This is a genomic window from Helicobacter burdigaliensis (assembly GCF_003670295.1).
GTDB classification, from domain to species: Bacteria; Campylobacterota; Campylobacteria; order Campylobacterales; family Helicobacteraceae; genus Helicobacter_D; species Helicobacter_D burdigaliensis.
This window is the reverse complement of record NZ_QXJG01000001.1, coordinates 1-115,343: the sequence shown is the minus strand read 5'-3', so window position 1 is coordinate 115,343 and position 115,343 is coordinate 1. Positions and strand designations below refer to the sequence as shown.

The 115,343-nt window shown below is 32.2% G+C and carries 114 protein-coding genes, 1 tRNA gene and 1 other RNA gene (1 of these 116 running past the window's edge); 67 read left to right on the top strand and 49 right to left on the bottom strand.

Annotated features, from left to right (window positions below; genetic code table 11):
- The 3 genes from EBF09_RS00570 to EBF09_RS00560 all read left to right on the top strand — a co-directional run.
- Window positions 1-120, top strand: the 3' portion of a protein-coding gene (locus EBF09_RS00570) for an amino acid ABC transporter permease (protein ID WP_121763203.1). It extends 531 nt beyond the left edge of the window; 120 of the gene's 651 nt are visible here — the last part of the coding sequence; its start codon lies beyond the left edge, outside the window; it ends in the stop codon at window positions 118-120.
- Between the two features lie 12 nt (window positions 121-132).
- Window positions 133-888, top strand: coding sequence for an amino acid ABC transporter ATP-binding protein (locus EBF09_RS00565; protein ID WP_121763202.1), 756 nt, complete (start codon window positions 133-135; stop codon window positions 886-888).
- Between the two features lie 65 nt (window positions 889-953).
- Window positions 954-1,778, top strand: coding sequence for a cysteine ABC transporter substrate-binding protein (locus EBF09_RS00560; protein ID WP_121763201.1), 825 nt, complete (start codon window positions 954-956; stop codon window positions 1,776-1,778).
- Window positions 1,779-1,822: 44 nt separating this feature from the next.
- Here the strand turns inward: EBF09_RS00560 and EBF09_RS00555 are convergent, their stop codons facing one another.
- The 6 genes from EBF09_RS00555 to lolA all read right to left on the bottom strand — a co-directional run bounded on the left by EBF09_RS00555 (window position 1,823) and on the right by lolA (window position 8,590).
- Window positions 1,823-2,887 (bottom strand): tyrosine-type recombinase/integrase, encoded by a 1,065-nt coding sequence (locus EBF09_RS00555; RefSeq protein WP_121763200.1) that lies wholly within the window; start codon window positions 2,885-2,887, stop codon window positions 1,823-1,825.
- A gap of 163 nt (window positions 2,888-3,050) precedes the next feature.
- Window positions 3,051-4,343, bottom strand: coding sequence for a sensor histidine kinase (locus EBF09_RS00550; protein ID WP_232817595.1), 1,293 nt, complete (start codon window positions 4,341-4,343; stop codon window positions 3,051-3,053).
- On the bottom strand, window positions 4,322-4,993 hold the full coding sequence (hsrA, locus tag EBF09_RS00545) for a homeostatic response regulator transcription factor HsrA (protein ID WP_111228874.1): 672 nt from the start codon (window positions 4,991-4,993) through the stop codon (window positions 4,322-4,324). The genes EBF09_RS00550 and hsrA overlap by 22 nt, the downstream gene beginning before the upstream one ends.
- Before the next feature lie 154 nt (window positions 4,994-5,147).
- Window positions 5,148-6,506: a class II 3-deoxy-7-phosphoheptulonate synthase gene (locus EBF09_RS00540; protein WP_121763199.1), complete on the bottom strand. Its 1,359-nt coding sequence runs from the start codon at window positions 6,504-6,506 to the stop codon at window positions 5,148-5,150.
- A 94-nt stretch (window positions 6,507-6,600) separates the two neighbouring features.
- Window positions 6,601-7,884 carry a citrate synthase gene (locus tag EBF09_RS00535; protein WP_121763198.1) on the bottom strand — a complete coding sequence of 428 codons (1,284 nt, stop codon included), beginning with the start codon at window positions 7,882-7,884 and terminating at the stop codon, window positions 6,601-6,603.
- Window positions 7,885-8,047: 163 nt separating this feature from the next.
- Window positions 8,048-8,590: a LolA-like outer membrane lipoprotein chaperone gene (gene lolA / locus EBF09_RS00530; RefSeq protein WP_157978151.1), complete on the bottom strand. Its 543-nt coding sequence runs from the start codon at window positions 8,588-8,590 to the stop codon at window positions 8,048-8,050.
- Window positions 8,591-8,694: 104 nt separating this feature from the next.
- Between lolA and secA the strand changes: the two genes are divergently transcribed.
- From secA to EBF09_RS00515, 3 genes are read left to right on the top strand one after another with little or no spacing between them, the layout of a single operon-like run.
- Entirely contained in the window at window positions 8,695-11,238 is a 2,544-nt protein-coding gene (gene secA, locus EBF09_RS00525) for a preprotein translocase subunit SecA (RefSeq protein WP_198672505.1), read from the top strand.
- A gap of 14 nt (window positions 11,239-11,252) precedes the next feature.
- Window positions 11,253-12,461 (top strand): ABC transporter permease, encoded by a 1,209-nt coding sequence (locus tag EBF09_RS00520; protein WP_232817594.1) that lies wholly within the window; start codon window positions 11,253-11,255, stop codon window positions 12,459-12,461.
- Window positions 12,462-13,313: a radical SAM/SPASM domain-containing protein gene (locus EBF09_RS00515; RefSeq protein WP_121763196.1), complete on the top strand. Its 852-nt coding sequence runs from the start codon at window positions 12,462-12,464 to the stop codon at window positions 13,311-13,313. It begins immediately after the preceding gene.
- A gap of 19 nt (window positions 13,314-13,332) precedes the next feature.
- Here EBF09_RS00515 and EBF09_RS00510 read toward each other — a convergent pair whose 3' ends face one another.
- A complete protein-coding gene (locus tag EBF09_RS00510) occupies window positions 13,333-13,539 on the bottom strand; it encodes a hypothetical protein (protein ID WP_121763195.1) in 207 nt (68 codons plus the stop codon).
- A gap of 140 nt (window positions 13,540-13,679) precedes the next feature.
- Between EBF09_RS00510 and EBF09_RS00505 the strand changes: the two genes are divergently transcribed.
- The 3 genes from EBF09_RS00505 to ybeY are packed head-to-tail and all read left to right on the top strand — an operon-like array spanning window position 13,680 to window position 17,426.
- Window positions 13,680-16,211: an AsmA-like C-terminal region-containing protein gene (locus EBF09_RS00505; RefSeq protein ID WP_121763194.1), complete on the top strand. Its 2,532-nt coding sequence runs from the start codon at window positions 13,680-13,682 to the stop codon at window positions 16,209-16,211.
- Between the two features lie 14 nt (window positions 16,212-16,225).
- Entirely contained in the window at window positions 16,226-16,984 is a 759-nt protein-coding gene (locus tag EBF09_RS00500) for an exodeoxyribonuclease III (RefSeq protein ID WP_121763193.1), read from the top strand.
- On the top strand, window positions 16,974-17,426 hold the full coding sequence (ybeY, locus tag EBF09_RS00495; protein WP_121763192.1) for an rRNA maturation RNase YbeY: 453 nt from the start codon (window positions 16,974-16,976) through the stop codon (window positions 17,424-17,426). The genes EBF09_RS00500 and ybeY overlap by 11 nt, the downstream gene beginning before the upstream one ends.
- Here ybeY and EBF09_RS00490 read toward each other — a convergent pair.
- The 7 genes from EBF09_RS00490 to EBF09_RS00460 all read right to left on the bottom strand — a co-directional run bounded on the left by EBF09_RS00490 (window position 17,406) and on the right by EBF09_RS00460 (window position 27,224).
- Entirely contained in the window at window positions 17,406-18,479 is a 1,074-nt protein-coding gene (locus EBF09_RS00490; RefSeq protein WP_121763191.1) for a UDP-N-acetylglucosamine--N-acetylmuramyl-(pentapeptide) pyrophosphoryl-undecaprenol N-acetylglucosamine transferase, read from the bottom strand. The two genes, ybeY and EBF09_RS00490, sit on opposite strands and share 21 nt — an antisense overlap.
- Window positions 18,480-19,541: 1,062 nt before the next feature.
- Window positions 19,542-21,383 (bottom strand): RNA polymerase sigma factor RpoD, encoded by a 1,842-nt coding sequence (gene rpoD, locus EBF09_RS00485; RefSeq protein ID WP_121763190.1) that lies wholly within the window; start codon window positions 21,381-21,383, stop codon window positions 19,542-19,544.
- Window positions 21,384-21,475: 92 nt separating this feature from the next.
- Window positions 21,476-22,252, bottom strand: a complete 777-nt coding sequence (locus EBF09_RS00480; RefSeq protein ID WP_121763189.1) for a carbon-nitrogen hydrolase family protein — start codon at window positions 22,250-22,252, stop codon at window positions 21,476-21,478.
- Entirely contained in the window at window positions 22,253-22,462 is a 210-nt protein-coding gene (locus tag EBF09_RS00475) for an exodeoxyribonuclease VII small subunit (protein ID WP_121763188.1), read from the bottom strand. It lies immediately after the preceding gene.
- A gap of 11 nt (window positions 22,463-22,473) precedes the next feature.
- The gene (locus EBF09_RS00470) at window positions 22,474-24,825 is read right to left on the bottom strand and encodes a tetratricopeptide repeat protein (RefSeq protein ID WP_232817593.1); all 2,352 of its coding nucleotides are present in this window, start codon (window positions 24,823-24,825) and stop codon (window positions 22,474-22,476) included.
- A 63-nt stretch (window positions 24,826-24,888) separates the two neighbouring features.
- Window positions 24,889-26,016 (bottom strand): metallophosphoesterase, encoded by a 1,128-nt coding sequence (locus EBF09_RS00465; RefSeq protein WP_121763187.1) that lies wholly within the window; start codon window positions 26,014-26,016, stop codon window positions 24,889-24,891.
- The gene (locus EBF09_RS00460; protein WP_121763186.1) at window positions 26,013-27,224 is read right to left on the bottom strand and encodes a glycosyltransferase; all 1,212 of its coding nucleotides are present in this window, start codon (window positions 27,222-27,224) and stop codon (window positions 26,013-26,015) included. Before EBF09_RS00460 ends, EBF09_RS00465 begins: the two co-directional genes overlap by 4 nt.
- A 95-nt stretch (window positions 27,225-27,319) precedes the next feature.
- Here EBF09_RS00460 and EBF09_RS00455 point away from each other — a divergent pair, with 95 nt between their 5' ends.
- From EBF09_RS00455 to EBF09_RS00435, 5 genes are all read left to right on the top strand, one after another.
- Window positions 27,320-28,003, top strand: a complete 684-nt coding sequence (locus EBF09_RS00455; protein WP_121763185.1) for an AzlC family ABC transporter permease — start codon at window positions 27,320-27,322, stop codon at window positions 28,001-28,003.
- On the top strand, window positions 27,996-28,319 hold the full coding sequence (locus tag EBF09_RS00450; RefSeq protein ID WP_121763184.1) for a branched-chain amino acid transporter permease: 324 nt from the start codon (window positions 27,996-27,998) through the stop codon (window positions 28,317-28,319). Before EBF09_RS00455 ends, EBF09_RS00450 begins: the two co-directional genes overlap by 8 nt.
- Window positions 28,320-28,328: 9 nt before the next feature.
- Window positions 28,329-28,670, top strand: a complete 342-nt coding sequence (locus EBF09_RS00445) for an arsenate reductase family protein (RefSeq protein ID WP_121763183.1) — start codon at window positions 28,329-28,331, stop codon at window positions 28,668-28,670.
- Complete coding sequence (locus tag EBF09_RS00440) at window positions 28,667-30,031, top strand: SH3 domain-containing C40 family peptidase (RefSeq protein ID WP_121763182.1); 1,365 nt, start codon at window positions 28,667-28,669, stop codon at window positions 30,029-30,031. The genes EBF09_RS00445 and EBF09_RS00440 overlap by 4 nt, the downstream gene beginning before the upstream one ends.
- 176 nt (window positions 30,032-30,207) lie before the next feature.
- Window positions 30,208-31,560, top strand: a complete 1,353-nt coding sequence (locus EBF09_RS00435; RefSeq protein ID WP_121763181.1) for an FAD-dependent oxidoreductase — start codon at window positions 30,208-30,210, stop codon at window positions 31,558-31,560.
- 17 nt (window positions 31,561-31,577) lie between these two features.
- On the opposite strand, the gene moaC is transcribed toward EBF09_RS00435, so the two are convergent.
- Together moaC and EBF09_RS00425 are read right to left on the bottom strand one after the other, a co-directional pair.
- Entirely contained in the window at window positions 31,578-32,051 is a 474-nt protein-coding gene (gene moaC, locus EBF09_RS00430; RefSeq protein WP_121763180.1) for a cyclic pyranopterin monophosphate synthase MoaC, read from the bottom strand.
- Window positions 32,052-32,059: 8 nt separating this feature from the next.
- Window positions 32,060-34,081 (bottom strand): STT3 domain-containing protein, encoded by a 2,022-nt coding sequence (locus tag EBF09_RS00425; RefSeq protein WP_121763179.1) that lies wholly within the window; start codon window positions 34,079-34,081, stop codon window positions 32,060-32,062.
- A gap of 76 nt (window positions 34,082-34,157) precedes the next feature.
- On the opposite strand from EBF09_RS00425, the gene hypD reads away from it, so the two are divergent.
- Genes hypD through EBF09_RS00375 form a run of 11 tightly spaced genes read left to right on the top strand, consistent with a single transcriptional unit; the run spans window position 34,158 to window position 42,278 of the window.
- Window positions 34,158-35,270: a hydrogenase formation protein HypD gene (hypD, locus tag EBF09_RS00420; protein WP_121763178.1), complete on the top strand. Its 1,113-nt coding sequence runs from the start codon at window positions 34,158-34,160 to the stop codon at window positions 35,268-35,270.
- A gap of 55 nt (window positions 35,271-35,325) precedes the next feature.
- Window positions 35,326-35,694 carry an aspartate 1-decarboxylase gene (gene panD, locus EBF09_RS00415; protein ID WP_121763177.1) on the top strand — a complete coding sequence of 123 codons (369 nt, stop codon included), beginning with the start codon at window positions 35,326-35,328 and terminating at the stop codon, window positions 35,692-35,694.
- Window positions 35,687-35,998, top strand: coding sequence for a YbaB/EbfC family nucleoid-associated protein (locus EBF09_RS00410; protein ID WP_121763176.1), 312 nt, complete (start codon window positions 35,687-35,689; stop codon window positions 35,996-35,998). The genes panD and EBF09_RS00410 overlap by 8 nt, the downstream gene beginning before the upstream one ends.
- Window positions 35,999-37,057, top strand: coding sequence for a DUF7488 domain-containing protein (locus EBF09_RS00405; RefSeq protein ID WP_121763175.1), 1,059 nt, complete (start codon window positions 35,999-36,001; stop codon window positions 37,055-37,057). It begins immediately after the preceding gene.
- A complete protein-coding gene (locus tag EBF09_RS00400) occupies window positions 37,057-37,914 on the top strand; it encodes a polyprenyl synthetase family protein (protein ID WP_121763174.1) in 858 nt (285 codons plus the stop codon). Before EBF09_RS00405 ends, EBF09_RS00400 begins: the two co-directional genes overlap by 1 nt.
- Before the next feature lie 12 nt (window positions 37,915-37,926).
- Window positions 37,927-38,709: a 5'/3'-nucleotidase SurE gene (gene surE / locus EBF09_RS00395; protein WP_121763173.1), complete on the top strand. Its 783-nt coding sequence runs from the start codon at window positions 37,927-37,929 to the stop codon at window positions 38,707-38,709.
- Window positions 38,706-39,383 carry a tRNA threonylcarbamoyladenosine dehydratase gene (locus EBF09_RS00390; RefSeq protein ID WP_121763172.1) on the top strand — a complete coding sequence of 226 codons (678 nt, stop codon included), beginning with the start codon at window positions 38,706-38,708 and terminating at the stop codon, window positions 39,381-39,383. Before surE ends, EBF09_RS00390 begins: the two co-directional genes overlap by 4 nt.
- Window positions 39,380-39,538: a hypothetical protein gene (locus tag EBF09_RS09145; protein ID WP_198672504.1), complete on the top strand. Its 159-nt coding sequence runs from the start codon at window positions 39,380-39,382 to the stop codon at window positions 39,536-39,538. The genes EBF09_RS00390 and EBF09_RS09145 overlap by 4 nt, the downstream gene beginning before the upstream one ends.
- A 2-nt stretch (window positions 39,539-39,540) precedes the next feature.
- Entirely contained in the window at window positions 39,541-40,410 is an 870-nt protein-coding gene (locus EBF09_RS00385) for a carbon-nitrogen hydrolase (RefSeq protein ID WP_198672510.1), read from the top strand.
- Window positions 40,403-40,948, top strand: a complete 546-nt coding sequence (locus EBF09_RS00380; protein WP_121763170.1) for a class I SAM-dependent methyltransferase — start codon at window positions 40,403-40,405, stop codon at window positions 40,946-40,948. The genes EBF09_RS00385 and EBF09_RS00380 overlap by 8 nt, the downstream gene beginning before the upstream one ends.
- Window position 40,949: 1 nt before the next feature.
- Entirely contained in the window at window positions 40,950-42,278 is a 1,329-nt protein-coding gene (locus tag EBF09_RS00375) for an MATE family efflux transporter (protein ID WP_121763169.1), read from the top strand.
- Here the strand turns inward: EBF09_RS00375 and EBF09_RS00370 are convergent.
- Both EBF09_RS00370 and EBF09_RS00365 read right to left on the bottom strand, forming a co-directional pair.
- Window positions 42,275-42,490 (bottom strand): hypothetical protein, encoded by a 216-nt coding sequence (locus tag EBF09_RS00370; protein ID WP_121763168.1) that lies wholly within the window; start codon window positions 42,488-42,490, stop codon window positions 42,275-42,277. The genes EBF09_RS00375 and EBF09_RS00370 overlap by 4 nt on opposite strands.
- A gap of 119 nt (window positions 42,491-42,609) precedes the next feature.
- Window positions 42,610-45,063, bottom strand: a complete 2,454-nt coding sequence (locus EBF09_RS00365; protein WP_121763167.1) for a hypothetical protein — start codon at window positions 45,061-45,063, stop codon at window positions 42,610-42,612.
- A gap of 105 nt (window positions 45,064-45,168) precedes the next feature.
- Between EBF09_RS00365 and rnpB the strand changes: the two genes are divergently transcribed.
- The 5 genes from rnpB (at window position 45,169) to EBF09_RS00340 (ending at window position 48,056) form a co-directional block, all read left to right on the top strand.
- Window positions 45,169-45,483: RNase P RNA component class A (rnpB, locus tag EBF09_RS00360), an RNA gene on the top strand.
- Window positions 45,484-45,501: 18 nt separating this feature from the next.
- Window positions 45,502-46,515: a hydrogenase expression/formation protein HypE gene (gene hypE, locus EBF09_RS00355; RefSeq protein WP_121763166.1), complete on the top strand. Its 1,014-nt coding sequence runs from the start codon at window positions 45,502-45,504 to the stop codon at window positions 46,513-46,515.
- Between the two features lie 207 nt (window positions 46,516-46,722).
- Complete coding sequence (locus tag EBF09_RS00350) at window positions 46,723-47,211, top strand: acyl-CoA thioesterase (RefSeq protein ID WP_121763165.1); 489 nt, start codon at window positions 46,723-46,725, stop codon at window positions 47,209-47,211.
- Between the two features lie 31 nt (window positions 47,212-47,242).
- Entirely contained in the window at window positions 47,243-47,509 is a 267-nt protein-coding gene (locus EBF09_RS00345) for a hypothetical protein (protein ID WP_121763164.1), read from the top strand.
- A gap of 73 nt (window positions 47,510-47,582) precedes the next feature.
- Window positions 47,583-48,056 carry a tRNA (cytidine(34)-2'-O)-methyltransferase gene (locus EBF09_RS00340; protein ID WP_121763163.1) on the top strand — a complete coding sequence of 158 codons (474 nt, stop codon included), beginning with the start codon at window positions 47,583-47,585 and terminating at the stop codon, window positions 48,054-48,056.
- On the opposite strand, the gene hypA is transcribed toward EBF09_RS00340, so the two are convergent.
- Window positions 48,034-48,378, bottom strand: a complete 345-nt coding sequence (hypA, locus tag EBF09_RS00335; protein WP_121763162.1) for a hydrogenase maturation nickel metallochaperone HypA — start codon at window positions 48,376-48,378, stop codon at window positions 48,034-48,036. The genes EBF09_RS00340 and hypA overlap by 23 nt on opposite strands.
- 107 nt (window positions 48,379-48,485) lie before the next feature.
- Here hypA and argF point away from each other — a divergent pair, with 107 nt between their 5' ends.
- From argF to lepA, 7 genes are all read left to right on the top strand, one after another.
- Window positions 48,486-49,406: an ornithine carbamoyltransferase gene (argF, locus tag EBF09_RS00330; protein WP_121763161.1), complete on the top strand. Its 921-nt coding sequence runs from the start codon at window positions 48,486-48,488 to the stop codon at window positions 49,404-49,406.
- A complete protein-coding gene (locus EBF09_RS00325) occupies window positions 49,385-49,819 on the top strand; it encodes a DUF2603 domain-containing protein (RefSeq protein ID WP_121763160.1) in 435 nt (144 codons plus the stop codon). The genes argF and EBF09_RS00325 overlap by 22 nt, the downstream gene beginning before the upstream one ends.
- Before the next feature lie 9 nt (window positions 49,820-49,828).
- Complete coding sequence (hemN, locus tag EBF09_RS00320; RefSeq protein WP_121763159.1) at window positions 49,829-51,199, top strand: oxygen-independent coproporphyrinogen III oxidase; 1,371 nt, start codon at window positions 49,829-49,831, stop codon at window positions 51,197-51,199.
- An 8-nt stretch (window positions 51,200-51,207) separates the two neighbouring features.
- A complete protein-coding gene (locus EBF09_RS00315; protein WP_121763158.1) occupies window positions 51,208-52,491 on the top strand; it encodes a (Fe-S)-binding protein in 1,284 nt (427 codons plus the stop codon).
- Between the two features lie 128 nt (window positions 52,492-52,619).
- Window positions 52,620-54,404, top strand: coding sequence for a sodium-extruding oxaloacetate decarboxylase subunit alpha (oadA, locus tag EBF09_RS00310; protein WP_121763157.1), 1,785 nt, complete (start codon window positions 52,620-52,622; stop codon window positions 54,402-54,404).
- Window position 54,405: 1 nt separating this feature from the next.
- The gene (gene xseA, locus EBF09_RS00305; RefSeq protein WP_121763156.1) at window positions 54,406-55,650 is read left to right on the top strand and encodes an exodeoxyribonuclease VII large subunit; all 1,245 of its coding nucleotides are present in this window, start codon (window positions 54,406-54,408) and stop codon (window positions 55,648-55,650) included.
- Between the two features lie 173 nt (window positions 55,651-55,823).
- Complete coding sequence (gene lepA / locus EBF09_RS00300; protein ID WP_121763155.1) at window positions 55,824-57,626, top strand: translation elongation factor 4; 1,803 nt, start codon at window positions 55,824-55,826, stop codon at window positions 57,624-57,626.
- Between the two features lies 1 nt (window position 57,627).
- Here lepA and EBF09_RS00295 read toward each other — a convergent pair whose 3' ends face one another.
- From EBF09_RS00295 to EBF09_RS00270, 6 genes are read right to left on the bottom strand one after another with little or no spacing between them, the layout of a single operon-like run.
- A complete protein-coding gene (locus EBF09_RS00295) occupies window positions 57,628-59,352 on the bottom strand; it encodes an AAA family ATPase (protein WP_121763154.1) in 1,725 nt (574 codons plus the stop codon).
- Window positions 59,352-60,215, bottom strand: a complete 864-nt coding sequence (locus tag EBF09_RS00290; protein WP_121763153.1) for a cation diffusion facilitator family transporter — start codon at window positions 60,213-60,215, stop codon at window positions 59,352-59,354. The genes EBF09_RS00295 and EBF09_RS00290 overlap by 1 nt, the downstream gene beginning before the upstream one ends.
- Window position 60,216: 1 nt before the next feature.
- Window positions 60,217-60,699, bottom strand: a complete 483-nt coding sequence (locus EBF09_RS00285) for a hypothetical protein (protein WP_232817592.1) — start codon at window positions 60,697-60,699, stop codon at window positions 60,217-60,219.
- Window positions 60,677-61,573 carry a UDP-3-O-acyl-N-acetylglucosamine deacetylase gene (lpxC, locus tag EBF09_RS00280; RefSeq protein ID WP_121763152.1) on the bottom strand — a complete coding sequence of 299 codons (897 nt, stop codon included), beginning with the start codon at window positions 61,571-61,573 and terminating at the stop codon, window positions 60,677-60,679. Before lpxC ends, EBF09_RS00285 begins: the two co-directional genes overlap by 23 nt.
- Window positions 61,573-62,172 carry a septum site-determining protein MinC gene (locus EBF09_RS00275; RefSeq protein ID WP_121763151.1) on the bottom strand — a complete coding sequence of 200 codons (600 nt, stop codon included), beginning with the start codon at window positions 62,170-62,172 and terminating at the stop codon, window positions 61,573-61,575. Before EBF09_RS00275 ends, lpxC begins: the two co-directional genes overlap by 1 nt.
- A gap of 9 nt (window positions 62,173-62,181) precedes the next feature.
- Complete coding sequence (locus EBF09_RS00270; protein ID WP_121763150.1) at window positions 62,182-63,588, bottom strand: M23 family metallopeptidase; 1,407 nt, start codon at window positions 63,586-63,588, stop codon at window positions 62,182-62,184.
- Between the two features lie 140 nt (window positions 63,589-63,728).
- Between EBF09_RS00270 and EBF09_RS00265 the strand changes: the two genes are divergently transcribed.
- Entirely contained in the window at window positions 63,729-64,562 is an 834-nt protein-coding gene (locus EBF09_RS00265) for a ferritin-like domain-containing protein (RefSeq protein ID WP_121763149.1), read from the top strand.
- Between the two features lie 444 nt (window positions 64,563-65,006).
- Here the strand turns inward: EBF09_RS00265 and EBF09_RS00260 are convergent.
- The 7 genes from EBF09_RS00260 to folD form a co-directional block, all read right to left on the bottom strand.
- Window positions 65,007-65,083: transfer RNA gene (locus EBF09_RS00260), tRNA-Arg, on the bottom strand.
- A gap of 40 nt (window positions 65,084-65,123) precedes the next feature.
- Window positions 65,124-65,672, bottom strand: coding sequence for an adenine phosphoribosyltransferase (locus EBF09_RS00255; protein WP_121763148.1), 549 nt, complete (start codon window positions 65,670-65,672; stop codon window positions 65,124-65,126).
- A gap of 15 nt (window positions 65,673-65,687) precedes the next feature.
- Entirely contained in the window at window positions 65,688-66,026 is a 339-nt protein-coding gene (locus EBF09_RS00250) for a hypothetical protein (RefSeq protein WP_121763147.1), read from the bottom strand.
- A 12-nt stretch (window positions 66,027-66,038) separates the two neighbouring features.
- Window positions 66,039-66,464 (bottom strand): ribose 5-phosphate isomerase B, encoded by a 426-nt coding sequence (gene rpiB, locus EBF09_RS00245; RefSeq protein WP_121763146.1) that lies wholly within the window; start codon window positions 66,462-66,464, stop codon window positions 66,039-66,041.
- Window positions 66,461-67,147 carry a site-2 protease family protein gene (locus EBF09_RS00240; protein ID WP_332870709.1) on the bottom strand — a complete coding sequence of 229 codons (687 nt, stop codon included), beginning with the start codon at window positions 67,145-67,147 and terminating at the stop codon, window positions 66,461-66,463. The genes rpiB and EBF09_RS00240 overlap by 4 nt, the downstream gene beginning before the upstream one ends.
- Window positions 67,140-67,970 carry a signal peptidase I gene (lepB, locus tag EBF09_RS00235; protein WP_121763145.1) on the bottom strand — a complete coding sequence of 277 codons (831 nt, stop codon included), beginning with the start codon at window positions 67,968-67,970 and terminating at the stop codon, window positions 67,140-67,142. Before lepB ends, EBF09_RS00240 begins: the two co-directional genes overlap by 8 nt.
- 9 nt (window positions 67,971-67,979) lie before the next feature.
- Window positions 67,980-68,831, bottom strand: coding sequence for a bifunctional methylenetetrahydrofolate dehydrogenase/methenyltetrahydrofolate cyclohydrolase FolD (folD, locus tag EBF09_RS00230; protein WP_121763144.1), 852 nt, complete (start codon window positions 68,829-68,831; stop codon window positions 67,980-67,982).
- A 72-nt stretch (window positions 68,832-68,903) separates the two neighbouring features.
- Between folD and EBF09_RS00225 the strand changes: the two genes are divergently transcribed.
- The 4 genes from EBF09_RS00225 (at window position 68,904) to EBF09_RS00210 (ending at window position 72,066) form a co-directional block, all read left to right on the top strand.
- Window positions 68,904-69,239: a c-type cytochrome gene (locus EBF09_RS00225; protein ID WP_232817591.1), complete on the top strand. Its 336-nt coding sequence runs from the start codon at window positions 68,904-68,906 to the stop codon at window positions 69,237-69,239.
- Window positions 69,236-69,868, top strand: a complete 633-nt coding sequence (locus EBF09_RS00220; RefSeq protein WP_121763143.1) for an LOG family protein — start codon at window positions 69,236-69,238, stop codon at window positions 69,866-69,868. The genes EBF09_RS00225 and EBF09_RS00220 overlap by 4 nt, the downstream gene beginning before the upstream one ends.
- A gap of 110 nt (window positions 69,869-69,978) precedes the next feature.
- Window positions 69,979-71,148 carry a replication-associated recombination protein A gene (locus EBF09_RS00215; RefSeq protein ID WP_121763142.1) on the top strand — a complete coding sequence of 390 codons (1,170 nt, stop codon included), beginning with the start codon at window positions 69,979-69,981 and terminating at the stop codon, window positions 71,146-71,148.
- Entirely contained in the window at window positions 71,149-72,066 is a 918-nt protein-coding gene (locus EBF09_RS00210; protein WP_121763141.1) for a radical SAM protein, read from the top strand. It begins immediately after the preceding gene.
- Here EBF09_RS00210 and EBF09_RS00205 read toward each other — a convergent pair.
- Window positions 72,050-72,946, bottom strand: coding sequence for a DMT family transporter (locus EBF09_RS00205; protein WP_121763140.1), 897 nt, complete (start codon window positions 72,944-72,946; stop codon window positions 72,050-72,052). The two genes, EBF09_RS00210 and EBF09_RS00205, sit on opposite strands and share 17 nt — an antisense overlap.
- Window positions 72,947-73,048: 102 nt before the next feature.
- On the opposite strand from EBF09_RS00205, the gene EBF09_RS00200 reads away from it, so the two are divergent.
- The 3 genes from EBF09_RS00200 to dxr are packed head-to-tail and all read left to right on the top strand — an operon-like array spanning window position 73,049 to window position 75,504.
- A complete protein-coding gene (locus EBF09_RS00200; protein WP_121763139.1) occupies window positions 73,049-73,555 on the top strand; it encodes a metal-dependent hydrolase in 507 nt (168 codons plus the stop codon).
- A 45-nt stretch (window positions 73,556-73,600) separates the two neighbouring features.
- Window positions 73,601-74,392: a phosphatidate cytidylyltransferase gene (locus tag EBF09_RS00195; protein WP_121763138.1), complete on the top strand. Its 792-nt coding sequence runs from the start codon at window positions 73,601-73,603 to the stop codon at window positions 74,390-74,392.
- On the top strand, window positions 74,392-75,504 hold the full coding sequence (dxr, locus tag EBF09_RS00190) for a 1-deoxy-D-xylulose-5-phosphate reductoisomerase (RefSeq protein ID WP_121763137.1): 1,113 nt from the start codon (window positions 74,392-74,394) through the stop codon (window positions 75,502-75,504). Before EBF09_RS00195 ends, dxr begins: the two co-directional genes overlap by 1 nt.
- A 2-nt stretch (window positions 75,505-75,506) precedes the next feature.
- Here the strand turns inward: dxr and EBF09_RS00185 are convergent, their stop codons facing one another.
- A complete protein-coding gene (locus tag EBF09_RS00185; RefSeq protein ID WP_121763136.1) occupies window positions 75,507-76,286 on the bottom strand; it encodes an undecaprenyl-diphosphate phosphatase in 780 nt (259 codons plus the stop codon).
- Window positions 76,287-76,431: 145 nt separating this feature from the next.
- On the opposite strand from EBF09_RS00185, the gene EBF09_RS00180 reads away from it, so the two are divergent.
- The 7 genes from EBF09_RS00180 (at window position 76,432) to mnmE (ending at window position 82,523) form a co-directional block, all read left to right on the top strand.
- On the top strand, window positions 76,432-77,856 hold the full coding sequence (locus EBF09_RS00180; RefSeq protein ID WP_121763135.1) for an acetyl-CoA carboxylase subunit A: 1,425 nt from the start codon (window positions 76,432-76,434) through the stop codon (window positions 77,854-77,856).
- 70 nt (window positions 77,857-77,926) lie between these two features.
- Window positions 77,927-78,061: a 50S ribosomal protein L34 gene (gene rpmH, locus EBF09_RS00175; protein ID WP_111228777.1), complete on the top strand. Its 135-nt coding sequence runs from the start codon at window positions 77,927-77,929 to the stop codon at window positions 78,059-78,061.
- Between the two features lie 8 nt (window positions 78,062-78,069).
- Window positions 78,070-78,399 carry a ribonuclease P protein component gene (gene rnpA / locus EBF09_RS00170; RefSeq protein ID WP_121763134.1) on the top strand — a complete coding sequence of 110 codons (330 nt, stop codon included), beginning with the start codon at window positions 78,070-78,072 and terminating at the stop codon, window positions 78,397-78,399.
- Window positions 78,392-78,772 (top strand): membrane protein insertion efficiency factor YidD, encoded by a 381-nt coding sequence (yidD, locus tag EBF09_RS00165; RefSeq protein ID WP_121763133.1) that lies wholly within the window; start codon window positions 78,392-78,394, stop codon window positions 78,770-78,772. The genes rnpA and yidD overlap by 8 nt, the downstream gene beginning before the upstream one ends.
- Before the next feature lie 13 nt (window positions 78,773-78,785).
- On the top strand, window positions 78,786-80,393 hold the full coding sequence (yidC, locus tag EBF09_RS00160; protein ID WP_121763132.1) for a membrane protein insertase YidC: 1,608 nt from the start codon (window positions 78,786-78,788) through the stop codon (window positions 80,391-80,393).
- A 1-nt stretch (window position 80,394) separates the two neighbouring features.
- A complete protein-coding gene (locus EBF09_RS00155) occupies window positions 80,395-81,153 on the top strand; it encodes a Jag N-terminal domain-containing protein (RefSeq protein ID WP_121763131.1) in 759 nt (252 codons plus the stop codon).
- On the top strand, window positions 81,150-82,523 hold the full coding sequence (gene mnmE, locus EBF09_RS00150) for a tRNA uridine-5-carboxymethylaminomethyl(34) synthesis GTPase MnmE (RefSeq protein WP_121763130.1): 1,374 nt from the start codon (window positions 81,150-81,152) through the stop codon (window positions 82,521-82,523). Before EBF09_RS00155 ends, mnmE begins: the two co-directional genes overlap by 4 nt.
- 314 nt (window positions 82,524-82,837) lie before the next feature.
- Here mnmE and pseI read toward each other — a convergent pair whose 3' ends face one another.
- Window positions 82,838-83,854 carry a pseudaminic acid synthase gene (gene pseI / locus EBF09_RS00145; protein WP_232817590.1) on the bottom strand — a complete coding sequence of 339 codons (1,017 nt, stop codon included), beginning with the start codon at window positions 83,852-83,854 and terminating at the stop codon, window positions 82,838-82,840.
- Window positions 83,855-83,921: 67 nt separating this feature from the next.
- Here pseI and EBF09_RS00140 point away from each other — a divergent pair, with 67 nt between their 5' ends.
- Window positions 83,922-84,215: a hypothetical protein gene (locus tag EBF09_RS00140; protein WP_121763129.1), complete on the top strand. Its 294-nt coding sequence runs from the start codon at window positions 83,922-83,924 to the stop codon at window positions 84,213-84,215.
- A 78-nt stretch (window positions 84,216-84,293) separates the two neighbouring features.
- Here EBF09_RS00140 and EBF09_RS00135 read toward each other — a convergent pair whose 3' ends face one another.
- The gene (locus tag EBF09_RS00135; protein ID WP_232817589.1) at window positions 84,294-85,613 is read right to left on the bottom strand and encodes a coproporphyrinogen III oxidase family protein; all 1,320 of its coding nucleotides are present in this window, start codon (window positions 85,611-85,613) and stop codon (window positions 84,294-84,296) included.
- A gap of 163 nt (window positions 85,614-85,776) precedes the next feature.
- Between EBF09_RS00135 and EBF09_RS00130 the strand changes: the two genes are divergently transcribed.
- Window positions 85,777-87,324, top strand: coding sequence for a multicopper oxidase family protein (locus EBF09_RS00130; RefSeq protein WP_121763128.1), 1,548 nt, complete (start codon window positions 85,777-85,779; stop codon window positions 87,322-87,324).
- A gap of 131 nt (window positions 87,325-87,455) precedes the next feature.
- On the opposite strand, the gene EBF09_RS00125 is transcribed toward EBF09_RS00130, so the two are convergent.
- The gene (locus tag EBF09_RS00125; protein ID WP_121763127.1) at window positions 87,456-88,445 is read right to left on the bottom strand and encodes a c-type cytochrome; all 990 of its coding nucleotides are present in this window, start codon (window positions 88,443-88,445) and stop codon (window positions 87,456-87,458) included.
- A 265-nt stretch (window positions 88,446-88,710) separates the two neighbouring features.
- On the opposite strand from EBF09_RS00125, the gene EBF09_RS00120 reads away from it, so the two are divergent.
- The 7 genes from EBF09_RS00120 to EBF09_RS00090 all read left to right on the top strand — a co-directional run bounded on the left by EBF09_RS00120 (window position 88,711) and on the right by EBF09_RS00090 (window position 95,432).
- Entirely contained in the window at window positions 88,711-89,802 is a 1,092-nt protein-coding gene (locus EBF09_RS00120) for an NAD(P)-dependent alcohol dehydrogenase (RefSeq protein WP_121763126.1), read from the top strand.
- 204 nt (window positions 89,803-90,006) lie between these two features.
- On the top strand, window positions 90,007-90,258 hold the full coding sequence (locus tag EBF09_RS00115) for a YfhL family 4Fe-4S dicluster ferredoxin (protein WP_121763125.1): 252 nt from the start codon (window positions 90,007-90,009) through the stop codon (window positions 90,256-90,258).
- A gap of 8 nt (window positions 90,259-90,266) precedes the next feature.
- Window positions 90,267-91,715, top strand: a complete 1,449-nt coding sequence (locus EBF09_RS00110) for a Ppx/GppA phosphatase family protein (protein ID WP_121763124.1) — start codon at window positions 90,267-90,269, stop codon at window positions 91,713-91,715.
- A complete protein-coding gene (gene waaC / locus EBF09_RS00105; protein ID WP_121763123.1) occupies window positions 91,709-92,707 on the top strand; it encodes a lipopolysaccharide heptosyltransferase I in 999 nt (332 codons plus the stop codon). The genes EBF09_RS00110 and waaC overlap by 7 nt, the downstream gene beginning before the upstream one ends.
- Complete coding sequence (locus EBF09_RS00100; protein WP_198672503.1) at window positions 92,694-93,614, top strand: lipid A biosynthesis lauroyl acyltransferase; 921 nt, start codon at window positions 92,694-92,696, stop codon at window positions 93,612-93,614. Before waaC ends, EBF09_RS00100 begins: the two co-directional genes overlap by 14 nt.
- Window positions 93,607-94,368 (top strand): glycosyltransferase family 2 protein, encoded by a 762-nt coding sequence (locus tag EBF09_RS00095; RefSeq protein WP_121763122.1) that lies wholly within the window; start codon window positions 93,607-93,609, stop codon window positions 94,366-94,368. Before EBF09_RS00100 ends, EBF09_RS00095 begins: the two co-directional genes overlap by 8 nt.
- Window positions 94,365-95,432, top strand: coding sequence for a glycosyltransferase family 9 protein (locus EBF09_RS00090; RefSeq protein ID WP_121763121.1), 1,068 nt, complete (start codon window positions 94,365-94,367; stop codon window positions 95,430-95,432). The genes EBF09_RS00095 and EBF09_RS00090 overlap by 4 nt, the downstream gene beginning before the upstream one ends.
- A gap of 12 nt (window positions 95,433-95,444) precedes the next feature.
- Here the strand turns inward: EBF09_RS00090 and EBF09_RS00085 are convergent, their stop codons facing one another.
- From EBF09_RS00085 to EBF09_RS00065, 5 genes are all read right to left on the bottom strand, one after another.
- Window positions 95,445-96,071 (bottom strand): superoxide dismutase, encoded by a 627-nt coding sequence (locus tag EBF09_RS00085; protein WP_121763120.1) that lies wholly within the window; start codon window positions 96,069-96,071, stop codon window positions 95,445-95,447.
- A gap of 95 nt (window positions 96,072-96,166) precedes the next feature.
- Window positions 96,167-97,291, bottom strand: a complete 1,125-nt coding sequence (locus EBF09_RS00080; protein WP_121763119.1) for a hypothetical protein — start codon at window positions 97,289-97,291, stop codon at window positions 96,167-96,169.
- A gap of 82 nt (window positions 97,292-97,373) precedes the next feature.
- Entirely contained in the window at window positions 97,374-97,958 is a 585-nt protein-coding gene (locus tag EBF09_RS00075) for an NAD(P)H-dependent oxidoreductase (RefSeq protein WP_121763118.1), read from the bottom strand.
- A 2-nt stretch (window positions 97,959-97,960) separates the two neighbouring features.
- Complete coding sequence (locus EBF09_RS00070) at window positions 97,961-98,590, bottom strand: CatA-like O-acetyltransferase (protein ID WP_121763117.1); 630 nt, start codon at window positions 98,588-98,590, stop codon at window positions 97,961-97,963.
- 1 nt (window position 98,591) lies between these two features.
- On the bottom strand, window positions 98,592-99,434 hold the full coding sequence (locus tag EBF09_RS00065; RefSeq protein ID WP_121763116.1) for an aldo/keto reductase: 843 nt from the start codon (window positions 99,432-99,434) through the stop codon (window positions 98,592-98,594).
- A 126-nt stretch (window positions 99,435-99,560) separates the two neighbouring features.
- On the opposite strand from EBF09_RS00065, the gene rrpA reads away from it, so the two are divergent.
- A complete protein-coding gene (gene rrpA, locus EBF09_RS00060; RefSeq protein ID WP_121763115.1) occupies window positions 99,561-99,899 on the top strand; it encodes a MarR family transcription factor RrpA in 339 nt (112 codons plus the stop codon).
- On the opposite strand, the gene EBF09_RS00055 is transcribed toward rrpA, so the two are convergent.
- Together EBF09_RS00055 and EBF09_RS00050 are read right to left on the bottom strand one after the other, a co-directional pair.
- Window positions 99,889-100,650, bottom strand: a complete 762-nt coding sequence (locus EBF09_RS00055; protein ID WP_121763114.1) for a methyltransferase domain-containing protein — start codon at window positions 100,648-100,650, stop codon at window positions 99,889-99,891. The genes rrpA and EBF09_RS00055 overlap by 11 nt on opposite strands.
- Before the next feature lie 6 nt (window positions 100,651-100,656).
- Complete coding sequence (locus tag EBF09_RS00050) at window positions 100,657-101,061, bottom strand: MerR family transcriptional regulator (RefSeq protein ID WP_121763113.1); 405 nt, start codon at window positions 101,059-101,061, stop codon at window positions 100,657-100,659.
- Between the two features lie 68 nt (window positions 101,062-101,129).
- On the opposite strand from EBF09_RS00050, the gene EBF09_RS09265 reads away from it, so the two are divergent.
- Window positions 101,130-101,291 (top strand): hypothetical protein, encoded by a 162-nt coding sequence (locus EBF09_RS09265; RefSeq protein WP_232817588.1) that lies wholly within the window; start codon window positions 101,130-101,132, stop codon window positions 101,289-101,291.
- A gap of 5 nt (window positions 101,292-101,296) precedes the next feature.
- Window positions 101,297-102,031 (top strand): aminoglycoside 6-adenylyltransferase, encoded by a 735-nt coding sequence (locus tag EBF09_RS00045; protein ID WP_232817587.1) that lies wholly within the window; start codon window positions 101,297-101,299, stop codon window positions 102,029-102,031.
- Window positions 102,032-102,082: 51 nt separating this feature from the next.
- On the opposite strand, the gene EBF09_RS00040 is transcribed toward EBF09_RS00045, so the two are convergent.
- The 3 genes from EBF09_RS00040 to EBF09_RS00030 are packed head-to-tail and all read right to left on the bottom strand — an operon-like array spanning window position 102,083 to window position 107,692.
- Window positions 102,083-104,383, bottom strand: a complete 2,301-nt coding sequence (locus EBF09_RS00040; protein WP_121763112.1) for a flagellar hook-basal body complex protein — start codon at window positions 104,381-104,383, stop codon at window positions 102,083-102,085.
- Window positions 104,383-105,672, bottom strand: coding sequence for a flagellar hook assembly protein FlgD (gene flgD / locus EBF09_RS00035; RefSeq protein WP_121763111.1), 1,290 nt, complete (start codon window positions 105,670-105,672; stop codon window positions 104,383-104,385). Before flgD ends, EBF09_RS00040 begins: the two co-directional genes overlap by 1 nt.
- A gap of 10 nt (window positions 105,673-105,682) precedes the next feature.
- Complete coding sequence (locus tag EBF09_RS00030) at window positions 105,683-107,692, bottom strand: flagellar hook-length control protein FliK (RefSeq protein WP_121763110.1); 2,010 nt, start codon at window positions 107,690-107,692, stop codon at window positions 105,683-105,685.
- A gap of 148 nt (window positions 107,693-107,840) precedes the next feature.
- Between EBF09_RS00030 and typA the strand changes: the two genes are divergently transcribed.
- From typA to EBF09_RS00015, 3 genes are read left to right on the top strand one after another with little or no spacing between them, the layout of a single operon-like run.
- Complete coding sequence (gene typA, locus EBF09_RS00025) at window positions 107,841-109,640, top strand: translational GTPase TypA (protein ID WP_121763109.1); 1,800 nt, start codon at window positions 107,841-107,843, stop codon at window positions 109,638-109,640.
- A 10-nt stretch (window positions 109,641-109,650) separates the two neighbouring features.
- Window positions 109,651-112,014, top strand: coding sequence for a ribonucleoside-diphosphate reductase subunit alpha (locus EBF09_RS00020; protein WP_121763330.1), 2,364 nt, complete (start codon window positions 109,651-109,653; stop codon window positions 112,012-112,014).
- The gene (locus EBF09_RS00015) at window positions 112,014-113,405 is read left to right on the top strand and encodes a PhoH family protein (RefSeq protein WP_198672502.1); all 1,392 of its coding nucleotides are present in this window, start codon (window positions 112,014-112,016) and stop codon (window positions 113,403-113,405) included. Before EBF09_RS00020 ends, EBF09_RS00015 begins: the two co-directional genes overlap by 1 nt.
- A 393-nt stretch (window positions 113,406-113,798) precedes the next feature.
- On the opposite strand, the gene EBF09_RS00010 is transcribed toward EBF09_RS00015, so the two are convergent.
- Together EBF09_RS00010 and EBF09_RS00005 are read right to left on the bottom strand one after the other, a co-directional pair.
- The gene (locus tag EBF09_RS00010) at window positions 113,799-114,068 is read right to left on the bottom strand and encodes a hypothetical protein (protein ID WP_121763108.1); all 270 of its coding nucleotides are present in this window, start codon (window positions 114,066-114,068) and stop codon (window positions 113,799-113,801) included.
- A gap of 77 nt (window positions 114,069-114,145) precedes the next feature.
- Entirely contained in the window at window positions 114,146-115,189 is a 1,044-nt protein-coding gene (locus EBF09_RS00005; protein ID WP_121763107.1) for a type I restriction endonuclease, read from the bottom strand.
- Window positions 115,190-115,343 lie beyond the last annotated feature (154 nt).

Genomic DNA, 115,343 nt, shown 5'->3' with positions numbered 1-115,343 from the left:
AATAATATTTTAGAAGAACCTCTTGCTAGCTTTTGGGTTTATGGAGGAGTATTTTTAGCATATTTTTTCTTATGCTATCCTCTTTCGTTGTTGTCTAGCAAATTAGAAAAAAGATTATAGCAAGGAGTTAATTTGTCGCATCATATTGAAAATGAAGTCTTATTAGAAGTTAAACATTTAAAAAAGAACTTTGGAGAGCATAAAATTTTAAAAGATATATCACTTAAAGTCAAAAAAGGAGAAGTATGTGCGATTTTAGGCCCTAGCGGTTGTGGTAAAAGCACATTTTTGCGTTGTATTAATGGATTGGAAGAAATTAGTGGGGGAGAGATTTATTTCAAAAGGGAACTAATTTGTGGCGACATAAAAACTAATTGGAGTAAATTAAGGCAAAAAATTGGTATGGTTTTTCAAAACTATGAATTATTTCCGCATTTAAATGTGATAGATAATATTTCTCTAGCTCCCATAAAAGTGCAAAAACGCTCAAAAGAAGAAGTGCATAAACAAGCACTAGAACTTTTAAAAAGGGTAGGGCTAGAAGATAAAAAAGATTTTTATCCTAGAAATTTAAGCGGGGGACAAAAGCAAAGAGTGGCTATTATAAGGGCTTTATGTATGAATCCTGAAATGATTTTATTTGATGAAGTTACCGCTTCTTTAGATCCAGAAATGGTAAAAGAGGTTTTAGAGGTAATTAGAGAATTAGCAAGTCAGGGTTTAACAATGATACTTGTTACGCATGAGATGAAATTTGCACAAAATGTAGCAGATACCATTGTGTTTTTTGATAAAGGAGAAATAGCGGAAATATCGGAGCCAGAGGAGTTTTTTTCCCACCCAAAAAGCAAAAGGGCTCAAAAATTTTTAAGTGTTTTTGACTTCTAAAACCTAAAAATAAAAGTTTTTCTTGATAAAATAGGCGAGTAAAATTTTTATTTAAGGTTGTTTTAATGAGAAAGTTGATTTTAGGTTTTATTTTAGCGTTAGCAGGAATTGTTTTTGTAAGTTGTGCTAGCAACAATCAAGAGAACAAAAATACGCTAGAAAAAATTAAGCAAAAAGGCATTGTAACTATTGGTGTTTTTAGCGATAAACCTCCTTTTGGCTTTGTAAATAAAGAAGGTAAAAATGATGGCTTTGATGTATATATTGCCAAAAGAATTGCTAAAGATTTACTAGGCGATGAAAATAAAGTTAAATTTGAATTAGTAGAAGCTGCAAGTAGGGTAGAGTTCCTAAAAAGCTCTAAAGTAGATATTATTATGGCAAACTTTACAAAAACTAAAGAAAGAGAAGAAGTAGTGGATTTTGCTACCCCTTATATGAAAGTAGCTTTAGGAGTAGTTTCTAAGAATGGAAATATTAAAGATTTAAAAGATTTAGCAGGTAAAAAGTTAATTGTCAATAAAGGAACAACAGCAGATTTTTATTTTAGTAAAAATCATCCAGAAATTGAACTTGTAAAATACGATCAAAATACAGAGGCATTTTTAGCCCTTAAAGATGGTAGAGGTGAGGCTTTAGCACATGATAACCTTTTAGTCTATGCTTGGGCAAAAGAAAATGAAGGTTATAGCGTTGGAATCTCTAAGCTAGGAGAAGAGGATGTGATTGCTCCTGCTGTCAAAAAGGGTGATAAAGAATTGCTAGAATGGCTCAATAAAGAAATTAAAACTCTTAATGAAAATGGCTTTATGCAAGAAGCCTATCAACAAACTTTAGCCCCTATTTATGGAGAAGATAAAGCAAGCTCTGTTTTATTTGTAAAGCCTTAAGTTTTAAGTAGCAATAATTATTTATTGCTACTTTAATACATTGTTTAAGGCATAATTTCTGTCGTAGCTTTTAATCTTTTTTTATCAAAATGTGTATAAATTCTTGAAGTATCTAAGCTAGCGTGCCCCAATGCTTCTTGCACTAAAACTAAATCTTGACTTTTTTGATAGAGTAGGGTAGCAAAGGTATGTCTTAGCATATGTGCTCCATTTTTTTCTTTTCTGATGCCATTTGTAAGCAAAACTTGCTCTACAACGCGACTTACATAAGCTTGTGTAAGCTTCCCTCCTTTATGGTTACAAAAAAGAAAATCATTATCCTTTGTATCCATTCTTCCATTTAAATATCCACTTAAATCTGTTTGAATATTTTTGGCCTTTATCATTACGACACGGGGCTTATTACCCTTTCCACGCACTTGAAGCACATAAAATTCCTTATCTAGCATTAAATCTTTTATTTTTAGATTCAACGCTTCACTTACACGAATACCTGTATAGATGATTGTCTTTAATAAAAGGCGATTGCGATAGGCTAAATCCTGTCCTTTAAAAGGAAAACTATCAATACCTGCTAAAAACTTACTTACTTCTTCTTCATTCATATAAGCAGGAAGTTTTTGTCCGCTTTTACCGCGCAATCCACCCCAATTTTTAAGTTCAATTCTAAAAATATGTGAAGTTCCATCTTCTTCTTCATTTTGTTTGTCTATAAAGCCAAAAAAATTAATCACCGCAATGCGATAGTTCTTTTTACTAGCGTCTGTTAGGGAGCTTGTATGGATTGTCAAAAATTCTCTTAGCATCTCTTCATCCACTTCTTTTAAAGAAGCTAAACCTAGATATGTAAGATAATCATAAAGTTTCAAAAGAGGATTAATATAGGTATTAATTCCTATTAGACCCGCATTTCTGCATTGTTTGCATACTTCTTGCAGATGCTGAATATCTTGTGTGCCTTTACGCAAAGCTTCTAAGCTTTTAATAATTTCTTTTTTGTCATCAACTTGATGATTGGATAGACTATTTAGCTTGTGATAAATAAAGCGTTCTAGCCAAAAAAGTAAATTTTTAGAGAATTCATCTTTAAAATCTATGGGATAACGCATTTTAAAACCTTTAATATATTTAAACTTAATTAAGATTAAGAATAAAGCATAAATATTAATATTAGCGTATTATATCTAAAAAATCTTAATTTAGTATTGAAAACTATAATTTTCAAACTATTAAGGATTTTTCAAAATAACTCCCCTTGCATATATAAGTGTCTTATTTTAACACCCTAAGTGTGAAAGTGGCAATGGTACCTTGTTTGTCTTTGCGATTTTGTAAAGTAATATTTCCCCCTAATGCATTTGCTGCACTTTTAGCTAAAAACAATCCAAGCCCTGCCCCACTTTTATCCCCAGATCGCCTAAAAGGTGCATAAATATTATCTAACTCACAATCAAGCCCACATCCTTCATCTAAAACAATAATTTGTAAAAATCCTTCTGCATTAAGCTTACTTTTAAATTCAATTTGCTTATTTCGTGGAGTGAATTTAAAAGCATTTTGTAAGAAATTTTGCACAATTTGTGTAAGTAATGTGGGTTTAATATTTACAAATAATTCTTTAGGTTCTAGCTCAAAATGAAAATTTTTATGTTCCTTTTGTGCTAAGATTTTGAAATTTTCAGCAATTTCATTTAAGATTTTCATAATATCCACATCGCTAGTTTTTTCAAATTGTGCACTTTCTTGCCTGCCTAATTCCAAAATTGTCTTAATAATCGCATTCATTTCATCAATGCTTTTAATATTAGTTTTTAAAGATTCGATATATTTTTCTTTATCCCTTTCTTTTAGGAGAGTAACTTCTGATTTTGTCTTCATAACTGCAAGTGGGGTTTTAAGCTCATGTGCTATGCCAATAAATAGCTGTTTTTGATAGCTTAGATGGTTTTTAACTTTAAATAAAAGCTCGTTAATAGAAGCAATGAGGGGTTGAAATTCAAAGGGTAGATTATCCTCTTTGATATTTTCTAAATTGCTTTCTTTTAGAGTGGATAGAGATTGAGAAAGCTTTGAAATAGGCTTATAGAGGATATTTGAAAACGCTAGAGCAAAAAGCTTAATTAAAATTAAACTAAAAAAACCAACAATCACAATGCTAAGCAAAATTTTATCCAAAAAATCATGCATTTGCGTGATGTTTTGAGTGATTTTTAAAGCCTTATTGCTTTTATAAGGAAAAATTATTTCATAAAAAGTATTAAGATTTTTTTTATAAGTAGTTTCTTTGTGAAGCTTGTTTGTTTCTTGAATGCCTAAAATCTCTACTCTTAGTTTTTCATCTTTTAGTATATTTGGTTTTTGGATATAAAAAACCTGCCCTACTTTATAAGAAATACTGCTTTTTAAAATTATATCTATATTTTTATAAATATCGTTTCTGACATCTGCATAAAGGGAGTTTCTCATATAAGCATAAAGAGAGAAAGAAAAAAGTAAGATGAGTAAGCTAAAGGAGACGACAATCTGTCGTATATAATCCCCTCTTATGCTCCTTTTGGATAACAAAATCTATATCCTCTACGGCGAACAGTTTCTATGGTAGCGATACTTAGAGGCTTATCCATTTTTTGGCGAATCTGATTGATTGCTACTTCAATCACATTAGGAGTTACTAGCTCTGGCTCCTCCCAAATAGCATCTAAAAGTTGCTCTTTAGAAACAATTTGATCTCTATGTCTTGCAAGATGTGTTAAAACTTCAAAAGGCTTACCTTTTAGCTCAATTTCTTGTCCTTTGTAGGTAATCTTTTCTTCATCAGGATTGATAATCAAATCTTCAATCTCAATTAGATTTGTTCCTCCAAAGCGAAGTCTTGCTTCAATTCTTGCTAAAAGCACATTAAAATCAAATGGCTTAGCCATAAAGTCATCTGCTCCACCTTTTAGCGCAGCCACTTCACTTTCCACATCATCTCTAGCAGAAATCACAATAACAGCGGTTCTTGGAGATTTATTTTTAATTTGCGTAATAATCTCTAAACCATTTCCATCTGGCAACATCCAATCTACAAGCACTAAATCATAATTTCTAATACTAATATAGTATTCCCCATCTTTAAGATTTTCAGCAATATCGGTTTGATAATTAAATTCATTCAAACCTTCTGTGATAGTTTTATTTAAACTAATTTCATCTTCTATTATCAAAATTCTCATTGAAAATTCCTCTTACAGCAAAAATTTATGAAATTGTAACATAATTTTTAGGAAAATTTAAACAAATTTTTATGAAATTTTAAAATTTTAATAAAATAAAGCATAATTAAGCAATAAATTAGTCAGATTTGTGGTAAATTACCACAAATCTACCTTAAATTTTTCTATGTTTTAAAATATCAGCGATTAAAAAGGAAAGTTCTATTGCTTGATTTGCATTTAATCTAGGATCACATTGTGTATTATAGTTACAACCTAAATTTTCTTCTGTAATGGCTTGCATACCTCCTATGCACTCTGTTACATTTTCTCCCGTCATTTCAAGATGCACTCCACCTGCATAAGTTCCCTCACCTCTATGAATTTCAAAAAAACTTTTTACCTCACTTAAAATATCATCAAATGCCCTTGTTTTATAGCCACTACTTGCTTTGGTTGTATTTCCATGCATAGGATCGATACTCCAAACAATCTCCCTGCCCTCTCCTTTAATACTTTGTAAAAGTTTGGGAAGTTTTTCTAAAATTGTATTAGCCCCCATTCTAATGATGAAATTCAAACGCCCTGCTTCATTATTAGGATTTAAAATATCACAAATACTTAAAATATCTTCTTTTGTAGCATTTGGACCAATTTTTACTCCAAGAGGATTCCCAACGCCTTTTAAAAACTCTAAATGTGCTCCTTCAAGATTTCTTGTCCGCTCTCCAATCCATAACATATGTGCAGAACAATCATACCATTGCCCTGTTAGGTGATCTTGTCTTGTAAGTGCCTCTTCATAATTTAACAACAATGCCTCATGAGAAGTATAAAATTCTGTTTCTCTTAAAATCGGTGTATTTTCAGAGCTTATACCACAAGCTTTCATAAATTCTAATGCTTCATTAATTTTTTGTGCCATTTCTTGATAGCGCATACTAGAACTTCCACTCGCAAAATTAAGATTCCATCTTTGCACTTGATTTAAATCAGCAAGTCCTCCTTGTGCAAAAGCACGAATAAGATTGAGTGTGGCAGCGGATTGATGATAAGCTTCTAAAATTCTTTGAGGGTTAGCTCTTCTTGCATCTTCATTAAATTCAATAGAATTAATAATATCTCCCCGATAACTTGGCAAACTCACCCCATTAATGCTTTCATAGTCGCTAGAGCGTGGTTTTGCAAATTGTCCTGCAAGTCGCCCTACTTTTACAATAGGGCAAGCTCCAGCATAAGTTAAAACCACAGCCATTTGCAAAATCACTTTAAAAAGATCCCTGATTTTAATTGCATTAAAATCACTAAAGCTCTCCGCACAATCTCCCCCTTGAAGCAAAAATGCCTCTCCTTTAACAACTTTTGCTAAATGAGCTTTGAGTGATCTTGCCTCCCCTGCAAATACCAAAGGAGGAAGTTTGCTTAATTTTTCTTCTACTTGTTTTAATTCTTGTAGGTTTGTGTAAGTAGGCTGTTGGAGTGCTACTTTTTCCCTCCAACTTTTTAGATTCCAAACATTAGAAGCGGTTTGCATAGAATAATCCCTTATATTTTTAGTTTAAGGCCTTATTCTAGCTTAGAATAGATAAAAGGATACTTACCTATTTCTTATTTTTTACTTATTTTTTTTATTTTCCTAAATAAACTTGACGCGGACGCGTAATTCTAGCATGAGGATTTTTGATATGCTCCATCACTTGCGCACACCATCCTGGCATTCTTCCAATCACAAACATAGGAGTGAAAAGAGGCACAGGAATCTTTAATGCTGTTAAAATAATTCCACTATAAAAATCCACATTAGGATAAAGATTTCTTTCTTTGAAATAATCATCACTCAATGCAACTTCTTCTAATTTCTCTGCGATTTCACTTAATCTCGCATTCATTTTAATGCCTTTTGCATTAAGTTCATCTTTTAAGGCTTTAATGGCTTTAGCTCTTGGATCATAGCTTTTGTATACACGATGTCCAAATCCCATTAATCTAAAAGGATCATTTTTATCTTTAGCTTTTGCTACGAATTTATCCACATTTTTAACATCACCAATTTCATTAAGCTGCACTAAAACTTTTTCATTAGCTCCACCATGTGCTGGTCCCCAAAGAGCGTTGATTCCAGCTGAAATTGCAGCATAAGGATGCACACCGGTTGAGGCTACATTTCTCACTGTGGTTGTAGAGGCATTTTGCCCATGGTCTGCATGAAGAATAAAGATTTTATCGAGTGCTTCTACTTCTAAAGGAGTAATTTCTTCTTCACCACTTAGAGTATGCTTTAGCTTTCCACCAGGATAGGCTCTAAGCATATAAAGAAAGTTTTCAACATAAGAGCGACTAATATCTGGATAAATAAAAGGTGCTCCAATAGAATTACGATAAGAAAAAGCTACTAAAGTCGTAATTTTAGCAATGATTCTTCTTGCCATCGTTTGATAATCATCTTCATCATCCATTTCTTTATGATCAAAATGAAAAGTAGAAAGTGCAGCTACTGCTGAGCTTAAGTTTGCCATAGGATGTGCACCATCTGGAAAAGCACTAAAGATATTAATAAGCCCCTCATGTAAAAACGAGCGATGTCTAAGCTCTAAATCAAATTCATCAGATTCTTGCTTATTTTTAGGTGCTTCACCTGTAATTAGCAGTTTTGCTACATCGCTAAATTTATATTTATTCACAATCTCTTCAATGGGTTGCCCTTTATAGAGCAATTTTCCATTTTTACCATCTACATAGCTAATAGTAGATTCACAACCTGCAGTAGAGCCATATCCAGGATCATAAGAAAAAATATTTGTGCGTTCAAATAATTTGCTAAAATCTACTGCTTTTGGACCTCTTGTGCAATCAATCAAATCAAAATCAAATTTTTCACCTGTTTCATTATTAATAAGCGTAATAGTTCCCATTGCTTAACTCCTTAAAATATTAAAGATGTATGCTTCTATTTTAGCCTAGTATTTTAAAATAAGTCAAAAAAAATTTAATTTTTTAAGTAAAATTCATAATATTTTGTGGGTTTTTTACTCATTTTAATGTTTTTAAAATACGCTTTATTTTTTATCTACATTTTCATTGATAAATTACATCTATATTACTAGGAGGAGTAAAATCAAAGATATTTTCATTTTTAAGTTCATTGATTTTTGTATCTTTTAGCTGTATTTCTACCTTATTATTTAATTCATCTGTATAACGAATAATGGAGGGTAAATCATTTTTTAATTCTATAAAATAAACTTGATTAGACAAAGTTGCTTCATAATGGTTTGTATCTATTTTTTTTGCTTCTTTAAGGAGTGTTAATAAATTAAGTTCCTTTTTTAATGTGCTAAAGGTGGCTTGTTCTAATTTTGGTTCATAGATGATTAAAGTATTTCCTTCAATATAAACTTCTTTAACAATAGGTGAAGTGTATTGCCACAACGCACTTTTAGGACTTTTTAAAAATATTTTTCCCTCATAAGAGATTTTATGATTATCCTCCAAAGTAAGAGTTTGAATAAAATTTGCCTCCAAGCTTTGTATTTTATTAGGTTCTAAGGCATATAAAAAAGTTGCAAAAAAGCAAAAAAAGCAAAAAAATTTCCCTACTAATCTTTTATTTTTCAACACAATTTCTCCTTACTTTTAGATAAATTAGTAAAACTTCTTATTATTTTACCTAAAAATTATGCTAAAATGGCTAGTTAAAATTTAAATTTTAAGGTTACAATTCAATGATAGCTTCACTTGCAAAGAAAATTTTTAGTAACAAAAATGATCGCCTTGTTGCCCATTATAAAAAAGAAATTAAAAAAATTAATGCTCTAGAAGACACTTACAAGAAATTAAGTGATGATGAATTAAAAGAGGCTTTTTTACAACTTAAAACTCAAGTGGCAAATGCTAAAAATGTTAGCGAAGAACTAAGTAAAGTCCTTTTTTCTTCTTTTGCCATTACTAGAGAAGCTAGTAGGCGTGTTTTAAATATGCGACATTTTGATGTGCAATTAATCGGTGGTATGGTTTTACATGAAGGCAAAATTGCCGAAATGAAAACAGGTGAAGGGAAAACGCTTGTAGCTACGCTTCCAGTGTGCTTAAATGCCATGAGCAAAAAAAGCGTGCATATTGTAACAGTAAATGATTATCTAGCTAGACGCGATGCGGAAGCTATGCGTCCTTTATATGAATTTTTGGGCTATTCTGTGGGAATTATCACGGGGGATAATTATGATGATGAAGACAGAATAGAACAATACTCTAAAGATATTGTCTATGGAACCAATAATGAATTTGGCTTTGATTATTTACGCGATAATATGAAATATGATTTAAGCCAAAAAGTGCAAAAACACCATTATTTTGCTATTGTAGATGAAGTGGATTCTATTTTAATTGATGAGGCTAGAACTCCACTAATTATTTCAGGCCCTGCAAATAAAACGCTAGATAATTATAAAATTGCCAATGAAGTAGCACTAAAACTTAAAAAAGAAGAGCATTTTAGCATTGATGAAAAAAATCGCAATATCTTAATTAATGAAGCAGGAATTGCTAAAGCTGAAGAGCTTTTTAAAATTGACAATCTTTATAGTGTGGAAAATGCTGTTTTAGCACACCATTTAGACCAAGCACTTAAAGCAAACTATCTTTTCTTTATTGATAAAGATTATGTTCTAAGAGATGGTGAAGTGGTAATTGTTGATGAATTTACAGGAAGATTAAGTGAGGGGCGACGCTTTAGCGAGGGCTTACACCAAGCACTAGAAGCAAAAGAGGGAGTAAAAATCAAAGAAGAATCCCAAACTTTAGCCGATATAACTTATCAAAATTATTTCCGCCTTTATGAAAAATTAGCAGGGATGACAGGAACAGCACAAACAGAAGCAAGTGAGTTTTTGCAAATTTATAACCTAGAAGTTGTATCTATCCCTACAAATCTTCCTATTGCAAGAAAAGATTTAAATGATTTAATATACAAAACTGAAAAAGAAAAATTTAAAGCCTTAGTGGATAAGATTAACGAGCTTTACAAAAAGGGACAACCCGTTTTAGTAGGAACTGCCTCTATTGAAAAGAGTGAAAAGATTCATGAGCTTTTAAAAAGCTTTAGGATTCCCCATTCTGTGCTAAATGCAAAGCAACATGCACAAGAAGCTGAAATTATTAAAGATGCAGGTAAAAAGGGCGCTGTAACCATCGCTACAAATATGGCAGGGCGTGGGGTAGATATCAAAATCAATGATGAAATTAGAGAGCTTGGCGGACTTTACATTATAGGGACAGAACGCCACGAATCAAGAAGAATTGACAATCAATTAAGAGGTAGAAGTGGAAGACAAGGAGATCCGGGGGTTAGTCAATTTTATCTAAGCTTAGAAGATCCACTTTTAAGAATTTTTGGAAGCGATAAGATTAAAAATATTATGGATAAACTTGGGCTTGATGAGGGTGAACATATAGAATCAAAACTTGTTACAAGATCGGTAGAAAATGCCCAAAAAAAAGTAGAAAGTATGCATTTTGAAGCAAGAAAGCATTTGCTAGAATATGATGATGTGGCAAATGAGCAAAGAAAAGCAATTTATCGCTTAAGAGATGAACTGCTAGATAGCAATACAGATCTTAGCCATAGAATCAATGAAAATAGACAAGAATGTATCACAATGCTTTTGCAAAAAAGCAATGTATTCTCTCCAGAAGATGATTTAAATTCTTTATGTGCCTTTGCTAAAGAGGATTTTAATGTAGAGCTTTTAACACAAGAGCTAAAAAAATCCTATGAAGAAAATGGAAATTTTGAGGGCTTTTTAGAAGAAGAATTTAAAAAGGCTTACGAGCTTAAAATGTCTAAAATTGATTCAAAAATGAAAAGTGAAATTGAACGCCTTGTATATTTGCAAACTTTAGATAATTTATGGAGAGAGCATTTATATGTGATGGATAATCTAAAAACAGGTATAGGACTTAGGGGCTATAACCAAAAAGATCCCTTAGTAGAATACAAAAAAGAAAGTTATAATTTGTTTTTAGAATTAGCAAGTCAAATCAAATACACCGCTATTAAAATGCTTTATAAATTACAATTAAGAGAAAATGAAGCAGAACTTGAAGAAGAAACTAGAAACACTAGAGAAAAGCTAGAACAAAGCAATAGCAGTAATTCTCTCATATCTAAAAAACCCGCAAGAAATGCACCTTGCCCTTGTGGAAGCGGTAAAAAATACAAAGATTGCTGTGGAAAAAGCGGCCCTAAAAAAGGTATTCTTGCAAAATGACAAGGTAAGACAAAATGAAAGGCAAAATAATACCCTTTTTAATGAAACGCTATTTACGTTTTAATAAATCTCAGCCCTTTATTTCTATCACTGCTATTTTGGCATTTTTAGGAGTTTGCATAGGAGTTATGGTTTTAATTGTAGCTATGGCTATTATGAATGGGTTTGATAAGGAGTTTGAGCGAAAATTATCCGCTATGAATTATCCTATTACACTTGTTCCACGCATTTATGGAGGAGTTAATCAAAGCACATTGCAAGCCTTAGAAAATAAATTTCCAAATTTTTCTTATAGCCCTTTTATACAAACCCAAGCCATTTCAAAAAGCGGAAGAGCATTAGAAGGTGCTTTAGTTTTTGGAGTGGATTTTGATAGGGAAGCTAAAGTGAATCCTATTTTTAAAGAAGCTATGGAGAGTGCAACTTTAAGCGATACACATTTTAAAGTGATTGTGGGAAAGGGCTTACAAGAATCTTATTTTTTAGATTATAACTCACCTTTAATGCTTATTTTTACAGAACTTTCTCCTAATGCTCTTGGAGTATCCCCTATTCTTAAAAGATTTAAAGTAGAAGGATTTTTTAATTCAGGGCTTATTAACTATGATAAAGGATATATTTATACCACTCTTGAAGCTTTAAGTGCGATTAAAAACCTGCCTAGTGGCATGTATGATGGCATACACATCCATACGCCAAATCCCCAAAAAGATATTCTTTCTTTAAAAGAGCATTTTGAGGAAACTTATAGAATCATAGGTTGGTGGGAACAAAATGGCAACTTCTTTTCTGCACTTGCTTTAGAAAAAAGGGCTTTATTTATTGTTCTTATGCTTATTATTTTAGTAGCTTCTTTAAATATTATCAGCTCACTTTTAATGAGTGTTATGAATAGACGCAAAGAAATTGCCTTGCTTTTAACCATGGGTGCAAGCACAAAAGAGATTCAAAAGACTTTTCTTTATTTAGGGAATTTTATAGGTATTAGTGGGATTGTTTGTGGCAGTATTTTAGCAGCGATTATTTTAGCACTTTTGGCTAACTTTCCTATTATTTCACTTCCTGCTGATGTATATGGAAGCGATAAATTGCCTTTAGAGCTTTCTTTAATTGATTTGTTGTCAATTTTGCTAGGTTCTTTTTTAATCGTTTTTGCTTCTTCTTATTATCCAGCATATAAGGCTACTAAAATCAATCCTTTAGAAGTTTTGCGTAATGAATAAATGAGATTTAAAAAAGTTTTTATTGAAATTACAAATTTTTGTGGGCTAGATTGCACATTTTGCACCCCTTTGAAATCCACCCACACAATGCCCCTCCCCTTATTTTCTAAAATCACAAAAGAAGTTAAGGGGTTTGCAAATTTAATAGCATTGCATATTTTAGGCGATCCTTTAAGTGTTGAAAATTTAAAAGATTATTTAGATATTGCAAAGGACAATCATTTAAAAGTAGATATTACCACAAGTGGTTATTTTTTGCATTTGCATAAAGATTTACTTTTAAATCATTCTAGTATTCATCAAATTAATTTTTCACTTATGAGTATGCTTTATCAAAAAATACCTATGGATTTAGAATCTTACTTTGATAATCTTTTTATATTTTTAAAACTTCACAAAGATTTTAAAAAAGAATTTTTTATCAATCTTAGACTTTGGAATCTTAACGCTTCTATGCACCCTCCACAAAAAAATGAAATTATCTATTCTAAACTTAAAGAATTTTTTAAAATAGATGTTATAAATGCTGACAATACAAGACTAGATTACAAGCTTCATCTTATCCAAAAGCCATTTTTTACTTGGAGTCCTAGCCAAACTAAACTTAATGAAGGGTTTTGCTATGGAGGATTAAAACAGCTAGGTATTTTAAGCGATGGGAGAGTTGTGCCTTGCTGTTTTGATACACAAGGAAACATTACACTAGGAGATTTAAAACATCAAAATTTAAAAGAAATTTTACAAACACAAAGATTTTTAAAACTTATAGAAGGCTTTAGGCAAGAAAAACGCATTGAAGATTATTGCAAAGCTTGTGCTTATCCAAACTATTTAAAGCAATTTGATTCATAGCTAAAGGCCATAAAAGCCTTTAAGCCATTATATCTAGCCTTCCATTGCTAGGTGCTGGAACACTAGGAGCGCTAGAAGCTTGCTGTGGGCTTTGTAGATTACTACTTGCACCTTGCATGTTGGAGATTAAAGAACTCATAAGCTGCTCATTAGTATCCATAGCTTTCTTTAAAACACTTAAGTTTCCACTTAACGCTACACTTGAGGTATCGATTCCTGAAACCATAACAGACTCCTTTCTGTTTTTGTGAGCAAAAGCTCTATCATTCCTAAAATTTTTTAGAAATGATTATAATATTACCTAAAAACAAATTTGTTTTTTATAAAGCGTATTGTAAAATGAAGAAAATTAAAAGGAGTAGGAGAATGAAAAAGCTTTTAAAGATTTTACTCATCTTTGTTGTTAGTCTTATAATCATTGTTGGTTTGATTTTAGCTTGGCTTTTTTCAAATAGCGGAAATGAGTTTTTAAAAAACAAAATCACGCAAATTGCTAATGAAAAAGCTCCCATTGGCTTAGAATTTACACATTTTAAATTAAAATTTAGCACTTATGAATTTGCAATTACAGATAAACAAAAATCACAAATTGCTTTACAAGGTAAATATTCTCTTTTTACGCTAAATACAGATGCTACACTCAATGCTTTTATTAAAAATCTTGCTCCTTATGAACCACTTTTGGGCATCAAGCTTAATGGCTCTTTAGCGCTAAATGGAGATATAAGCAAAAAAGGTAATATTATAGATACAAAACTGGATATTAAGGCATTTGATAGTGAGATTAATGCAAATATTAGCTTAGAAGATTATGCGCCTAAACGCTTATTTATCAACACAAAAGAGGATATTCAAATTGCCTCTTTATTAAAATTTTTAAGCCAACCTCTCTATGCAAATGGAAAATTAAAAGTAGCTGCAAATATGGATATAACAGATATTGCTAAGCCCAAAGGAAAGTTTCAAATTGCCTCAGTTGCTATTTCCCCTAATCTTGCTTTATTAAAAAAAGATTTTAATTTAATATTGCCAAAAGATTCTATTGCATTCTCTTTAAATGGAGAAGCCAAAGAAGGTAAAATCATAAGCACTATTTTGGCGCATTCAAGCTATCTTGATATTAATTCTAAAGACTTATCCTTTTTATTAGAAGACTTTAGTTCTAATGGTAAAGTCTTTGCAACTCTTCAAAAATTTAATATAAATAATTTTGCTCCAAAAACTCCTATTAATCTAGCGCTTAGCCTAAAATCAAGCTCTCTAAAAGACCAAAAGATAGCCTTAAAGCTTAATGCAATCACACAACCTATTGGTGCTTTAATAGAAGCTCCTAGCTATACTCCAAAATCACTCATTTTAGAAGCAAAACAGCTAAATTTAAAAGAGATTTTAGAATTTTTAGCACTGGGCTATGAAGCACAAGGAGAAATCAATCTCAATGCTAAAGTAGAAGATATTAATCTTCAAGATTTAAGCTATAAAGTGAATGGAAATTTAAATAGCAAAATTCAAACTTTAGCATTTAATGGAATGAATTTAGCACAAAACAATAGCTTAAATGCAAGCTTTAGTGGAGATTCTAAGAAAATCAATATAAAAGCAAATAGCGATCTTTTTGATTCACAAATTAATGCAAACACAGCTTTATATGATTATGCTCCAAAAAATATTGCAATAGATATTAAAAAGCTAAATTTGCAAAAATTAGCCGGACTTTTTGGCTTTAGCGCAAATGGAGAACTAGAAGCAGAGGCAAATCTAAAAGACTTTGATAAAGGAATAAGTGGAGAATTTAAAATTAATTCACCTAGCATTTTACTTAGCAAAGCCACTTTAAATGAGCTTAGCGGAATGAATTTTAAACAAGATTTGCAAACAGCCCTAGAAGGCAATGGTTCATTCAAAAAAGGTTTAGGTGAAGCAAAAATTACATTAAATAGTAAAGATTTTAAAATAAATCTACCCAATATTAATTTAGATTTATCTAAGCAAAATTATAGCAGTGATTTTGCGATTAATATTTTTGAAGTTGCCTCTATCAACCCTACTTCTATGAATCTAAAAGGTGCTTTAAGTCTTGATGGTTCTTTTGCACTAAATTCTGGTATCCCTTCTTTTAAAATCCAAAATAAAGATTTTGGAGATAATTTAGAAGCAGAATTAAAAAATGAACATTTTAACTTAGAAGCCAAAAATATCAGTATGCAAAAGATTGCTAAGTTTAGCGGTATGGAAAAGCTTATAAAAAATGGACTTATCAATGCAAATGCTTCTTTAGATATTAAAGGCAAAGACACACAAACCATACTTAGTAATCTCACAGGTAATGCAAGACTTAGTGGAAGCAATTTTGAAATTTATAGCATTGATATTGATGGACTTGTAAGCAACTATGAAAACACAAATCAAGTAAATCTTTTAGATATAGGTGCGTTTGTTTTAGCAGGTCCTTTTGGTATTGCAGCCACTAAAGGAAGTGATGTGGGTATGCTAGGATTTAATGCTGTTGTAAGCTCAAAAAGCCTTATTAAGCAAATTGAAGCAAATTTTGATATAAATAATGGCGTGGCAAATGCTAAAGATGTAGCTTTTGCTACTAATAAAACAAGAATTGCGGCAAAAGGTGCTATCCATTTAAAAAATGAAACTTTTGATAATTTTATAATTGCTATTTTAGATGATAAAAATTGTGCTAAAATCTCACAAAAAATCAAAGGAACTCTAAGCAATCCTAAAATAGAGTTTTCTAAAGCGACAGTTCAAACAGCGATCAATCTTGCCACTTCTTTGTTTGGTAAGATTAAAAAAGGAACGCAAAAGGTTACAGATCCGATTTTAGGCACACAAAATGCTAAATGTGAGCCTTTTTATAATGGCGTTGTTAAACAACCAAGATAATTTAAGGAGTAAATTTGAAATTAATCTCATGGAATGTAAATGGTCTTAGAGCTTGTATGAATAAGGGCTTTATGGACTTTTTTAAAAAAATAGATGCGGATATTTTTTGTATCCAAGAATCCAAAATGCAAAAAGATCAAGCCGATTTTTGCTTTGAGGGTTATTATGAATTTTGGAATTCTGCAGAAAAAAAGGGTTATTCAGGGGTAGTGATTTTTAGCAAAACAAACCCTTTAAGCATAACCTATGATATGGGAATAGAGCACCACGACAAAGAAGGCAGAATCATTTGTGCTGAATTTAATGAATTTTATTTAGTAAATGTCTATACCCCAAACTCTAAAAGAGAGCTAGAAAGACTAGAATATAGAATGGAATGGGAAGATGATTTTAAAAATTATCTAAAAAATTTAGAAAAAACAAAACCCGTGATTGTGTGTGGAGATCTAAATGTAGCACATAAAGAAATTGATTTAAAAAATCCAAAAACAAATAGACGCAATGCAGGATTCACAGATGAAGAACGCGAAAAAATGAGTATTTTGCTTGAAAGTGGATTTGTAGATACTTTTAGATACTTTTATCCTACGCTTGAAGGAGCTTATAGCTGGTGGAGCTATATGGGAAAAGCTAGAGCAAATAACACTGGGTGGCGGATTGATTATTTTTTATGCTCTGAAATTTTAAGCAAAAAGCTAATAGATGCCAAAATTTATCCTGAAATTTTAGGAAGCGATCATTGCCCTGTGGGATTAGAAATCAATGCCAAATAACATTTTATTTGAAAATCAAAGCGATTATGAATTTTCTTTAGAGTTTAAAGAGAATCTAGAAAATTTTTTACAAAAAATGACAAAGAATTTAAATATTTCTCTAAAACAATGCGAGCTAATTATCCTAAATAATGAAGCAATGCAAGAGATTAATAAAACTTATCGCAATATTGATAAACCAACAGATGTGCTTTCTTTTCCACTAGATTCTGAATTTTGTATGCTTTATGGGAGTATTTTAATTAGCATAGATTTTGCCAAAGAAGTTTCTAATAGCCTTAATCATAGCATAGAAGAAGAAATTTATTTGCTTTTTATTCATGGTTTTTTACATCTTGTAGGTTATGATCATGAAAAAGATTGTGGTGAACAAAGAAAAAAAGAGGAGGAGTTTATCACTCTTTTTGCTTTGCCAAAAAGTTTAATTACTCGTAATTCTTAAAATTGCATCCACCATCTTTGCACTAGCATTTTTATCACTCTGCTTCATTAATGAAGTGCTAATATTTTCTAACTTTTCACTATCTAAAAGCTCTAAAATATCCCATAAAACATCACAAAACAAATCTTTTTCTTCACATAAAAATCCAAGCTCTTTATCCTGGATAAATTTTGCATTAAAGTATTGATGATTTTGTGCCGCATAAGGATAGGGAACAAATAAAGCAGGAAGTCCATTAGCACACAGCTCCCAAAGCGAACTTGCCCCTGCTCTTGAGATAGCAAAATCACAGGTTTGCATAATTTTTGGCATAAAAAAACAAAAATCAAACAACAAAATTTCAAAATCCTCTTGCAAATCTTGCTCTTTTTTTAAAATTTTTATTTTTAAATTAAGTTTTTTGTATTCTTCTAATATGTTTTCAAATTCTCTTTTTCCGCATTGATGAAAGATTTTAATCCCTTTTTTATTAATATCTTCTGCCATACTTAGTGCAAATTGATTAATAGCCCTAGCTCCTTGCGATCCGCCCATAAAAAGAATATTTTTAATCTCTTTACGCACTCTTTGTGTGGTAAAAAAATCTTCTTGTGTGGGATAAGCCCAAAAAGGCTCTAAATAAGAAGAAAAAAACAAAGTAGCCTTTCTTTTTAAAATTCCATTTAAACGCCCTATTCTTGCATTTTGCTCATGGATAAAAAGAGGAATTTTTAACAAAACAGAAGCAAAAGAAGCAGGAGCTGCTGAATACCCTCCAACAGAAATCACACACCCTATATTTTCTTTTTTTAAAATCCTAATTGCTTCTTTTAAAGCTAAAGCTTGATAAAAAAGAGATTTTACCTTCCCTAAACCTTTTTTATTGACTACCCCGCTTGTTTGTAAAAAGAATTTTTTAGAAAATCTTATTTCATTTTCAAAATAAGTTAAATCTTGACCGCCACTAGAACCTATGAAAATACATTCAATTTCTCTTTTTTGCAACTCTTCCAAAAAAGCTTTCGCAACGCTTAAATGCCCTCCTGTCCCCCCTCCTGTGATAACAACTTTCATTTACTTCCTTGTAATAATCTAGTAGAATTTTATCATAAAAGTTTAAAAGTATAGGGTTTTTACAAGATTTATTCTTTTTTTTTGGCAACTTTATATCTTACAAATAATGTTATATTTTTATTATGCATTATGTGAATTTTTTTATTAATAATATATAAGTCTTACGTTCTAAAAGATACTATGCCCATAAAAGATTTAATTATATTTTCTTTAATTTTATTTTAAATGCTTTATGGCTCCATTCTCTATAATAATCGTTAATATAAATTCTTAAATATACATCGCTTATTACAGCTTTATAACAATCTATAAATACTTCAAGGTTGCTTTTTAAATCACTTTATCATTGTTTCTACTCCTCGCAGTAATAAGCCAAAAATTATAAGCATAAAGTATGATAATTTATGAAAACCCTTCAAGACAACCCCTTAGACTGCCACGCAAATACTTCACATTTACTCGCAGTAACACTTTAGGTTACCTTGTGTTTTAACAAGGTTTCTCCTTTGAGTCATTACAATCCCTCCCCCTCTGTCATTGCGAGGAGCGAAGCGACGAAGCATACAAGCAAAGCGTTATCCACGAGCGTAGCGAAGTGCAAATCCGTAAAAGAAACTGCCACGAGGTTTGACAGCAATCTCGTAGCAACAAATAGCTATCCCACAAAGCAAATCTTTAAACTGCCTTAACTTATAAAAAGATTCTATAATGATTTTATGTTTTGTTTGTGGATAATGCTATGTAACTATAAGAATTTAGTGAATTATTTAAAGGCTTTATCATTTTAAAGCCTCTTACTTCCATATTCCCTCTTCAACCTACGCACTTCTTTTAAGAAGCGGATAAAGGAAAGTATTTTTGCTCCCCCCCCCCGCTCATTATTTGCTTTTATGAGTGCTTCTCCTAGTTTGTAGGTTAAGTCATTTTATATCTTTATATCTCCTTTATAATCTTCGTATTTTTCTAACTATTTAAATCTATGCACAGAAATACCCAATCTAGTATCTGCAAAAGAACAAAGATAAACTTTCTGCTTTACATCTTTAAAATTTTCTTGCATTCCTAATCCTCAATATAATTCTTAAGCTTTCTGCCTACTTTTGGGTGTTTTAGTTTCTTTATGGCACTTGATTCTATCTGTCTTACACGCTCTCTTGTTACATTAAGTTCTTTGCCGATTTCTTCTAGTGTTCTATCTGATTCATCCTCTAAAAGTCCAAAACGCATTCTAATAACTGCCTTTTCCCTTTCATTTAGCTGATCTAGCACATCATCAATCTGGCTTTTTAAATCTTCTTTTAAGATATGCTCCATAGGACCCACAGAAGCTTTATCTTCTACAAAATCCCCAAATTTCCCATCTTCACCACTTCCAATAGGTGCTTCAAGACTAATAGGTTCTTTTGTAATCTTAATCACATTTTTTACCTTATCCACAGGTAATCCCACTTCCTCGGCAATTTTTTCAATATCAGGTTCTTTGCCCTCTTCTTGTAAAAATTTACGCATAATTTTATTAATGCGATTAATCGTTTCAATCATATGAATAGGGATTCTAATCGTCCTTGCTTGATCAGCAATCGCTCTTGAAATAGCTTGTCTAATCCACCAAGTAGCATAGGTTGAAAATTTATAACCCTTTTTATATTCAAACTTATCCACAGCTTTCATAAGTCCGATATTTCCCTCTTGAATCAAATCTAAAAATGGCAATCCACGATTTGTATAACGCTTAGCAATGCTTACTACAAGCCTTAAATTTGATTTTGCCATTTTTGTTTTTGCTTTGTCTGCTATATCTTTACCACGCTTTATTTGTTCTAAAATCTGCTTTAGTTTTTCTGGTTCTAAATCAAAACTCTCTTCACTCGCTATTTTTGTTTGAAAGAGCTTTTTAATCTCCATATAAGTGGAAACCATAGTCGCTTCAGGCACAGCTGCTGTGATGTCTGCTTTACTCATCTCTGTGATATTTTCTAAAATCTTTTTGTGATTTTCTAGCAAAATATCATTAAATAAAGGCAAGCGATATTCTAAGCGTTTAAGCTCTTTATCAAACCCTTCATCGCTTTTAATAGTGTTTTCCATGGCTTTTACAAGCTCGTTAATGAGCTTACTTGTAGGACCTAAATCTAAAAGCTTTTCTTTTAAAAACTGCTTTTTATGCGCTAAAGTTAGAAGATAAAGCATATCTTCGCTTTCTTCGCCTTTTTCTTGTTCCCAAGTTTTTAGCCAATCTTTTTTAGCTTTTTCTAAGGCCTTAAAGCTTACTAGAACCTTATCTACACGCTTTTGATCTTTTTTACTAATTGTTTTTTTACCCTCTTCATCCCCCTCTTCATCTTCTAGCTCTTCTTCGCTCTCCTCTTCTCCCTCTTCTTCATCATCAAAACTCTTAAAAAGCTCTTTTACACGCCTCTCACGATTAATTAATGCTTCCTTATAATCCAAAATAAAATCAATCAAATAAGGCACAGAACAAATTGCATCTAAAATGATGTTTTCCCCAAGTTCAATATTTTTGCTAAGCTCCACTTCATCTTCGCGTGTTAAAAGCGGAATCTGCCCCATCTCACGCAAATACATTCTTACAGGACTATCACTTCTGCTCCACTCTAGCAATTCACGCTCTTTCATAAAGTCAAATTCATCTTCTAGCTCTTCATCTAAAAGACGCTTTTTTTCTTCCTTGATTTTTTTGGCATCTGCTTGATTTAAGAGTTTTGCTACTTGAGAAGCTGACATTAATTGTTTGTTGTATTTTTTAGCAAGCTCACTTACTTTTTTGGCTTGTGCTGCTGTGGGGAGTTTTACTAAGATTTGTGCAATCTTCTCATAAGAAACATAGCTTTGGGATTCTAAAAACAATTCTTCAAGTTGTTGATTTATATTTTTTGCAGACATTAAATAACTCCAAGAGGTTTTTTGCGGTTTTAATAAAATTCAATAAAACCGCTAATTATACTCAAAATAGATTAATTTAAACTAAATAAATTTTATCTAAATTGCCAACATTCCTTAAACAAATCAAGTTGTTTTTTATCAAGCTCTACTATTAGCAATTCTTCTCTATCACCCAAGCAATCTATAACTTCTCCCACAGGATTCACAAACAAAGAATCCCCATAGAAATTCCAAGTTGTTTTATTTTCTTTATCTTCATATTGTCCTATGCGATTAGCCCTTAGGATATAACAACTATTTAAAAATGCCCTCATTTTAATAATGCTTCTCCAACGCAAAGAAGAATCAAAAGTAGAAGCACTAGGTAGCAACACACAATCCACTTGATTTTGCTTAAATTTCAACCAAAATTCATCAAAATGCAATTCATACCCAAAAAGAACGCTAAATTTAAAACTACCTATCTTAAAAACAGGAGGCATTTTAATCGTTTTTGAAAGTGTGTTGTTAAAGAAATTTGCTTCATTCCAATGCTCATAGGGCATTAAGCGTTGTGAGCGGTAAAATAGAGTTTTGCCTTTATTAATAATTGCTATACTTTTATAAAATTTAGTCCCTACAACTTCTATAACAGGAGCTACAAGCATAATAGAAAACTTACAAGAAAGCTCTAAAAGCATAGAATATTGTGTTTTTGCTTCTTCTAAAAAAATCTTTTTATTTTTGCTTTCAATTTTTTTAAAAAAATCCCCCAAAAGATATTCTCCTAGCACAACAACCTTTGCTTTTTGCTCACTTGCTGTTTTTAAATAAGCAGCAAGCTCACTTTGAGTCTTATTTTCTCCTAATTGTAAGGCTCCTATTTTCATTTATTCCTCCTCTAATTGTTTTTTAATCTCTATGCATTCTAATTTTGCATTTTCAAGCATCATTTGATTTTCTTTTAGAAGCATTTTACTCTTTTTATAGATTTCTAAGCTTTTCTCCAAGGTAATATTTTCATCCTCTAAACTCTCCAAAAAACCCTTTAGTTTTTCTATATTTCCTTCAAAATTTTTAATATCTACTTTATTTTCCAAAATTTTTCCTTTTATTCTTGATTTTCCATAAGATTTAAGGCATCTGTGCATAGATTTTTCCAAGGAGTTTGTGCTTGTATTTTAGCACATTCTTGATAAGATTTTAAAGCATTTTCTCTTTCTCCAATTTTATGAGATAAATACCCTTTTAAATATAAAACTTGCGCCATTTCCCCTTGGCTATTTGTATGTTTTTGTGCTTCATTTGCCACTTGCAAGGCTTCTTTAAATTTAGTTTCTTTAATATAGCTTTCAATCAAACTAAATTCAGCCCAAGGGGAATATTCATATCTTTGATGTTGTGCTTGAGCTTTAAGTAGTTTATTAGCATAAATTTGAATAGCAATATCATCTTTTTTCTTATTCATTATTTCTAGCACCCTAGAATATACTTCTATAATTTCCTTGCGATTCCCTAAATCCTTTTCCAAACGCTCTAAAAGCTCCATTGCCTCTTCTGTTCTATTAAGATGCGATAAAGAATTAAAAAGTATAAAAGCCGCTAAAGGATCTGCATCGCTAAAAGCAAGAGCATCACGCGAAGCAAATGCAGCCTTTTGATAATCTTGCAATGCATACTCAGCACTGCCTAGCCTATAAAGCCATTTTGCTTTTAATTTAGGATCTTTATTTTTAGATTCCAAAAGTGCTAATTTTTGTGCATTTTTGTATTGTGAAACTTCCATAAGACAATCAAAAAATTCCAAATTTTCCTCTGGAGTTAGAGGAGAGTTTTTATAGATTGTTTCTCCAAAATATGCTACTTTTTTGCATTCTTTATTTCTAAGTGCTTCTTTAATTAGCATAGCACTTGAGTTAATAAGTGCTACATTATCATTAGGTAATTCCCCTCTTAAATCAAAAACTTTTTCATACTCTTTAAGCTCATATAAAGTTTGTGCTTTTTTCTCTAAAGCCATTTTTGCTTCTTCTTGATTTTTATATTGCTCTATTACATAATCATAATGCTCTAATTTTTTAGTAGCATTTCCCTCATCATAAGCTAAAAGCAACTTATCATCTAAAGTTTTAATTTCTTTTGCTTCCTCTTCTTTGCCAAATTCCTCTAAAAATCGCGCATAATATTCATGTGCTTTTTTTAAATTTCCCGCTTTGTCATACCATAATCCTACATCTTTTAAAAGATTCTTATAAAAGGGTGCTTGATCACTTGAATTTAACAAGGCCAATTCTGCGACTTTTGCAGGCACTGCATAAATACCACTTTCCTCCCATTGCTTTAGCAAATTGTAAGTTTTTTGTATATCGCGTAAGAAAAATGTAGGATTTGCCTCTAAGATAGTATTAAGGTTACTTTGTGCTTCTTTAGCGTTTTTTTCTTTTCTGTAAAATTCAGCCAACAACAATGCAGCCTTACTTGCAACATCTAAATCATTAGTTTTATTTAAAACTTCATTATAAAGTGTAGGGACGCTATTTCGCTCACCTCTTTTATAGAGATTTTCCGCATAATCTAGCTTTGCCAAAAGTGAAAATTTATCATCTTTATATTCTTCAAATAAACGACTATAATAGTATTTTGCTTCTTCAAAAAAATTCATCTTTGCATAGGTTTTTGCCATAATTTGCAAAATCTCTGAAGCATGAATATCCGTAGGATATGCAGCAAGCCAAGCTTTAGCAAGCTCAATAATATCTTCATAATCCTCTTCATTTTCTCTTCCATCTAAACTATGAATCTTATAATAAAGCACATCGCGTTTAAAAATTGTTTCAGGATAAAGCTCTAGCATTTCATCAATGCTTAAAAGCGCCTCATCATAAGCACCCCTTTGGACAAAAGACTGAATGCGTAAAAAATAATCTTTATCTAGCCCCACATCATTATTCATAGGACGCAAACGATAATCCAAAATACCAATACTAGGCTTTGAAGTAACTCTAAAATTAAGCGGAAAATTAATCCCCTCTTGTAATTTATTCTCATTTATAAAAGGCAAAGTATCCCCATAGCCTAAAATTTGCCATTTTCTTGACATTTTATTACGCTCTTTGGGTATGAAACCATCTTTTGCTAAATCAAATTCTTGATTAAATAATTTAATCTTTTTTTTAGGTTTAATAAGGAGATTGAGTTTTTTATCTATAATTTGTGGCTTAATCGTAAAAAAAAGAGTTTCACTCTCTTCAAAGCGTGAAAGCAAACCTGCATCAAACTCACAAATAACTTCCTCTACCTCACTATAACGATTATAAATTTCTTTGCATAAAAAAGGTTTTTCATCTTTTATGTTTAAAACTGCAAAATTATTGCCCTCTTCTCTACCGCTATTAATATAAAATTCTAAAGCATTTACAAGGCTTGTCATTCCAAGAGCAAGGAGTAATATCTTCTTTTTCATTCCCATCCATATAATAAATTTATTGATAATTATACTTAGTTTGTTTTAAAAATTTTATCAATTTTAAAAATCCTTAGGTAAAAATTCAAAATGTGTAATTTCAGCTCTTGCTAAGATTCTCATCGGAGGCCCCCAATAACCCGTTCCACGATTTACATAAATTTGTGTAGTTTGTGAATGTTGGTATAAACCTTGCAAATAAGGCTGATCTAAAGTTACTAAGAATCTAAAAGGAAAAATTTGCCCACCATGCGTATGCCCACAAAGCATCATATCAATTTTATCTTCTTCTGTGATTTCTTTAATAAATTTTGGTTGATGCGCTAAAAGTAAAGTAGGCAATTTCTCATTTCTTAAAGTCAAAGCTTCTTTTAAATGGGGCTCTAATGCTCCAATTCTTCTACCAAAAAGATCATAAACGCCTATGAGATTAAAAAGTTCTTCCCCATTTTTACTAATAATAATATTTTCATTTTCCAAAACTCTTATACCTAAGCTTTTTAAAGCTTCTAATAACTCCCCTATTCCATGAAAATACTCATGGTTTCCTACGATATAATACACACCAAGAGGAGCTTTTAACTTTGCAAGCTCTTTTAGGGCTTCACTAACATTAGAAATCTTTATATCAATAATATCTCCTGTTAAAAAAATAATATCTGCTCCTAAGGCATTGCTTTGCTCTACAATCCCCCTTACTACACTTTGCTCTATCAAGCCTCCAATATGCAAATCACTAATTTGCACTGCACTAAAAGGCATTTTTAGATTCTTAATTTTAGGAGTTACTCTTGTAATTTCTGGTTTTAATTTTCCTTCAATAATCCCCCAACCTAAATATCCACTCGCAAAAATACCGCTAAAAATATTAATCACTTGCTTAAAAAAATGTCTTCTTTTATGGCTAAAAATCAATGCTAGATTTAAAATCTGATAAACAATACTTACCACAAAAAGCACAAAAGCTACACCTATGGATAAGGATACAAAAAAGTATAAAACAGGTGGCATACTAAGATAATAGCGTCCTAAAAAATATCCTAAAATTCCAAAATAATTGATGATTAAAAAATACTTTAAGATTCTTAAAGGAATTTTTGGTTTCACCATTTTTTTAAAAAACAAAAAATAAATCCAAAAATGCACTACTAAGAATATAGATACTGCTATAAAGGGAAATAAATTATTCATTTTCTTTCCTTATTTTCATATTTTACTTTTAACTCTCTTGCTTCTTTAAAGAATTTAAACAATCCTCCCATATGCCATTGCTTACAACCACTAATAAGGCTTGCTCCTAATTTATAAGGCACACTTTGTTGCTCTTTTAATGCAAATTTATAATCCTCATAAGTTTCAAGTGGAGGAAGCTTTAAATGTGGATTTGTTTGGATAATTTTATGATAATTTTCAATTTCTCTTTTGTGTCTTATTGTGGCTTTAACCAACAAAAAAGGTATTTTAATTCTTCCAGCTAGGCTTGTATAGTTTTTAAAAATAATATAGCCTAATTTATAGCTCAAATGGTATCTAAAACGCTCGTACCCATAACTTGTTTTTGCAACAAAGCCCTTATTATAAGGAGTTCCATTTGCTTGTATCCACTGCAAATAATATTCTTTCCACATAGGCCAAAGCCTAAAAACAAGCTCATTGTTCCAAAAACGATTATTAGGGCCAAATGCATGGATAATATGTGGATTCTTATTTGCCCTATAATGCACACTTCCTGTATAACCAAAATCTAAATTCTTTACCTTTAAATGATTTTTAAAAATCAAATAACTTAAACCCGCTTGATCATTGCAATTTAAAAGATTAGATGCAAACCATATATAAAGTTCTTCATAGAGTTTTAAAGGCTCTTTTATCCCATCATTAAAAAGCACGATTCCAGAGCGATAAACGCATAAATTATGGTATTCTACTTGATACCCTGTTGTTTGTTGCATAGTCGTGCGTCCTCTATGTGCTGCTAAAACATAGCCTTTTTTCTTAAACTTTTTAAAATGCTCCAAACTTCTTAAAAGCAAAATATCAAAATCTAAATAAATAATATTTTCACATTCTTTTAAATATTTTAATCCCTCAAAAAGTGCAAATGCCATAAAAGTCCAACGCTTTAGAAAACGATTTAACCTTTGAAAATAAAGGGGATTTTTAGCTGCATTTTTAATCTTATTTTCAAAATCATCTTTTGTAAATACAATAAACTCTACTTTACTTTCTTTTGCAAGTTTAAAGATAGCTTGTTTATCTCTTTTTGAAAAATTATCACTCACAATATAAAAAATATCTACTGCCATAAGAGCTTTAATGTTTGCTATCATTGTGCCTATTGTGAAAATACTCTCACTCGTTGCTGCAAGTAAAATACCTAATTTATGTTTGTTATTCACTTTATTAATTCCTGCAAAACAGACTTATAAAAGGCTTATTTTAGCATATTTTGGTATAATTTTGGCTTTGTATTGAAATTCTTATAAGGATTTAAATGTTCTTTAAAAGCTTTTTGCAAACGCTTCCTGTGTGTATAGGTTATTTATCCTTAGGGGCTACTTTTGGGATATTATTTGCCACTGACCTTAATCTATCTTGGTTTTATGCACTTTTAATGGCTTTATTTGTTTATGCAGGAGCGGGGCAGCTTTTATTGGTTTCTCTTATTGCTTTAAAAGCTGGGTTTTTTCAGATTGCAATTGCTTCATTTTTCTTAAATATTCGCCATATTTTTTATTCACTCTCTATTTTAGATACCATAAAATCTTTTAGCTTAAGTAAATATTACATCTTATTTGGATTAACCGATGAAACTTTTGCAATCTTAAAAACCAACAAAGAAAGCCATACACTTACCCAAAAAGAGCTAGAAAAATCTTATCTTTTTATTACACTTTTTAATCATTTTTATTGGATTGTTGGTTGTATGTTAGGCGTTTTTATAGGAAAAAATCTTAATTTTAAACCACAAGGCATAGAATTCACCCTAACAGCACTTTTTAGCGTTTTAACCCTCTCGCTCCTTTATCAGCAAAAAAGCAAAATACCTTTCTATGCGGGTATTTTGATAGGAGTCTTTGGGCTTTTATTCTTTCCTAGTAAGTATTTTTTGATTCTTTCTATTCTTTTGGGGATTATCTTTTTGCTTTTGGCTAAAAGGTGGATTAGCTATGAATAATGAAACCCTATATGTTCTTTTAGCCATTATTGCTGCAACACTAGGCACAGCACTTACGAGATTTTTACCCTTTTTAATCCTTAAAAAACACTCTTCAAGCCATTACTTAAAGTATTTGCAAAATACTATGCCACTTTTAATTATGACTCTTTTAGTATTTTATTCTCTAAGTGGGCTAAACTGGCAAGAATCTTATGGAATTTATGAAATTTTAGGTATCCTTTGCTCTGCTTTATGTTTTTTATGGTTTAAAAATGCAGTTTTGAGTATATTTGCAGGAATTATTTTTTATATGGTAATGATTAGATTTTTTTAAGGAGTTAAAATGATAAAAATATATGGTATTAAAAATTGCGGTAGCGTAAAAAAGGCTTTAAATTTTTTAAATACGCACAATTTAGAATATGAATTTATTGATTTTAAAAAAAGCACACCCACAAGTGAAATTTTAGAATCTTGGCTAAAAAACACTACTTTGGAACAACTTTTTAATAAAAAGGGAACCACTTATAAAAAGCTAAATTTAAAAGAACTTTCCTTAGATGATAAAGGTATCAAAGAATATTTACTTAAAGAGCCTATGCTTATTAAGCGTCCTGTGATTGAATATAACAAAGGGATTCTTGTAGGCTTCAGCGAAGAGCTTTATAAAAAGAATCTTTTATGAATCTTAATAAACGATTGGGTAAAATTGCTTATGTTAGTCTTTTAGCAATTTTATTGCTAGTAGGCTGTGCTACAAAAGAGCCTAAAAATCACTCTATCACTCTCCCAAAACAGGATTTAAAACCTTTTATCACAAAAGATTTCACCCTTTTGCAAACTTATAGCAAAAAACTTAAAAGGGATTATTTAGAGCATTTCTTTTCTCCTTGGAATAAGCCCACAACCTTAAGTAAAAATGATGTGGATTTTGGATTAAGACTTGCCTATAAAAATTTAGGTTTTGGAGAAAATCTTTTACCAAATTCTAAAGAATGGATTGATAGCTTAAAGCAAGAAGCAAACCTTGATACATTCCCTTCACTTAACAAACCTGCCATCATCACGCGCACTACAAATTTAAGGGTTTTACCTACAAATAAGCCAAAATTTCATAATCCAAAACTTGCAGGAGAGGGCTTCCCATTTGATTATTGGCAAAACTCTTCTATTTATAGTGGCACGCCCATAGCGATTTTACATTATTCTAAAAATAAATCGTGGGCTTTTGTGCAAAGTGGATTTGTAAGTGGTTGGGTAAATGTGCTAGATATTGCAATCTTAAATAATCAGCAAATAAAAACTCTGCAAAGCTATAAGGATTTTTTAGTATTTACTAAAGATTACACGCCACTTTACACAAAGCAAGGAGAATTTTTAGATTTTGGACGCATTGGTATGCTTTTACCCCTTATAGGTAGCACAAAAGACTTCTATGAAGCACAATTCATCACGCGCACAAAACGAGGCTATGCTAGTTTTAATAAAATTTTGCTCAAAACAAAAGTCGTTTCAAAATTCCCTACTCCTTTTACTAAAGACTCTTTAAGCAATTTGGCAAACCCACTTTTAGGGGAAAAATATGGCTGGGGTGGAAGCTTTTTTAATCGTGATTGTTCTATGCTTTTGCGTGATCTTTTTGGAAATTTTGGTTTTTATCTTTTGCGAAACTCACAAAGTCAAATAAGACAAAAAGATTTCAAAGGGGATTTAAATTATTTTGAACTCTCCACACTCAACAAAAAAGAAAAAACAGATTTTATTATTAAAAATGCCATTCCTTTTGCAACTTTTTTGGGCATGAAAGGACATATTATGCTTTATTTAGGACACAAGGAGGGAAAGATTTTTGTCTTGCACGATATTTGGGGGCTAAAAACGCTACAAAATGAAACAGAAGAAGGACGATATATTTTAGGAGGTATTCATATTACTCCTTTAGATATTGGTAAAGATTCTCCTAATATATCCCAGCAAAACCTCCTAATACAAAGGGTTTATGGTATGAAAATACTTTTTAATAAAGAGGATTTAAAGGCTTTTTAGCAAGGGTTTTATAAATCTTATCATTTTCCAAAACATAAAATTTTATTTAACCTTAGCAAAGTTAAAGTAAGTAATAATGTATAATTTATACAAATACATTAAAAAATTAAGAAAAATATAAAACTTTGATATTTAAGTTTTATGAAAAATTACTTAAATTTAAGAGGAGATAGATGATGAAAAATCATTATGATGTCGCAATTATTGGTGCTGGAATTTCTGGTAGTGCTTTGTTTTATGCCCTTACTCATTATACAGATATTAAAAAAGTGGTTTTACTAGAGAAATACCATGCTCCTGCCACTTTAAGCTCTAGTGGAAATAACAACTCACAAACCATTCATTCAGGTGATATTGAAACAAACTATACTTTTGAAAAAGCTAAAAAAGTGGCGCGTGCTGCAAAGCTTTTAACTTCTTATGCTTCTTATCATAAATTACAAAATAAAAGCATTTTTGAATATCAAAAAATGGCAATAGGTGTAGGCGATAAAGAAGTAGAATTTATAAAACAACGCCATGAACAATTTAAAGAAATCTATCCTGAATTAGAATTTTTTACTAAAGATACTCTAAGAGAGATTGAACCTAATGTTATTAAACTAGCGGATGGAAGCGATAGACCTGAAAATGTTGTAGGTTCTGGTATGAGAAAAAGCTTTTGTGCTATGAATTTTAATTCTGTTGCAAACCATATGATCGAACAAAGTAATTTTGGCGAACACAAAGTGCTTTTTAACTATAAAGTTAAAGATATTATAGAACAAGGCGATGGAGCTTACACAATAAGATCAGAAGGTAACTCCCCTATTAGTGCTTCTTTTGTGCTTGTAGATGCTGGGGCACATTCACTCTATTTAGCACAAAATATGGGCTATGGACTAGATTTAGGCTGTCTTCCGGTTTCAGGAAGTTTTTATTTTATCCCGGGTAGCAAATTACAAGGCAAAGTTTATACCGTGCAAAATCCAAAACTTCCTTTTGCTGCAATCCATGGCGATCCTGATGTTGTCGCACAAGGAAAAACTAGGCTTGGACCCACTGCTTTAGCCCTACCAAAACTAGAAAGATTTAAAAGTGGCACAACCATGGATTTTCTAAAAGTATTTGGCTTTGGAAGTGCCACTACTAAGATTATGTGGGATTTATTAAGTGATAGTGAGATTAGAAATTATATCTTTAGAAACTTTATTTATGAGATTCCAAGTATTGGTAAAAAATACTTTTGGGAAGAAGCTAAAAAGATTATCCCTTCAATCCGCCTAGATGAACTCACCTATGCAGAAGGTTTTGGTGGAATTAGACCACAAGTTTTAGATAAAAACAAAAAGAAACTAGAACTTGGAGAAAAGAAAATTAAAAGCAACAAAGGAATTACTTTTAATATGACACCAAGCCCGGGTGCTACAAGCTGTATGAAAAATGCACTTTTGGATATGTTAGAGATTGTAGATTATCTAAAAGCAAATATTAAATATGAAAAAATCAAAGAAGAACTCAATGAAGAAAGCCTTGAATGGTTAGAATAAACTAGATTAATTCTAGTTTATTCTCTTAAATAATCCCCACTTTTTCCACCACTTTTTTGTACCAAATAAATCTCGCCTAGTTCCATACTTTTATCTATGGCTTTTACCATATCATAAATTGTCAAAAGCCCTATATTTACACCCATTAATGCTTCCATTTCTACACCTGTTTTAGAATCTGTTTTTACCCTCACCTCCAAAATAAAAGCATTTTCTTTTTCTAGTTCTACAACCTCGCATTTTACAGAACTCAAAAATAAAGGATGGCACATAGGAATAAGCTCTGAAGTCTTTTTGGCTCCCATAATCGCTGCAATAATTGCTGTTTGTAATACAGGACCTTTTTTAACCTTATTATCCATAATTGCCAAAAAAGCTTCCTTACTCATAGTGATTTTTCCTCTAGCTAATGCCTCTCTTTGTGTGATTTGCTTATCTGAGACATCCACCATTGTGGGATTGTTGTTGCTATCTAAATGGGTAAATTGCATAATACTCCTTAAAAATTTAGTTTATATACTTTTATTTTGTCATTTTTAAGTGTAAGTGTAAAGTAATCTTTATTAAGATCTTCATAAAACATCGCTCTAAAATAAAAAGTTTTTAAATAATCACTATCACACAAAAGTATTCTACCATCTTCTAAAACAATCGCTGCAAGCCTACTATCTTTAGAAATTTGTAATTCTTTTTTATCCTTTTGGTAAAAAATCTTTTCTAAAAAAACTTCCATTCTCAAGCTTTTAATCTTGACTTTTCCACTTTTTAAATGCAAAGAAATGTCTTTATTTAAGCTAAGCCAACCCGATTCTTGCTTCTTTGGCGCGCTAAGAAGAAAAAATTTATCTTTTTCTAATGTGCCATTTTTTAAATCCATTGCACTAAATTTTCTAATTACATTGATAATCTCTAGCATTCTTAAAGGAACTATAATATATAAATTTTTATTATTTTGCCTAGTTACTTCTTTATCCCTCAAAGCAATTTTAAGAAGTTTTGGAGTATAGAGCTTATTTTGCTCTAAAAATCTATTAAAATCCACTCCATTTAAAAGCATTTTTGCAAGTTTTGCACTTAAAATCTCATCTTCGCTCATAAAAATAAAACTAATAGGATAATTCTCCATTCCAGTATTATTTCCACCATCTACAAAAGTATCTAGCTTGCTAAAATAACGCACAGGATAGCCATAATCCCACCAAGTTAGTGCATAATCTCCTTTAACTTGTGGAATCTTTTGTAACACATTTATTTCTTCTTGCGTAAATACAAAAGGATAAGTATAATTTATAATATGTTTAAAACTATTTACCAAAAGTAAAGATGCCAAAAGAATAAAAATAAGCAATCTAGCCTTAAAATACCAAATCTTTTCTAGCATAAAAGCCATAAAAACACCTACACCTAATGCAAAAATAGGCACAGCATAAAAAGTATAACGCATACCTCCAATGAGTGCAAAAACCCCTAAAGCTAACAAAGGCAAACCAATCACAAACCTAAAATCTTTAACCAAAAGCCAAGCAAAACCTAAAATCCCACAAAAAAATGCAAAATACCCCCCACTTACACGATAGACAAATTCACTAAAATTAATATTAGACACTTCATAAATTGTATTAATAGCAGCATAGTATTTTAGCTCTCCTTGTATATTATCTACTTTACTTATATAAGCACTATTTATAACATTCTCTCCTAACTTTATCCCTGCAAACACTATAAAAAACAAGAAAAAAAGATAAAAAATCCATTCTCTTTTTTTAAAAATTTCTTCTTTTAAAACATAACTTAAAATTATAAAAATTAATAAAAATACCCAATAAAAAGGGGACTTAAAAATGCTAAATAACAAAACAATCCCCATAAAAAAAGCATAAAACATTAAATAAGCTTTTTTATAAAAAAACACAAAAAAGACAAACAATATAAAATAACCTATAAAAATATAACGCAAAGAGGGATAATAAGCCAATCCAAAAGAAATCAAGACTAGATTAACTAAAAGATTTATTTTACTTTTAGAATAAAAAGCAAAATAAATAAGAGCAAAAACTGCTAATGCAAAAGGTAAAATCAACATATCTGTATCAAAATAACCAAAAATTGTGCGGTTATAATAGCTTGTTGTAATTGCACCAAAAAACCCACAAAGTGCGCTAGCAAGATTCCCAAACTTTTTAGTCAAAATCATCAAAGGAAATACCACCAAGCTCCCTAAAATTCCGCTCATAAAAAAGATTACTGCTTCTAAATTAAAAGGCAAAAGCCAAGTTAAAAATGCACTAAGAAGTGATAGTATCTCATTTGTTGGACTTTGGCTCGTATTTTTCACCCCTTCTAATAAATCTCTAGCACCCTCTGCATAAAAGTATCCATCATGATTGTTTAAAATAAAGCTACTTTTGGCAAAAGTATTTATTTCATCTTGCATATTATAAAGATAAACAAAACGCACCCCTATGCTTAAAAAATATACCACAAACATTAAAATCAAAAAATTTATTTGTCTTTTTTGCATAGAACCTCTTATCTTTAAAGCCTTTTTAGCTTTTTGTGCTAAAATTCTTTATGTAAATTTATCATAAAGAAAGACAATGAATCCTTATATTGATATTTATAGAGATAGCACAAAAATACAATCTCTTTTTAAAGCCATTACTAAACTCTCCTCTAAACTACCCTATCCTTTGAAAATTATGGAAGTTTGTGGCGGACATACCCATACGATTATGAAATACGCCCTCCCACAACTTTTACCTAGCAATATTGAATTTGTGCATGGACCAGGCTGTCCTGTTTGCATTATGCCAAAAAGCAGAATCGATTATGCTAGAAAAATCGCAGAACAAAAAGATGTGATTTTAGTAACTTTAGGCGATATGATAAAAGTCCCAGGAAGTCAAGGCTCATTACAACAAGCAAGGGCTGAAGGCTTAGAAATCTTTTTTGTGTATTCTCCACTAGATGCACTAAAAATCGCTCAAAACAATCCTGATAAAAAGATTGTTTATTTTGCAATAGGATTTGAAACTACTACTCCTATGAGTGCAGCCCTATTACAAAGCGTGATAAAACTAAAGCTAAAAAATTTCCTTTTTGCAATCAATCATGTTTTAGTCCCTCCTCCTTTACATGCAATTTTAGATTCTAAAGACAACCAAATCAACGCTCTCTTAGCACCCTCACATGTGAGTGTTATCACAGGGGCTAAAATCTATACTCCTTTTGTAGAAAAATACAAACTTCCAGTAGTTGTATGCGGTTTTGAGCCAGTAGATGTAGGAGAAAGCTTAATATCCATCTTAGAACAAGTGATTTCCAAACAACCCAAAGTAGAGATACAATATGCAAGAAGCGTTACACAAGAGGGAAACAAAAAAGCACAAGAATTAGTAGAGCGTTATTTTTGCTTAGAAGATAGCTTCACTTGGAGGGGCTTAGGCGAAATAGCACATTCTTCTTTAAGACTAAAAGATGAATTTAGCGAATTTGATGCACTAAAAATCTATCAAGATGTCTTAAAAGATACTCCTAAAAATGATCATAAACTTTGCATTTGCGGAGAGATTCTAAAAGGCTCTAAAAAACCCTATGATTGCAAACTCTTTAAAAAAGCTTGCAACCCACAAAACCCACTTGGAAGCTGTATGGTAAGCAGTGAGGGAGCATGTGCAGCTTACTATAAATATGGGGATTTTAATTTTTAAAGCTTTTTAGGATAAGATATGCTAAAATTTTAAAAATTCATACAAAGGCATTCTTTTGAAATTTAATATGCTTTATAGCAAAATTCATAGAGCATCTGTAAGCGATGCAAATTTAAATTATGTGGGCTCTATTACTATTGATAAAGAGCTAATGGAAGCTGCCAAACTCTATGAGGGGCAACAAGTAGATATTGTAAATATCAACAATGGCGAACGCTTCTCTACTTATGTAATAGAGGGCAAAAAGGGAGATATGTGCTTAAATGGTGCAGCGGCTAGAAAAGTGCAAATTGGCGATAAGATTATTGTGATTGCTTATGCACAATACTCTAAAGAAGAGCTAGAAGACTATGCCCCTACGATTGTATTAGTAGATGAAAACAATCAAATAATTCATATAAAAAAGGATTTAAAAAATGTTTGACCCACAAGAACTTGCAAAAACACTAGGAGATTTACAAGAAAAACTAAAAGTTGCTCAAGAAGAGAATAAACAAAAAACAATCACTGCAAAAAGCGGTGGCGGGCTTATTAGCGTGAGTGCTAATGGAGAGGGAGAAATTATTGATATTAGCATTGATGATAGTCTTTTAGAAGATAAAGAATCTATGCAGATTCTATTAATGAGTGCTTTAAATGATATGTATAAAAGCGTAGAAACTAATCGCAAGGGTATGGCTATGGGTATGCTTGGCAATCTTGGCGATTTTCCCCTAAAAGGAATTTAGATGTTAAACAAGTTTTTAGTATGTTCTCTTGCTAGTTGCCTATTTGTTTTTGGATATGATTTTAGTGCTTGTTCTTTAAAGTCTAAAGATTCGCTAGAACCTATTAATAAAAGTTATGGAATAGCCATAGCTCCCTTGTATGAAAAAGATTTAAACAAAACCACACCTGTAAAATCTAAGCTTTTTATGTATTCTCCTAATGCCACTCCTAAAGGCTACAAGATTTTAAAGCATGATCCATATTTAGGAATGTATCTTTTAGAATCTAAAAGCAATCTTAAGCCCATTAAGCTACTTCCTCTTACAAATGCTATTTTAGAAGAAGAAATGGCAAGCATTACTCCAAAAGACAATGTGAGTGGAAAATTTCAAAGCTTTATGCAAAGCCCACGCTTTTTTGCTACTTTAAATGTCCCTACCTTTAAAAATAGTCTTATTAGCACAATTTGTGATAATGTCTATGGAATTGGCATAGGTGAGGGAAAATTCATTGACAAAAAATATTTAGAGCGTTTTTTAAATTCTAAAGAAATCTATTATGGCGATATTGGTATTAGAGCGAAGCAAAATAAAGATGATTTTGTAGAAGTAGATGTAATAGATCCTTTTTTTCCTAAGAATCCTTTTAAATATGGAGATATTATCCTAACAATCAACAATGAAGCCATTCCAAACACTCAAAGCTTTGATAGAGTAGTTTTTGATTTAAAACAAGGCTCACAAGTGCCTATTAAGATTAAAAGAGGAGAAGCCACGCTAGAACTTATGGCTTTAGTAGATAAAAGACGCGGTGGTATGCTTTTGCCTGAAGATTTTTTAGGGCGTGTTGGACTTAGCATTGCTCCAGACTTTACAATTACTTCCCTATCGCCTTTAGCAAAAAATGGCTTTGAACGCCTAAAAGTAGGCGATAAAATCCTAAGAGTTAATCAAAAAGAAGTGATTAGTGGAATGGATAATATTATTCATCTTTTAGGAGAATTTGCTTCTAAGCCTCAAAAATGGCTAGTTTCCAGAAATGATTTTCAATTCTTTATTGTTGTGAATGAGGAAAAATAATGAAACTCCAAAAAGTCTTTGAAAATTTTGAAAATTATCTTATACAAAATGCACCCAAAATCCCCTCTTTTCACCCCTATTACGAAAAGGCATTATGGGAGATGGTGCTAAATGGTGGCAAGAGATTCCGCCCCAAACTTCTTTTAAGCATTGTTTATGCAAATTCTCCAAAACTTCTTAAAAAATCCTTTGCACCTGCTCTTGCTTTAGAAATTTTACACACTTATTCGCTAATCCATGATGATCTTCCAAGTATGGATAATGCAACCTTGCGAAGAGGTGCCAAAACCCTGCATACAAAATACGATGAAGTAGGAGCTATTTTAATAGGAGATGCTCTAAACACTCATAGCTTTTATTTGCTCTCTCGTGCAAAATTTAAGCCCAAAATCAAAACAAAACTTATAGAATCTTTAAGCTATAATGGAGGAGCTTTAGGAATGGTTTTAGGACAAGCACTTGATTGCCATTTTGAAAATCAAACCTTACCTATTGATAAATTACAAATCATTCATTTAAATAAAACTGCTAAGCTCATCGCAGCTTCTTTGCAAATGGGTGGAATTATTTGCAAATTTGATAAAGAAAGTCTTGCATTAATTTATGAGCTTGGTTTAAAATTGGGATTATTTTTTCAAATCCGCGATGATATTATTGATGCTACGCAAAGCAGTGTAGAAGCGGGCAAAAACACTCAAAATGATAAAGCAAAAAATAGCTATGTGAATCTTTTAGGCTTAAAAGGTGCAAGAGTAGAATTGCAAAACTATCAAGAACAAATCAAAAATCATCTTAATTTTTTAAACAAAGAAACCAAAGAAATACTAGAAATACTTTTACAAAAATATTTCATTTAAAAAAGGTAAAAAATGAAAAGAATTTTAATTACAAATGATGATGGCTATCAATCTAGCGGACTTTTAGCTCTAAAAGAAGCCCTAAGCCCTCTAGGACATGTTAGTATAGTCGCTCCCGCTTCAGAAAAATCTGCTTGTGGGCATGGTATGAGTCTTACGCGTCCTTTGCGTTTTATTAAATTAGATGATGATTTTTATAAATTAGAAGATGGCACTCCAACAGACTGCATTTATCTGTCTTTATATGCACTTTATGAAGAGAATGTCCGCCCTGATTTAATCGTAAGTGGGATTAATATTGGTTCAAATATGGGGGAAGATGTAAGCTATTCTGGCACAGCAAGTGGAGCGATGGAAGGAGTTTTACATAATATTCCCTCCATTGCTATTTCACAAGTTTTAAAAGATAAAATAGATTTTGGCTTTGACTATGAACTTGCAAAAGATACAATTTATAATTTAGCTAAAAAAATTTTAGAGGGTGGCTTTCCTCTGCAAAAAAGGGAATTTTTAAACATCAACATTCCACAAATTAGCAAAAAAGAATGCAAAGGCTATAAAATCACAGAGCTTGGCATTAGAATGTATGGAAATGATGCACACTTGCATAGAAATCCACGCGGGGAAGAATATTATTGGCTAGGCTTACATCCTCTTGCTTGGGAAGAAAGGGATACAAAGGAGATGTCAGATTTTGAAGCCATTAGACAAAATTATGTCTCCATTACCCCTATTACTCTTGATTTTACTGCAAGAGAGCGTATAAAACCTTTACAAAACTGGATAGAACAATGAGCACACGCTTTGATAGAACACTTTTATTATTTAAAGAAGATGGCTTTAAAAAGCTACAAAATGCAAGTGTTTTGCTTTTTGGTGTAGGTGGTGTAGGGAGCTTTGCACTAGATTGTCTTTATCGTAGCGGTGTAGGTAAAATCTGCATTGTAGATGGGGATTGTTTTGATATTACAAACCAAAACCGCCAAATTGGCTCTTTTGAAGGTTTGGGAGAAAAAAAGGTGGAAGTTTTAGCTAAAATGTATCCTAATATCCACCCTATTTCAAAGCGTTTTAACCCACAAGATATAGAAGAATTTGACTTTAGTGCTTATGATGTAGTACTAGATGCTATTGATGATATTCCAACCAAAATTGCTCTAGCTCTAAAAATAGCAAACAAGCCAAAATTGAAAAATGCACCCTTTTTACTCTCATCAACAGGCAGTGCTAAAAAGCTAGATCCCAGCGAGATTAGATGTGCTAATATTTGGAAAAGCTATGGGGATAAATTTGCAAGAAAATTCCGCGAAGGGTTAAAAAAACAAAATTTTAGAGGTGATTTTAAGGTGATTTTTAGCCCAGAAATTCCAAAATGCAAAGAACTTGGTAGTTTTAGTGCAGTTACTGGAAGTTTTGGGCTAAGGCTAGCAAGTGAGGCAATTTCATACATTTTAAAGGAGAAGCAATGATTTTTACAAAAGCTTATAATGAAGATGAATTAGAAGATTTTGAAGACGAAGAGTTAGATGGATTTGATAGAAACTATGAAGATAGCGATAAATATCTTTATGATGAAGACGATTATGAAAACAGCGATGGAGATTATGAAGGAGAGGATTATTAATGATAGAAGTAGCACTTTTACAGCATTCTTTTAAGAGCAACAAAAAAGACACACTAGATTACACGCATTCACTCATTAAAGAAGCTTCTAAAAAAGCACAGCTTGTTTGTTTGCAAGAGCTTCATACAAGCGAATATTTTTGCCAAAGTGAAAATGTAGATTTTTTTGATTATGCGCTGGATTTTAAAGAAGATTGTGAGTTTTTTTCTAAAATCGCAAAAGAATGCAAAATAGTGCTTGTAACTTCTTTGTTTGAACGACGCACAAGTGGTTTATATCATAATACTTCAGTAGTATTTGAAAAAGATGGAAGTATCGCAGGAACTTATAGAAAAATGCATATTCCTGATGATCCGGGATTTTATGAAAAATTTTATTTTACCCCTGGAGATTTAGGATTCTATCCCATTTCTACAAGCCTTGGCAAATTAGGTGTATTAGTATGTTGGGATCAATGGTATCCAGAAGCTGCTAGACTTATGACTTTAAGGGGAGCTGAAATTTTAATCTATCCGACTGCGATTGGCTGGTTCAAAGAAGATCCTAAAGAAGAAAAAATAAGACAAAGAGAAGCTTGGATAGCCGTGCAAAGAGGCCATGCAGTAGCAAATGGAATCCCTGTGGTTACGATTAACCGCACCGGATTTGAAAAAGATAAATCGGGCGTTTTAGAAGGGATTGATTTTTGGGGTTCTAGCTTTGCTTTTGGAGCACAAGGAGAACTTTTAGCAGAGGCTAGTATAGATAAAGATGAAATTTTATATTTTAGCTGGGATAAAAAAAGAAGTGAGGAAGTAAGGAGAATTTGGCCTTTCTTGCGTGATAGACGCATTGAATACTATGAGGGACTCTTAAAGCGTTTTGATGATTAAGGATAAAATAAAATGGAATGAAAAATATTCTAAAAACAACACCCCTGGTTCTCCTTTAGAGCTTTTGGTGGATTTCATACAAAAAGCCAAAAAAGGCAAAGCATTAGATATTGCTTGCGGTTTAGGCAGAAACTCTCTTTTTATGCGCGATTGCGGATTTATTGTAGATAGCATAGATATTTCTGATATTGGTTTAGAAAATCTACAAAATGAACCAAATATCCATACTTTTTGTGAAGATTTAGATGATTTTAACATTCCTAGAGATTCTTACCATTTGATTTGTAATAGCTATTTTTTGCAAAGAAAGTTATTTTTAGGAATTAATGAAGGCTTAAAACAAGGTGGGATATTAGTTTTTGAAACCTTTCTTTACAATCCTAGCCTTAGTGATTTTTCTACAAATCCTAGTTACTTTTTACAGCCAAATGAGCTATTAGATTCGTTTAAAAATCTTGAAATTTTATTCTACCAAGAAAAAGAAGTGGAAGAAAAAACGCATTCTAAAATCACACAATTGGTAGCTAAAAAGAAATAAAATGAAATTTCTTTCCAAACAAAGATCTAAAAAAATCCTAAGCATTGCTACTCCTTCAGGTTTAAATTCTCTTTTAGATATAATTAATATCTCTATTGATTTATTACTTGTGGGCACCTTGGGTGCTTCTTTTATCGTGGCAGTAGGAGTTAGTCTTAATTATATTATGCTAGTTTTTGCAATTACCACAATCGTTTTTGTAGGCAATAGCGCACTTGTAGCAAGATTTATCGGAGAAGGACACCAAAAAGAAGCCAATATTGTTGTATCTAGTTTAAGTTTTGCTTCCTTGCTTATAGCACTCCCCACTATGTTTTTATCATTTTTATTCTATGATACTTTCTTTATTTGGATGGGAATCTCACAAGAAGCTAAAATGCTTGGGGATATTTATCTAAAAATAACTCTTTTTAGCATTCCGCTTCTTTTGATTAAACAAGTTAGCATTTCAGCCTTTTCTGCTGCAGCCTATACAAAAATTCCTTTTATTATCAAGATTTTTATTACTTTTTTAAATGCGGGTTTAAAATATAGTTTAATTTTTGGTTTTTTATTTTTGCCTGAACTTGGATTAAAAGGTGCTGCTATTGCAACCCTTATTATCAATTTTATAGAAACTTTAGCACTTTTTGCTTGTCTTTTACTTTTAAAAAATTCTCCTATTTCTTTGGGTAAAAAAATTAATTTTAATTATATCAAAAGGGCTTTTATCATAGGTTTTCCCTCAGGCTGTGAGCGTTTTTTTACCCTTATTTCTATCTTGCTTATGGCAAAATTTGTAGCTTCTTATGGGACAATCAATCTTGCAGGTTATCAGATTGCTACACGCATTGAAGGTTTTGCTTTTATGCCGGGTTTTGGCTTTATGATTGCTGCTATGGCACTTATGGGACAAAATTTAGGTGCTAAAAAACCCTTAGAAGCAAAATACAGCATTTTAAATACACTTTTTTTGGGTGGGTGTTTTATGGGAATTATGGGAATTTTAATGAGTGTTTTTGCCTATCCAATCTCTTATATCTTTAATAAAGATTCACAAATTATTCTTGCGAGTGCAAGCTATCTTATCCCACTTGGACTTTCTCAAATTCCTCTTGCTTTCATCTTTATTCTTGATGGTGCATTAAGAGGAGCAGGAATTACAAAAATCACTCTTTTTACAAATGCAATAATGATTTGGGGGCTTAGGGTAATTCCTTGCTATTTTATTGCCAAATTTCAATACCCTATTATTTATATTTATATTTGTATAAGTTTAGAAACTTTTTTGCGTGCTTTTGTGTATTGGAGAATTTTTAGGATTTGCAAATGGAGACATCATAAAGTCTAAAAAAGTGCTCTAAAAAATTCCATATTAGAAACAATATAAAGCCCCATTGCACCTAAACACAGCACAAAAGCTACAAATATGAGTATCTTTTTTTCAAAAGAAGTTAGTTTATCTCCACTTTTTACAACAGAAATAATTGTTAAAAGCATTACAATAACACAAACAACAGCAATAATGCTTAATGTTATTATAAAACCTTGTAAAGTTGCCATAATTTTTCCTTTTTTATTAAGATTATAGGACATTTTCAATTATTTTATAATAAAACTAGCCTTTTTGCTAAAAACTTAATCATAAAATAAAAAATCTCCATAAATATTCTCTTTAAACTTTAAAATACATAATTCACTCCAAAGCTTCCACTTATTCCTTCTTTATCCCAAAAATAACCATCACCTCTTATAAATAAATTTAAAGGAATTTTGCTACTAGGCTTTATAGATAGAGTCAAATATGGATTAATGATATTAAAATTCCTTTTGTAAGTTTCAAGATTAAATCCATTAATAGAACTCTCTATCCCCCCACTAAGCACCCTTTCATAGGCAAGTCCCATTTTTATACCAAAATCTTCTTGAAAATATTGCAAAGCACTCTCAAACCCTAAAGAATACATCATAGAATCTTTAACCTCTAAAAAATCATTGTTTTGGTGTTTGAGCTCCCTGCTAAAACCTTTTATTCCATCCATCTTAGAATAAAAATTAAAATCCATATTCAAATTTTCCTTAACTTCTTGCAAATACCCAACAGCCATCCCCAAACCTACATAAAAATTATTTTCTTTAAAGGCAACTCTATCATTTGTATGCATATAATAACTATCAAACTTACTCTCTATAACCCCTCCCTTTAAATATCCTTGCATATAGAAATTGCGATTAAAATGATGTCTTATCCCACTCCCTATTCCTATATAGGTTTCTTTTGTATGCCCCCTTGCATTTGCTATATGATTATCAAAATGCCCTGAACCATTCTCAAAAAACAAACTCCCTATACTATTTTTACCTAAATTAAAAATTCCTCCAAAATTTGCATAAACACCATAAAATTCACTACCATCTATTTTATTTTTACCTCCTTGAATGATTGCTAAAATCCCATTCTTCTCTTCTAATGTTTTTTCATACTCTTGCATTTGCTTTAAAACAGCTTCCCCACCATTTCTTAAAAACATTAAACTATTTGCAAAGCTTTTAGGAAAACTTTTAGCCTCTTGCTGCAAACCTTGTGTAACTATAAAATCATCTTTAAGTAATTCATGCTCAAACTCTCCATCTTCCTTTGGTTTCCATGTTTCAAAAATAAAGGTTTTATTCCCGTGTATTAAAGTATCTGCATTAACCTTAATTCCCTTTTCTGCATAAATTAATGCTATATTTTCTTTACTATTCACACCCAAAGAAGAAACAATAACTTCCCTATTGCTAAGATCTAAATTTCCATCTACTCTTAAGATGAAAGTATTCTCACTGCTTGGTAACCCTTCTTTTTTAATATTTTCACTAGAAACATTTAAATAGAGTTTGCTAAAACCCTCTAAACCTCCCACCTTTACACTTCCGCTTGCCAAAATAGAATTGTGTAGATTAATACCCTCATTTGTTAAGCTATTATAACCTCCATAGACTATACCTTTAACTTCTGCATTATCATAAAGTGAGACAAGATTATAACTTGCTTCTTTTGCACTTCCCCCTATCACATTACCTTCCACTTTTCCTTTTAAAATCACTTCATTATATTGTGCCACTTCACTCCCCATTCCTGCGACAACATTTTGTGCTTGTGTGTCTGTACCTAAAAACACTTGATTGCCTTTAGCGATATTTCCCTTTCCCCCTATTGCTTCTCCCGTTATTTCTCCACTTTGTAAATTTAAAAAATTTCCTTGAGAAAGCTCTTTGGCTATTCCACCATAAGCATCTTGTGTAATCCCATCAATAGTTACAAAGTTACTATAAGCATTCACTCCTTCCCCACCTATTAAACTTGTAGCCTTTCCTAGTAAATACACACTATTTTCCTTAGCATTTGCCTCTTTAGAATAACCACCCACTCCCTTTTGAACCTCTCCTGCAATTTCTAAAAAATTTCCTATAGAATCTAATTTAGCATATCCAGAATATGCACTCTCCTTTACTTCTCCTCCACTTTCAATCAAAACAAATTGATTGAGTGCATCTCCATGAGTGCTAAATCCCCCATAAAGATTCTTTGTAACCTTACCACTTATAATTACTTCATTTCCCTCAACATTTAAACCAATGCCACCATATACCTCATTAACCTCTCCCATAATTTCTACATCGTTATATCTTGCATCTGCTTTTTTAGAATAACCCCCAATTACATTTTCTTCTACTTTACCATTTTGATAGACTATGACTTTATTATTACGCACATAATCCTCTCCAAATCCCCCTATTGCATTCTTAGCTTCCCCATTGATTTCTACTTTATTTCTATTTACTAAAGCTTCATTTTCTCCAAAGCCCCCAATAGCAAAATCCACTTTTCCATTAACAATTAAGCTATTATCTAACACACTTGCATAATCTAAATATCCACCTAGTGCAACTCCATTGCTAAAATCTGTGTTAATTATAATAGTATTTCCTCTATAGGTTTGCCCTTCTTTAATAGAAAACCATTGTCTAGAATCTCCTAATGGATTCCCATCTGTATAAGCTTCATTAACATTATTCATTTCTAAATTTTGAGAGTAGAGGAAAAGAGAAAAAGTTAAAAATATACCGCTTTGTTTAATTAAAACACCCATAAAAAATCCTTTTATTTTACTTTACTCTTTTTTAGCTTAAATAATACAATTTTTATTTGTCTTTATAAAAAGCTAAATTTTATTGCTTTTTTGTTAAAATTTTTATAGGTGTAGTGAGTGGTTGCTTTTTAAAAGAGGAAAGTCCGAGCTGCATTGAGATAGGATTCCATTTAAAGAATGGCTAGAGTAATCTAAGGGAAAGCGCAACAGAAAGCAAACCGCCATTTTGGCAAGGGTGAAAGGGTGGAGTAAGAGCCCACCGGAGATGTAGCAATACAACTCGCATTGCAAGCCCAATCCGCAGCAAAAAGGGCATGGTAAAATCTCAAAATTTAGCCCTTTGCTAGATTTTTAATGTAAATTAAAAACAAGATAAATAACCACTTTTAACAGAACTCGGCTTACAACTACACCTAAATTTATTTTTAAGGCTAAAATATGTTTGCAAAACAAATAGAGCTTTCACATGGAAGTGGTGGAATAGAATCGCAAATGTTAATTTCAGAGCTTTTTTATAAGCATTTAGAAGGCTGTGTAATTGGTGGTGGCGAAGATGCAGGAGTTGGCGAGATAAATAAAGGCAAATGTGCCATTAGCACCGATGGCTACACAATCTCTCCACTTTTTTTCCCGGGGGGAGATATAGGAAAGCTAAGTGTTTGTGGAAGTGTCAATGATGTAACCATGATGGGAGCTAGGGCTAAATATCTTAGCGCTTCTTTTATGATTGAAGAGGGGTTTAGCACACAAGAGCTAGAAAAAATCATCATCTCTTTTGCTAATACTTTAAAACTAAGTGACGCTAAGCTTATTTCAGGGGATACAAAAGTGCTTCCAAAAGGCACATTAGATAAAATTTTCATTACCACAACTGCAATAGGCGAATTTATTTATCCAAACCTTAATTTAAGTGCTACAAAGATTCCACAAGATGCATATATTTTAGTAAGTGGAGAAATCGGAAATCATGGGGCAGTTATTTATTCTAAACGCGAAGAAATCAATCTTAAAAGTGATTTACAAAGCGATTGTGCAATTCTTTATCCCCTTTTAGAGCCACTTTTTAAAGAAAACTTAAAAATCTATGCTTTGCGTGATGCGACTAGAGGAGGCATAGCAAGCGTGCTTAATGAATGGGCAAATAGTTCTAATGTTGGCATTTGCATTGATGAAGAAAATCTACCCATTAACAATCAAGTAAAAGGAATTTGCGAACTTTTGGGCTTTGAAGCTTATAATTTAGCCAATGAGGGAATGTGTGTGCTTTGCATTCACAAAGAAGATATTCACAAAGCCCTTAGTCTTCTTCAAAGCCACGATTTAGGTAAAAATGCAAAAATAATAGGCACAACTACAAGCGAACTTCCCAAAAAAGTTGTTTTAAAAACCGCCTATGGAGCAAAACGCTTTTTAGATTATCCAAGCGGAGAGCTACTGCCTAGAATCTGCTAATTTCTAAAGATAAGCATTTTTTGCTTTTTAAAATCCATCATTGTTCTTTAGACTAATTTTATAAACAATATTTAGTGCTTCATAAAAATAAAAATGTGTATTTTTTAACGATATTTTTTAAAAAGGTTAGTTTTTTTTGAAACTTTTGCAAAAAATTCCAAAAAAGTGGTAATATTAATTAAATTTATAGTGATTATGGAGAAGAAAATGGAAAATTTTGAAACCAAAGAAGATATTTTTGATATTAAATCTCTTACAATGTCTATTTTAATGACCCCCTCTGTTGCTAATTTTAAAGGTAGGGTACATGGGGGAGATCTTTTAAAATTATTAGATCAAGTAGCCTATGCTTGTGCTTCTAGATATTGTGGAAAATATGTAGTAACCCTTTCAGTAGATAGTGTAACCTTTAAATATCCTATTGAAGTTGGCACACTTGTAACTTTTCTAGCTTCTGTAAATTACACAGGGACTAGCTCGCTTGAAGTAGGCATTAAAGTAATTTCTGAAGATATTCACAAAAGAATTGTAACCCATACAAATAGTGCTTATTTTACAATGGTATGCGTAGATGAGAATGGAAAATCTGTAAAAGCTCCTCCACTAGAGCCAAAAACAGAAGTGGAAAAAAGAAGATACAATAATGCTCTAAAAAGAAAACAAGCAAGAATTGAACTTTCCAAAAAAAATATTTAATATGCTATAATTTCTCTTTTTGGGAGATTTTATGCAAGAAGTTTTAGACACACAAGCTAGTATTATGAAGTTTCGGCTTTGCAATCTTTGTAAAGAGCAATCTTTAGCGGTTGCTCTTTTGTTAAAAGCACTTTTAAAAGGTGAAAAAACCTATCCTAAAACTACAATTTCAAAAACACAAAACACGCATAGCACACCCCATAAAACAACCAAGCAAGATAAAACTCCCCCAACAGAAGAAAACTCAAACACACCAACAAAAGATGAAATCTTCCCAACTTTACAAATAGATTCTTAATTTCTATTTTGTATTTTTAACTTTAAGTTATAAAGTTTTTGTATAATCTCTTTTAAAAACATAAAGAGAGAAAATGAATTTTCATATCGTATTGCATGAACCAAGAATCCCACAAAATACAGGTAATATCGGCAGACTTTGTTTTGCGACCAATAGCACTTTACATCTTATTTATCCGCTAGGCTTTAGCATCTCTCAAAAAGAGCTAAAACGCGCTGGAATGGATTATTGGAATTTTTTAAAAGTTTTTACTTGGGATAATTATGAAGCCTTTTTAAAATCTAATCTAGAAGCCCTCCCCCACTTTTTTCTTACTACAAAGGCAAAAAAGCCCTACTATGAGGCCCCTATGCAAAAAGGAGCTTATTTGCATTTTGGGCGTGAAGACGCAGGTTTAAAAGAAGAAATTTTAAAGCAAAATCATACAAATTGCTTTACTATTCCTATGTGGAACAATGCTAGAAGTCTAAATCTTGCTACAAGTGCTGGGATTGTCCTATATGAAGGCATAAGACAAAGAGATTTTATTCCATCTCAACATGCGTAAGCAACATTTCATTGCCTTTAACAATTTTTACTCTATCCTGCTTACATTTAGGACAATGTGTATAATCTAACTCTTTAACCTCTAGTTCCTCCTTGCAATCTTGACAAAAAAGAGTAACTTTTACTTCTTTTATTTTGAGTTGTGCCATTTTAGCTTTACTCCCTATTTTATACTCTTCAAATGCCCTATAAAAAAGCTCCTTATTTACTCCACTACGCTCTCCAAGCTCTACTTCTACTTCTAAAATTCTAGTTGCCTTATGCTTATTTGCTAAGCTTTCAAGATTCTCAAACAAAGAAGCCACAATTGAAAATTCATGCACTTTTATTCCTTATTTATGCAATTTTTTATAGATTACAAGCAATTAAAAAAGTTTTTTAGCTATAATACTAACTCATTTTTGCATTCAAAATCATAAAAAGGGTTTAAATGAGACATCTTTTAACTTTAGCAGACTTTAGCAAAGAAGAAATTTTAGAAATTTTAGAAATTGCCAAAAATCTAAAGACAGAACTTAAAAAAGGCTTTTACTCAAAACCACTAGAAAATAAAACGCTAGGAATGATTTTTGAAAAAAACTCCACAAGAACGCGTGTAAGCTTTGAAGCAGGGATTTATCAACTAGGAGGTTGTGGGATTTTTCTTTCAAGCAATGATACACAGCTAAGTCGTGGAGAACCCATAAAAGATACCGCTCGCGTGCTTTCTTCTATGGTAGATTTAATAATGATGCGAACAAGCGATCATGCAAGGTTAGAAGAATTTGCACATTATTCTAAAGTGCCACTTATCAATGGTTTAAGTGATGATTTTCACCCCACACAACTTCTAGCTGATTATCTCACTATGCAAGAATGCGGCAAAGATAAAGACCCAATCGTAGCTTATATCGGAGATGGAAATAATATGGCACATTCTTGGTTAATGCTTGCTTCTAAAATGGGCTTTACTTTAAAAATCGCTTCTCCTAAAGGCTATGAAGTTAAAAATGAAATTTACAAACAAGCATTAGAATTTGCCAAAATTTCAGGTGCTAAAATCTCTTTAACACAAGATCCCAAGGTTGCTATTAAAGATGCAGATGTGGTAACAACAGATACTTGGGCTTCTATGGGGCAAGAGAATGAAAAAAAAGAAAGAATAGAAGCTTTTAGGGGATATTGTGTAAATAGTGAGCTTTTAGCTCTAAGCAAAAAAGATTCTATATTTTTACATTGTTTGCCAGCATACAGAGGACAAGAAGTGAGTGAAGAAGTATTAGAAAGCCCGCAAAGCAAAATTTTTATAGAGGCTGAAAACCGCCTGCATGCACAAAAAGGAGCAATGGTTTGGCTACATCAAAATCGCTAAAAAATATCCATAAAAATCCCTATGTTGATTTAACAAGAGAATTAAAAATTGCCAAGAAGAATCCAAAAGAAGCAAAAGCAGTTCTAAAAAAAACTCTTATAGATCATTTAGAAGATAAAATTTATTGCTTAAACCATGAGGGAGAAGAATACTATCTTTTACCCAAAAAACTTTTAAATTCCTTTGCAGAAGCAACAAAAGAGCTAGAAAGACAAAAAATACTTTTTAGCCTAGAGCAAGAAATCTATAAAAATATGCCGATTGATTTTGATGATGTTTGGTGCATTGCCCTAAAAGAGTTGCAAAGTAATTTTAAAAAAAACCCAAAAGAACTCATAAAACGCATAAAAAAACATCATCCCTATTTATTTTTTGATTATCGTTTAAAAAATCTTCCAAACCCAAGTTTATAAAGGCTCTCCATGCAACAACAAATTGATTTTAAAAAATTTGCAACTTATTCTAAAGCAGGCCCTCGTTACACTAGCTATCCTACTGCCATAGAATTTAACACAAACTATAATTATGAAAATTATCTTTTAGATTTACAAAAGGATACAAACCCTCTTTCTCTTTATTTGCATTTGCCTTTTTGCAGAAGTGCTTGTTATTTTTGTGGTTGCAATGTAATTTACACAAGCAAAGCAGAAAATAAAACGCACTATATAGATTACCTAAAAAAAGAACTTAAAATTTTAAAAGCACAAATAAACACAAACAAAAATGTCTATCAACTCCATTTTGGCGGTGGAACGCCCACTTTTTTTGATTCAAATGAGTTAAAAATCATCATAGAACTCTTAAAAGAAACTTTTCCAAATTTTTCTAAAGACGCAGAAATTGCTTGTGAGATAGATCCTAGATTTTTCACAAAAGAGCAAATGGAAGTCTTAAAAGATGGAGGATTTAATAGATTGAGTTTTGGGATTCAAGATTTTAATCCACAAACGCAAAAAGCCATCCATCGTTTTCAAGATTTTTCTTTAGTGCAAAATGCCATAGAAATTGCTAGAAATTATGGCATTAATTCTATTAATTTTGATCTTATCTATGGACTTCCCTATCAAACACTACAAACATTCAAAGAAACTTTACAATTATGCCTAAAATTAAATCCCAATCGCTTTGCAATTTTTAATTATGCGCATGTGCCTTGGATTAAAAAAACTATGAGAAAAATTGATGAAACCACCCTCCCCCACCCTGAAGAAAAACTAAAAATTTTAGAATACAATATTGAATTCCTTTCCCAAAATGGCTATAAAATGATAGGAATGGATCATTTTGCAAAACCTGATGATGAGCTTTTTAAATCTATTGCTAAAAACGAACTTAGACGCAACTTTCAAGGTTATAGCACCAAAGGTGGCACACAAACTCTAGGTATAGGCATCACTTCCATAGGAGAAGGAAGCGATTATTATGCACAAAACCATAAAGATTTAACTTCCTATGAAGAAAGCATTGATAAAGGGCTTTTGCCCTTTTGCAAAGGCATACAACTAAGCCTAGATGATAAGATAAGAAAATCTGTAATTATGAAACTTATGAGTAATTTTAAGCTTGATTTTAAACAAATTGAAGAAGAATTTAAAATTGACTTTAAATCTTATTTTAAAGAAGCTTTAGAGGAACTAGAGCCTTTAGCTAAAGCAGGGCTTTTAGAAATTTTTGATAAAAGCTTAGAAGTTAACCAAACAGGCACGCTTCTTATCCGTAATATCGCTATGCCTTTTGATGCATATCTTAAAAAATTTAGTAATGATAAAAAAGTTTTTAGCAAAACAATATAGGAATTAAAATGGCACATTATGAAAACTATAACTATCTAAAAACAAGCGATGCTTGTGTAAAATGTGGAAAATGTTTGCCAGATTGCACAATCTTTGCAATCCATGGAGATGAGGCAACTTCTCCTCGTGGTTTTATTGATCTTTTAGGTGCGTATGAACGCAAAGAAATTCCCTTAGATAAAAATGCAAAAAAAATCTTTGAAACCTGTTTTTTATGCACCACTTGCGTAAGCGTATGTCCAAACTCCCTCCCCACAGATACTTTGATTGAAAATATCCGCTTTGAAATTGCGCAAAAATATGGCATTGCTTGGTTTAAACGCCTCTTTTTTATGCTTTTAAAAAATAGATTCTTAATGGATTTTTCTATGAAGCTTGGTGCGATTTTTTCGCCCCTACTTTTCAAAAGATTACCCGATAAATCCTCCATTGCTCCTAGATTTTCTTTACCCTTTATCAAAAAAAGAGTATTTGGCTCAATAAAGACTAAGAGCTTTCTAAACTCCCATAAAGAAGAGCAAAATTTTAATCCAAACGCCACACAAAAAGTAGCCATTTTTATCGGTTGTCTTGGAAATTATAACTACACACAAATTGGAACTTCTTTGCTTTACATTTTAGAAACTTTAGGCATTAATGCCATAATCCCTAAAAAACAAAAATGCTGTGCTGCACCCGCTTATTTTACGGGAGATTTTGAAAGTGTAGATAAACTCATTAAAGAAAATGTAGATTATTTTTTAAGTTTTATAGATAGCGTAGATGCAATCTTAATCCCTGAAGCTACCTGTGCTGCAATGGTTTTAGAAGATTGGGAAAAATTTATGCAAAAAGATGAAAATTATAAGCAAAAAATACAAAAAATTCTCCCAAAAGTCTTTATGGCAACGCATTGGCTCTACCACCATACAAATCTAAAAGCAAAACTAGATTCTTTAGAAAAAAATGAACTTAGAGTAACCTACCATGACCCATGCCATGCTAGAAAGGTTTTAGGCATTTATAAAGAGCCAAGAGAACTTTTAAAAAACTTCCAATTAGTAGAGATGGAGAATCCAAATGCTTGTTGTGGCTTTGGTGGGGTAACTATGCAAACAGAAAACTTTCATCTAGCATCACAAGTTGGGAATAAAAAGGCTAAAATGATTGAAGATACAAAAGCTACTTATGTAGCTGCAGAATGTAGTGCATGCAGAATGCAACTTACAAATTCACTAGAGCAAAACAATGTGCAAACTCTTTTTGCACACCCCCTAGAACTTATAGCAAAAGCTTTAAAGGGTGAGAAATAATAAATTTCTTGCCTCTTTGATACCAAAAAACCCATAAAGACAAATTTTATCAAAGAAACACACTCTTTAAGAACAAAATTTTAAATAGGGCTGTTATAATAAATCAATAATTATGCAAAGGATAAGGAATGATAAAAATCACTGAAAATAGCCTAAGAGATGGACACCAATCTTTACTAGCCACTAGAATGCGAACAGAAGATATGATAGAAGCTGCCAAAATTTTTGAACAAATTGGCTTTCATAGTGTAGAAGTATGGGGAGGTGCTACTTATGATACTTGTTTAAGATATTTAAAAGAAGATCCCTTTAGTCGTCTTGCAACTTTTAAAGAAATTTTTAAGACTACACCTATCCAAATGCTCCTACGCGGACAAAATTTAATTGGTTATAGACATTATGCAGATGATGTTGTAAGGGAATTTATAAGGCTTTGTGCACAAAATGGAGTGGATATTTTTAGAATCTTTGATGCATTAAACGATACAAGAAATCTTAAAACTTCCATTGAAGAAGTTAAAAAGCAAAATAAACACGCACAAGGTGCTATTTGCTACACCACTTCTCCTGTGCATAACACAAAGACTTTTGTAGATTTAGCCAAAGAGCTTGCAAAAATGGGTTGTGATTCACTAGCTATTAAAGATATGGCAGGACTGATTACCCCTAATGCTACTTATGAGCTTGTAAAAGCCATTAAAGAAGAAGTGAATCTTCCTTTAGCGCTTCATACGCATTCTACTGCTGGTTTTGCTTTTGGCTCACATCTAAAGGCTATTGAAGCTGGAGTGGATATTATAGATTTAGCAAACTCTGCATTAGCCGAAGGGACTAGCCACCCTTGCACACAATCTATGGTAGCCACTCTAAAAGGAACAAAATGGGATAGTGGGCTTTCACTAGAGCCTATGGAAAGGGCTGCTGAAATTCTAAAGAAAAATAGAAGAAAATATAAAAAATTTGAATCAGAATACAACAATATTGATACAAGAGTGCTTGTAAGTCAAATACCAGGTGGAATGATCTCTAATATGGCAAATCAATTAAAAGAACAAAATGCACTCGATAAAATGGATGAAGTTTTAAAAGAGATTCCAAATGTTAGAAAAGACTTTGGTTATCCTCCTTTGGTAACTCCCTCTAGCCAAATTGTAGGCACACAAGCAGTTTTAAATATCCTCTCACAAACACGCTATAAAACCCTAACAACAGAATCAAAAAATCTCATCAAAGGCTATTATGGCAAAACCCCAGCTCCTATTGCGAATGAGCTTATAGAGCGTCTAAAAAATGAGGGGGAAGAGATTATTAGTGTACGTCCTGCTGATAAGCTACAAGATGAGCTAAAAATCGCACAAGAAGAAAGCACAAGCTTTGCCAAAAGTCAAACAGATGTAATTTCTTATGCGATGTTTGGGCAAATTGCAAAGACATTCCTAGAAGAACGCAATGAAAATCGCCTCTCTCCTGAGCCTCTTACAACTTTTGAATCCAATATTAAAATGCCAAAAGAATTTAGCATTAATCTCCATGGAGAGAGCTTTAGGATTAAGGTTGAGGGAAGTGGAGCTAAAGATGAAGCAGTAAGACCATTTTTTGTGCGTGTAGATGGGGATTTAAAAGAAGTTTTAGTAGAAAGCCTAGATGAAAACACACAAAGCACTACTAAAAAATCTGATTCTCTTCCACAAGCAAGTTTGCCAGGGCATATCATCTCCCCAATGCCAGGAAATCTCACAAAGCTTTTGGTGCAAGTAGGCGATAAAATCAATGAGGGGCAAGTTTTAGCCATTGTAGAAGCTATGAAAATGGAAAATCAAGTTTTAGCCACTATCGGAGGAGAAATCAAAGAAATTTATGCCAAAGAAGGGCAACAAATTAGTGCAAATTTAGCCATTATGTTTGTGGAGTAATATGCAAGTTTTAAGCGTTAGTGAAGTCAATCATCAAATAAAAAGTCTTTTAGAAACAACTTTTTTACAAGTGAGCGTGAGTGGAGAAGTGAGTAATTGCACGCATCATTCAAGCGGACATATTTATTTTACACTTAAAGATAAGGATTCTAGCCTAAAATGCGTAATGTTTAGGGGCAATGCTAGAAATCTAAGATTTAAAATTGAAGAGGGAATGAATCTTCAAGTAAATGGTGCAATAAGCGTATATGTGCCACGCGGAGAATACCAGCTAAACTGCACCTATGCCACTCCTAGTGGGATAGGAGAACTCACCTTAGCCTATGAACAATTAAAAAAAGAATTTGAAAAACTTGGCTATTTTGATAAAAAGCTCCCTATTCCTAAATTCCCTAAAAGAATCGCACTCATTACTTCAAGCACGGGAGCTGTTTTGCATGATATGCTTAAAATCGCTTCAAGGCGTTGGAAACTTACACAATTTACGCTTTTTGATACGCTTGTGCAAGGAGAAGGTGCTAAAGAAATGATTGTTAAAAACATTCAGCACGCAGACACGCTAAGATTTGATTGTATTGTCTTAGCCCGAGGGGGTGGAAGCTTAGAAGATTTATGGGCATTTAATGAAAGAATCGTAGTGGAAGCTATTTTTAATGCTAAAACCCCTATTGTTTCTGCCATAGGGCATGAACCAGATGTCGTATTAAGTGATTTTGCCTCTTCATTACGCGCCCCTACCCCAAGTGCTGCTATGGAACTTTTACTTCCTGATTGCAATGAATGGCTTTTAACCCTAGATGCACTCCATTCTAATCTAGAAGTTACTTTTAAAAAAATTTTAAATAAAAAATTAGACAAATTATCGCAAATAGAATTGCTCTTACAAAAACTCTCGCCCTTTAGCAAACTTCAAAGATTAGAAGAAAAACTACAAATCCAAAATGAGCTACTAATAAGTAAAATCTCGCATAAACTCGCCATTCATTCTACAAAATTAGAACCTTTTTCAATTAAAATCACACAAAAAATAGAACAGATTTTAAACATAAAAGGTAATATACTTTTAGCATTGAATGCAAAACTAGAAGCCAAAAATCCAAATTTGCAAAAAAAAGGCTTTTTAAAGGCTAATATAAATGGCAAAGTCATAGAAAATCTAAAAGAGATAGATGTGGGTAGCACACTTATTTTAGAGGATTGTAGCGCTAAGGCTAAGGTGCAAGTGCTAGACAAAACTTTGTTTTAAGACAAAGTTTTGTCTAACCACAAACAATAAAATAAAAATATAGAATCTATTTAGCTCTACTAGCCAAAATTCTCTTCTTTTCATCACACATATCTCTTATTATGCTTTAAAGCGTTTTTATGTGAATTTTTGATAAAATTTTGGATTAGATTCTAAAAATTTTAAGGTAATATATGAAAAATCCATTACAAAATATAAGAAATTTCTCAATTATAGCCCATATAGATCATGGAAAATCCACTCTAGCAGATTGTTTAATTAGAATGTGTGGGGCGATTTCTGATAGAGAGATGAGTAATCAAGTAATGGATACAATGGATATTGAAAAAGAAAGAGGAATTACGATTAAAGCACAAAGTGTGAGATTAAACTATGAATATGAGGGCGAAAAATACATACTAAACCTTATTGACACTCCAGGGCATGTGGATTTTAGCTATGAAGTATCACGCTCTCTTGCCTCATGTGAGGGTGCATTGCTTGTAGTAGATGCATCTCAAGGAGTAGAGGCACAAACCATTGCAAATGTATATATCGCACTAGAAAATAACTTAGAAATTATCCCTGTGCTAAATAAAATAGATCTCCTAGCTGCTGCACCAGATAGAGTAAAAAGCGAGATAGAACAAACCATAGGGCTAGATTGCACAAATGCCCTAGAAGTAAGTGCTAAGGCAAATATAGGTATTAAAGAATTGCTAGATACGATTGTTAGGCTAGTCCCACCGCCAAGCGGAGAGATTGAATCTCCAACTAAGGCTTTAATTTATGATTCATGGTTTGATAACTATCTTGGTGCTTTAGCCTTAGTTAGAGTAATTGATGGAAGCATTAAAGTTGGACAAAACATTTATATAATGGGAAGTAAAAAGAACCATGAAGTGCTAGGATTGCTCTACCCTCACCCATTAAAACAAGAAAAAACAAAAGAAATAAAAACTGGCGAGATAGGAATCGTAATTTTAGGACTTAAAAATGTAACGGATATTGCTGTTGGAGATACGATTACGGATTTTAAAAATAAGACAAAAGAGCCAATTTCTGGATTTGAACCTGCTAAGCCTTTTGTGTTTGCTGGAATCTATCCTATTGATACAGATAAGTTTGAGGATTTAAGAGATGCACTCGATAAGCTAAAGCTAAATGATTCAAGTCTAGCTTATGAGCCTGAAACTTCTGTCGCTCTAGGCTTTGGGTTTAGAATAGGATTCTTAGGGCTTTTACACATGGAGGTTATAAAAGAGAGATTAGAGAGAGAATTTGGGCTTGATTTAATCGCTACTGCACCAACGGTTGTTTATGAAGTTACACAAACTGATGGAAGCGTGGTATTTATCCAAAATCCAAGCGAACTCCCACCTGAACAAAAAATCGCTACCATCAAAGAACCTTATGTAAAAGCCACTATCATCGTTCCTAGTGAATTTTTAGGAAATATCATAACTCTTGTTAGCAAAAGAAGAGGGATTCAACAAAAAATGGAATATTTGCAAGAAACAAGAGTACTCTTAGAATATCTAATCCCTACAAATGAAATTGTCATGGACTTTTATGACAAACTAAAATCTTGCACGAAAGGTTATGCGAGCTTTGATTATGAGCCTTATGAATACAAAGAAGGAGAGCTTGTAAAGCTAGATATTAGAGTAGCAGGCGATATAGTCGATGCACTAAGTATTATAGTTCCAAAAAGCAAAGCTTACGAAAAAGGTAAAGAGCTTGTAGAATCTATGAAAGAAATTATTCCAAGACAACTTTTTGAAGTAGCCATTCAAGCAAGTGTAGGCAATAAAATCATAGCTAGAGAAACCGTAAAATCAATGGGTAAAAATGTAACCGCAAAATGCTATGGTGGGGATATCACAAGAAAAAGAAAGTTATTAGAAAAGCAAAAAGAAGGCAAAAAGAGAATGAAGGCAATCGGAAAGGTAGCATTGCCACAAGAAGCGTTTTTAGCGGTTTTAAAAATAGATTAATCTATAAAAACCCCATTTCTCTTTGACTGTCAAAATTACTATTTAACTCTCTTTGAATTTCTGCTAGAAAATGTTGCGTAGTAAATTGCGGTTTTTCTAAACTCGCCACAACATAAGCAGTGTTTTTAACAATCAAAGAAATCTGTCCTCCACTTAAAGGAAACTCCGCTAAATGCTTAATAGAAAAATCCTTAGCATAAGGTGCGTTTTTAGGCAATAATCTCTCCCAAAGTAATAATCTTTCTTCTAAATTTGGCTTTTTAAATTCAATTTTATAGTTAAATCTTCTTGAAAAAGCTGTATCTATTGTCTCTAAAAGATTTGTAGTTGCGATTAAAATCCCATCAAAATGCTCTATCTTATCTAAAAAAATATTTTGCATTTGATTGTGCATTTTTTCAGCTCCTCCACCCACTGAGCTTGTTCTTGTACTTAAAAACTGATCAGCTTCATCTAAAAGCAAAATAGGTGATAATTTTGTTTGTTGGCATATTTCTTTATAAGTATCAAAAATTTTACGGACATTTTTTTCACTTTCTCCCACATACATAGAAAGTATTTTAGAACAATCAAAACTCAAAATTGGCTTTTTAAGTGATTTGGCTAAAGCTAATGCCGTAAGCGTTTTACCCGTCCCTGCTGCTCCATAAAGTATAATTTTAGCATCAATGCTTCGTCCCTTTTCTTTGATACCCCACTCTTTTAAGTGGTGCAAAACCTTACTATCTACTTGCTTTAAAAGCGTTTCTAAAGTCTTTCTTGTTTCCTTATTTAGCACCACTTCACTAAGAGGTATTTTAGGCTTTAAATACTCAAAAATATCTTGCTCTTTTAAAAGATCTTCTAAGCTTATTTTTTTCTTTTTTTCTTCATTGTGTGTGATTTTTTTTAGAATATTATCGGGTATAAAATAAGTGCGATTAATCCCACCAAAACCGCTTAATATCTCATCATAATCCACTAAGCCATTTTGAACCAATTTACTTTTTTCATCTAAAAGAATGCGATTTTTGATTCTATCATAGTCATTATTGCTAATAAGATTGATTAAAGAATTTAATTCCCTTCCTTTCTCGTTTTCTCTACCTAGATATTCTTCCTTTAAAATTGCAAAAAATAAAATTTTTTCTTCTTGAGTTAGGCGATACTCTTTGAAAATTTCCTCAAGTGGCAAAACAATCTTGCTAACTTTCAATCTCTCTTCAATACGCTCTTGCAAAAGCTTTAATTTTTGAAGATTTTTATTTAAAAGTGGAGATGGTTTTTCATCTTTTTTCAAAGGAATGATATTCCACAACATTTGAATGATTAGAAATTGATCTTTTAAATACTCTAAGTGATTGCTATAAGGGCTAATTTCTGGCAATTTTGGATTAACCCCTCCCTCCTCTACTAATTTTAAAAAATCACTACTCAAAGAAATTCCCATATTTACAAATTCAAGCAAAAGAATTTCAGAGTTACTATTCTTTAAAAAACTATTCTCTACAATCCAGCCAAGAGAAAGTAGTTTCTTAAAATGTATCAAATATTTTAAAACTTCAGAATCTTTTACACCAAACACCGCACAAATTATATCCAAACAAATAACTTCGTCATTGCCTTTTAAAAACTCTTTACACAAAAAGCGTAAAATCTCACATTCTTCTTTAGAGCATTTTAAATAAGGATAAAGCATTGTTTTATATATATTATCTTTTTGTAAAAAATCTATTAAATATTTCATTATTCTTCCTCACCAAAGGGATCTAAATGCGTGATTACTTCCCATTTACCCTCTAAATTCATAATCTTTTTTTCTAATGTATCTGCGATTTTATGAGCTTTGCTAAGATTCATCTCTCCATCAAGCTCTAAATGCACTTCCACCAAATAAATTTCCCCACTTTGCCTAGTTTTTAAATCATGATAGCCTATAACCCCTTTTTCTTCTTCTAAGATTTGTTTAATTTTACAAACAAGCTCCTCATTAAGCGCCCTATCAAGTAAAACCAAAACCCCCTCTTTTATCAAAGAAAATGCAGAATAAATAATATAAACACCTATGCAAATTCCTAAAATCCCATCTACAAAATTAAAACCACTAAAATAGACAATCGCTAAAGAAATAAGCACAATTCCATTACTAAAAAGATCTGTTTTATAATGGAGTGCATCGGCTTTTACAATTAAGTTCTTGCTTTTTTTTGCAATTCTTTCTAAATAAAGCACAAGGCATAGAGTAACCACAACAGAAAAAATCATCACATAAATAGAATACTCTAAATACTCTATACCCTCCTGCCTAACAAGCTTCATAATGGATTGGTAAAGTATAAAGATACCTGAAACCACTATGATACTCCCCTCAATCACACTTGCTAAGGATTCTATTTTTCCTCTACCATAATTAAAATGACTATCGGCTGGCTTTTCAGATTTGCTTAAAGCAAAAAAATTAAATAAGGAGGTTAGCAAATCTAATAAAGAATCAATAGCAGAAGCAAGCACAGCCACAGAAGAACTAAGAATTCCTATAATAAATTTTACACAAATTAATAAACTTGCTACCAAACTAGCAACAATAACTGCTTTCTTTTGTGGACTCATTTTATACGGCCGGTAAAAGATAAAGAGGTTTTATCTCTTTACTAAAAAGCTTTTTATCTAATATAGAGGGCAAAATATATTCACAAGTTTTTGGAGCTTCTTTTAAAACCTTTAAAACAATTTCCCCTTTTTCTCTTACAAAATAACTCTGCCCATATGCTTTAATGGGTGCATTTTGATTAAACTCAAAAGAAGTGCAAGCATACGCTTTAATCCCTTTTGTAATTTCTAAAGTTTTAACAAAAAGATAAATCAGTTTTAAAGCCATAAAACTTCCCGGCCCCCTTAAAAAATAAATATTTGAAATATTAGGATATTTTTTATTTACTTCCAAATACAAATTCAGTAAATTTTCGCTCAAATGCCCCTGTATTTTAAACTCTTCTATTTTTTTATTTTCTTGATAAACACCTATTTGCAAAGGCTCCCCTAAAGGAAAAATTAAAATTTCATATTGCACTCTAGCAGCTTCTTGCATAGGCATATTCTATTTCTTTAATTTCATTTTCCTCTTGTAACTCAACAATCTCATAAGATTGCTCTTCTTCTAAAAGCTTTTTAGTAAGCAAATGATTTAGTTTGTGGCTACCTGCATAAGATACATAAGTTCCAAGCAAAGGAATGCCAAGAAGCGACATATCCCCAATAGCATCTAAGATTTTATGACGCACAAACTCTTCTTTATAACGCAATCCTTCTTTATTTAATATATTTGTATCATCTAGCACAATTGCATTCTCTAAAGATCCTCCAAGTGCTAAACCTATACTTCTTAAATATTGCACTTCACTCAAAAATCCAAAAGTTCTAGCTCTTGCGATTTCTTCTTTGTAATTTTTAGTAGAAAAAGTAAATTTATATTTTTGTGTAAGAATAGCAGGATGAGGAAAATGGATAGAAAAATCAAATACACAAACCTTGCTAGGCTCTAATCTTACAAACTTATCTCCCTCTTTTACTTCAATGGTGTTTTTTATTTTTAAAATTCTTTTTGCTTTATCTTGTTTTATGATGCCTGCCTCTTCAAGCAACATACAATAACCTATACTGCTCCCATCCATAATAGGCACTTCTTCATTATCCAACACAATTCTAAGATTATCCACCCCATAAGCATGGATTGCAGACAATAAATGCTCAATAGTAGAAACTTTAAATCCCTCTTTTGCTATCACTGTCGCCATTGTTGTATCCACAACATTTTCTGGTTTTAAAGGAATATCCACACCCACATCCGAGCGAAAAAAATGAATCCCACTTCCCTCTTTTAATGGTTCTAATCGCATTTTAACAGGAACACCTTTATGCAACCCAATCCCTACTAGTTCTACTGCTTCTTTAATGGTTTGCTCTCTCATTATAGCTCCTCAATCATAATTTTTTCATCTTTTTTATAAATTTTTTTAGCTTTTTTATCTAGCAACTTTTCTCTATCAATAATCTCTCCCCCAAAAATTACATTCCCCCCCTCAAATGCACTCAAAATAAGATAATCTCCATTGCATAAAATATCCCCCATACTCACACCAAAAATTTGCAAATTCCCCTCACTTTGCAAAAATGCACCGCTATTTACTTGCCCAAATACACTAAGATCCCCTAAGCTTATAATTTCCTCACCACTTCTTATAGTTCTTGAAATTATTTTTGTTTTATGATTTTCTTGTGCCTTAGTTTGCATTTGTTCTTGTGCTTCTTCTTTAGTTTCTTTTACTGCCACATCAGCCATAGGCTTAGAATTACTAATTTTTAATGGACTTTTAGGATTTTCTTCTATGAAATTCAACTCTCTTTTGCAAAGAATTTTTTTGATTGTTTCATTTAATAAACCCACACTAAAAACAAGCAAGAAAGAACGCAAAAGAATATAATTTTGCTCTATATATTTTATAATCTCTTCTTCTGTGCCTTGTGAAATCACAAACGCTCTTAAGTTTTTTTGTCTAGCTTCTAACATTCTTTCTCTTTAAAGTGAAGATAATTTATCAATGATTTCCTTAGATTCATTAATAACTTTAGTAATATTATTTTCAATCCATTTAGAATCCATCCATTCAGCTGTCCATACTTCATATCCTTGCACTAACACAGAAAAATGCAAATGATCCCCTAGTGCCAAACCTGTATTGCCAGTATGTCCTATCAAAGAATTGATATTTAAAGTATCTCCCACATTCACAGATGAACTTGTAAGATGTGCATATAAAGTAGATAATCCTAAACCATGATAGACTACAACAGCATTTCCATCAATACCTACAAACTCATTTAAAGTTACAACTCCTGCATTCCCTAAAGTTACCGGAGCCTGTTTGATGCTTGCTAAATCTAGCCCCATATGATTAGATTGACTAACAGCCTCACCCTCATAAATAAAAGTCCTATGATCTCCAAAGCTCGCCATTACAGCACCATTCTTTAAAGGAGAAAATGCTTTAATTTTAAAAGTATCAATCTTATCTTTTGAAAAATTAGAAGCAACTTCCATAATTCTATGAGTGCTATAATCTCTAATTTCTTCGTTAATGTATTTAAAAATCTCTAATTTACTAGCAAAGCTTTCTAAACTTCTTTGCCCTATTTCCTCTACCAAACTTGAGATTTTTCCATCTATAAATTTATCTGTTAATGGAATATTAGAAGTTTTATATTGCTTAGAAACTGCATAAAAATTAATGGGTGTATTGCTTGTATTTCCCGCTTTATCATTTGCATAAATAGTCGCTTTAAAATTAGCATTATCCTTAGGCCAAGCAAGCAAAGATATATAATATCCTTCTTTATAAAAGGGCTGTGGAATAAAATCATTTTCTCCATTGCTTATTTTTAAATCCATTAAATTGGGCTCATCTACTTTAAAAACAACTAAAGCACTACCTCCTTGAGTAATGCGATAAGAGTTAGATAACACTGAAACTCTAGGTCTTTTTGTGTCAATATGAAGAGTAAATTGCTGTGTTTGCGTATTGCCTTTAAAAAAATTCCACTTGCTTGTATCTGTTGTGCTTACTTCTAAAGTAAGCTCATTTAGATTTTTGCTAGAAATATTAGGCGGTTGCACACTAAAACAAATATGGGTTTGCATTTGTGATTGCTTAGTGCAAGGAGTATTTTGCAGATTCAAAGGTATTTTTTCATTTTCATAAAGCAAAAAAGCATTATAGTTAGATATTTTTGAATCATCTTCTATGGAAAGCATAAGAGGAGAATTTGTCCCTAAATTCCACCATGGCTCTGAAATCAAAGAAACTTTAGGAGGATTTTTTTCAAAAATGCTAGAAGTAAGCATAAAAATCCCTCCGCCTACAACAATAATCACTAATATAAGTCCAAAAAGCTTACTAAAAGCCCCTTTGCTAGAAGTCTTTTTCATTAAAAATTCCTAAATTTTAATCTATTCTTGCAATTATAGCGAGAATTCTTTTAGTTTTTATATTTTTTAAAGCTAAAATTCTTATTTTTATTAAGTCTTTTTTAGTTAAAATGCTAAAAAAGTTTAAATAAGGATTTACAATAGATTTTTTTAGCCTAGTCTATCAAGCTCTTAGTGCCAAAAACGCACAAGAAAAATGCGATTTAACAAAAGAAATTTTTATCCATTTTGATAAACTTTCTTTTAATCATAGCACAGCTATATTAACCTTAGGACAACCAACCTTTGCAAATTTTTGCCAAATTGCTCCACGCCACAAAATCCCTCAAGGCAAATATTTAAAAAGCGATTTAAATGTCGCACATCTTTTGCATTCTGTTGCACATATTGAATTTTGTGCGATTGATTTAGCGCTTGATTGTGCATATCGCTTTAGAAATATGCCTAAATCTTATTATTTTGACTGGATTGAAGTTGCCAAAGAAGAAGTGGAGCATTTTAGCCATTTAAATGAGCTTTTGGGTTTTGTAGGTTTTAAATATGGGGATTTTTTAGTGCATGATTTATTATTTTCTTCTATGCAAAAGGCAAATTTACTGCTAGATAGAATTGCGCTAGTGCCTAGAGGAATGGAAGCTGTTGGCTTAGATGTAAATCCTTTTTTGTGCGCTAAAGTTGCACAAAGCTCTCATAAAATCAAAGCCCCACTTTTAGAAGTGCTAAAGATTATCTATAATGAAGAAATTTCTCATGTAAGCAAAGGCAACAAATGGTTTCACTACATTTGCGAAGAAGCAAAAATTCCACCCAAAAAGCGTGCAACTACTTATATTGAAATTTTAAAAAAGCATTGCTTTTCATTTCCTAAGGCAAATTCTTCTTTAAATACAGAAGCTAGACTAAAAGCAGGTTTTAGTAAGGAAGAATTAGAGCTTTTAAGCGATAGTACTTTTACCTCTAGCAATCCAAAGTAATTTACCTATTTAAAATTACTATTGAGAAGCTTATCTAATTCTATTTATTTTTAGATATTCTTTAAGAGCGTTTGTTTAATCTTTCCTTTATTTTAAAATAAAAACACAAAGAAAGCTCTGCTTTTCTTTTTGTCATTAGTAATCAAACAATATAAATTTACTATTGCTAAATCTTTATGGTAAGCCCTTTTGTCTTGAGGTAAAGCCTTTAGTTGTTTATCGTTTGTAAAAGTCATTTTAGCCCTTGCGGTATAGCACAAAATGACAAAAACTTTTTTGATATACTTTTGTATTATACTTTTTAAAATTTTTAGCCAATTTCGCTAAATTGGTAGCTACATAAAAAATTTTAACAAAAACTATCCAAAACTTGCAATTTTAGGGAATTTATTGAGCTATTTTTGATTATTTTTGAAAGAATTTGACACTATTTGAAAGCTAAAGTGGTACGCCCAGAGGGAGTCGAACCCCCAACCCTCAGATCCGAAGTCTGATGCTCTATCCAATTGAGCTATGGACGCAAAAAAGAAAAGAGATTATAGCATAAATTTAGCACAAAACCTACACATCTAGGATTGTGTAAGTTTTTGTGATTTCTTTTACTGCTTTAAGTCCGCCCAAATCCTCTAAATTCACTATAAAACAAGCCTCTATACATTCAGCACCCGCTTTTTTGATTAGATTTGCTCCTGCTATTGCTGTCCCTCCAGTAGCTATTAAATCATCTATTAGTAGCACCCTTTGTGTCTTTTTAGAGTTATCAAACGCATCAATATGGATTTCAATCTCGCTAAATCCATATTCTAAAGAATATTTTTCTGAAATTGTCGTATAGGGCAATTTACCCTTTTTTCTAATGGGGACAAAGCCGATATTTAAAAGATTTGCCAAAACTGCCCCAAAAATAAATCCACGGCTTTCAATCCCCGCCACACAATCAAGCTCATAATTTGCATAGCGATTTTTTAAATGTTGCATTAGAAGATTAAAAGCTTCCTTATTATTTAAAAGCGTGGTAATATCTCTAAAAACAATTCCTGGCTTTGGAAAGTCATAAACCTTTCTAATAGATTGCAGTAAAAATTCTTTTTCTTCATTGCTAAGTTCCATAAATCTCCTTTTATTTTAAAGTAAAGCTTCTATTTTTTGCTCTAAATCTTTAATCTTGCTTTTGTATTTTTCTGTTTCCACTCTATATTGTGAGTTTCTTTGCTTAAGAGCTTTTACCTCATTTCTTAAAGAAGTGATTTCATCGGTTAATATATCAATATTCCCTAAAGCTCTTTGAAGTTGCAACTGATGTTTGCGGATTAAAATCTCTGCTTCTTGCAAAGTTAGCTTCATCACAGCACTATTTTTTTCCTCTTTTTGAGCTACACTTTTATAAAAAAATGTTTTTACAATCATAAAAAGGACAAATAATATAAAAGCCGTAAGAAACAACCACTGCGTAAATTGTGCCATTTATCTAGCTCCTTATTGAAGTTTTCCTATTCTACAAGCATGTCTTCCGCCCTCAAATTTAGTTTGGGTGAAGTTTTGCAAAATCACTTCTAACATACCCTCTCCTATGATTCTAGCTCCAAGACATAAAACATTTGCATCATTATGTGCCCTACACATCATAGCACTATAAGGCTCCACACATAATGCCGCACGGATTCCCCTAAAGCGATTTGCAGCAATACTCATTCCAATCCCACTCCCGCAAATCAAAACTCCAAAACTCCCCTCATCTTCTAAAACCTTCTTACAAAGTAAATTTGCAAAATCTGGATAATCCACTCTATTTGTATCACTAGGACCTAAATCCACCACACTAGCCCCTAAGCTTTCTAAAATTTTCTTAGTCGGCTCTTTTAAAATAAATCCCGCATGATCGCTTGCAATATAAAATTTCACTCTATTCCTCCCAAAATCCATTCTAATAAAGACATTATCCCTCTAAAAAAGTAATCTGATAAGGGTGTACTTAAAAAAACAATAAGGATAATCATACCATAAGCAGGGTGAATTTTACTAAAAATCTTCGCAAAAAAATCATTTTTTAACATTAATCCAAGATAGCTTAAAGCTTGCGATCCATCAAGTGGAGGAATGGGTAAAAGATTAAAAAATGCTAAGATTAAATTATAAATTATCAATCCCCATATAAAAGCACTCACGCTTTTTGCTACAATCTCACTAGAAAAACTCACACCATTTAGCATATATAATAATACAATCCCCACAAAAGCAAGTGCTAGATTGTATAAAATCCCTGCTAATGAAACTCCTAAAGCCCCAAAATATCCACCTTTTCTAATCACAATATCCATTCTAACAGGCACAGGCTTAGCCCAACCAAACAAAAAAGGCGCATGAAGAAAAAACAATAATGCGGGCAAGATAATAGAACCCACTAAATCAATATGTACAAGTGGGTTAATACTTAATCTTCCTGCATTTTTAGCGGTGGTATCCCCATAATAATACGCCACTCTTCCATGCATAATCTCATGCCCAATAATCGCAACAAGCAAGGGTAAAAATTTTAAAACTCCTATGATAATAGCCCAACTTATATCCACCATAGTTTCATTCATTAACTTCTTTTCCCTCTAAACCTTGCTTAGCTTCCATTGCTTCCAACGCTTCATAACTCTTACCCATTCTATACCATCTAATGTTAAAATCTTTATCCCAGCTTAAAAATATAAACCAAGGCTTACCAATAATATAGCGGTATTCTACCTCTCCCCAAAAGCGAGAATCTTCAGAATTATTACGATTATCTCCCATCATAAAGAAGTTTCCCTCTTTTACTTTATGGTAAAAGGCAATCTCCCCACTTTCAAGCCTCACTTTTTCCATTGCAATTTCCTCACCTCTGCTTGAAAGAATATCTAACTGATTAAACGCATCTAAAGAGACATTTTCATAATGTACCCCTTTATGTTTAAAAGAATAAGGATCAAAATAAAAAACTTTTCCATTATAATTTATACTTTTATTAGACAAATTACTATAAGGATTCTCTTCACTAAAGGCAATCCACAAACCCTCTTTAGTATAAAGCACTTCATCGCCTCCTATGGCGACATTTCTTTTTACGTAGTGAATCTTTGGATCTTTTGGATAGTTAAAAATCACAATATCGCCACGCTTTGGCTTCTCTCCCTCAATCAAGTGCCCATTATTATTAAAATCAGGGACTACTTTTAAATTAATCCAAGGAATTGTGGGCGTAGGCACTCCATAGACATATTTTTTTACAAAAAGTGCATCGCCTATTAGCATTGTATTTAGCATACTTCCACTAGGGATAATAAAAGATTGTGCCACAAAAAAGATAAACAAAAGCACTAAGATAATTGCACCCACCCAACTATTTGCAAAATTAATAAATTTTTCTAAAATTTTCTTCATAAGTTTTCCTTATTTTTTAGCACGCATTTTTGCAGCTTTTAGGGTGTTTTGCAAAAGTGAAGCGATTGTCATAGGTCCTACACCACCCGGAACTGGGGTAATGTAACTACTAAATGGTGCTACATTAGCATAATCCACATCACCCACAATTCTTCCATCACTAAGACGATTTATACCAATATCTATCACAATAGCACCCTCTTTTACCATATCTTTTGTGATCAAATCAGGCTTACCCACTCCCACACATAAAATATCAGCCTTTTTGGTATGCTCTTTTAAATCTTTTGTGTGAATATGGCATAAAGTGATTGTGGCAAATTCGTTTAAAAATAGTGAAGCAAGAGGCTTACCTACGATATTACTAGCTCCTACAATCACGACATTTTGCCCCTTTAAAGGAATCTCATAATGTTTTAAAAGGCTAATTACCCCCATAGGAGTAGCTGGGATAAACCCTTCTAGCCCCGCATAAACCCTCCCCATATTAAAAGGGTGGAATCCATCTACATCTTTATGAGGTGCGATTGCCTCTAGCACACAAGTTGCATCAATATGCTTAGGAAGCGGAAGCTGCACTAAAATCCCATCAATATTTGGATTTTGATTAAGCATAGAAATCGTTTGAAGTAAAGATTCTTGTGTGATACTCTCTGGCATTTCATGGGTTGTAGAATAAATCCCTGTTCTTTTACAAGCCTTTGCTTTCATATTCACATAGCTTTGTGAAGCAGGATCGTTTCCTACTAAAATCACAGCAAGCCCGGGAGTGATTTTATACTCCTCATTTAACTCTTTAATCTCTTTTTTAATTTCTTCTTCTATTTTTAAAGCTAAAGATTTACCATCTAAATTTTGCATTTAACACCTTATAAAAAATTATTTTGTTATTATAATAAAAAAATTTTTCTATCTAGTTTAAGGAAAGTAGTTTTGCTAAGAATATTTTTAATTTTTTTACCTCTTATTGCATTTTGTGAAGAAAGTTTTATTACCCCTTTAGAATATGGAAAAATGCTCTATGAAAATCCAAGAGGAATAGGCTGTATAGAATGCCATGGTAAAAATGGAGAGGGCAAAGAAATAGCAAGTTACAAACACAAACTTAAAAATAAAAAACTAACTGCCCCCAAAATCAACAATCTTTCTTTTAAGGAATTCTCTAGTGCTTTAAAACAAGGTAAAAAAATTATGCCAAAATATTATCTCACTCAAAGTGAAATGGAAGCCATTTATCAATATCTAATCAATCTAAAGGATAAAAAATGAATGAAGAATTCCTAAAAGCCTATCAAGAGATAGAAAAAAGCTTTCAAGCTTTAAGTAAATTTAACAATGTAATCACTATCTTTGGCAGTGCAAGAGTAAAAACAGATAGTAAAGATTACCAGAAGATCTTTAAACTGGCTAAAAAGCTAGGAGAGAAGGGATATAGCATTATGAGCGGTGGGGGACCGGGCATTATGGAGGCTGCTAATAAAGGCTTAATAGAAGCCAAAAAAACAAGCTCTTTAAAAAATCAAGTATCCATTGGGCTAAATATCCAGCTCCCTTTTGAACAAGAGATGAATCCTTATGTAGAAATTCCGCTAAAATTTGAACATTTTTTTAGCAGAAAACTTGTTTTTAATTACAATTCTACTGCCTTTATTGTGGCTAAAGGAGGCTTTGGAACACTTGATGAGCTAAGTGAAGTTTTAGTGCAAATCTCTACTGGAAAGCATAAAAAAATCCCCATAATTTTATACGATGAAAAATTTTGGAGCAGAATGCTAAAGTGGTTTAAAAAACAACTTTTAAAAGAAAATTTAATCTGCAAAAAAGATTTAGAGATTTTACAAATCGCTTCTACTCCTAAAGAAGTCTTAAAAATTTTAAAAGATTTTAAGGAAGATTAAAAAATGGGATTATTCACTCCAAACATCATAAACAAAACGAATCCTGCTGCAAATAAAGCTAGTATAATCGGTGCAAATCGTGCCATAAAAATCCTTATTAAAGAAAATAAATGAAAGACTTAGCATACAACAAAAGACCTAAAAGTTTTGAACAATTCTTAGGACAAACCCATCTTTTTTCAAAAAATGCTCCTTTTATGCAACTTATAAAAAGTGGCAAGATTCCCCATAGCTTCTTTTTTGGGCCTCCAGGAAGCGGTAAAACTACCGCAGCACTCCTAATTGCTAAAGAACTAGCCTATCCTTTTTATTCTTTAAATGCTACAAACTTTAAAAGTGAAGATTTAAAAAATATCTTAAAAAACTACCAAAACACTTTGCAAAAACCTCTTATCTTTATTGATGAAGTGCATAGGCTAAACAAAGCCCAACAAGAAATGCTCTTGCCCATTATGGAAAACCATCAAGCCTTGATTTTAGGAGCTTCTACGGAAAATCCTTTTTTTGCACTCACGCAAGCCATTCGCTCCCGTTCTCTTGTTTTTGAATTTTATGCTTTAAATAAAGAAGATTTATATAAATTATTAGAAGAATATAGCCTAGATGAAACAATAAAAGAATATCTAATTAGCACAAGTGGAGGAGATGCAAGAGCTATGCTAAATTTGCTAGATTGCGCACTTGCTACTAAAGAAAAAATCACTCTAGAGCTTTTAAAGTCTTTTAGAGCCACTTCGCTAAATTCTGGAACAAGTGAGCTAGATACGCATTATAACCTCGCTTCAGCTATGATTAAAAGCATTAGAGGGAGTGATGAAAATGCAGGAGTTTATTATCTAGCAAGATTGATTGAAGGGGGAGAGAATCCTGAATTTATCGCAAGAAGATTAGTGATTTTAGCCAGTGAAGATATAGGCAATGCAAATCCAAATGCATTAAATCTAGCCACTTCTACAATGCTTGCAGTTTCAAAAATTGGCTATCCTGAAGCTAGAATCATCCTTTCTCAATGCGTGATTTATCTTTGTGCTTCTCCTAAATCCAACACTTGCTACAATGCTATAAATTCTGCCCTAGATTATGTAAAGAAAAATCCAAATGAACCCATACCTAACAACATCAAGCAATTCCATAAAAACTATCTTTATCCGCATGATTTTGGTGGCTTTGTAGAGCAAAACTATCTTTATAAACCTTTAAAGTTTGTAAAATGGCTACCCAAAGGCTTTGAAAAAACACTCAAAGAGTGGCTAGATAAAATAAAACATAAAGGAGAATAAATGAATATTATTTTTGGTCCTGTGCACTCAAGACGCTTTGGAAAGTCTTTAGGGGTTGATTTATCCCCTAAACTTAAACAATGCAATTATGACTGCCTTTATTGTGAGCTAGAAGGTAAAAAAGCGCAAGCTAATATGCAAGATATTTTAGCCCCTGATATAATTTTAGAAGAGATTAAGCAAAGTCTAACACGCTTTAACGACTTAGATTCTATTACCATTACAGCAAATGGAGAACCAACCCTTTACCCTCATTTGTATGAACTTATGCTAAAGTTAGAAGACATAAAGGGTGATTTGCAAACCCTTTTATTAACCAATGGCTCCACACTCCATGATCCTTGCATTGCTAGGGCTTGTTTATTGTTTGATAAGGTTAAATTTTCTTTAGATGCTATCTCAAAAGATGTATTTAAAAAAATAGATAGACCCCATAAACAAATAGACCTTGATACAATTTTAAAAGGAATTTACACATTTGCAGGAGATTTTAAAGGGGAATTGTATGCAGAGATTTTGTTTATAAAAAATGTCAATGATAGCCAAGATGAAATCATAAAAATGGCAAAATTTCTAGCCCCACTTCCTTTAAAAAGACTTGATATTTCTCCAATTGATAGACCCCCTGCTTATAAAGTAAGCTCACCAAGCCTAGAAGAATTTAAAAGATTCCAACAAATTTTTGAAAGCTTTAAAATCCCAACTTTCATTCCAGAACGCAAAAATCTAAAAGAAGAACAAAAATGCAATATCCATTTAAGTGAGCTAGAAATCTTAAAAACACTTGCTTTGCGTCCTATGAGTTTTAAAGATGTAGAAATACTTTGGGATTTAAAAACGCAAGAAAGATTAAAAGAGCTTGTAGCGCAAGGAAAAGTCAAAATTAAAAGCGTAGGAGAAACTAGCTTTTACTTTTAGGCCTGTAAATATTAATAAGATAGGTTGCAAAAATCGCCAAACTCCCTCCAAAAAGCGTTAAAAAGCTAGGAATCTCCCCTAAAATCACATAGCTACTAAGCAGTGCAGTAGCAGGAACTAAAAGCGGAAAAGTGCTCGCCTTAGTAGCTCCAACTGCTGCAATCCCCATATAATAAATGCTCGTCCCAATCGCAGTAGAAAGCACAGAAACGACAAAAAGCATTCCCCAAAACTCTCCCCCAAAACTAAAAATTTGCACCATTTCTTCTCCTTTAAATAAAAAAAGTGGTGCATACATTAACAAACTTAAAAGTGTAATGTAAAAATTAATGGCTAAGGGGTGGATACGGATTTTTTGGCAAATAATCGTTAAAAGTGCCCAATCCATTGCACAAAAAACAAAAATTGTATTAAACTTGCCAAAAAGCTCTTCAAAACTCCCTAAATTCAGCAAACAAATTCCTGAAATTATTCCTAAAATTATTCCTAAAATCTCATTATTTTTAATCTCTGCTTTCTCCTTTTTAATGCGTCTAAAAAAATATATAAGCAAATATGCAAAAACTGGGGTTAAAGTCGTAACAAGCACACCCCCCTTACCCGCACTCCCATAACGCAACCCCATAAAATAAACAATAGAATAAAGCGCATTACAAATTGCTGCCAAAAGTAAAAATTTTAAGGCATTTGTATCGATTCTAAGAGGTATTTTTAAAAATGCTACTAGAGGAATGGAAGCCAAAAAGGCAAAGAAAAAACGCCAAAAGGTAATAATATCTGCACTTGCATATTTAGTTAAAACTTTTCCAGCAGGCCATGAGCTCCCCCAAAAAACCATTGCTATAACCATTAAAATAGAAAAAATCACTGCCTTTTGCATCTTAAACACATCCCAAAAAAATAATTGTTATTATACAAACTCTTGTTTAAAACTTACAAAAACAAAGTATAATTATTTTATATTTTGAATTTTAGGATATTTATGCTTGGAAAAACCCATATCGCCTTTAGTCTTGGACTTTCTTCAATCCCTATTTTTGCCTACCATCATTTTTATAGTCCTTTAGATTCAATATTTTTAGGGCAATTTTATGCTTGTGTAGCTTTTGGAGCAATTTTGCCTGATATTGATGAGCCAAACTCACTTCTTGGCAAAAAGACGCTTTTTATCTCTCATATCATTAAAGCAATCACAGGACATAGAGGGCTTACACATAGCCTCTTTTTTATTGTTTGCATTTTTTTATTAGCCTTTTTATTCTCAAATTTTTCATTACTGATCTTTGGAATTGCCCTAGGAGTATTTTTGCACATTTTAGGAGATATGATGACTTTTAGCGGAGTGCCTATTTTACTCCCTTTTAGCCAAAAGAAATTTTATGCCTTGCCAAAATTTTTACGTTTTAAAACAGGTGGGATAATAGATAAAAGCATTGCTTTATTATCTTTTATCCCCTTTATCTATTGTAACAAACTCATTTTAATCTAAAGTTATTTATTTTATAATGCTACAAAATCTTTTTTGGGAATTTTTATGTTAGATAAAATTAAAACCTTAGAGCCCACAAGGCTTTATACTGCGATTTTAATGTTGATTTTTGTTGTGCTTATGATTGTCTTTCATAGCCTAATGCTTATTTGGGGAATTTTAGGCATAGCTTTAATTGTGGGCTTTTATGAATCTTATAAGCTTTATTGTGGGCTTAAAGCACCCTTATGGGCTTTAGGACTTGTTATACTCTTATGGATTGGTGTTTATTTTTATCCAAACCCTTTAGAGCTTGTCTTTTTCTTAGCGATTTTACTTGCCTCTTATCAAAGCTATACTAAAAAGGGACAAATCAAACATTTTATGCCCTTTTTGTACCCTTGTGTGCCTTTTATCTTTCTTTACTTACTTTATACAACTTATGGTATAAATAGCATTATTTGGCTACTCATTGTAGTAGCACTGAGCGATAGTGCAGCCTATTTTGGAGGAAAACTCTTTGGAGGGAAAATTTTTACAAATAGCACTTTTTGCAAAACCTCTCCTAATAAAACAAAAGAGGGAGTGCTAATAGGCATAAGTTTTGCCAGTATTTTTGGAACTTTAGGCGGACTTGGGGTATGCGATTTTACTTTTTCGCTTTTTGTTAGTATTTTAGTGAGTTTTGCAAGTGTATTTGGTGATCTTTATGAAAGCTATCTTAAGCGAAGTGCAGGAGTAAAGGATAGTGGGAGTATTTTTCCAGGACATGGAGGAGTTTTAGATAGGCTAGATGGCTATTTCTTTGGTGGTGCTTTAATGTATATTTTACTAGAGATTTTTAAGGGTGGATTTTAATGGTATTGCTTGGTGCTAGTGGCTCTATTGGCATAAACACTCTAAAAATCGCAAAAAGATTCAATTTAAAAATAGAAACTTTAGGGGTTGGCTATAATATCAAACTTTTAAATGAACAAATTTCAGCCTTTAACCCACAAAATATCATCATCGCAGACAAAAACGACAAAGACAAAATCACAAAAGATTATAAAGGTAGAATCTTTTTTGGAGCCAGTGGAATAAAAGAAGCTTTAGAGATTAGTAAAAGCAAGCTTGTAGTGAATGCGCTTGTAGGCTTTTTAGGGCTTGAACCTACACTTAATGCTTTAAAACTTAATAAAAAAGTTGCACTTGCCAATAAAGAAAGTTTGGTAGTGGGCGGAAGTTTAGTGGATACTAAAAATATTATCCCTATTGATAGTGAGCATTTTAGCCTTAGCTATCTTTTAACTCCTACCCCTTTTTGTCCTTTTAAAAATCTTTATATTACCGCAAGTGGTGGAGCCTTTAGGGATTTTGAAATCTCAAAAATCCCTAACCAAAAGGCTAAAACTGCCCTAAAACACCCAAATTGGAAAATGGGTAATAAAATCACTATCGATTCTGCAAGTATGGTAAATAAACTTTTTGAAATCTTGGAAGCTTTTTGGCTTTTTAAAAGCAAAAATATCCATGCTTTTATTGAGCGAAACTCTCATATTCACGCACTTGTGGAATTTTATGATGGAAGTTTAGTAGCACATTTTGCAAATGCAGATATGCAACTCCCTATTGCTTATGCACTTTCTTTAGGATTAGAACAAAACTTTTTAGAAAACTTACAAGCTCCACTTATCCCACCTCTTAAAATTACAGATTCTAGCTATAAACTAGAAGAAATCAGCAAAGAGCGCTATCCTTTATGGGAGCTTAAAAACATTCTTTTAGAAAAACCACAATATGGAGCTATCTTAAATGCAAGCAATGAAATAGCAGTGGCTGCTTTTTTAGAAGATAAAATTCTTTTTGGGAAGATTGGTAAAATCATCTTCAAAGCTTTAGAAAAGTTTGAAAATGCAAATTTTAACACTTTTAGTGAGCTTTTAGAGCTAGATAAAGAAGTAAGAGCTTTTAGCTCTAGCTTACTTTAATCTTAAAAAACACCAAAATAAAACAAAAAGATAATTCCCCCTAAAATAATACGATAGATTCCAAAAGGCACAAAATTAAACCTTGAAATAAATCCTAAAAAAAACTTAATCGCTAAAAGCGCACTAAAAAACGCCACTACAAAACCAACCGCTAAAATCAAAAGATTATCCATATTAAAAATGGCATAATTTTTATACGCTGTATAGCCACTTGCTGCAATCATTGTAGGAATTGCTAAAAGAAAGGAAAATTCTACCGCTACTTTTCTAGAACAACCCAAAAGCAAACCTCCTATAATCGTCGCCCCACTTCTTGAAGTCCCAGGTATCATTGCTAAAGCTTGAAAAAAACCAATAAGCAAAGCTTGTTTATAGCTAATTTGCTCTATATCTTTAATATGATGTTCTTTTTCCTTATAAAACTTTTCCACCCAAATAAACACAATCCCACCCAAAACAAGCATAATAGCAATGCTAATCACTTCTTCAAAAATCCTTGTAATGAGCGAATGAAACAAAAATCCTAACACTCCTGCGGGCAAAAATCCAACCCCAAGCTTAACCCACAAAGAAAAGCTATTATAAAATAATTTCTTCCAAAATACAAAAAGCACCGCTAAAATTGATCCAAGCTGGATAATTACTTCAAAACTTTTTAAAAAATCATCTTGCTTGATACCTAAAAGTGATGCAGTAAGTATCAAATGCCCCGTAGAAGAAATAGGCAAAAACTCTGTAAGCCCCTCTACAATTCCTAAAATAATAGCAGAAATAAAATCCATACTTTCCTTTCATATCTGTATTTTTAATAATAAATGTGTAAAAAATGCTAGATTTTATCATATTTATAGATAATCTTTAGATAACTAACCCAAAAATTAAATTTTAAAGTATAAAATAAGTCTTAAGTATTGTATGGAGTTTTATATGTTTAAAAGAATTTTAATTGCAAATCGTGGCGAAATTGCTGTGCGTATTATTCGTGCTTGTAATGATTTAAAAATTGAATCGGTTGCTATTTACTCAAGGGCTGATAGGGATAGTTTGCATGTCAAAATGGCAACACATACCTATGCTATTAGCGAAGATCCTATAAAAGGCTATTTAGATGCTGATTTGATTATCCAAGCGGCTAAAGCAACAGAAGCAGAAGCAATTCACCCAGGCTATGGATTTTTAAGCGAAAACGCTATGTTTGCCAAAAAAGTAGAAGAAGCAGGACTTGTTTTTATAGGTCCAAACCATAAAGTAATTGCTAAAATGGGAGATAAGAATGCTGCTAGAAATCTAATGATAGCAAATGGGATTCCAGTAGTTCCAGGGACTGAACCTCTTAATGCTTTAAGCCTCTATGAGATTAAAAAAATCGCCCACAAAATAGGCTATCCTGTAATTTTAAAAGCAAGCAGTGGCGGAGGTGGTAGAGGGATTCGCGTTGTTTTTAAAGAAGAAGATTTGCAAAGCTCTTTTGAAGCTTGTAAAAGAGAAGCACTGACTTTTTTTAAAAACGATGATGTTTTTATGGAAAAATATATCCAAAACCCACGCCATATAGAATTTCAAATCCTAGCGGATAATTATGGAAACACTATCCACTTGCTAGAAAGAGATTGTTCTATCCAAAGACGCCACCAAAAACTTATAGAAATTGCCCCCTCCCCTACAATGAGTGTAGATTTAAGACGCAGAATGGGTGTAGTCGCAGTGGCTGCTGCTAAGGCAGCAAACTATACAAATGCTGGAACTGTGGAATTTTTAGTAGATGATTATAATAATTTTTATTTTATGGAGATGAATACTAGAATCCAAGTAGAACATGGTATCACAGAAGAGATTACAGGCTTTGATTTAATCGGCAGACAAATCCGCATTGCAAATGGGGAAATATTAGATTTAAGCCAAAATGATATTCAAGCTCAAGGTTTTGCGATTGAAGCTAGAATCAACGCTGAAGATGTGCATAATGATTTTGTCCCAACTCCAGGCACGATTAGCACCTACTATCCACCTCTTGGTCCATTTGTGCGTGTAGATAGCTATATGTATAAAAACTTTACTATCCCTCCTTTTTATGATTCTATGATAGCAAAAGTTATTGTCAAAGCCACAAGTTATGATCTAGCAGTCAATAAACTCTATCGCGCTTTAAATGAATTTAAAATAAGAGGTATTAAAACAACCATTCCTTTTTTAATCAATATTTGCAATGACAAAGACTTTAGAAGAGGAAATTTTGATACTTCTTATCTGGAAAATAAACTAGAAAAATTAATGCCAGAAACAACTAAAGATGAAAGCGAGATAGTTGCTGCTATTGCTGTTGCTTTAGTAAAACATTTTGAAGAAGATTAAAATTAGATAGTTTTAAGTAAATATTTGGCATAATCTTGTCTTATTTTATTTTATATTTTAAGGTTTTACTATGAAGAGAACTTATCAACCGCATAACACTCCAAGAAAAAGAACGCATGGTTTTAGAGTGAGAATGCAAACTAAAAATGGTAGAAAAGTAATCAACGCAAGAAGAGCCAAAGGTAGAAAAAAACTAGCTATCTAAGGCTTCCCTTGCTTACCCTAAAAACCAAAAAAGAGTTTGATAACACCTATAAAAGCAATAAAAAGTGGCATGATAAGCATTTTGCCATTTTCTTCAAAGAAAATCATAACTCTATCAATAAAGTCGGCTTTAGCGTTTCCAAAAAAATAGGAAATGCAGTTTGCAGAAACCTTGTTAAGAGGCGTTTTAGACACCTTTATAGGGAAAGTTTGCCTCTTTTAAAAAAGGGAGATATGATTTTACTAGCAAAAGCAGGCATTGCACAAGTATCTTTTCAAGCTCTTAAAATGGACTACCAAAAAGCCATTAATCGTTTAGGGATTTTACAAAATGTTTAAAGCTCTTATGCTTAAAATATTAGAATTTTACCAACGCTATATTTCTAAAATTTTAGGCAATAACTGCCGGTATTATCCTAGTTGTTCAGAATATTCCAAAGAGCTTTTTTTATTTACAAACCCCTTTGTAGCTTTTTTGAAAACATCACAAAGACTTTTAAGTTGCAATCAACTTTTTAGAGGCGGGGTGGATTATCCTAAGATTTCCAAAAAAATCTTACCTATTTTTTCTAAGCCTTGTGTTTTTGAATACTGGCTTATCCCCACAAAAATAATCCCCTATAAAGGTTTTTGCCTACGCAAAGATACCTATCCCCTCAAAACTTTTTGGCTAGTAAGAATCTATCCAACACATTCATTAAAAATTCCATAAAGAAGGCAATTCCGTGTTAAACAAACTTGACAATCTTAGTTCACAAACCCGTATCATTATCGCTGTGGCTCTAGCATTAGCTTTTTTTATACCTTATGGGTATTTTTTTCCTTCCCATGAAAACAATACAACTTCACCTAGCACAAATACTAAGCAAATAGTTACTCCAGCTTCTAACACACCCAATATACAAAATCCAAATGAAGCCCTTGTTAAAAATACAAGTGATACAAAAGAGCAAATCATTGCAACCATCAAAGCCAACAACTTTGAATTTGAAATTGATAGATTAGGCAGAATCTCTCAAAGCTATTTAAAAACACCCAAAGAGGAAGTAAGCTCACATAAATTCAGTCTTTTTGCTGAAGATATTGCCAACCCAAACAACCCAAAACCCCTTGAAATTCGTTTTAGCGATAATATCTTAAACCAAAAAGCTTTTAGCACACCCTATAATGCTTCAAGCAAAGAAATTATTTTAAAAGATTCCCCGCAAACACTTACATTAACACAAGATTTAGGGGATTTTAAAATAGAGAAAATCATTACTTTTAATAGTAATGGTTCTTATGAAGTATCCATCAATCTTCCTAATAATTATCAATATTTTATCTCACCGGGTATGCGTCCTAAGGTAGAAAATGACTCTTATGTGTTTAAAGGCGTTATTATTAAAGAGCAAGATGGCACTATTAGCACAATAGAAGATGGAGAAGCTACAAAGCAAGAAAACTTTAATAATTCTGCAATTTTAGCAAGTGTAGACCGCTACTACACAACATTACTTTTTAGCAAAAACAACGATCTTAACTCTGTAATCTTAAACAATCCTAGCGAAGATCCTATGCCATTTATTAGTGCAAATGCTCCTATAAAGCTTTATGGATATATCGGTCCTAAAGATTATCGCTTATTAGAAAGTATCTATGCTCCACTTAGCGATGTTGTGGAGTATGGTATAATCACCTTTTTTGCAAAACCTCTCTTTTTACTTTTAGATTATCTTTATAATCTTTGTGGAAATTGGGGTTGGGCTATTATTCTTCTAACATTTATCGTAAGAGTGGTGCTTTATCCACTTACCTATAAAGGTATGGTTTCTATGCAAAAGCTAAAGGATCTAGCACCTAAAATGAAAGAGCTTCAACAAAAATACAAAGGAGAACCTCAAAAATTACAAGCTCATATGATGGAACTTTATAAAAAGCATGGCGCAAATCCTATGGGCGGATGTTTGCCATTATTATTACAAATGCCTGTATTTTTTGCTATCTATCGTGTTTTATATAATGCAATTGAGCTAAAAGGTGCAGAATGGCTTTTATGGATTGATGATTTATCGGTTATGGATCCTTATTTTGTATTGCCTATTCTTATGGGAATTACAATGTATTTGCAACAGCATCTTACCCCAACAACCTTTAGCGATCCTATGCAAGAGAAAATCTTTAAATTCTTGCCCCTTATTTTTACAATCTTCTTTGTAACTTTCCCATCAGGATTAGTTCTTTATTGGTTTGTAAATAATATTTTCTCTATCTTACAACAGCTCATCATCAATAAATCATTAGAGCGTAAAAAAGCCAAAGAAATAGCAGAACACAAACATATAAAGGAGTAAAATGAAAAAGTTTGAAGCACACACACTAGAAGAAGCCTTACTTTTAGCCTCACATGAGCTTTCTTGCTCTGTAATAGATTTAGAATACGAGATTATACAAAATGCTTCAAATGGGTTTTTAGGTTTTGGAAAGAAAAAAGCAATTATTTGTGCTCAATCAAAGACTAACTCCAAAGATAATATAGCTCAAGATATGGATTTAGAACAAAAAAATAGCCTAAAAGAAGATACAACACAGGAAATCACACAATCTGACTTTTCAACCAACAAACCAAAATATTATTCTCAAACTTCTCTTATAAGTTTAATACCAACCATCAAACAAGAATTAGATGAGCTTTTATCTTTATTGCCTTATAGCATTGAAATTGCTTCTATTGAACCCTATGATACAAACACACTTTATATTAAATTAGATGGAGAGGATTCTGCATTGCTTATTGGAAAAGAAGGTTACCGCTACAAAGCAATGTCTTATTTAATTTTTAACTGGATTAATCATGTCTATGGATTAATGATTCGTTTAGAAATTGCAGAATTCTTAAAAAATCAAGAAGATATGATTGCAAATTATCTTTTACCCATTAAAGAAAGTATAAAAGCCACAGGCAAAGCCCAAACTAAGCCCCTAGATGGCGTCCTAGCCCATATTGCATTAAAACAGCTGCGAGAAGAATTCCCTAATAAATATGTATCTTTTAGATTAAATAGCGAAGGGGAACGCTTTGTGATTGTAAATGATTTTTATTCTAAACCATGAATGATACAATTATAGCTCCCACCACAACCTATGGCAAATCCTCTTTAAATGTTTTGCGCTTAAGTGGTAAAAAAGCTTTAGAAATAGCTTCCAAACTCACGCATAAAGATATAGAATCTTTTACTCCCCGTTATGCTTTTTTATCCAATGTATATTTTAGCGATCATTCACTTTTGGATACCTGCATTATTATTTATTTTAAAGCTCCTCATAGCTACACCACAGAAGATGTTGTAGAATTTCAATGCCATGGTGGGACTTTCATAGCACAAAGTCTTCTTAATGAATGTATCTCTCTTGGTGCAAGACTTGCAAATCCTGGAGAATTTACAAAAAGAGCATTTCTAGGGGGCAGAATAGATCTCTCACAAGCACAGGCCATTGCTAAGCTAATTGAAATACAAAATGCAACCGCTCATAAAATGCTTATGCGCCATCTAAAGGGTGAAATGCATGATTTTTGCGAATCGCTTCGCACACAACTTATTACAATTCTAGCACATAGTGAAGTCTTTATAGATTATGCGGATGAGGATTTGCCTAAAAATCTAATGGACGATTTAACTCAAAAATTAAATGCAATCTTAAGGACACTTTCTAATCTTTTAGAGCAATCCCATCAAAAATATATACTCCTTTCAGGACTTAAACTTTGTATTATAGGGAAGCCAAATGTAGGCAAAAGCTCTCTTTTGAATGCACTTTTACGCAAAAATCGTGCAATTATTAGTGATATTGCAGGAACTACACGCGATAGCATTGAAGAAAACTTTTTGCTAGGAGGACATCTTTTAAAGCTCATTGATACGGCAGGAATTAGAGAAAGTGAAGATATTATTGAAAAAGAAGGCATAAAAAGAAGTATCCAAAATGCAAAAGAAAGTGATTTATTACTAGCAGTTTTTGATTATAGTAAAGTTTTAGATAACGAAGATATGCAAATTATTTCTTTATTGCAAGAACTTAAAAATGAGAAAAAAATTCTTGTTTTAATCAATAAAACCGATTTGGATAAAAAAATAGATACAACCAAATTAGAAATTTTTAATCCTTTATTTTTAAGCCTTAAAGAAGAAAATAAAGAAGATGAAAACTCTTCTCTTTCACTCTTTAAACAAAAACTTGAAGATATACTTAACACAAAAGAAGAAAATGACACTCTACTCCTTACCTCACAATATCAATTTCAAGCAATTAATTCTTGTATAGAAGCCTTAAAAGATTCTAAAACTCCATTGCAAAATGGAGAATTAGAAATTTTTAGTTTCCATATTAATGAAGCCATCAAAGCTATTGCTTCTATCACAAAACCTTATGAATATTCACAAATGCTTGATGTAATGTTTGGAGATTTTTGTCTAGGAAAATAAAATCTTTACATTAATAATCCCATATTACCTTTATGGATTATTTTATGTCACTACAAGAGACAAAACCTCATGTTTATGGGTAGTCTTTAGATTTGCACTTTGCTTTAGATAACGCTTTGCTTGTATGCTTCATCACTAACGCTCCTTGCAAGGATAGAGGGGTGTTTTGCAATAACATGCAGTTATGCATCACCGCAAAACCTCTGCAAGAGAGTGTGGCAGTCTATTTATGGATTACTTCACTGTCTTACGCAATGATACAAAAAACATAATAAGAAATATAAATGCAGCAGTCTAAAAGCTTTATAAATTTTTTACTCTAATGCTTCTTTTCCTAATGCCTCGCCAAAATCATAATCTTTTTTTGCTACTTTTCCTAAAAGCTGGGGTAAATATTTGGGTGCTAGTCCAAACCCCGGTCGGATTGATGCGATATTATCCCTACTAAACCTCTCTCCCTTTTTAATGGGTGCTACTGCATATAAAGAGCGCATAAAAGCTCTCCCCTCTTTGCTTTTCTTACTTAGCTCATAGCTTCCATTTCCCAAAAGTAGCTCTACTTTTCTAATCTCTTCACTCATAGCTAAAAACTCTTTTGGCTCCATAGAAAATGCACTATCCACTCCCCCTAACTTTCTATCTAAAATAAAATGCTTCTCAATCACTCTAGCACCAAGTGCCACAGCACTAATGGCCACAAGATTCCCCAAAGTATGATCTGAAAGCCCCACTTTCACTCCAAAATCCTCTTTCATTTTAGGCAATAGCGATAAATTAGCTTCATTTATAGGTGCAGGATAAGCACTCGTGCATTGAAGCAAAGTAATATCATTAGCTCCATTTTCTCTACATACCCTAACAGCCTCACTTATTTCTTCATAGGTTGCAATTCCTTTAGATAAAATTATAGGCTTTTTTGTCCTTGCCATATAGGCTATAAGCTCTAAATCCACAATCTCAAAAGAAGCTACTTTATAGATAGGATTCCCCAAACTTTCTAAAAAATCCACCCCTTTTTTAGAAAAAGGAGAAGAAAAACACACAAGCCCTAAACTCCTCGCATACAAAAAAAGCTCCTCATGCCATTCCCAAGGTGTCATAGCTTCTTTATAAAGTTCATAAAAATTCTTGCCTTCCCACAAAGTTCCTTTAATCTTAAAATCTTCTTTGCTACAATTAATACTTAAGCATTCAGGCGTGTAAGTTTGAAGCTTAATCGCATTTGCCCCACTCTCTTTTGCTGCCTTGATTGTCTTTAATGCTAAATTTTTATCTTGATTATGATTTGCGGATAATTCTGCTACCAAAAAAACTTGCTCTATTTGATTCAAATTCCATCCCTTTATAAAAAGTTTTTGCTATAATTATAGCTAATTTTATTATTTATAAAGTAAGCCCATGAAGAAATATCTACTTTTAGCAAGTTTTGCATTTTTATTAATAGGTTGTGATTCTCAAATTGATGATCTTAAGAAAAAGGGAGAGGAAACTTTACAAAACGCACTAAATAGTGGTAAAGAAACCTTGCAACAAGGCACACAAAAGGTTAATGAGTTTTTAGAAAGCAACAAAACAGAGGAGATTATCCAAAATATTCAAGAGCCTATTTATAACCAAACTAAAAAATTAGAAAATTACTTAGAGGGCAACAAAACTAACACAGATAAAGAAACAAACTCCACACAACCCTAAACCCCTTATAAAAGAGAAAAAGAATCTTTAAATTTTGCTTTTGTTAAAACACTTCATACAAAACTTAATTTTCAAAGCTTACATATCCTCTTCTTTTAACATAGCCCTTGATTCCTCTCTTACCTTATCCATACCTATATAAAACTCTTTCATCATGGATAAAAAGAGATATTTTCCTTCTTTTGTAGGATAATAATCCCCCCCTTGTTTGTAGATGTTTTTTGTTAATTTTAAAAACAATAGCTCCTTAAATAAATCCCATTCTATATTGCTATTATATTTTTCTCTAAATTGTTTTGCACTAGCCTTTCCACCAAAAAGCTCCACCATTAATCTATATTGAAGTTGGGATTTTTTAGAATATTTTCTCATTCTTACAACCCCCATTTTACCTTCATTAATACGCTTAGAATACTCTTTTAAAGAAAAGGTATTTACATACAAAGCCCCATTTAAAAAGCTAAAAGATCCAGAGCCAATCCCTACATATTCATCATTATCTACGACATATTCATCAAAGATTTCACTACCCTTATGAGAGAAAGCCCAACTAGAAAGTGGTGTAAAATCATCTTTTAAAGTATCTAAAATCTGCTCATAAAGCTTTGCTTCATTGTCTAAATTTACAAGCCCAATGGATCGTTTTAAAATACTTTTCACAGAAGGAGAAGACATTAAAGGATAGGTAGTTAGCTGATTAGGCTTTAAAGTTTTGATGATTTCTAAATCCTTTGCTAGCATTTCTTTTGTTTGATTAGGAAAATTAAAGATTAAATCCACATTTAAAATAGGTAAAATCCCAATAGCACCCTCTAACTTTTTAATCGTTTCTTCCCCACTGCCAAACTTTTCATACCTTCCAATCTTTCTTAAGATTCCATCATCAAAGGTTTGCACCCCTACTGAAAGCCTATCCACCCTACCTTTAAAACTTTCTAAAGTTTCTTTTTGTAAATGATTAGGATCTGATTCACAAGAAACTTCTTTAATGCTAAAAAGCTTTTTGGCTAAATCTAGCGTTTTGCAAAGCTCATCTGGCATGATAGAAGTCGTCCCCCCACCTACATAAATAGAGCTAAAATCATAGCCTAGCTCCTTTACCATAAGCATTTCTTTACGCAAAGATTCAAAATACTTTTTAGCCTTTTCTCCTTGAAATAAAAAGCGATTAAAAGAACAATAAGTGCAAAGTGTCATACAAAAAGGCACATGTATATACAAAAGATAGCTTTTATCTTTTACTTTATGAGGCAAAGGAAGAGGCAATTTATCCAAATTTGCAGGCCTAAGATGCAAATAACTATCAGTAGCACGACGCATAAGAGTATTTACTATTTTAGTAGAAAAATTTTGTTTTATCACTAAGAACCCCAAAAATCTATAAAAATTAAATCTCATCTTTAAAAAATACGCGAATTATATTCTTTTTTCTTTTTAAAAAAACTTATTTATATATGATTTTTTAAAAACTTTTGATTATAATAATGCGTATCATTTTTTATTCATTTACCCTTTTATTTTTATAATTACACCACTATTTTTTGAATTTTAAGGAATTTTTATGAATAGAAGACAATTTTTGCAATTCAATGCTTTAGGTTTAGCAACTCTAAGTAGTGCTTATGCTATGGATCACAGCCATCATAAAATGATGATGCATAAAAATCATATGCCATCGCATACAAATAATATTGATACTAGCTTTATAAGCCTAGAAGATATTAACCTGCCTCTATTAGATTCTAGTAGCTATCCGCAAAATCAAGCCCTAACCCCCCTGCCCCTTTTGCAAAATACAAGCAAAGAAAAAAACACTTTTAAAGCCACTCTTAATATTAATGAAACAAAAATAAATATTATTCATAAGAAAAAAACGCGTGTATTTGCTTATAACAACTCCATTCCTGCCCCCAAAATTGAAGTTTATGAGGGCGACTTTGTAGAAATTAAGGTTAAAAACAATCTAAAAGAGCCCACCACAATTCACTGGCATGGCTTGCCTATCCCACCAGAGCAAGATGGAAATCCACACGATCCAATCTTAGCAGGAGAAGAGAGAACTTATAGTTTTAAATTGCCTTTAAATTCTGCTGGAACTTATTGGTATCATCCCCACCCCCATTATATTACAGGAAAGCAAGTTTATATGGGATTAGCAGGGGTTTTTGTTGTAAAATCCAAACAAGATGCACTCTCTAATCTACAAGAACAAGATTGGGTGATTAGCGATATTAAGCTAGATAAAAACGCACAAATTCCTGCCAATAACTTAATAGATTGGCTAAATGGCAGAGAAGGAAATACAATTTTAATCAATGGACAGCATAAGCCAAAAATCACGCTTGATGAAGCACAAAGAATTAGAATCTATAATTTCTGCTCTGCTAGATATTTAAACCTAAAAATACAAAATGCAGAATTTATCCTCGTAGGCACAGATGGTGGATTAATAGAAACTCCAATATCCCAAAAAGAACTCTTTTTATCCCCAGCTTCACGCGTTGAAGTGATTATTAAACCTAACAATAAAGGAGAATTTAAGCTAATTAACACTTATTATGATCGTGATAAAATGATGGTAAAAGATGATAAAAACGATATAGAATTAGCCACTTTAGATGTTAAAAACATACAAAAAGAGATTCCAAATTTTTTAAGAAAAATAGAAGATTTTGGAGCTCCCAATGCTGTTAAAGAAGTAATTATGAGCGAAGATCACTCCAAAATGCATGGAATTGGCAAAAAAAGTAATGAAGAAATAAAACAAGCATTAGCAAGTATGTTTTTGCTCAATGGAGAAGTGTTTGATATGAACAAAACAAATCTTAGCTCAAAATTAGGTGAAGTAGAAGTATGGAAAATCACAAATAAATCCCATATGGATCACCCTTTTCATATTCATGGAACACAATTTATGCTACTTAGCTCCACTTTTAAAGGCAAAAAAACCAAAGCACCTTTCAAAGCTTTACAAGATACCATTAATGTCCGCCCAAATGAAACTTTAGAACTTATAATGAAGCAAGATTTTAAAGGAATTAGAATGTATCATTGCCATATCCTAGAACATGAAGATTTAGGAATGATGGCAACTCTAGAAGTAAAATAATCCTTAATTAAGCATAACAAAAGTTATGCTTAAAGCTTCTTAAACCTAATAAATACCCACGAAAGCTTATTGCAAATTATTTAAATCATTTGCTTTACAAGCTCTCATTTATAAATTTCTTATTAGATTCCCTACTTTTTTAGCATTGGCTCATAAGGGCCATATCTATGCTGTGTAGTTGAAAAATTATCATCATAAGGCCCCACATCCATATCAAGTGGTTTTACTTTTCTATCTGGAAAATCTGCTTCACGATTTTTCTTAATAGGGCGTGGTTGTGAATTCATAAAAGCTGCCACATCATAAGCTTCTTCCAAACTTAAATTAGCATCTCCTTGAGGCATATTGGATTTAATATAAGAAGCTGCTTTAATAAGACGATACATTCCAGCACCCGTATTATAGCTATCTTCTCCCCAAAGTGGTGGAAACGCATAATAAGCCATTCCAGGAGTCCCATTTTTCACACCCTGCCCATCGGCTTGATGGCACACTGCACATTTATCATTATAAATTGCCTCTCCTTTTTTAGGGTCTGCTGCTCTTTTTAAATAATCAATTTTTTGCAAACTCTCACCCTTAGTGCTAGCACCTGTTGGAACCCCTTGTGAGAGCCAATGCATATAAGTTAGCATTGCTTTCATTTCAGAAGTATTGTTTGGCATACGCTTACCATTCATAGAGCGCTCAAAACAGCCATTAATCCTATCTTCTAAAGTAATAATCTTATCTGCTCTTCCATTGTATTGTGGAAATCTAGCCCAAATACCTACAAATCCAGCTTGATTTGGCACACTTCCCGCTTTTGCATGACAGCTAGAACAAGAAAGATTATTTCCCGCAAAACGCTTATTTTTATCCTTTGCTTGTGGACCTACATACCAAGTTGTTTCATTTAAGATTTTGTTTCCTAAAATTACCATTTCAGAATATTTTGAATTTTTAGGCATTTTAGATTCATCAATCGTTCCATCTTCATTTAAAGCTGCAGGTGCTTTCCACTCTACTGCCTCTAGCTTAATGCCGGTTTCTTTTTTATCTTTTTCTATCTTTTCATCCAGTGCATAAGAACAGCTTGTAGCCAACAACAAACCTGCTAATATCATTGAAAACTTTTTCATAATTAATCCTTTGTTACTTATTTATGATTAAGTCTATTCCTTTTAGCATTAAAAGTCAAGTCTATTTTAGTAAATGAATGATAAATGAAAAGTTATAGGTATTTTGCTGTATAAAAGAGTAAAAAATGCACATTTTTACTTTAAACTTAAAATTTCAAAAAACTTTTTGTAACATTTTTTGATAAAATTTTCATCTTTTCTCTTGACCGATAGTAGCTCTAATGCTATATAATTACATTTTAAAATTACTTTTTAAGGAGTTACTATGCTTTTAGATTCTAATTTAGAAGAAGCAAAGAGTGGCAAAAGAATAACTGCCAAAGGCTATGCAGTAGCACATAAAAGTGATACTTTTAAGCCATTTTCATTTTCACGCCATGCTATGGGGGAGAAGGATATTTTAATTGAGATTTTATATGCTGGGATCTGCCATAGCGATATTCATTCTGCTAGAAGTGAGTGGAGAGAGGGAATCTACCCTATGGTACCAGGGCATGAGATAGCAGGAAGAGTGGTTGCCGTGGGTAACAAGGTAAGTAAGTTTAAAGTTGGGGATTATGCAGGGGTTGGCTGTATGGTAAATTCTTGTGGTGAATGTGAAGCATGCAAGGCTAGTAATGAGCAATTTTGCGAAAAGGGCAAGACAATCTTTACCTATGATTGCAAAGATTGCTTCCATGATAATGAGCCTACTTTTGGAGGATATTCTAATAATATCGTGATGAGTGAAAAGTTTGCCATCAATGTTCCACAAGATGCACCCCTTGATAAAGTTGCACCTCTTCTTTGCGCTGGGATTACAACTTATTCTCCGCTTAAATTTAGTGGGGTTAAAAAGGGTGATAAAGTCGCAGTAGCTGGATTTGGCGGACTTGGCGTAATGGCTGTAAAATATGCTTTGCAAATGGGTGCAGAAGTTTTCGTCTTTGCAAGAAATAAAAATAAAGAAGAAGAAGCCAAAAAGCTTGGAGTAGCAAAGCTTTATGATTCAGTGCAAAATGTAAGCGAGAGATTTGATCTCATCATCTCAACTATTCCTACAAAATACGATCCTATGGAATATGTAAATTTACTAAAAAATGGTGGTGAGATGGCAATAGTTGGGCTTCCACCTGTTGGAGAAGCAGTGCCTACAGATCTTACAAGGCTTGTATTTGCCGCAAATAAAAAGGTATATGGCTCACTCATTGGCGGTATCAAAGAAACACAAGAAATGATGGATTTCTCACTCAAACATAAAATCTATCCAGAAACTGAAATCATAAGCATAGATAAAATTAATGAAGCCTATGAGAATCTAACAAATGGCAAGGCAAAGTTTAGATATGTAATTGATATGAAGAGCTTGGAGAAATAATCTCCTCTCTTTAGCACTTTATAATCCCTATAAATCCTAACTCCTATTTTATAAAATAAATAGCTTATATAAATATTATTACGCATTAAAAGCGGAATAACTTTAAAAAAATAAACTTTAATTCTATTTTTTAAGTTATTTTTTATACTCTTTTAGCTAAAAACTCTTTTTATTTTTCTTGAAATTAAATTTTAGGAGCTTACTATGTCTTTAATGATTACTGAAGAATGTATCGCTTGTGATGCCTGTTTAGAAGAATGTCCAAATTCGGCAATTGAAGAGGGAGAGCCTTTTTACATTATCGATCCAGATCGTTGCACAGAATGCTATGGATTCTATGATGAGCCAGCTTGCGTGTCTGTATGCCCTGTGGATGCTATCGTCCCTGATCCTGATAATGTAGAAACACTAGAAGAGCTCAAATACAAACATTCACAATTAAATCAAGATAGCTAAAGTTTAAAATGGCAAAAATCATAGCAGTTATTGATATTGGCTCTAACTCAGCTAGAATGGCAATTTTTGAAAAGACAAGCCATTTTGGTTTCCACCTACTCTATGAAACCAAAAGCAAAGTAAGAATCTCTGAATCTAGCTATCAAAATAATGGCTTTTTACAAGAGATTCCTATGCAAAGAGCCTTGCATGCTTTAAGTGATTTTTTATTTATCGCCAAAACCCATAAAGCTAGAAAGATTCTCTGTGTTGCTACTTCAGCACTTAGAGACGCCCCAAATAAAGCACATTTTTTATCCCTTGCTAGAAAAATTGGGCTTAACATTAAAATCATTGATGGGGATAAAGAAGCCTATTTTGGAGCATTAGCAGCACTTAATCTATTGCCCTACCAAGAAGGAATTACTATTGATATTGGAGGAGGTAGCACAGAATGCGCCCTCATACAAAACAATAAAATCATTGACAAAATCTCATTAAATCTAGGAACTATCAGATTAAAAGAGTTATTTTTGGATAAAGGAGATTTAAAGGGAGCAAAAGAATTTGTTTTAAGCCATCTAAAAACTATGCCTTCGCACTTTAAGCATGAGAGAATCTTTGGCATTGGAGGCACTGCTAGAGCTTTAAGCAAATCTATTCAAAAGCAAACTTGCTACCCGCTAGATACTCTCCATGCTTTTGAATATGATTTTAATATGTATCAAGATTTTTTCAAAACTCTCTATACTTCAAACCCAAAAGATCTTCCAAAACTCAACATTAAAGAAGATAGAATAGATTCTATTCAAGGAGGAGCTTTAATTTTTCATCTTGCGTTGCAAACCTTTAATGCAAAATGTGTCGTAACAAGTGGTGTGGGAGTGAGAGAGGGAGTATTTTTACATGATCTTTTAAGGCATTCTAATGGTGCTTTTCCTACTAACTTTAATCCAAGCCTAAGAAGCATTAAAGATAGATTTATCAATAATCCTTATAAATCAAAAACTACAAAAATGCTTCTTTCAAAGCTTATACATTCCCTAGATAATGAATCTTTAAAGCCTTTTTACAAACACACTCTCATTGCAGCCGAGCTTTGTGATATAGGGATTTCACTTAATTTTTATGAAAAAAACCATCATGGAAGTTATTTTGTATTTAATGCTCTAAATTATGCACTTACCCATAAAGAAAGATTATTAATTGCCACTCTCATACGCTACAATGGCAAAAAGATTCCACAAAATTTAGAATACAAAGAACTTCTGCCACAACTTGAAATACTCTGTATCTTAAATTTCTTATTAAGTCTAAGCGATATTTTAAGCTATCACAAAAATCCAAAGCAATTAGAATTTAGTTGCATAGATAGCGGTTTTGAAACAACTATTAACCTAGCAAATCTTTCTTATACACTTAAAGAAAAGCTAAACAAACTTCCTATCCCACCTTTATTTAAGTTAAATATATGCTAAAAGTTGCCATTATACGACTAAGTGCTATGGGAGATATTATCCATAGTGCTAGTATCTTACCCCTACTTTTAGAAAATCTCAAAAAAACATATCAAGATGTTATTTTGCATTGGTATGTAGATAGTGTTTTTAAAGAAATTTTAGAAGATTCACCCCTTATTTGCAAAGTTATCCCCATTCCTCTAAAGCAAAGCATAAAAGAAAAAAATTTAAAAAACCTTATGCAAATTTATAAAACCCTAAAGAGTGAAAAATACGATTATGTGCTTGATTTACAAGGGCTTATAAAATCTGCTATTGTAGGAAAGCTATTAGAGAGTAAAAATTTTATCGGTTTTGATAAAAGAAGTATTAAAGAACCTTTGGCCTCCCTTTTTTATACTAAAAAGATAAGTTCTCCTTATGAAGAACATATTTTATTGCGGAATGCAAAGCTTGCATTTTTAGCCTTTGGAGTGCAACCTCCAAGCCTAGAAGAGCTTTTAAGTTCTAAAAATTTTTTAGGCTTTAAAAACCAAGACTTCTCTTTACAAACCTCACCTAAAGTGTTATTTGTGCTAGAAACTTCTAAAGCCAATAAAACCTATCCTCTAGAATCCTTTATAAAACTAGCTAAACTTTTTAACTCTCTAAATATTAAACCCATTTTTTTAACCCACAAAATGCAAATTCCACAAAGTGAATGCTATCATTCTATCCATTCTTTAAATTTGAGTGAAGTAAAATCTCTCCTTTCTAGTATGGATTTAGTTATCGGAGGAGATACAGGGATCACACATCTAGCTTGGGCACTTTCTATCCCTTCTATCACACTTTTTGGTGCAACACCTAAAAAGAGATTTTCCCTTAACACCAAAATCAATCTAAGCTTAGAATCTAATAAAGAAGCAAATTATGATAAAAAAGATTTTAGTATCCAAAAAATAGACCCACAAGAGATTTTTGCTCTCTCAAAAACTCTATTAAAAAAGGAAAACTATGCAAAAAATTAAAAGATTCTTTCTTTTTAAATTTTTTAATTTTTTGGGATATTTCTTCTTATATATGCCACATTTTTTGCGTTTAGGCTTTGCAAAAAGTGTAGCCTTTTTTCTCTACAAACTTGATAAAAAACGCAAAAATGATATTTTGGCAAATTTAGAATTTGCCTATAATGGCACTTTAGATATTCGCACCAAACAAGAGATTATCCGCACAAATTATTTGAATCTTGTATATAATTTTATTGATTTTTTTATACTTGGCGTTAGCAAAAAAGAATATATTTTAAAAACAAGCACGATTATAAACAAGCATTTTATCACCGATGCAATTAACTCTAAAAAACCCATTATTTTTGTTACGGCTCACTTTGGAAACTGGGAATATGCCACACCTATTTTTACTTGCCATTTTGATCTTCCCATTACCGCAGTAGCTAGAATGACCCCCTACCCTCTTATCAATGAATATCTTTTTAAGGTTAGAGAACGCTTTAATATCAAAATTTTAGATAAAATGGGGGTAGCACCCTCTTTAATCAAAGCAGTGCGTAATAAAGAAATCTTAGGCATAGTAAGCGATCAAAATACAGCAGATAAAGAAGGAGAGCTTGTAAAATTCTTTGGCAAAGATGTAAGGCACACTCCTATTGCTTCCATGCTTGCAAGAAAATTTGATGGAATTATTTTGCCCTGCTTTGTATCCTATTCTAAAGACTATTCTTCACATATCTTTACCCTCTATCCGCCTATTTTACCTCAAAAACTAGAAGATACTAGAGAAGAAATCCACGCCCTAACACAACTACAAAGCGATGTTTTAGAAAAAGCCATTAGAGAAAATCCAAAAGAATGGCTTTGGTTTCATAGAAAGTTTAAAAACCAATATGAAGAAATTTATAGGAGAAAATATGAATAAAATTTCTGCTGTAATTCTCACTAGAAATTCCGCACGCCTTTTAAGAGAAGTTTTAGAAGCCTTAAAAAATCTTGATGAAGTGGTGATTTTAGATAATGGCTCTAGTGATGAAACCCTAAATATCGCAAAAAATTTTAGCAATGTCAGCATTCATTATCATGAATTTATAGGCTTTGGCGCTATGAAAGCTTTGGGGAGCAAACTTGCTAAAAACTCATGGATTTTAACGATTGATAGCGATGAAATCGCCTCAAAAGAATTAATAGATGAAATTTTAAACAAAGATTTAGATGTAAACTTTTGCTATTCTTATGATGTAAAAAATTATTTTCAAGAAACTTATATTTATAGCTGTGGATGGGGGAATGATCGATGCGTAGGACTTTATCACAAAGACTTTTTTGAATTCAATCACAACAAAGTGCATGAAAGCATTGTGCCTTTAAGCAACAAACCCCTTAAAGTTATTGATTTAAAAGGATATATTTCACATTATCCTTATGAGAATTTAGAAGCATTTTTAGATAAAATGCAAAAATACTCCACTCTCTTTGCAAAGCAAAATAAGAGCAAAAAACAATCCAGCCTCAAAAAAGCACTACTCCATTCTCTTTGGTGCTTTTTTAAAAATTTTTTCTTACAAAAAGGCTTTATGCAAGGCAAAATCGGTTTTATCATAAGCACCTATAACGCACAAACCGCCTTTTGGAAATATCTAAAACTTGATATGCTAAATAAAAGTAAAAATCTATGAAAATCTTGCTTATTAAACTCAATAAAATCGGCGATGTGCTTTTAAGCACTCCTTTATTTTTAAATCTTAAAAATCATTTTAAAAATTGTCAAATTGATATGGTAGTAAATCATGGCACAGAAGGTATTTTAGACACCACATACCTACATAAAATCCATACTCTAAAACGCCACAAGCAACCCTTTTTACGCTTAAAAAGCGAAATTGCACTTCTATATGCCATCAAAAAAGAAAAATATGATATTGTCTTTGGGCTAACTAGCGGAGAGAGAACTGCTTTTTTAAGCTTTTTTAGTGGAGCTAAGATAAAAGTTGGCTTTCCACCCTCATCTTTTTGGGCTAAAAATATCTACACCCACAAGCTCTCTTACAAAGCCCAACACAACATTCAATCCAATCTTGATGCACTTAGAATCTTAGATATTAAAATCATTTCCATTAAAGTTCTACCTCCCAAGTTGCAAAGTTCCAAAAAACTAGAAAATTTACCCAAAAACTTTATCCATTTGCATTTTTTTAGCGATTGGAGTTACAAATGCTTAAGCTTTGAATTCTATGCAAAATTACTTGATTTTATTGCAAAAGAATTTAAAATTAAATGCGTTTTAACCGCTTCTAACAATCCGCAAGAACTCGCAAATATCCACGCAATTAAAAAGCTTTTAAAAAGCGAGGTTTTAATTTTTGAAGGAAATTTAAGTTTGAAGGAAGTTTCTTTGCTAAATTCTAAAGCACTTGCGTTTGTAGGTGTGGATACAAGCATTATGCACTTAAGCGCTGCAAACAACACCCCTACTTTTGCCTTTTTTGGTCCTTCTTTTGCTGATGTTTGGGGACCTTGGGATAACTCTTTAGAAGATTCTACCTATAAACATCAAGGAGGCTTGCAAAAAATGGGAATCCACCAAATCTATCAAGAAGAGCTTTCTTGCATGCCTTGTGGGCGTAGTGGTTGTAATGATAGTTTAAAAAGCGATTGTTTATTGTCTAAATTTAATGAAGAAAAAGCACTCAAAGCAGTGAGGGATTTTTTAAATCCTCTTATAAAAACTTTAGAAGCATAAAGCTTCTAGAGTTTAAGAATGTAAAGATTTCATATAAAAATCCACAGAACCTAAGCCCTCTTTTTTAGCCCATTCCAAGCTTTTTGAAACAAATTCCCAATTAATATGGCTAAAAAATTTCTCCAAATAATTTGGGCGTGCATTTCTAAAGCCGATATAATAAGCATGTTCCCATACATCTACCACTAAAACAGGAATAAGTCCGTTAGTTACAGGAGTTTGTGCATTGCTTGTTTGCACGATTTCTAGTTTTTTAGTGTTTGGATTATACACTACCCAGCACCACCCAGAACCAAAAAGAGTAGTAGCAGAGCTTAAAAAACCTTCTTTAAATTTTTCAAAGCTACCAAAAGATTCATCAATCGCACCCTTTAACTCTTCGCTCATTTGTGTAGTATTAGGACTTACACAATCCCAATAAAAATCATGATTATACACTTGTGCAGCATTGTTAAAAATCCCACCTTGTGCTTTTGTAACAATCTCAAACAAAGAGGCATTTTCAAATTCTGTGCCTTTTATAAGGTTGTTAAGATTATTTACATAAGTTTGGTGGTGCTTTCCATAGTGAAACTCACAGGTTTCTTTACTAATAAAATCTTTAATTTCATCAAATGGTAATTTTCTCAATGAATACATATTCTTCCTTTAAATGAATATTTGCAAAATGCAAAACTATTCTACATTAAAAGTTCTTTAGTTTTTTTTAATTACTTTTTTACTTTGAAAAGTCTTTAAAAACTCATTTTATCTTTTTTCATCATCAAAGCCCCAAGTATAAACAACACACCCACGAGCAATCCCCGCAATATTGCAAGTTGAAACATTATAGGGCTTGAAAGCACAGGCTGAAACCCTCCTAGCACAATTGCTAATACTATGTTAATGAGCAATAAACCTGCATAGATATATGCAATCATCCTAAAAGGCTCTACTTGAGTGATTTTGCCTAGATTCAGAAAAAACAAGATTGAAACAACAAAATCCAACACAAAAAACCACTCAAAATACAATCCATAATAATTAATAAGCATTGAAGGTAAAAACAAAAGTATCCAATACAATACTAAAAGCCATTTTTTAGTATTTTTGGCCAATAGAACACAAGCTACAAGCCCAGCGATCCCTGCTGGAAGGATAAAAAATCCCATATAATACCTAAAAATAGGCAAGGCATTGCACACAAACAAGATTCCAACTACAATAAAAAGTATTTTTACAAAAGCTAAATTGCCTCTATAAGTTTGATACTCTTTTATCTCTTTACTCTTGTGTAAAAGCTCTTTTATCTTACTCCAAGCAACGCTATAAAAAATTGCATTTATAAATAGTAAAAATAATACTACAAATTCCAATCTATACATAATCTCATAATGAATTCTTACAAAGAATGAAAAAACTATCAAAAGAAAAAAGGCTATAGGATAACACCAAAAAGCATAGATAAAAGTTTTTTGAGAGGTTACTCTTGCAAGTTCATAATGCAGATTCTTAAAGGGTATAAAAATCACACAAGCAAAAATAAATAAAAATATAATAGCATAAGGACTAAAATAGCTTAATTTATAAGCCATAAAACGCACCATATCTAAATTAATCCTAAATTCCATACTAGAAGCTATAAAAATCATAAAAATCAAAACAATTATAAAAAGGTTGGTCAATAAATACTTTGCATTTGTTTGCTTTTTAATCCCATAAATAGCTACTAGAAAACTTGCTAAAGATGCTAAGCCTAAAAGCACACCCAAAACAAAACCCCATGCAATACCTACAAAAAATGCCAGCAAACAAAGCACTATACTGCTTATTCCTGCTGTTTTTATGAGTTTAATATGCTTTTGTGTGCTATCTTGCATTTTCCCTCCTTGTGAAAATACAGATTATAGCACCCTATAAATTAATTTTAAAATATTTTCCCAAAGGGCAATTAATTGCCCTTTAGCTTTGAAACACTTTTAATAAATGTGCTTTATAATCCTTGATATAATTTTGTACTTGTGGATTTTTAATCACATCATTGCAGATAAAAGTTGGCAGTGGCTTCATACCTAAAAACTGATGTGCTTTATGTAAGTGCAAATACACTCCATCTACGCCCACACCTTCAAAAAATTGTTCTTTTTCATTAAAGGCTTCAAGTGGTGCATTCCAAGTAAGAGAAAACATATATTTTTTATCTTTCACAAGTCCGCCACTGCCATATTTTTTACTCGTATCTTCTCTGCTTCTACCATCATTTGCATAGAGCTTTCCATGCCCTGCGGTGAAAACTTCATCCATGTATTTTTTCACAATCCAAGGCTCACCCATCCACCAGCCAGGCATTTGATAGATGATAGCTTCAGAATCTAAAATCTTTTGCACTTCAGATTCTATATCATAACCTTTATCGATATGTGTTTCATTCACTTCTAACCCTAGAGATTCTAAAGTCTTTTTTGCTACATTATGCAAAGTATCATTTAGCTTGCCACCAGAATGCCCAAAACTTTTTGCTCCATTTAATAAAAGTATATTTTTCATTCTTACTCCTTAAAATTATTGATATTTTCCTGTAAAATTTCTATAAACTTTGCTACATGATAGCCATCACAAATTGCGTGATTAACATTAATGTTTAGCAAAATTTTAGAATCTTGTATTTTTGATAGAGTAAAAATAGGTGCATAAAACTTGCTTCTATCAATTTGTAAATTAAAATCCTTGAAACTAATCCAAGGAAGCGAAGATACAAAAAATATATTTGGCAAATTTGTCACCTTTGCCTCATAGCTTAGATTCTCCCCAAACTCCGCTTTATCGCTTTGCAGATTCTTGCTAAATTTAGCAAAATCCTCATCATACTCACTCCAAAGAGAGCTAAAAGTCTCACTATTTTTATGAAAAATGCTATAGCTTGGGTAAGAGATTTCATAATAGCCCAAAATCCCATCTTTATAATCCATTCTAAACTCTACTATCGCATTCACACTCTTAGAAATACAATAAAGAAAAGAGCAAAAAAAGCTATGCCCCTTTTGTTTGTAATTTAGCAAATTTTGCACTTCAAGTTCCACACTTAGCGAAAAGCCACAAGGATTTTCACTAAAAAACCTAAAATGTTCCGCTCTTTTGTAAGATTTTAAATCAATAGGGATAAAATTAAAATTCTTCATTTTACTTTGCCAAATTCAACAAAAACTCTGTTGTTTTTACATCTCTATGATTGCAGATGATATACGGATTTTGAGAGATTTTAGAGATAGATTCCATATCGCTAGAATCTAGTGTAAAATCAAACACAGAGATATTCTCAACCATTCGCTCTTTGCTTAGAGTTTTTGGGATTACTGCGATTTCTCTTTGAATGAGCCATCGCAAAATAACTTGTGCTATGCTTTTATTATGCTTAGAAGCGATATTTTTTAAAATCTCATTTTCAAAGATTCCATTTTGTCCCTCTGCAAAGGATGCCCAAGACTGCATAGTTACACCTAGATTTTTCATAGTAGATTCAAAGTCAAAGCGTGGCAAAAATGGGTGGCATTCTACTTGATTAAGTGCGGGTTTTACTTCATTATTAAAGCAAAAATCTGTGAGTTTATCAGGATAGAAATTACTCACACCTATTGATTTTATAAGTCCTTCGTTTTTTAACTCACACATTGCTTCCCACGCACCATAGCTATCATTAAAAGGTTGATGGATAAGATATAAATCTACATAATCAAGCCCTAACTTTTGCAAAGATTCCATAAATGCAACTCTAGCATTCTTGTGACTTATATTATTTACCCAAAGCTTTGTGGTGATAAATAGCTCATTTCTCGCTATACCACTTGCCTTTATCGCTGCACCTACTGCTTCTTCATTGCCATAAATTGCTGCTGTATCAATAAGGCGATAACCAACATTTAAAGCATCTTCTACACATCTTTGTGTCTCTTTTGGATCGATTTGAAATACACCATAGCCTAAAATTGGCATTTTATTTCCGTCATTTAAAGTAATTGTTTGCATAAGAATCCTTATTTATTAAATTTGTGCTAGAATTTTAATTTATAGGATAAATAATGTCAATACGTAAAATAAAGTAAGATACTATCCAAAAGTAAAGTATAAATATAAAAATACAAGGAAAATAATATGCAAAATACAAAAAATTCAAGCTGTAATTATCAAGAATGCGGTTTTAATTATACTTTAAATTTAATTTCAGGAAAATATAAATTAAGTGTACTTTACTGCCTTTATAAAGATTCTATCGTGCGTTATAATGAGCTAAATAGAATCCTCTCTCCCATATCGTTTAAAACCTTAACAAATATTTTGCGTGAGCTAGAGAGTGATGGGCTTATCATTCGCAAAGAATATCCCCAAATCCCACCAAAAGTAGAATATAGCCTATCATCTAAAGGAAAAAGCTTTATTCCCATTTTACAAGCAATGTGCGATTGGGGCGAGGAGTATAAACTTAAGTCTTAAACGCTATAAAAAATAATCTTGACATAGGCAAAAGCACACTATTATCTTTTTGCAATGGAAAAAAGGGTGCGAGTGTTGTTTTTAACTCTTCTATAAATTTAGCATGTAAATTTTCATCAAGTTTTTCTAAGTAGGGACGAAGCCCAGAACCTTTATACCATTCAATCACCTCATCTAAACTAGATAAAATATGATAATAAGTGCTTTGCCAAATCTGTATTTCTTTAAAATAATTTTGTAAAATATCATAATACTCATACGCTTCTAAAGCATAAAATACCCTAGAATCTAAGCCGTATTTTTGTGCAAGTTTTGCTAAGTTTTGATGAAAGATTGAGCTTTTACCCAAAGGAAGTTGCACTGCAAAAATTCCATTTTCATTTAAAAGCTCAAAAACTTCTTTAAAAAGCTTATTTTGATTTTCTATCCAGTGAATGCTTGCGTTAGCAAACACCAAATCAAATTTTTCTTTTATCTCTAAAAGTTCGCAATTTACATCACATTGTAAAAAATTACAATTTTTAAGATTTTTACTTTTTGCTTTTTGAAGCATATCTAAAGAATTATCAATGCCTAGAATCTTCGCATTTATAAAAGTCTCTTGCAAAATTTGTGTGCTATTTGCAGGACCACAACCTAAATCCAAAATATTATTAACATTACTTTGGTTTTTAATTTTATCCACTAAATCAAAAATTGCTATATTACGTTCTTTTTCAAATTTTAAATATTGCTTAGCACTCCATTGCATAATAAATTATCCTCTATAATCTTCACTTTGTGGATTAAGTAAATCTATCCCACTCTCTATCATCTCTTCATAGATTTCTAGCTTATATTTTAGTTTCTCTTGCATTTGCTGAAGATTTTTAATATCTTCTTGCACCTTTTTATATTGTTTTTCTAATAACTCCTTACGACGCGGTGCTGTTTTAATGCCTCGTGGGAAAAGATATACATACTCTTTAATATCTTCTAAGCTCATTCCAGTAGATCTTAAACACGCCACCCATTCCACCCAAGCAATGTCTTTTTTGCTAAAATACTTCACTCCATTTTTATCTTTACTCACAAAAGGAAAAAGCTCCTTTTTGGCCCAAAATCTTATAGTATGCGAAGAAATTCCTGTTTGCCTCTCTACATCAATAATTGTAAATGCCATAAACTCTCCTAGATTCAAAATTTTCTGATAAAATAATAACAAAATTTCCTTTTTAGCAAAGAAAAATTATGAAAAATATGCTGAATCCTCCAAATACTTTCTTAAAACTTTTTAATGACTTTATATCTAAAAATAAAAAAATTGCTCTTGGAGTTTTAGAAGGTTCAAGAGTAAATCCAAAAGTAAAGATAAATATCAAGATTATGATATATCTTTATTTTTACCTTTAGATTCTATGTATGAATTTTTAGAAATAAAAAGAAAAAGCAATATTAAAAAAGCAAAAATACCCCATAAGATTTTAAAATTTACAAAGCAACATTTTGGAAAGATTATCTTCACACAACTTCCAGAATCTATGGAATTTTATCCTCCTGATTTACCAAAAAATTGGGTAAGCTTCCTTATGCTTTTTGAAAATGGAATGCGACTTGATTTGAAAATTATCCCTTTAGAAGACTTAGAACTTTACTATAAACTAGAACCTTTAAGAAAAGCCTTTTTTGATAGATTTAACATCTTTATGCAAAACCATAAAAAATCCCCCTTTAGTATCGCCACACTTACCCAAACAAGTTTTGAAGATATTTGCAATGAATTTTATTTCACTCTTGCAAATTTACACAAAGCACTTTTAAGAAAACAATTTATTTTAGCAAACCATCTTTTATCTTCTATGCGTGAGGCACTTCTTAATATTCTTAGCTTTAAAATAGGGCTTATTTATGGATTTACAACCTTTCTTGGAAAAGAAAAAACAAATCTTTTGAATTTTCTCTCACAAGATGAAATGAAGATGTTTAAAAAAAGCTACCAAACACATTCCTTAAAACATATAAAAAACTCTTCTAAATCCTTAGAAAAGCTTTTTTATAAGACTTATTGCTTTATCATTTGCACTACAAACTTTCAAAGCACAAATTATCAACAAAATATTTTATCCTACATTAAAGCTCTAAAAAAACTTTAATGCTAAATATCGTTTTACTTCCTTAAAGTCTATAAAGCCAAAAACTTAAAATTACTTTTTAAGTCCTATGGCTTCTTGCATAAGTTGATCTGCAGTTGTAATGGATTTTGCACTCATTTGATAACCCCTTTGATACACAATCAAATCCGTTAGTGCTGTCCCTGTATCTACATTACTTGTTTCTAGCATTCCATCGAGCACAATTCCATATTTTAAATTTGCTGTGCCTCCCTCTTCCCAAGCCATAAGAGGAGGACCACTTACTACTGCAGTTTGTCCATTAATCGTTCTTACATTCATTTCAAAAAGGTTTCCACCAATTTTGCTTAATCCTTGATCATTGACAAACGCAGCAATCCCAAATCTACCGATAGGCTCTGTCTTGCCATTTGTAAAATTTACTAAAATAATCCCATCATCTGTAATAGTAATATCCCTCATAATTCCCGCTTCTGTTCCATCTTGATTGACAGATTTTAGTGCAGAATCTGTATAGGCAAAATTACTAGAAGTTTTACCATCTGCACTTTGGGTTAAATCTACGCGAATATTTCCTCCATTAAAAGGCACATCAAAAGGCTCTCCTATTGGAGTTCCATCAGGATTAAAACTAAGCTCATTAACCACTGGTTCATCACTCACCATTACTTTACCTTGAGAATCATAAATCGCTGTTCTTACTTCCCAACGCTCATTAATAGGTGGATTTGCTGTGCTATCTCCTTGCTCTACTAGAATATATTGAGATTTTAAGATAAATTTTTCCCCACTCTCGCTAAATACTTCAATATTTGTTTCATAAGTTGGCACATTGAGCTGTGTAGTGCTTAGTGCATCTGCACTCACAACCTGCCAACCCTCTTTATCTTCAGCAGGGCTTTGTGTGCTAGATCCACCCACTCTTTGATAAAGCACACCATTAAAGCTTACCAAATCATCTGTATCATAAGTAGTTCCTGCCTCAAATTCTGGGATACTTCCATTTACCTCATCGGCAATTTCTTCCCAACCTTTTTGTGCTTCACTAGGAGGAGCTGGTATCATCTCATCAGGATTATCAGGGTTTGGTATCATGGAGATTTCTTCATTTGTGCGTCTATAAACCTTGCCTTCATAAGTGATAAAATCTCCCTCTTTATAATCTTCTACTTTACCACTCTCATAGTCATTTACTCTACTTGTATCCACAAGCGTCCAACCCTCATTATTGATAGGGCTTTCTCCTCCATTGCCTGTGCCATTTTTTTGATAGATTAAGCCATTATACTTAATATAATCGCCCTCTTCATACTCTGTATTTGCTTCAAAATTCTTTAATAGATGATTCATAGGGGAATCAAGCTCTAATCCATTCCCACTCAAGCCTAGCTTATCTGCTAACTTTCCCTTTACATCTATTTTTATATCTTGCATTCCATAATTACTAATATAAAGCGAACAATCTTGTGGATTACCCTCGCTATCTAAGCGTAAATTCACATCTAATCCGGTTTGCTTTTTAACTAAATCTATAAATTCTCCTACGCTTTTAAACCCATTTTCACCTTTACCCCCATAAGTAAAAGTATAATCTTTCTTCACTCCATTTTTTTCTATACTAAAGGTAATATCTTTATAATTTCTTGCATCAAGTGGTTTGCCACTTGCATCCATTAACGCATTAAAATCTTGTGCTAAAAATTTATCTCTATCAAAAGTTCCATCAGGCTTTTTAAACATATCGCTAATGCCTTTGCCATTTTGGGTGCGATTTAGATTCACAGAAACATTTACTTCTGTTGTGAGTGTAGGTGCATATTTTAAATCTTTGGGAATTTGAATGGGTTTAAGCACAGAACCCCCAAGATTTGCATAATCTTGCTCTAAATTATTTGTTCCTGTTAGTGTGCCATCTGGAGCAATCTTGCCTAAATTAATCCCATACATATAATAACCACTAGAATTCACTAAATACCCATCTCCATCAAGACTAAAAGAACCATCACGTGTAAAATAATTTTGTTGGTTTTGATAATTTGGATTTTTAATATCAAATTGCCCATTAGGATTTGTCCCTACTACAAACCAACCTCTTCCGCTATAAGCTACATTAAACTGCCCATCTGCTTTTACATAAGTTCCATCATTAGAATTAATCGCATTAGAACCCACCGTTACACCAAAATTATAATCATTAGAAATTGGGGAATTAGAATTAATATAATCTAATCCTGTTGCAAAAAGGCTTTTAAACTCTGCACTATTTGCCCTATATCCTGTTGTATTTACATTTGCAATGTTATTAGAGGTTACATCAATTCCAAATTGATGGGTTTTAATCCCGCTTATTCCACTATAAAGTGAGCCAACCATTATGATGCCCTCCTTTTTTCTTCTGGTTTATCATCGGGATCTGGAAGATCAGGTAAATCTATCCCCTCGCCTGTCTTTTTATAATAAGAAGTTACATAGATAATTGGAACAGTTAGATTATCCCCTAATTTCACATAAGGCACGCCCCCTTCAAATAAAATACTTTGCACCTCGCCTCTTCCAAGTTGGGTTTCTTTGTATTTATTTGTTTCAGGATCTAGATTATACTCTGCTCTAACTGTATAATCGCCCTTACCTACATAATTTCCTTTATTATCTCTTGTATCCCATTCAAACTCAATATAGCCCTCTTTATTTAAGTATTTATAATTACCATCTTCATCTTTTTCTGCTAAGTCAATCTCTCTAATTACATTATTATCTTTATCAGTGATTGTAATTTTTGGAGAACCTTTGCTAGGATCAATAGGCTCATCAAAATAAAGATCAAACTTAATTGATTCATTTTTCTCCACCTTTAAGGCAGTAAATGGAGTTTCAGCGATATTTCCTATCATACCCACTGTATTATATCCACCCAAAATGGAGCTATCTTGAATCGCACCCGCTAAAACTCCCATAGTTTCAAGCATTTTTTCTTGTGCTTCTACAAGCTTTTCTTGTGCTTCAATAGTAGCTTTATTAGTTTCTTGCATAGAAGCCATAGTTTCTGTCATCTCTTCCATAGCTTTTTTCATTTGCATTTGTGCTTCTACTTGCGTTAATTGCGCTGTTTGAGTTAGAATCTCTTGTGTTTCCATAGGAGCAGTTGGATCTTGATTTTTTAATTGCTCCAAAAACAAACGCATAAATGCTTCTGTTCCTAAGCCATTATTATCTTCATCTTCATCTGGAACAATTGGCTTATCTCCTGGGAATCCACTTCCTCCATCACCATCACCATTATCGCCACCATTTCCGCCATTACCACCGTTTCCATTATCGCCACCATTTCCGCTATCTCCACCATCGCCATTACCATTATCGCCCCCACTACCTGAATCACCTCCGTTGCCAGAATCTCCCCCATTTCCGCCATCGCCTGTATTATTATCTCCTCCATTCCCTGTATCTCCGCCATCGCCTACGCCACCTGTGCCACCATCGCCATTCCCTGTATCTCCGCCATCGCCTACGCCACCTGTGCCACCATCGCCTGTATTACCATCTCCACTATTTTCCTCATCTGCAAGAGTTGTAATTCTATGAGGATTTTCTGGATTTGCTGCACTTCTTGCAGAAGCAAATGATGAATAGCTCATATAATTGTTAAAACCTGATACTGTCATTTTCTACTCCTTAGGCGTAATATGAAAAACTAAGCTCTAATCGTGCAATTTCATTTTGCACTTCTTTAGCTTCTTTGTAAGCTGATAAGCCATTTTCGTTCCACTTTTTTGAATCTTGACTTTGAGGATTATTATTTCCATGGCTATTATTGCCAAAATTTCCTCCCCCATTGCCACCAAAATCAAGCTCTAAGCTCTTTCCTTGAATATCTTTAAAATCCATTGTAATATCATTAAAGCCCATATTGCTAAGCTCTTTTTTAAACTCTTCTTTATGTTGCATAAAAAGTTGCAAGGCTTGTGGATTAGAACCTATTTGAATATGAATATTATCTCCACGCTTAATAAGCGTTAGCTCCACACTTCCTAAATTTTGAGGATTAAGCTCCAAGGTAAGCTTAGTTACTGGAGGGCGATAATTTACAATTACATCTTTTAAATTTGTGCTAAAATAACTAAAAGTTTGTGTTATAGAAACGCGCTCTCTTTGAATTTGGGTTTGAAAACTAGCATTTAGGACTTCATTTTTCTCTTTCTCTTTTTCCTTTTCTTTAGTTTGCATAATCTCTTGTGTTTCTTTGGTATATACTTTATCTTTTGTAGAATTTGTGCGTAAAAGATTATTTAAAAATTCCACTTCCCCTGCTCTTTGCTCTTCTTGTTTAGAATTTATATTTTTAACTTCTTGTGGGTTAGAATCTTGAAGCGTTGCAAATAAATCACCTTGCTTATATTTATCTTTAGTAGCTTTTTTATCTTGTGCTACTTCTCTAGTCTGTTTTTCCTCTTTTTTATGGGCTACACTTACTTCTTTTTGGACCTCTTTAGAAACTTCCTTTTGGACTTCTTTTGTCAATGCCTCTTTTAAAATCTCTGGTTTTTTAATATTTTCTTGCTCTTTATTAAAGCCTTCTTTTAAAACCTCTTCATTTTTTATCTTTTGATCTTTATAATTTGGCTCTTGAATCTTGCTTTCTTTAGATACATTATCTTTTATCATATCTGTTTGAAGTTCGCTTGTTTTTATCTGTTTTTGTGTATCTTTACCCTTTTTGTCTTCTTTTGTATCTTGGGCTTCTTTATTTTTAACCTCTTTTTGCAAAGGATTATTTAGCTCTTTGCTTTCTTTAGGATTTTCTTGTGAAATCTTAATCTCTTTAGTTTCTAATATATTTTTATCTTTTTCTTTAATATTATTTATATCTTTAAAATTTTTATCCTCTACTTTTTGTGCTTCTTCTTTGGCTTCCTTTTTAGTTTCTATTTTACTCTCTTTTTGTTCTGCTACATTTATATTTAACTTTTCTTTTATATCTTTTATATCTTGCTTCTTTGAAATTTCTTTATTTATTAGAATCTCTTGTGATTGTTTGTTTGTTTTGGTTTCTTTTTTGTTTTCTTTAGCCTCTTTAATCAGATCTTTATCTTGCAAAATCTGATTAAAAACATTTGTTGTTTTATTATCTTCTTTTTTGGTATTTACAAAAAATTTCTCGCTAATATTAGGAATTTCCTTAGAATTTTGTGCTTGCTTATTTTCTAATACAATTTGTTTAAGATTTAATTTTAACTCCTTAGCGACTTCTACCACATCTTTTAAAGTTTTTGTCTTTTTCTGGAAGCTTTGTGCTTCTAGTTTTAAATCTCTTGTGTTAATTTCTTTTTTATCTGTTTTTATTTCCATTTCTTTTTGTGGGATATTTTTTATATTTTTAAGTTCTTCTAAATTTTCTTTTGTATTTTTTGATTTAAAATTATCCAACAAATTATATTTATCCTCTAAAGTCTGCAAAAAACCTTCTTGCTTTTCTTTATTTTTGGGATTTAATAAATTTTCTTTAGAATCTGTTTTAAAATTTTTTATTTCTTTTTCCTTATCCTCTTTAGATAAAGATAAAAAGTTATTTAAAAATTCTCCAAAATCTGATTTTTCCTCTTGAATTTCTAAAGGAGAATTTTTTGAAATTTTATTATTTTTACTCTCTTGAATATTATTTGATAACTCTAAAAATGGAAGCATTATAAAAACCTCACAGCCTATTTTTTATGTTTAATAAAAATATTTTTAAGAAAATAGAAGCAAATTTTGTTCCTTTATTTTCGCTTATTTTTAAGCAATATTTTTGTAGAATTCCACCCTTTATAAATTTTTGTTAGAGGACATTTTAATGCAAGAGATTAGAAATATCGCAGTAATAGCCCACGTAGATCATGGAAAAACAACCCTAGTAGATGGTTTGTTACGCCAATCTGGAACATTTGCAAGCCATGAGCAAGTGGATGAGCGCGTAATGGATAGTAATGATATTGAAAAAGAAAGAGGCATTACAATCCTTTCTAAAAATACTGCAATTACTTATAAAAACACAAAAATTAATATTATTGACACTCCCGGACACGCTGACTTTGGGGGGGAAGTTGAGCGTGTTTTAAAAATGGTAGATGGCGTATTGCTTTTAGTAGATGCACAAGAGGGCGTTATGCCTCAAACTAAATTTGTTGTTAAAAAAGCTCTTAGTCTAGGCATTTGCCCTATCGTTGTTGTAAATAAAATAGATAAACCCGCAGCTCAACCTGATAGAGTTGTAGATGAGGTGTTTGATCTTTTTGCTGCTATGGGTGCAAATGAAAAGCAACTAGATTTTCCCGTAGTTTATGCGGCAGCACGCGATGGGTATGCGATTAAAAACTTAGAAGATGAAAAGAAAAACTTAGAACCTCTTTTTGATGCAATTTTAGAGCACGTCCCAACTCCAAGCGGAACACAAGACAATCCTCTACAAATCCAAATTTTTACACTAGATTATGATAACTATGTAGGAAAAATTGGAATTGCTAGAATCTTTAATGGAAAAGTTAAAAAGGGCGAAAATGTAATGCTTGCCAAAAGCAATGGGGAAAAAGTTACGGGCAAGATTACAAAACTTATAGGCTTTTATGGCTTAGCAAGAACAGAAATTGATGAAGCAAAAGTTGGTGATATTGTGGCATTAGCAGGATTCCATTCTATTAATGTAGGCGATTCTATTGTAGATCCCAACAATCCTATTCCACTAGATCCTATGCACTTAGAAGAACCCACAATGAGTGTTAATTTTGCTGTAAATGATTCTCCTTTTGCTGGGACAGAGGGCAAACATGTAACCGCTAATAAGCTAAAAGAACGCTTAGAAAAAGAAATGCAAACCAATATCGCTATGAAAGTAGAAGAATTAGGCGAAGGTAAATTTAAAGTAAGCGGTAGAGGGGAATTACAAATCACGATTTTGGCTGAAAATCTAAGAAGAGAAGATTATGAATTTAGTATCTCGCGTCCTGAAGTGATTGTAAAAGAGATTGAAGGACAAAGATGTGAGCCTTTTGAATCTTTAGTGATTGATACTCCACAAGATTATTCAGGAAGCGTCATTGAAAAACTTGGCAGGAGAAAAGCAGAGCTAAAAGCTATGAATCCTATGGGAGAGGGATACACAAGATTAGAATTTGAGATACCAGCAAGAGGATTAATCGGATATAGAAGCGAGTTTTTAACCGATACCAAAGGAGAAGGGGTTATGAATAATAGCTTCTTAGAATTCCGCCCTTTTAGTGGAAGTGTAGAAACTAGAAGTAATGGAGCACTTATCTCTATGGAAAATGGAGAAGCTACGCCTTTTTCTTTAGGAAATATTCAAGAAAGAGGAGTTTTATTTATCCCGCCACAAACTAAGGTTTATGTAGGTATGATTATAGGCGAGCATTCAAGAGAAAATGATTTAGATGTAAATCCAGTCAAGGCTAAGCATTTAACAAATATGCGCGCAAGTGGAAGTGATGATGCAATTAAGCTTACCCCTCCTAGAGATTTAAATTTAGAAAGAGCATTAGAGTGGATTGAAGAAGATGAAATCTTAGAAGTAACACCTAAAAATATAAGAATAAGAAAAAAAGTGCTTGATCCAACTCAAAGAAAAAGAAAAAACAAATAAGGGAGTGATGATGCTAACAGTTGTAAAAAGAAATGGCAGAATTGAACCACTAGATGTAACTAAAATCCAAAAATATACCAAAGATTCTGTAATAGGATTAGAAGGTGTCTCACAAAGTGAGCTAGAAGTGGATGCAAAATTACAATTTAGAGATAAAATCACTACCCAAGAAATCCAACAAACACTTATTAAAACTGCGGTAGATAAGATTGATGTGCATTGTCCTAATTGGACTTATGTAGCTGCAAGACTATTTTTATACGATCTTTATCATAGAGTTAATGGCTTTAATGGTTATAAAAGCTTAAAAGAATACTTGGAGTTAGGCGAGAGGGAAAATCGTATCATCAAAGGTATGAAAGAAAAATTCAATCTTGAACGCTTGGATAAAAAAATTGATACCACTAGAGATTTGCAATTTACTTATTTAGGTATCAAAACCCTTTATGATAGATATTTATTAAAAGATAAAGAGGGCAACCCCATAGAATTACCACAGCATATGTTTATGGGGATTGCTATGTTCTTAGCACAAAATGAAAAAGATCCAAACTATTGGGCAGAACAATTTTATGATTTGCTCTCACGCTTTGAAGTTATGGCGGCCACTCCTACACTCTCTAATGCTAGAACGCCACGCCACCAACTAAGCTCATGCTATGTAGGTAGCACTCCTGATAATATTGAAGGCATTTTTGATTCTTATAAAGAAATGGCACTTTTAAGCAAATATGGTGGTGGAATTGGCTGGGACTTTTCTAAAATTAGAGGCTTAGGAAGCTTCATAGATGGACATAAAAATGCAGCAGGAGGAGTAATTCCTTTTTTAAAAATCACAAATGATATAGCCATAGCAGTAGATCAGCTTGGCACTAGAAAAGGTGCTATTGCTGTGTATTTAGAACCATGGCATAGCGATATTTTTGATTTTGTAGATATTAAGAAAAATAGTGGGGAAGAAAGAAGGAGAACACATGATCTCTTCCCAGCTTTATGGATACCTGATCTTTTTATGAAAAGGGTTGCAGAAGATGGATTGTGGAATCTTTTTGATGCTTTGGCTTGTTCGGATTTAACAGAGCTTTATGGAGAAGCCTTTGAAGCTAGATACAAAGAATATGAGCAAGATCCAAATACCCCAAAACAAACCATTAAAGCTAAAGAACTATGGAAAAAGATTCTTACAAATTATTTTGAAGTGGGTTCTCCTTTCTTGTGCTTCAAAGATAATGCAAATAGAGCAAATCCAAATGCACATTCTGGGATTATTAGAAGCTCTAATCTTTGCACAGAAATCTTCCAAAATACCGCTCCTAATTCTTGCTTTATTAGAGTAGAGTTTGAAGATGGAACAATCTGTGATTACCCAGAATATCAGGAAATTATCACAGATTTAGGCATTAAAAAGGTTTCTAATAAAATCACATCAACTGATAGCATTAATGGCAAAAAAGTTTTTATCGCTCAAAGAGAAGCAAATGAAGGCAAAACCGCTGTATGCAATCTAGCCTCCATCAATCTTTCCAAAATCCATACTAAAGAAGATATTGAACGCATTGTCCCCATAGCTATTAGAATGCTAGATAATGTGGTAGATTTAAACTTTTATCCCAATAGAAAAGTAAAGGTTACTAACCTAGATAATCGTGCCATAGGGCTTGGCGTGATGGGTGAAGCTCAAATGCTAGCAGAGAAAAAGATTGAATGGGGTAGCCAAAAGCACTTAGAGAGCATTGATGAACTTATGGAAATGATTAGCTATAATGCAATTAAAGCAAGTTGTGATTTAGCACAAGAAAAAGGTGTTTATAGTGATTTTGTAGGGTCTTCTTGGTCGCAAGGAATCTTGCCCATTGATAGAGCCAATCAAGAAGCTAAGGCTTTAGTAGATAGAGGCGGATTGTTTGCCTATGTATATGACTGGGAAGCTCTAAGAAAAGAAGTAAAAACAAAAGGTATGAGAAATGGATATTTAATGGCAATCGCTCCTACAAGCTCTATTTCTATTTTAGTAGGCACAACACAAACTATTGAACCCATTTACAAACGCAAATGGTTTGAAGAGAATTTAAGCGGTTTAATCCCTGTTGTTGCTCCTAATTTAAGCTTAGAGAATTGGAACTATTATACTTCAGCCTATGAAGTAGATCAAACCAACATCATAAAAGCAGCTGCCATAAGACAAAAATGGATTGATCAAGGACAAAGCACAAATATCTTTATTACACTTGATAAAGCAAGTGGAAAATATCTCAACGATATTTATTCTCTAGCATGGAAATTAGGCTTAAAATCCACTTATTATTTACGCTCTCAAAGTGTAGAAGCAGAAGAAACAATGGATAGATCCATTGAGTGCCTAAATTGTCAATAATGACTAAGCGTTATTTAATTGATACTTCTATTATTTTAGATGATGTGGAAAATCTCTATTTTCTCCATCAAAATGGAGAAAACCACATTTTCATTAGCGACATCACACTCCATGAGCTTGATAGTAAAAAAACTTTAGACAATGAAAGAGGCTATTTTGCAAGAGAGTTTTTTCGCAATGTTTTAGATGAAGTAAGCCTCCCCTCTCACTTTACTCCAAAACAAGAAGATACCCTCCAACAAATCTTCTTTGAATACAACCAAAGTAAAATTCCTTTGCAAATTATCCATCGCACACACTATAAAACAAAATCTTTAGATTATGGGCTCAATGATGCAAGAATCTTTGAAATTGCAAAAGATTATGATTGCATTCTTTTAACCAACGACATCGCACTAAAAGTCTATGCAATTTCTAATAATCTCCCCTCTCAATCACTCATGCGCGATAAAATTGAAAATCCCCAAAAAATTGAATTTCTTTCACATTTTAGCGCACACCAAAATACAATCTTAGAAGACATACAAAATGATAAAGATTTTCAAGCACTTAGTAATTGGAGTTTATTAGAGATTAGTGAGCTTGATAATACAGAAAATTCTCTCTATCTTACTGGAAAAAAACACTATGGCATTAAGCTAGATAACACCCTAGAACTCATTAATTTTGATGAAAAAATCAAAGAAGATAGACTCTATATTAACCCCATTAATTTAGAGCAAAAATTTTTCTACACTCTCCTTACACATCCTAAAAATAAAATCACAATTTGCTCGGGTGCAACAGGTAGTGGAAAAACTCTTATTGCACTTCAAGCAGGATTACATCTTCTTAAAAAAGGCGTCGTGAGCGGAATCGTATATCTTAGAAATACAATCACCGCAAATGATAAAGAAGCAGAGCTTGGCTTTAGAAAAGGCGATGAAAACCAAAAACTAAGCTATTTTATGTATCCTCTTTATAGTGCAATTAATTTTATGATAACTAAAATGCAAAAAGAATCTCTTGCTAAAAGAATTGAATACAAAGGAGATGCAAACAGCATAGAAAGCAAAGAAGCCACAGAATACTTCATACAAAAACACAATATTGAAGTAATGGATATAGCACATGCAAGGGGGGTGAGTATTTCTAAAAAATTTGTAATTTTTGATGAAGTGCAAAATGCACCCAATTCCATTGTAAAACTCATAGGCACAAGAATGGCAGAAGATTCTAGAATCGTATTCTTAGGCGACTGCACTCAAATAGACCACCCCTATCTTTCTAAATTTAGAAATGGTCTTGCTACACTTCTTAAAAAAGCAAAAAATGATGATTTTCTTGCAGGAATTGCCCTAAAACAAACCATTAGAAGCGATATAGCAGGCTGGTTTGAAGATAATTTTTAATTTAAATCAATTCCTTAAATTATATTGAAAGATAGAGAGTTTTTGACCTCCCCCCGCTCTTATCTTTCAAGGGAAAATAGATACTAAAATATTTTAGCACTAGCTTTAAGCTTAAGTTAAGCGGGTTTTCTTTAGAATGTTTTAAATTGTTTTATTTGAACTTTCGTGCTAGTTTTTCAAAGCTACCACGAGAGCTAGTAAAAGTATCATAAACATTATTACAAATATTACAAATACCATTTAAGCTCCTTTAAAGCCCTTAAAAGACAATAAAACTTTCGCTCAAGCTATTAAGATTTTAACATTTAACTCTTAAAAACTCTTTAAAATATTAATTATGATTTATTTTATTAAAAAGGCGCAAAGCAGTCATAAAACTGCTCTAATCCCTTTTTAATTAGAAGTTACCATTTGCACGATACAAGGATTGTTAGTTTTTGGATTTTCTGATACAAAACAAGCTTTTTCCGTATAGCGATTTTTCTCTTCATCATACACATCTTTTTCTTCTCTATAAGGGATAATAAACACCGGCTCTTTTTTGATTTTATTTAACAAATCTCCATTAGGAATCCCAGCAAATTTCAAATTATCCTCCGCTTCTTGCTTTATAAATGAATCAAAATTTGTTGTTAAACCTAATTCAAATCTAATATATAACACCGCTTTTCAAATCAAAGTCATTTTACGCTTAAAATCAAAGTGTTATTTTTTCACTTTGATTTCTAATGCAAATTTTTTTATTTTCTGCTTTCATAAGCCTTAATAATTTCATCGCTTAAATTATAAATATCTTCTAACTTTTCTAAATTATAATTTTGTCCATTTGGAAAACCAATACTTTTCTTTGTAGCTGTGAAAAATAATCTACAAATCCATTTAGTAACCTTGCCTTGATATAAAACTCCAAAATAGCTTAAAGTATCTTTGTAAGATATTTCATTTAAGTCTGCTTTAGCACTTGCTAGAATGGACTTGATAATATAAAAACTTTGTAATTCTTCCTCAGTGGTAATAATTTCTTTTGCTTCTTCTTCTGGCGTTTCTACTTCATCATCATTAATAGCCTGAAGATTATTTTTTATGCTTGTAATTTTTTCATAAGCTAGATCATTAATAATTTCTTTAAAGGATTTTGTAATATATCCTTTAAACTCTTCTAGCACGGCAGCAGTCATTCTTTTCTCTGTGAGTTGTTTAGCAAAAAAGCTAGTAAATTCATCGCTAGGGTTTTCTATCTCGCTTTTAAAAATCTCTTGAATGCCACGATAATATTTCTTTTTCAGAGCAATGTCTAATATCTCATCTAAATTTAGATCCGCACATATAAATTGCTTTAAATCATTAATATCTCTTGGCTTTAGTTTTTCAAGATTAATAACCAAAAAAGGCACTTTATCCATTAAATTTTGTTGTTCAATATCTGTAAAAAACCTATATTCAATTCCATTTGTCAAGATAGCAAATTTAATACTAGAATCAGTGTTAAAATATCTTACTAACTGATTATTGTGATTATCCAAGTTTTCTGTATGGTTTTTTGCCTCTATTAAAATAAAAGGCTTACCATCTTTAAAAATCGCATAATCAACCTTCTCTCCCTTCTTAGTTCCTATATCTGCTGTATATTCTGGCACTACTATACTAGGATCAAAAACATCATAGCCCAAAGCTTTCAAAAAAGGCATAATAAAAGTCATTTTGGTGGCTTCTTCTGTATTAACTAACGCTTTTCTTTCCGCAATAGTTTCTATAATTGCATTTAATTGATTTTCAAATTCCATTTTAACCTCACTTTAACCTTAAAAGTTAGGTGATTCTACAAAAAACTACTTTGCAATTTGGTTAAACTAAGATTTTCTTTCCTTTCACTTTGAAACCTTTTCTTGCAATTTGAAATTTTATGCTTTAATACTAAAAAGCATAAAGGAGTATCCA

Coding starts and splice junctions, on each gene's coding strand:
- oadA (WP_121763157.1), top strand. CDS start 52,620: ATGATAAAAATCACTGAAAATAGCCTAAGAGATGGACACCAATCTTTA.
- EBF09_RS00405 (WP_121763175.1), top strand. CDS start 35,999: ATGTTAAACAAGTTTTTAGTATGTTCTCTTGCTAGTTGCCTATTTGTT.
- EBF09_RS00290 (WP_121763153.1), bottom strand. CDS start 60,215: ATGAGTCCACAAAAGAAAGCAGTTATTGTTGCTAGTTTGGTAGCAAGT.
- EBF09_RS00080 (WP_121763119.1), bottom strand. CDS start 97,291: ATGCAAGATAGCACACAAAAGCATATTAAACTCATAAAAACAGCAGGA.
- rpoD (WP_121763190.1), bottom strand. CDS start 21,383: ATGTCTGCAAAAAATATAAATCAACAACTTGAAGAATTGTTTTTAGAA.
- EBF09_RS00250 (WP_121763147.1), bottom strand. CDS start 66,026: ATGGCACAATTTACGCAGTGGTTGTTTCTTACGGCTTTTATATTATTT.
- waaC (WP_121763123.1), top strand. CDS start 91,709: ATGCTAAAAGTTGCCATTATACGACTAAGTGCTATGGGAGATATTATC.
- EBF09_RS00090 (WP_121763121.1), top strand. CDS start 94,365: ATGAAAATCTTGCTTATTAAACTCAATAAAATCGGCGATGTGCTTTTA.
- EBF09_RS00180 (WP_121763135.1), top strand. CDS start 76,432: ATGTTTAAAAGAATTTTAATTGCAAATCGTGGCGAAATTGCTGTGCGT.
- rpmH (WP_111228777.1), top strand. CDS start 77,927: ATGAAGAGAACTTATCAACCGCATAACACTCCAAGAAAAAGAACGCAT.
- EBF09_RS00115 (WP_121763125.1), top strand. CDS start 90,007: ATGTCTTTAATGATTACTGAAGAATGTATCGCTTGTGATGCCTGTTTA.
- rrpA (WP_121763115.1), top strand. CDS start 99,561: ATGCAAAATACAAAAAATTCAAGCTGTAATTATCAAGAATGCGGTTTT.
- lpxC (WP_121763152.1), bottom strand. CDS start 61,573: ATGAGAGAGCAAACCATTAAAGAAGCAGTAGAACTAGTAGGGATTGGG.
- EBF09_RS00340 (WP_121763163.1), top strand. CDS start 47,583: ATGAATTTTCATATCGTATTGCATGAACCAAGAATCCCACAAAATACA.
- EBF09_RS00350 (WP_121763165.1), top strand. CDS start 46,723: ATGGAAAATTTTGAAACCAAAGAAGATATTTTTGATATTAAATCTCTT.
- EBF09_RS00085 (WP_121763120.1), bottom strand. CDS start 96,071: ATGTATTCATTGAGAAAATTACCATTTGATGAAATTAAAGATTTTATT.
- EBF09_RS00505 (WP_121763194.1), top strand. CDS start 13,680: ATGAAAAAGCTTTTAAAGATTTTACTCATCTTTGTTGTTAGTCTTATA.
- EBF09_RS00410 (WP_121763176.1), top strand. CDS start 35,687: ATGTTTGACCCACAAGAACTTGCAAAAACACTAGGAGATTTACAAGAA.
- EBF09_RS00195 (WP_121763138.1), top strand. CDS start 73,601: ATGTTAGATAAAATTAAAACCTTAGAGCCCACAAGGCTTTATACTGCG.
- EBF09_RS00560 (WP_121763201.1), top strand. CDS start 954: ATGAGAAAGTTGATTTTAGGTTTTATTTTAGCGTTAGCAGGAATTGTT.
- EBF09_RS00285 (WP_232817592.1), bottom strand. CDS start 60,699: ATGCCTATGCAAGAAGCTGCTAGAGTGCAATATGAAATTTTAATTTTT.
- EBF09_RS00400 (WP_121763174.1), top strand. CDS start 37,057: ATGAAACTCCAAAAAGTCTTTGAAAATTTTGAAAATTATCTTATACAA.
- EBF09_RS00040 (WP_121763112.1), bottom strand. CDS start 104,383: ATGGTTGGCTCACTTTATAGTGGAATAAGCGGGATTAAAACCCATCAA.
- EBF09_RS00345 (WP_121763164.1), top strand. CDS start 47,243: ATGCAAGAAGTTTTAGACACACAAGCTAGTATTATGAAGTTTCGGCTT.
- EBF09_RS00390 (WP_121763172.1), top strand. CDS start 38,706: ATGAGCACACGCTTTGATAGAACACTTTTATTATTTAAAGAAGATGGC.
- EBF09_RS00120 (WP_121763126.1), top strand. CDS start 88,711: ATGCTTTTAGATTCTAATTTAGAAGAAGCAAAGAGTGGCAAAAGAATA.
- EBF09_RS09145 (WP_198672504.1), top strand. CDS start 39,380: ATGATTTTTACAAAAGCTTATAATGAAGATGAATTAGAAGATTTTGAA.
- EBF09_RS09265 (WP_232817588.1), top strand. CDS start 101,130: ATGAAAAATATGCTGAATCCTCCAAATACTTTCTTAAAACTTTTTAAT.
- argF (WP_121763161.1), top strand. CDS start 48,486: ATGAGACATCTTTTAACTTTAGCAGACTTTAGCAAAGAAGAAATTTTA.
- EBF09_RS00295 (WP_121763154.1), bottom strand. CDS start 59,352: ATGAAATATTTAATAGATTTTTTACAAAAAGATAATATATATAAAACA.
- EBF09_RS00215 (WP_121763142.1), top strand. CDS start 69,979: ATGAAAGACTTAGCATACAACAAAAGACCTAAAAGTTTTGAACAATTC.
- EBF09_RS00480 (WP_121763189.1), bottom strand. CDS start 22,252: ATGAAAATAGGAGCCTTACAATTAGGAGAAAATAAGACTCAAAGTGAG.
- lepB (WP_121763145.1), bottom strand. CDS start 67,970: ATGAAGAAAATTTTAGAAAAATTTATTAATTTTGCAAATAGTTGGGTG.
- secA (WP_198672505.1), top strand. CDS start 8,695: ATGATAGCTTCACTTGCAAAGAAAATTTTTAGTAACAAAAATGATCGC.
- EBF09_RS00095 (WP_121763122.1), top strand. CDS start 93,607: ATGAATAAAATTTCTGCTGTAATTCTCACTAGAAATTCCGCACGCCTT.
- flgD (WP_121763111.1), bottom strand. CDS start 105,672: ATGACAGTATCAGGTTTTAACAATTATATGAGCTATTCATCATTTGCT.
- EBF09_RS00075 (WP_121763118.1), bottom strand. CDS start 97,958: ATGAAAAATATACTTTTATTAAATGGAGCAAAAAGTTTTGGGCATTCT.
- EBF09_RS00470 (WP_232817593.1), bottom strand. CDS start 24,825: ATGAAAAAGAAGATATTACTCCTTGCTCTTGGAATGACAAGCCTTGTA.
- EBF09_RS00440 (WP_121763182.1), top strand. CDS start 28,667: ATGAATCTTAATAAACGATTGGGTAAAATTGCTTATGTTAGTCTTTTA.
- EBF09_RS00270 (WP_121763150.1), bottom strand. CDS start 63,588: ATGAAAAAGACTTCTAGCAAAGGGGCTTTTAGTAAGCTTTTTGGACTT.
- hemN (WP_121763159.1), top strand. CDS start 49,829: ATGCAACAACAAATTGATTTTAAAAAATTTGCAACTTATTCTAAAGCA.
- EBF09_RS00005 (WP_121763107.1), bottom strand. CDS start 115,189: ATGGAATTTGAAAATCAATTAAATGCAATTATAGAAACTATTGCGGAA.
- hsrA (WP_111228874.1), bottom strand. CDS start 4,993: ATGAGAATTTTGATAATAGAAGATGAAATTAGTTTAAATAAAACTATC.
- lepA (WP_121763155.1), top strand. CDS start 55,824: ATGAAAAATCCATTACAAAATATAAGAAATTTCTCAATTATAGCCCAT.
- EBF09_RS00540 (WP_121763199.1), bottom strand. CDS start 6,506: ATGCAAACCGCTTCTAATGTTTGGAATCTAAAAAGTTGGAGGGAAAAA.
- EBF09_RS00490 (WP_121763191.1), bottom strand. CDS start 18,479: ATGAAAGTTGTTATCACAGGAGGGGGGACAGGAGGGCATTTAAGCGTT.
- EBF09_RS00055 (WP_121763114.1), bottom strand. CDS start 100,650: ATGCAATGGAGTGCTAAGCAATATTTAAAATTTGAAAAAGAACGTAAT.
- EBF09_RS00510 (WP_121763195.1), bottom strand. CDS start 13,539: ATGGTTTCAGGAATCGATACCTCAAGTGTAGCGTTAAGTGGAAACTTA.
- typA (WP_121763109.1), top strand. CDS start 107,841: ATGCAAGAGATTAGAAATATCGCAGTAATAGCCCACGTAGATCATGGA.
- EBF09_RS00315 (WP_121763158.1), top strand. CDS start 51,208: ATGGCACATTATGAAAACTATAACTATCTAAAAACAAGCGATGCTTGT.
- EBF09_RS00030 (WP_121763110.1), bottom strand. CDS start 107,692: ATGCTTCCATTTTTAGAGTTATCAAATAATATTCAAGAGAGTAAAAAT.
- EBF09_RS00110 (WP_121763124.1), top strand. CDS start 90,267: ATGGCAAAAATCATAGCAGTTATTGATATTGGCTCTAACTCAGCTAGA.
- EBF09_RS00240 (WP_332870709.1), bottom strand. CDS start 67,147: ATGAATGAAACTATGGTGGATATAAGTTGGGCTATTATCATAGGAGTT.
- moaC (WP_121763180.1), bottom strand. CDS start 32,051: ATGCAATTTACCCATTTAGATAGCAACAACAATCCCACAATGGTGGAT.
- EBF09_RS00375 (WP_121763169.1), top strand. CDS start 40,950: ATGAAATTTCTTTCCAAACAAAGATCTAAAAAAATCCTAAGCATTGCT.
- EBF09_RS00070 (WP_121763117.1), bottom strand. CDS start 98,590: ATGAAGAATTTTAATTTTATCCCTATTGATTTAAAATCTTACAAAAGA.
- EBF09_RS00370 (WP_121763168.1), bottom strand. CDS start 42,490: ATGGCAACTTTACAAGGTTTTATAATAACATTAAGCATTATTGCTGTT.
- EBF09_RS00435 (WP_121763181.1), top strand. CDS start 30,208: ATGAAAAATCATTATGATGTCGCAATTATTGGTGCTGGAATTTCTGGT.
- EBF09_RS00445 (WP_121763183.1), top strand. CDS start 28,329: ATGATAAAAATATATGGTATTAAAAATTGCGGTAGCGTAAAAAAGGCT.
- hypE (WP_121763166.1), top strand. CDS start 45,502: ATGTTTGCAAAACAAATAGAGCTTTCACATGGAAGTGGTGGAATAGAA.
- EBF09_RS00185 (WP_121763136.1), bottom strand. CDS start 76,286: ATGGATTTTATTTCTGCTATTATTTTAGGAATTGTAGAGGGGCTTACA.
- mnmE (WP_121763130.1), top strand. CDS start 81,150: ATGAATGATACAATTATAGCTCCCACCACAACCTATGGCAAATCCTCT.
- EBF09_RS00535 (WP_121763198.1), bottom strand. CDS start 7,884: ATGGGAACTATTACGCTTATTAATAATGAAACAGGTGAAAAATTTGAT.
- EBF09_RS00015 (WP_198672502.1), top strand. CDS start 112,014: ATGACTAAGCGTTATTTAATTGATACTTCTATTATTTTAGATGATGTG.
- EBF09_RS00130 (WP_121763128.1), top strand. CDS start 85,777: ATGAATAGAAGACAATTTTTGCAATTCAATGCTTTAGGTTTAGCAACT.
- EBF09_RS00155 (WP_121763131.1), top strand. CDS start 80,395: ATGAAAAAGTTTGAAGCACACACACTAGAAGAAGCCTTACTTTTAGCC.
- EBF09_RS00455 (WP_121763185.1), top strand. CDS start 27,320: ATGTTCTTTAAAAGCTTTTTGCAAACGCTTCCTGTGTGTATAGGTTAT.
- EBF09_RS00380 (WP_121763170.1), top strand. CDS start 40,403: ATGATTAAGGATAAAATAAAATGGAATGAAAAATATTCTAAAAACAAC.
- EBF09_RS00425 (WP_121763179.1), bottom strand. CDS start 34,081: ATGCAAAAAAGACAAATAAATTTTTTGATTTTAATGTTTGTGGTATAT.
- EBF09_RS00365 (WP_121763167.1), bottom strand. CDS start 45,063: ATGGGTGTTTTAATTAAACAAAGCGGTATATTTTTAACTTTTTCTCTT.
- EBF09_RS00050 (WP_121763113.1), bottom strand. CDS start 101,061: ATGGCATTTACAATTATTGATGTAGAGAGGCAAACAGGAATTTCTTCG.
- EBF09_RS00125 (WP_121763127.1), bottom strand. CDS start 88,445: ATGAAAAAGTTTTCAATGATATTAGCAGGTTTGTTGTTGGCTACAAGC.
- EBF09_RS00450 (WP_121763184.1), top strand. CDS start 27,996: ATGAATAATGAAACCCTATATGTTCTTTTAGCCATTATTGCTGCAACA.
- surE (WP_121763173.1), top strand. CDS start 37,927: ATGAAAAGAATTTTAATTACAAATGATGATGGCTATCAATCTAGCGGA.
- EBF09_RS00020 (WP_121763330.1), top strand. CDS start 109,651: ATGCTAACAGTTGTAAAAAGAAATGGCAGAATTGAACCACTAGATGTA.
- EBF09_RS00220 (WP_121763143.1), top strand. CDS start 69,236: ATGAATGAAGAATTCCTAAAAGCCTATCAAGAGATAGAAAAAAGCTTT.
- EBF09_RS00200 (WP_121763139.1), top strand. CDS start 73,049: ATGCTTGGAAAAACCCATATCGCCTTTAGTCTTGGACTTTCTTCAATC.
- dxr (WP_121763137.1), top strand. CDS start 74,392: ATGGTATTGCTTGGTGCTAGTGGCTCTATTGGCATAAACACTCTAAAA.
- EBF09_RS00065 (WP_121763116.1), bottom strand. CDS start 99,434: ATGCAAACAATTACTTTAAATGACGGAAATAAAATGCCAATTTTAGGC.
- EBF09_RS00140 (WP_121763129.1), top strand. CDS start 83,922: ATGAAGAAATATCTACTTTTAGCAAGTTTTGCATTTTTATTAATAGGT.
- xseA (WP_121763156.1), top strand. CDS start 54,406: ATGCAAGTTTTAAGCGTTAGTGAAGTCAATCATCAAATAAAAAGTCTT.
- ybeY (WP_121763192.1), top strand. CDS start 16,974: ATGCCAAATAACATTTTATTTGAAAATCAAAGCGATTATGAATTTTCT.
- EBF09_RS00515 (WP_121763196.1), top strand. CDS start 12,462: ATGAGATTTAAAAAAGTTTTTATTGAAATTACAAATTTTTGTGGGCTA.
- folD (WP_121763144.1), bottom strand. CDS start 68,831: ATGCAAAATTTAGATGGTAAATCTTTAGCTTTAAAAATAGAAGAAGAA.
- EBF09_RS00135 (WP_232817589.1), bottom strand. CDS start 85,613: ATGAGATTTAATTTTTATAGATTTTTGGGGTTCTTAGTGATAAAACAA.
- EBF09_RS00045 (WP_232817587.1), top strand. CDS start 101,297: ATGTATGAATTTTTAGAAATAAAAAGAAAAAGCAATATTAAAAAAGCA.
- EBF09_RS00555 (WP_121763200.1), bottom strand. CDS start 2,887: ATGCGTTATCCCATAGATTTTAAAGATGAATTCTCTAAAAATTTACTT.
- EBF09_RS00520 (WP_232817594.1), top strand. CDS start 11,253: ATGAAAGGCAAAATAATACCCTTTTTAATGAAACGCTATTTACGTTTT.
- EBF09_RS00100 (WP_198672503.1), top strand. CDS start 92,694: ATGCAAAAAATTAAAAGATTCTTTCTTTTTAAATTTTTTAATTTTTTG.
- EBF09_RS00465 (WP_121763187.1), bottom strand. CDS start 26,016: ATGAATAATTTATTTCCCTTTATAGCAGTATCTATATTCTTAGTAGTG.
- EBF09_RS00255 (WP_121763148.1), bottom strand. CDS start 65,672: ATGGAACTTAGCAATGAAGAAAAAGAATTTTTACTGCAATCTATTAGA.
- yidD (WP_121763133.1), top strand. CDS start 78,392: ATGTTTAAAGCTCTTATGCTTAAAATATTAGAATTTTACCAACGCTAT.
- hypD (WP_121763178.1), top strand. CDS start 34,158: ATGAATCCTTATATTGATATTTATAGAGATAGCACAAAAATACAATCT.
- EBF09_RS00205 (WP_121763140.1), bottom strand. CDS start 72,946: ATGCAAAAGGCAGTGATTTTTTCTATTTTAATGGTTATAGCAATGGTT.
- EBF09_RS00210 (WP_121763141.1), top strand. CDS start 71,149: ATGAATATTATTTTTGGTCCTGTGCACTCAAGACGCTTTGGAAAGTCT.
- EBF09_RS00275 (WP_121763151.1), bottom strand. CDS start 62,172: ATGTTAGAAGCTAGACAAAAAAACTTAAGAGCGTTTGTGATTTCACAA.